Source organism: Paenibacillus helianthi, assembly GCF_001909055.1.
In the GTDB taxonomy this organism is placed as follows: domain Bacteria; phylum Bacillota; class Bacilli; order Paenibacillales; family Paenibacillaceae; genus Paenibacillus_AQ; species Paenibacillus_AQ helianthi.
Genome location: NZ_LVWI01000040.1, coordinates 1 through 113,194, shown reverse-complemented (window position 1 = coordinate 113,194; position 113,194 = coordinate 1). Strand labels below are relative to the sequence as shown.

The following is a 113,194-nucleotide window of genomic DNA, read 5'->3' as shown; positions in this document are numbered from 1 at the left end:
TTTCTTCTCAGGTACCGTCACTCCGGTAGCAGTTACTCTACCGGACGTTCTTCCCTGGCAACAGAGCTTTACGATCCGAAAACCTTCATCACTCACGCGGCGTTGCTCCGTCAGGCTTTCGCCCATTGCGGAAGATTCCCTACTGCTGCCTCCCGTAGGAGTCTGGGCCGTGTCTCAGTCCCAGTGTGGCCGTTCACCCTCTCAGGTCGGCTACGCATCGTCGCCTTGGTAGGCCGTTACCCCACCAACTAGCTAATGCGCCGCAGGCCCATCCTCTAGTAACAGATTGCTCCGCCTTTCATCCCTCGCCCATGAGGGTGAAGGAATTATCCGGTATTAGCTACCGTTTCCGGTAGTTATCCCAGTCTAGAGGGTAGGTTGCCTACGTGTTACTCACCCGTCCGCCGCTAAGCTTACCCCGAAGGATAAGCTCCGCTCGACTTGCATGTATTAGGCACGCCGCCAGCGTTCGTCCTGAGCCAGGATCAAACTCTCCAAATTGGTATTTAGAAAGAGCCATTGCTCATTTTGAAACATCTGACGAGAATAAAATATTCTCTATTTTTGGATCTCACTTGCGTGAAATCCCACTCACTCGTTGTTCAGTTTTCAAAGATCAAATTCTCATTTCCGTTCGCCGTTGCTTGTCAGCAGCGACCTTTATAATATATCATAGCACCCTCGATTTAGTCAACCTTTTTTTAATTTCTTTTTTTCGGTTGTCTTCCCCATGCTTTGAAGCTTATTACCTGCGTCAGAGGGACGAGTTATAATTTAACACAACATTAACATAGGCGTCAACTATAAATATTCCCTCTATTGCTCATCTCATGCAAAAAAAATCAACAAAAAAAAGAGAGCAGGTTGCCTCTCCTTAATCCATGTGTGATTTTCTTTTATACTTACAAGGTGTACCGTACTGTGTGACCATCTCCGGCCTCCTCGGCCCAAGAAGCAATCTCCCTAATCTGTGAACGGGATACAAGCTTACGCAACACCAGAGGCAGTTCAGCGCCAAGTTGACTAAGTCCCGAATGCTGCAGAAGTTCTTTTACACTCCAAGGTTCCTTACGACTGCCGAGAATATTCAATAATATGGTGCAGCAATCGGACATCTTGGACATAATGGCAAATTCGCAGGCTAGCAGAATGAGCTCCACTCTCTGATCCAGTGTCTCAGTACTGACAGTCAGCTCCTCATACAGCTTATGAACGGACGAATTAAGGCCTTTTACTTGCTCCCAGACTGCGGGGTCAGGAAAACAACCTGCCTCACTAACTTCAAGACGTGCCCAGTGATACAAAGCAATCAATACACAGTTGTAGGCATCCATTGTAAAGCCTGCTTCCATATACCGCTTGGATTTCACATACATATGCAGAAACCTGGAAAACTCCATGAACAGTATGCGTTCCTTGAGCGGCCCCTGAAACTGTATAATTTCCCGGCGCATTTCGCCTAGAATTCCCTTTGGGTCCCAAATGACTTCACCCGCTATGAGACTGGTAAGCAGTTCATTATTATCTCCAGCCATTACCGCTCTTTCCAGAGCAGAAAGGCCGACATGCACTGACTGTGTGCGCCGCTCTCCGGCTATCGTATGCGTAATAATACGTTCCTTCTCTTGCTCCTCATGCAGCATTAGTACTACCACATCAAAATCATGAAGAAGCGCGCTCTGAACCGGAGCATTGCCGGTCTGATGCAGAGCTACAGCGCCAAGGACGTTCTCGTCAAATGTTTCTCCACTAAACAAGGTCAAATTGGACAGTTCCATGCTTCCCTCCATCAAATTTGGCGAATTTGCGTCTGTCAGTTATAATTCTCTTAAATATTAATATTCTACATGTTCATATCAGTTCCTCCTGGACAACCGAACTATATTTCAGTTAGGAGCAAATACTCATGAAATTTAAATCGGCTAAAATCAATGCTTTTCGCACTTGGGGACTGCTGCTTACCATGCTCGGAATGGGTCTAATGATCCTGGGAACAGCGGGTATTGTATTCTGGGGTTCGGCCGGAAAGGTTGTTGCTGCAATCGGCCTTGTCATTGGTTTGATCTCCATGATGGCCAGTCTGGCGATCTATTTTTGGGCCGGCATGCTTTCAACGAGTGCAGTCCAGGTAGAATGTCCAGAATGCCGCAAGCTGACTAAAATGCTGGGAAAAACGGACCGTTGTATGTTCTGCCATACCATCCTCACGATGGACCCCGCACAAGCAACGATCACTGCGGAGCAACTTGAAGGGCAGCAGTTAAAACATTAGCGAGTCATATTGCTGCATGAATCCGGCCAACCTTGCCTCTTCTTCTTTTAAGTAAGTACAGATACTATTATAAAAAACCAGGGGTTCCCTAAGGGAACCCCTGTGCTATGTCTACAATAGATGCTGTCTATTCGCTAATCTCCTGCAACGTTTTCCACGCTTCCGGAACGGCAAAGCTGCGGTTCCAGGAACCTATGCCTCCCAGCCCAAATGATTGAGCCAGTTCAACCCTCGCTTTTAACGACACCTTGTCTTCTATCCATATCTTGCGAAGAATTCCATCCTCCGTATACTCCACATAATTCTGTCCTGATTTCTTATCCAGCACAGGTTTCAGCTTCTTTTCGGCAAGGATTTCCTGAACGGCATTCATGCTGACAGCTTTGGAACTAACCTTGGTTTTTCCATCCACCTTGGTTTCCGACCAAATACGGGTATACAGAGGAATACCCAGAACCAGCTTCTCCGCAGGAACGTCGTCCTCCTCAAGGATGCGGCTTACAGCTTTCTCCACCCATGGAAGCGAAGCAACAGAACCTGCGGTAGGACTGGACGCCCAATGCTCATCATAAGCCATGACAATCAGGAAATCTGTAACTGAACCAAGTGCCTTACGGTCCAGAAAGAGCGACCACATCTCACTGTTTGATTTTGGAGTGACATCCATAGAAACAATGAGATTTTTGGCTTGAGCCATCGGCTTCAGCTCCCGCATGAACTGCGTAACGTTCTCTCCGTCCTTGGTGTAGACATTTTCAAAGTCGATATTTATTCCATCCAGACCGTAAAGATCAGCATATTCCAACATCTGCACGATCGTATTCATCCGCTTCTCATAGCTTGATAACGCCTGGGTGGTGAGATCAGCATTAAAGCTGTTGGTCAGTAGCCCCCAAACCTCCATCCCTTGCTTATGGGCCCACTGGACGTAGGCGCTGTCTGCTTTGCTGCGCACATTCCCTTTGGTATCGACAATTTCGAACCAGGTAGGACTGACAACATTGACCCCGGGAAGGTCACCGAATTTGGCCGGGTTGGGCTTACGTTCATATACAGCTTCCCAGAAAAGATTCACCGGTTTGCCTTTCCAGCTGCGTTCCGCGCGCGAGGGAGTGACCGGTTTCACACCGACTTTCTTCTCCCCATTCTTGATAATATCATTTGCTTTGACATAGCCCGCGAATCCGCTGCTCATCTGCACATACAGCCATTTTTCATTGTCCGATTTCCAAATTCTCACCTCGGTTCCAGGGGACATGTCGGCAATAATCGGAGCATGGACGGTCGCCTTACTGCGCAGAGCTTTTGTTTTCCCGCCCTCTTCACCCTTGACTTTACCAAGCGGGACCGTTTCTCCAGCAGTCATCAAAAGAACAGCCCCGGTATCCTTGTCCTCTTCCACCTCAAAACCATACAAGTTTTCAAGCGTGTCCGCTGGCAGGTAGGTTACTCCGTTCTTTTCCTCTGGAGCCAGACGAAGCTGAAGCGGTTTGTTGTTCAGACTGGCAGCAGTTGTATTTTCTTGCATATATAAAAGCTCATTGTCTGTAGATAAAATAACGGATTTGGTCTCTTCTTCATAACGGATGGATGAATCTACATACTTCTGCAGCAGCGGAAGCGGCAAAAGCAGCGTATCTCCGGTACCTGAAGCGGAATAGTCGGTCAGCTCTCCTTTGACGAAAACAGGCTGTTCCAGCCCTTTCCAATCGGGATCGGTGTGCAGACGGTTCGGCAAGACATAGAAAACTACCCAATAAGCTGCTGCGGCTATGATGACAAGGGCTAATAAACGGCGAAAAAGACCTCCGCGTTTCTTGACGCGTCTTTGTCTCTGTCTTGTATTCAAAATGTACCTCCAGATCACTAGTAGAATTAGAATGCGGTGAACCAATCTTAAGTATACGCTATCTCAGACTCTTTGGTTGCGTAAATCTGCTGGAAGGATTGGTCTTATCTGATAGGAACGCATGAAAAAAGTCATTGTAAATCAAGTAGAAACGGATACCGTCCTGCTAAGGACAGTATCCGTTTCAGCGAGAAATCGAAGGATGATTTATAGTGTGAAACATATAAATCCTTATATTTTCGAAAAAACGTGAGGATTCCGATACCGGATTCCTCACGTTAAAGAAATTCACACGATGCAGATTTAATGTGCTTTCTCGCCACAGCATTTGCAGACTCCATATAGCTCCATACGCAAACCATGGATTTTGAACCCTGTTGCCTGCTCAGCACGAAGCTCCACTTCATGCAGCGATGAATAGCTGAAGTCCTCAATCTTGCCGCATTCCTGGCAGATCACATGATAATGATCAGACACATTAGCATCAAAACGGCTGGAATTATCACCGTAGGTTAGCTCGCGGACCATACCTGCTTCCATAAACATCTTGAGGTTATTGTAAACCGTTGCTACACTCATGCTCGGAAACTGCGGCTCAAGCGCGCGGTAAATATCATCCGCCGTTGGATGATTCATTGCTTCCATCAAATACGAAAGAATCGCATGACGCTGGGGCGTAATACGGACACCGGTTGTCTTCAATTGTTCCAATGCATGTTGTACGCCACTACCCATCAATGCCACCGCCTTTAGTAAAGAACATAATAATAACTTTAAAGTAATTGTAAGACTGGACTTTCAATGTTGTCAACGCAGTCTGTATATTATATTCATTATTATATAATAAAAATTACTTAATTCAATATTTCCTCACATTTAGGTTGCTGTTTCCTTCGACATGCAGTTTAAACTCACCCGTGCCTACTTCTCCGGAGATGTTTTTTTTGTCGATGGTCAGCTCTGGTATATTCGAAATGATGTCTCCATAGCCGCTGGAGCCATCCATGGTGTAATTTCCTGACATAGGCAGGTACAGATCAATATCCCCCACAGCGCTATAGATATCCCAGTTGCCCCCGAGGTCGGAAGAGCGCACATCGATTTTGCCATTGAGAGACTCAGCATGCAGCTTCGATCTGGCCCCATTAATCTCCATGTTTCCGTTCTTGCTGGACAGGTCCACCTCATCTCTGCTTCCCATTGCCGATATATTGCCGACAGCAGTCGAAAGCTTGAGCGAACCCATTACATCCCAGGCTGCCATATCCCCGCCGCTTGTCGCCAAATCTACTGTGCCCTGAACCGTTCTGGCACGAACCGCACCATTTAGCGTCTTTCCTTTGACATTGCCAAAAATGCGATGGAGAATCAATTCCCCATTCCCGGTCTCCAGATTAATGTTCTCTATGGCCTCCACATTCTGCAAGGTAATGCCACCATTCATCGTCCGCACCTCCAGGTTAAACCGGCGGTCTTCAGGCAACGAGATATCAAGGTCCATCCGAGGCTGACGTTTGCCGGAATCTCCATACGCCTTGCCCTTGGGGGTGATCTTGATGTTGGAACCTTCAGTTACTTCTACAAAGGACTGTTCTGAGATAGCCTCTGCGACTGCCCCTTCCAGTTGATCCACCCAAACGGTAGCTCCAATTTCGATATCCTCGACAGGTGCGCGATGAATGAGGATATCCCCGTTGATGCCATCCACTGTGATTTTGGAAGTGCTTAGTTCAACTGGAATCACGAATGGAGCTTTTTGGAACTTGCTTCCCTTGGCTTCGCCGTAATCCACAGCTGCAGCGGTCAAATTAAGACTCACCTTATTCCATAGATGCAAATAATGTTCCTGTTCTGAGACCATAAATACACAGGATGCGAGCGCTACAGCGGATAGCAGTCCGCGCAAATCCATTCTTGAACGGGATCGCTTCCTCCCCTGTCCATGGCGCCGTGCGGAGAAGTAAATGAGCAGATACTCCATCCCCCAAAGTACCGCTATGATCGGCCACCATTTCAATAAGAACAGCATATTATCGGTTCCGTTTCTCCAGTCCAGGAACAACAAAATCCCAACCGATACCAGCAATATAGAAGCGGTGTACCTGCCCACCCGCCTGCTGCGCAATTCATTGCCGTTCTGCCAGGACAGCCCTTTGGTGATCTCCCGGATGGCTAACCCTATCCCACAAAATGTTAGCAGCGCTGCAATTGTTACACCAGCAGAATGCTCAATAAAATATTGCAGCCAGGATGGTTTTTGCCGGAAAAGAAAGAGTAGTGCCCCCCCTAGCAGCAGCATCAGCCCAAACGAAATCCCCGGTTCACTGACGAGACGGTGCCGTTTTCTGTTCGTTTCCGGGAGAGGGGACAATTCAGGGTCCAGCTCTCCGGGCAACCGCAAAAGACGGTCTGCCGACTGCAGCACATCAAACACATTGTAGAAATACAGTACCGGAATCATCAAAGCCAGCAGAATCAGCAGTGGAACATTAATCTGCATGCCGATCGATGAGAAGTAGAGCAGTGCAGCAATATCTAGCAGAATAATGAAAATAAAAGAAATGCCTTTACGAAGCAGCCCGAAGTAGATATGTCCAGTGCCCGGGATTAGCGCTGCCAAAAGTCCGGCAATGAATTTGCGTTTGCGGCGGGGACGGCGCTTCAGGCGCGGAGGAATCAAAGGCGATGTCTGTTCCTGTACGTCGTCTCCTGCTTGCGCGGCAGAACCATACTCCCCTTCCTCCTTGATGGGAAGCATAGTAGAATCATTGTGCTCGGGACTCATTTTGGGACTCCTCCTGTCATCGGGACTGTGGTTCTTGTTCATCAAAGCCGGCCGTTCCGGTGAAATTCGATTAATTCTACGCCAGGAGCCACTTCTTCTACTCCGGCTGGAATAAAACCATGTTTGGTATACAGTGTAACAGCAGGAACATTAAGCTTGCCTGTAGATACGATGAATTGCTCCATGTCCTGGTATAAATCAAAAATATATTCCAAAAGCTTACCCGCAACCCCCTGACGAAAAAAATCGGGATTCACCATCATTCGGGTCACTGTCAGCTTGCCCGGCGATTCTTCAAGAACGGCAACAGCCCCCATTAAATCCCCATGATCATCGAAACTGCCATAGAACAGTTCTTCTGAGCGGCTCAGCATGTCTCTGGTCTCCAGGAGCGGCGGGATTTCATGGAACCCTATAATCTCTGCTTCCAGCCTGTAAGCCTTGTGTTGAAGGCTCCACAGCTCACTGAGCGTACCCCCGTCCTGCAGATCCAGCTTCATTATTTTGTTCATCCGCACATTCCCCTTATATGCCGCGAAAGGCCTGCCGTTGCCGACAAGCCCTAGCGCTTATGCTTCAAATGTATATTACCCCGAAAGCGGGTAAACTCAGCTGTTCAATACTTCTGCGAGCAGCGTGTTTACGAGTCCCGGATTCGCTTTTCCTTTGCTTTCTTTCATAACCTGTCCCACAAGGAAACCAATCGCCTTTTGTTTGCCCGCCTTATAATCCTCAACGGATTGGGGATTGCCAGCTACAACCGCTTCAACGATCTGCTTGATCGCTCCCTCATCGCTGATTTGAACGAGACCCTTCTCTTCAACGATTGCCGCCGGAAGCTTGCCGCTCTCTAGCATTTCTTTGAAGACGGTCTTAGCAATTTTGCTGCTGATGGTTCCACCTGAGATCAGACCGATCATTTCACCCAGTCCTTGCGGTGTAATTTTCACTTGGGACAATTCCAAACCGCCACCGTTCAAGTAGGCCAGTAAATCACCCATCATCCAGTTGGCAACCGCTTTGGCATCCTTAGTAAAGGCAAGACTGCCTTCGAAGAAATCAGCCAGTGGCTTGGAGGAAGTCAGGACACCCGCATCGTAGGCTGTAAGGCCATATTGATCGGTGTAACGGCTCTGCCGTGCATCCGGCAGTTCCGGAATGGTGGCCCGGATCGACTCTTTCCAGGCATCATCAATATGCAGCACAATCAGGTCAGGGTCTGGGAAGTAGCGGTAATCATGAGCCTCTTCCTTGCCACGCATGGACAAAGTCTTGCCCTGAGCTTCGTCCCAGCGGCGGGTCTCCTGAATCACAATACCACCGTCGTCCAGAATCTCTCCCTGACGGAATTGTTCATACTCCAGACCCCGGAGAACACCGCGGAAGGAGTTCATATTCTTAAGCTCTGCGCGGATGCCAAATTCCGCCTGGCCTTCCGGCCGCAGGCTGATGTTAGCATCACAGCGCATCGAGCCCTCTTCCATCTTCACATCGGATACGTCGCAATACTGCATAATCGCGCGTATTTTCTCGAGATAGGCGCGGGCCTCTTCCGGTGAGCGCAAATCCGGCTCGGAGACAATCTCGATCAGAGGCGTTCCCACACGGTTGAAGTCGACCAATGAAGCAAAACCGCCATCAACGTGGGTCAGCTTACCTGCGTCCTCTTCCAGGTGCAGACGGGTGATGCCAATCCGCTTGGTCTCTCCGTTTACCTCGATATCGATCCAGCCGTTCAGGCCTATAGGCTGGTCATATTGCGAAATTTGGTAAGCCTTGGGTGAATCGGGATAGAAGTAGTTTTTGCGGTCAAATTTGCTGACGTCACCAATCGTACAGTTCAGTGCCATCGCTGCTTTCATGGCATACTCCACCGCCTGACGGTTCAGTACCGGCAGAACACCGGGATGTCCCAGACAGACAGGGCAGGTATGTGTATTGGGCGGAGCTCCGAATTCCGTGGAGCAGCCGCAGAAGATTTTAGACTTGGTATGAAGCTCCACGTGAACTTCCAGTCCGATGACCGTTTCGTATTTAGCCATATCTATTCTCATTCCCTTAAATGTTTTGTGAGCCTATACTCCAGTGAGTATCTTCATGCAATACCTGCTTCTGAAGTCCTGGCTTCAAAGACTGCACTTACAGCTGCGGACACTCTCTGTGGTAATCTGTATTTTGTTCAAAAGCATGCGCAACGCGCAGAACTGTACTCTCATCAAATTCTTTGCCGATAATCTGCAGACCGACAGGAAGTCCCTCGGCAAATCCACAGGGAATGCTGACGGCAGGAATGCCAGCCAGACTAACCGGAATCGTCAAAATATCATTTAGATACATCGTCAACGGATCTTCCGTCTGCGAGCCCAGCTTGAAGGCGGTGGTTGGCGCAGTTGGTCCAATGACTACATCATACTTTTTAAAGACTTCGTCAAAGTCCTGTTTAATCAATGTACGCACCTTCTGCGCCTTCAAATAATAAGCGTCATAATAGCCTGAGCTGAGTGCATAGGTACCCAGCATAATCCGGCGCTTAACCTCTGCTCCAAAGCCTTGGCTACGGGAGTTGTGGTACAGATCAAGCAGACCTCCCCCATCATCCACGCGCGTACCGTAACGCACACCGTCAAAGCGGGCCAGATTGGAGGAAGCTTCAGAAGAAGCAAGAAGATAATAGGCCGCCACCGCATATTCGGTATGCGGCAGAGAGACCTCTTCCCACACTGCGCCAAGGTCTTCCAGCACTTTCAGTGCGGACAGTACTTTATCGCGGATAGAAGCATCTACACCTTCACCGATATATTCCTTCGGCACAGCGATTCGCAGTCCCGAGATATCGCCTGTGAGGGAGCTGAGATAGTCAGGAATATCAACTTTGGCCGAGGTGGAGTCCTGAGCGTCATAGCCGGCAATGGCCTGAAGCACATAAGCAGAGTCTTCCACATTTCGTGTGATCGGGCCGATCTGGTCCAGTGATGACGCAAATGCTACCAGACCATATCGTGACACTAGACCGTAAGTAGGCTTAAGGCCGACTACTCCGCAATACGAAGCGGGTTGGCGTATGGAGCCGCCGGTATCGGAGCCCAGAGCAAACAATACTTCTCCGGCAGCCACCGCTGCTGCAGATCCGCCACTGGAGCCGCCGGGTACACGCTCCAAATCCCAGGGGTTACGAACCGGGCCGAAAGAAGAGTTTTCATTGGAGCCGCCCATGGCGAACTCGTCCATATTCAGCTTCCCGATCGTAACAGCATCAGCCTGACGCAGCTTGGAAACAACAGTGGCGTCATAAATCGGCTGGAAATTGGAGAGGAATTGACTGGCACATGTTGTGCGTAGCCCTTTGGTAACAATATTATCCTTAATTCCAGCTGGAAGGCCAAACAGCAGTCCGCGGGCTGCTCCAGAAGCCAGCTTGTCATCAAGCGTCCGCGCCGAAGCGCGGGCCCCCTCTTCATTTAAAGTCAAAAATGCATGCACCTTCCCATCACGCTCAGCGATGGCAGCCAGTGATTGTTCGGTCAGTTCACTAACTGAAATCTCTTTGCTGTGCAGCATGTTATGTAATTCAGGTAATCGATATTGAAACAGGCTCAACATTCTTCCTCCTTTCTCTATAGTTATTCCAGAACTGCGGGAACTTTGAAATGTCCGTCTTCAGCTTCCGGTGCATTAAGCAGCGCTTCCTCTTGAGACAGGCTCTCCTTCACCACATCGTCACGCATCACATTGCTAACTTGCAATACATGGGTTGTCGGCTTTACATTTTCTGTGTCAAGCTCATTCAGTTTCTCAGCATATTGTAAAATCGCATTCATCTGTTCAGTAAAGGTTGCCTCTTCTTCCGGGCTTAATTGCAGGCGGGCCAGCTTGGCCACATGCTGCACATCTTTAATGGTAATGCTCATTAGAAATATCCCTCCTGTTTAAAGGGCTAAAGCGCCCGGATAACGTGTTAATTATATTGTAGAAGCCTCTACAATTCAATGTGCTTGTGCGCTTCCTCCTAATTCACCGCTTATGCAGCATGTTAAACTGGAGCGATCAGAAATAGCTTCGGCTTACCAAAACAGTGAAAAGGATGATCTCCGATGCAAATAACGCTATGCTCCATTTCCTCCAGGCTGGAACAATATGACACTGAATTGCTAGTATCCCGTCAGGATTGTACCGTTATATATGGGGTGGAACTGAACACGGAACGCCTGACTTTACTGGATCCCGGAGTTCTTTATATCACCAGCTCCGAAGAGAGTCTTGGGCTGCTCTTAGACAGCGACTGCATCAATATTCTGTATGCCGCACCCTGTGCAGCCGCAGCCAATGACGCGCTGAACCGCTGTTCCGACCTGCCTGTTGCCAAGAACCTCATCCTGCTGCGGAATGCCGCCTGCGGTGCAGCCGTATATCACGAGCTTAGAGATCTGCTGTATGCCTGGCGGAGGTTTAATACCAATTGTGAAAAATTACACAATATGTTATTGCAGGGCTGCGACTTGCAGAAGCTTCTCGATGAAGCCTATGGGATGCTGGAGAACCCCTTTGCCTTATGCGATATGTCCTTCACTCTTATTGCAACACCTCGCCAATTGAAGCAGGATGCACCCGTTGCGGAATTTCTTGCAACCTATGACGGCAAAGGCGGGTTCAGTTCCTGCTACGACGTGTACCGAAACAAACGACGGTTCGAAATGGTCAACCTAAACGACTACCCGCAGTTGATCATTGAACATGAGATCGATAACTACGCCTATATGATTTCCAACATTCGGATCAACGGCCAGCTGGCAGCTTTTATCTCCGTGTTCGAATACGAGCGCCCGTTCCATGAATTTGATTATGAGCTTGTCGCCGTTCTCTGCAAAATGGTCAGCCTGGAAATGCAGAAGGACAGCTTCCTGAGCAATGCCAGCGGGAAATATGACGAGTATCTGCTGTATCATCTTCTGGAGAAGGATTCTCTGCCGAACCCTATTCCGGAATTGAGCCGCCTGTCCTCGGCTACCTCTAAGGCTAGTGGCTGCTATATGCTTGTCATCTCCATCCGGGACTACGAACGGGAGAATACCATGCTGCAATTTCTCAGCAAAAAGCTGGAGGAAATTCTGCCCGGAGCCATAACACTCATCTATAAAGGCTGCATTATCGCCGCAGCAACGCGATGCAGCAGCAGACGTTTGCTGCCGGAAGATCTGCAGGATCTGCAGACACTCCTATTGGCCCACAGTCTGCAATGCGGCATCAGCCAACGCTTCAACTGTCTTTCGGAAGTCCGCCCACACTATCAGCAGGCGCGGAAGGCACTGAAGCTCGGCTCTACACTTCACAAAGGAGAAGTCCTCTATTTCTATGAGAAATATGTGCTCTACGACCTGCTAGAGCTCTCAACATCCGTAGAGAAGCTGCGAACACACTGCCATCCGGCGCTGGCTGTGCTGCTGGAATATGACAGCCAGTACAATACATGCTTCACCTCAACGCTGTACTGCTATTTGCAGAATATCTGCAATCAATCCAAGACTGCACAAGCTCTTCATATCCAGCGCAGCACGCTGGTATACCGGATCAAAAAAATCCAGGAAATTGCCGACATTCAATTGGGAGACGCTGAGCTTGGGCTGCATCTGGGCATGTCTTTTAAAATGTTGGAGTTAGCAGGAGACTGGAAGAACGGGGACGGATATGCCAAAAAACCGGGACAAGGTGCGTCCCGATTCTGGCAGGGGCATGTATAGCCCCTTATTAAAACTAAGTTATTGAATACTTGCGGCGTAACCGGAAGCATTCTCGCCGGCCATCCGTCCCGAAATATAGGCAAAGCCCAAGGTTCCACCTTCAAACATCACATAGCTGCTGGAGTACATGCCTCCCGCATCGCTTCCGGCTACCCACAGACCCGGAATCACCTTCTCATTGTCATCAACCGCCTGGATATTCTGGTTGACCTTGACTCCGCCAAGAGTCGTTAGTGTACGTGTCATGATATTAACTGCATAGTAAGGCCCTTTATCCAGCTTGCTTAAATACTTGGGATCTTTGTAAAAATCGCTGTCTTTGCCAGCGTTGGCCATTTGCGCGTATCGTTTGGCCGTAGACTCGAAGACAGTCTTGCTCATGCCCGCCTTCTCTCCAAGCTCACCAAAGGTCTCGCCTTTGACCACAGCCCCGGCTGCAATTCCTTCCTCCAAAAAAGGAGTCAGGTCATAAGGTGTCTCCTGGAACTTGTTCAGCGCTACCGTATCGACCGGCTCATTAAATTCTTTGAAGGCCTGCGGATCATTCTTCCAGGTGCCGTAAATGTCAGCAATAGACACAAAGCCCTTCTGCTTGATCTGATCAACAGTCCCCTGGTCAAAAACGATCCAGGCCGCTCCACCCGGCTGTTCATACAGCGCGTTCCCTGCCGCAGCATACTCAAAGATCACCTCTTCGTTTGTAAAACGCTCACCGTTGTTATTTACCCAGAGAAACGGATAACTTCCCACTGTCCATATATCGGAAGCATGCTTCATGGCCTGTCCCTTCTCTGTACCGTTCAGGAAAAAGAACTGCCCGACATCTGTACCCAGTTCAGCCGCCCCGGCTTTCCAAGCCATGTTGATTCCATCCCCGGTAGCTGAGGCAATGGAGCCAAGTGGCGCTTTGTCGCCCAGATACTGCTTCATCATCTTGGCATTGGCGGCATAACCGCCGGTAGCCAGCACAACGGACTTAGCGGAAATCACCAGCTTGGTGCCATCCGTTTGTGTAGCATTCACACCGATTACAGCACCTTTATCGTCAATAATCAGCGATTCGCCTTTTGTATCGAATAGAATCTTCCCGCCCTTTTTCTCAATCGACTTATGCAGGGCACCGATCGCTGCCGAACCGCCGTCCACGTAGCCGACGAATGCCTTAGGGTCACCCTTATGCACCGGCTGTCCACCTACACCCGGATCAATCAGCGTAAATTTAGCACCGTTCTCCATGAGCCAGTCTACCGTGCTGCCTGATTTGCTGATCACTTCACGGACCAGACGGCTGTTGGCCTTATAATTGCTCGTCTCCATATATTGGTCATACAGCCACTGCGAACAATCCGGCAGATTTTCCGCTTGCTGCAGCTTACTGCCCGTAGTGAACATTCCCCCAGCCATTGTGCCTGCACCGGCCGGTACCGAAGTCTTCTCCAACAGCAGCACACTACTACCTGCTTCTGCTGCGGCTAACGCCGCGGCAGTTCCCGAAGCTCCAGCACCAACCACCACAACGTCGAAGGCCATGTTCTGCACCTCGCCACCCTTCTTCTCCTGCTTCACCAGCAGCACTGCCGGATCGGCACCCGCCTGCTTGACACAGTCCTGCACTGCCTCAATAATGGCTTTGCTCGCTAGCGACGCACCCGAAACAGCATCGACAGCCAAAGATTGGTTATCAACAATCCGCTGGGGAATTTTCTCATTTGCGGCATCACCAACCCCTGCCGTTTCCGAGCTCTCCGTAACCTTCACCGAGACAATAGCAGTTTCACTGAATACTGTCTCTACCGTTATCAATCCGTTATGGCCCTTAGCTGATCCGGTATAGGTTCCCGGCTTGTATGTAACTACTGCTGCGTTTCCTGTGGCCACCTGATCAGCCTTTCCTTCTGTCTTTGCGGCCGCTGCTGTACCGTCCTCCTGCTGTGCAGAAGCCGCAGGAATCACCTGTTCTCCAGCCTTTTCACCTTTACAACCGGCGATACTAACAATCATCAACATACATAACAGCACACAAAGTGCGCTCCTGAAAGCTTTCATTTGTTTATCTCCCCCTGGCAGTCTGTCGGTCCCCGCCCACTGCTGAAAGCAGGCTTCACCCGTAGTGGTGTCCGTTCGCTGTAAGCGTAGCATAGCTGCTACGGACGGGATAAGGAGCAAACTGTTCTAAAAAAGGGTGAGAATTTGATACATATTGCTGAATATATGAACTGTTATTGTGTAACAAGTAGAAACGGCCTCGCCAGTCTCTGTAAGAAGAGCGTATACTTCCGAAGCAGCGATGCTCTATATATCAAAAAATTAAACACGAAATACAAAAAAACCGGCTTTCGCCGGTTTTCCTTAAATCCAAGCGCGAAGATTCACCTGTTTGATGAAATCCGCCTGGGACAGGCTTTCCTTAGTGGTTGTCTCTGTCTCTACTGCTTCCACTTCTTCGCCATTCATCAAATGATGAAACAGCTTCTCGTTGTGCGTGGACAAAGCATAATCTATCAATGCTTCATGCGTTGCACTTTCAGCCTGAGCTGCCAGCAACTGCTCTTCCGCTTCGACATCCTCAGCTGTAACATAGAAATTTCTGTTGGCCTGCGGAACACGGATGACGTAATCAAACGCATTGTCAGGATTACGGTCATAAGCAATCAGGTAGCCATAGTCTCCGATAGGAAGACTCTGCTCGAAAGCGTCCGCGACAATGACAATCTTCTCACCTAAACGCAGCATCGCCCTACCTCCTGACCTGGAATCTTTCATAACTCTTACTTGTTCCAACAGTCTACTAAAAAAAGATAGAGCTGTCCAGCACCAGCAAGCGGGTTCAGCTGTTTTTTTGCAGATAACATTCTAGAAATCGATTAAATTCGTCAAATTTCGCATGCTATTATCAATCCGGTAGTTTATTCCTACGAATCAGGAGGGATGCGGCGGCAAGGCATACTACGATCAGAACACCTGCAGAACACGCAGGCCCCCAGGTACCGCCTCTTCCTTCTGTAATAATTGCAGCAGACTGGGCAGTTAGCGCCGCGGGTGTCCAACCTAGCTGCGACGGCAGCAGGCTATGGGCCAGCGACATCGCCGCTGCAGACCCCAAGCCCAGAAACGCAGCCGCTGGTCCGCGCAGCCATGCGCTGAACAGCAGCGTCAGCGAGACTGCACACAGCAGCCACAGCCCGTATAACCCGGCTCCTGCACATAACCTGCCCCAGGAAAGAGGACCCATCAACTGCTCTGTATAATAGGCCGCTCCTGCTACGCCCAGTCCAAGAGCAACAATAAGAGTAGTCAGTTGGGCAGCCCACTTGGCCGAGACGATAGCTGCGGGGGCCACCGGCTTGACCATCAGCATCTCTATAGTCCCTCCGCTCCGTTCACCTGCCAGACTGTTCATTACGCCCAGCACGAGTATCAGCATACCGATGGTACCATATTGACCAAGTGTCTGCGCCATTACCACAGCCGCTCCCGGCATCTCATAGCCCTCCAGCATTCCAGGCGGTACATTCCCGGATGCTTTGAGGATCTCAGGCATGTAATAGGTTGTGAGCGGCTGCATAATACCAAGAATCATAAATACTACCGGGACCCAAATCAGTTTATAGCTGCGCAGGGCCTCCAACATTTCTTTATGGTATAGCGTCCATACCTTCCTCATGCCCCCACCACCTTCATGAACAAGTCCTCAAGGGTGGAAGAGCCTGCTTCGAATTGAAGCAATGAAATGTCCAGGCTTGCGGCTTCCTGAAGAATAGTCCGGCGTGCCAGTTCCATATCACTGACATTCAGGGTAGCAGACCCGGAGTAGATCACGGACTGCTCAACAAAGGATCTGTGTGCAAGATCTTGCAGCCACCCCAGTGCCTTCTCATCCATTCCCGTACTCAAGCGAATCACAGGCAGGCTGTATTGTGAGCGCAGCCGGGATAGCGTTCCCTGCTCTGCTATTAAACCATGATTCATCAGGATAATATCGTCACATATTTCTTCGGCGTCATGCAGGACGTGGGTAGAAAAAATAATGGTGGTCTCCTCCCGGATCCCCCGCAGCAGCTCCATAACTTCCCGGCGTCCAATAGGATCAAGGGCAGAAACCGGTTCATCCAGAAGCAGCAGCCGGGGACGGTGAACCAACGCCTGGGCAAGACCAAGCCGCTGCTTCATCCCACCGGAATATCCGGCGATCTTGCGGCGGGATACGTCCTTCAAACCTACGTGTTCCAGCGCATCCGCCGCAAGTCTCCCGGCTTCGCTAGAAGAGATACCGCAAAGTTTTGCAGCAAATACAACATACTCCTGCCCGCTCATCCAGCTGTAAAATGCCGGAGATTGCGGCAAATAACCCAGCAGACTGCGGTAATCCACACCGCTGCCGCCATCAAAAGAAATCAACCCTGAGCTTGGCTGCAACAGACCGGCCAGCATACGCAGGGTGGTGGTCTTTCCTGCACCGTTGGGGCCTAGTAAAGCTACACATTTCCCTGCTTCAATATCAAAAGAGATTCCGTCCACTGAGGTATGCTCTCCATAGACTTTGCGTAAATTTGCAACTTGTAGCAGCGGCATCAGCTTTCTTTCCTTCCTATCGTAAAATAGGCCACGCTGCCCAGAAGATTGCCAAAAATCAATATTATAACCCACAGCCACTTGGGTCCCCGTGTCCGTTCTGCCTTAGCCAAAGAAATTAAGCCGATTATGGCCAACACTGCCTGCAGTACAAGCAGCGGCCAAATTAAACCCCATTTGATTTCATCCATGAGTACACCCACCCCTTAAATTCTTCTCCGGAACCACAGTCCGGCTGATCAAGGCTTCCTATTTGTTTTTCTCCAGTCAAAATAGACCACAAACAACAGATAGCAAATGAGCGGTGTAGGAATTCCGGTTAACCCCCATAAGCCCCAGAACCAGGCCACTTTGCCTCGGCCACGCTTCTGTGCATTCCTAAAGAGCAAGGTACCCTGGAGCAGCAGTGCCACAGCCAGACAACCCCACAACCAATAAGGCACTTCCTGCAGTTCATTCACTCTTCTGTGTCCTCCCGCCGAAGCCTGAACCGCATAACCGTCAAGCCCCCAAGCGCGGCAACCGGAAATGCCGCCTGAAGGATCCAGTACGTTACTGGTGCAAACCCCAAGCTAAACAGGACAACGCTCACCAAGAACAGCCCCACTAGCAAAAATCTCTGAAACTCTCTGCGGCTCTGACGTTGCCTGCGGAGAGCTTCATCAGCGATTAGCTGCTCCAGTCCGGGCAAGGATGGTGGCGATATATCATCGTACTGTGCGTCAAGCCGAGCAAGGTCTGACGATAGCATCCGAAGTAATTCTTCATTATTCTCCTTCTTCATCCTCACTAAGCTCCTTCCGCAGTTGATTTAGCCCTGATGCTACCCGAGATTTGGCAGTGCCGGAAGGGATCTGCAAAATATCAGCAATCTCTTCATACCCATAACCGTAATAATGCTTGAGCAGTACTGCCATGCGCTGAGCGGAGGTGAGGCGTGAGAGTGCATCAAGGACCTCACTCCACTCCATATTCCGGCTCTCAAAACGCCAGCGGATGGACCTTACTCCCTCTTCCTGCCGTTTCCATTGCATCTCCAGCTTCCAGCGGCGCTTCCTGTCGATATACAGACGGGTAGCAATGGTAATCAGCCATGAGGAAAAAGAAGAAGCTCCGTTATAGGCTGCAATCTTCTCCATGCATCGGACCATGGTATCCTGGGCAAGCTCTTCCGCAAGCGAGGGGTCCATGGTTACCTTGATCAGATATTTGTAGAGAAAGGCATAATGATCCCGCAGTAGCACAGCCAGCGCGGAAGCATCGCCTTGCTGCGCTCTGATGATCCTATCGTGCGTCCCGTCGCTCATCTGCTCCTCCATCTGTAACGTTCATTCCTATGTAATACGAATATGTAAAGTGAATCGTTCATTCGCCATCTGAATTATTTTGCAACTCCCACAATCTACGCCGCCAGGGCTGAACCGCACCCTTACCGTGCGGGAAGCTCCAGAAGAGACATTCCCTCTTCTCCTGTTCTTCCGTAATAGATACTGGTACCGGATATTCTTCCCCGGTATGTACTTTCTGTTCAATTTTTTTCATGATCCCGTCCCCTAGCACCCTTTCCCCTCAAAAATAGACAAAAAAAAGAACGCAAACCGGGATTATTCCACAGTCTGCGTGCTTCGCGAGGTTAAATGTTACATTTAATTAACATTATTGTAGCAACTTTGTAGTCTCTTGTCCATCAGTATTTTCCCGCTTATTGTCGATTGGGCGCGAGGCAGAACACTACATGGGGACATAAGGATTACGGAGCCGCTCAAAACCGATCGTTGTCCGTGGCCCATGGCCGGGAAATACTCTGACTTCCTCATCCAGCCGGTATAATTTCCCCCGGATGGAATCAATAAGATCACGTTCCCGGCCTCCAGGCAAATCGGTACGTCCTACTCCCAGCTTAAAGAGTACGTCTCCGGAAAAGAGATCATTTCCGCAGAGGAAGCTGACACTGCCCGGAGAATGACCAGGCGTATGCATGACACGGAAGGTAAGCCCCAGAAGCGTAAGTACCTGCCCTTCTGCCAGATCATACTCGGCAGGTTCAGTGCTAATGGGTGGTGTGACATCCGGCCACATGAGGGAGCCGTTCAGCTTGGGACTGCCCAGCCACTCACTCTCCATAGGATGCAGGTACACGGGACATTTCTTGGCTTTGCGGATCTCATCAAGCCCGGCGATATGATCAAAGTGGGCATGGGTGAGCAGAACAGCCTCAATCTCCATTCCTTCAGCAGCCCGCAGAAGGGCTGCCGGATTGGCACCGGGGTCAATAATAATGCCACGTCCGGGGTCCGCTCCGGTAAGCAAATAAGCATTTGTCTGAAGTGATCCCAAATTATATGAACGAATATTAAGCATCGCTTCTTAGAATCCGGAGATCAGGCTACGCAGTTCCTTGGCGATTACTGCGTGCGATTCCGTTCCTTCCCCGTAGGCTTGGCCCATCGCCTTGCGAACTTCGGCAATTTTGCTCTCGTAGTCAGGAGCCTCGCGGTCAGGATTCTCTTGTTTGAACGCTCTCATCAGCGACTGCACATGCTCTGGACGGGGTCCCCAATGACCCAGCACATAACCGCCTGTATCGGCAAAAATCACGATTGGCACGGATCTGCCGCCCATGGTTAGATAATCATCCATAACGTCCTGATTTTCTTCCACAATCAGCACTTCGGTTCGGATGCCTGCTGTTTCCAGAATACGGAACACGACCGGCACATTGCGTACAACATCTCCACACCAATCCGCAGCGAGTATCAGTACCCGAAGGTCATCCCGGTGGTTCAAACTTTCAAAGTACTCCCGGTCGTCTGCATCTTCCCAGGCGAATTTTTCATACCATGATTCGAATACCTGCTGGTTCTTCGTCATGCCTTCCACGAACTGGCGCGGAGTAAGGCCTTGACCGAATTTAGGGGCTACATTCTGCTTCATACTGCACTACCTTTCTTCTTGGATTTGTACCATTTGAACAGGAAGTATATAACAATGACAGCAAGGGCCGCAAGAATAAGCTCGTTCGTATATTTGGCAGCTACTTCATCAATTGTTTCCCATCTGTCGCCAAGCGTATAACCCAAATAGACAAACAGCGCACTCCATGGAATTACGGCAAGCGTGGTCAACAAGGTGAACTTGGCCAGCGGCATGCGCGAGATCCCGGCTGGAACGGATATGGCATGGCGCACAACCGGAATGAACCTGGCCGTGAAGATAACACCGGTGCCATACTTATTGAACCATTCCTCGGAATGATCAATATGCTTTTTCTTGATAAAAATGTACTTCCCGTATTTCTCCAGAACGGGTCTGCCGCCATAACGGCCAATCCAGTATACAAATATCTGGGCCACAACTCCGCCTACCGTACCGAAGAGCACCGCGCCGAAATAATTAATCTCTCCTTGCGAGACCAGATAACCGCCATAGGCCAGTACAATTTCACTTGGGATAACCTCAATCATAAGTCCGATCATAATCCCGAAATACCCAAGACTCTGAATCCATTCAAATAACTGCGAGATCAGATCAGAAATAACATGCAAATGCAGCTCCTCCTCCCGTTTTTTTCGCGGAATTCGCTTTACGTTTTATAGATTTTTAGCGATTCCACTCTATGTACCCAGCTTCTCCTAGCCTATTCTAGCATATGCGGGCTTACGACTTCTACTTAAGGGAAACTGAAAACCTTTCTGGCAAGTGAAAACGGCTTCGCCGTCCTTTTTAGGGACGGAATCCGTTTCAGCGAGAAATAGAAGGATGATTTATAGCGTGAAACATATAAATCCTTATATTTCAAGAAGAAATCAATGTTGCAGCTCCGGTATGAAAATGCCCATTGACATTTCAATCCTAAAAGAAATATTATATATTTAGATAATTATTTAAATATCGAAAGGCCAGGTGAATGATGAACGAATCCTTCAAAGCGCTGGCTGACCCAACCCGGAGACAGATTCTACGGCTGCTTAGGGAAAAGGATCGTACTGCCGGGGAGATCGCCGATTATTTTAACATGTCAAAGCCCAGTATCTCACATCATCTTAATGCCCTGAAACATGCGGGACTGGTACAGGACGAACGTCAGGGGCAATTCATTCTGTATTCGCTCGATACAACTGTGCTGGAAGAGGTGCTCGGCTGGTTCCTTGAGTTTACGGGTACGGGAAAAGAGAGTGAAACGCCAAGCAGTACAGAACCCAAACCAAAGCAGAGTAAAGAGAAAAACAAGGAGGTTGATTGATGATGAAGGATTTCAAATGGAAATGGCAGGACACGATGATTGTGATTCTAGGTGTTCTCTCACTGGGTTATGCACTGGTCAATTACAGCAGACTGCCCGACCAGCTCCCTGCCCATTTCAGCATCAGCGGTGAGGTTAACTCGTACTGGAGCAAAGGTTCCATTATCGCCTTGACGGGCTTTATGGGGCTGGTTTTTCCGTTCGCGATGCAGTTCATCCGCAATATTGATCCAAAGAAAGAGAATTACAGTAAATTTCAAACTGCCTACAAAATGATTCGTCTAGTGATCGCAGCTGTGTTCGATGCCATGCTCATTCTGAACGTCTCTTATGGTCTGGATCAAAGCATTCCTGCCGGAAAAATTGCTATGGTCGTTCTGGGCTTGCTGTTTGTTGTAATCGGCAACTTTATGCCCCAGATCCGGGACAACTATTTCACAGGCATCCGCACAGCCTGGACGCTGGCCAGCCCGGAGGTATGGCGGAAGACACACCGTTTCTCCGGTAGAATGTGGATGATCGGCGGTCTGCTGATCGTGCTGGGAGCTTTTTTACCCAAAAGCTTGTCTATGAGTATGATTATTGCAGCACTGGTGATTGCCATCTTACTGCCTTTGGCGTATTCGTGGCTGATCTCTCCCCGCAGTAGAGCTTAAGAACAGGAGATACAACTTCTTAGAATAAAGCAACCCACGCTGTGCTGCCGACCCTGATAAGGAAGGAATTGGGTAACGGCATGATTTCACAAGATTAAGACTTTGGTTCAGGCAACGCGTCTGCCCGCTTACAAACGGATTGCCATCTCCAAATGCCAGGCTTCAGAACGTACTCCCTTCAGCCGAAGGCCTAAGCCTTCGGCTTCTTGCACATTGCCAAAACGGCGGTCATTGTGTTGAATTCCCTTCCCACTCTCCCGTTCCCCCAACAGACGGTACTGCCGCAGCAGCTCCAAACCGGCTTCCGCACTCTGGCGCGCGCTTGTCCAGTCCCCCTCCCGGAGTCTGCGTACACTCATGTCCAGCATTCCTTCTGCCGCTTCTATGCGTTTGGCCGCATTAAAAACATCAAGTTGCTGGCCTCTTCGCACCCAGTACATTGCCGTTCCCGGATGCTCCCCTTCCAAAGCCCGTTTTGCCAGCTCCCACTTCAAAGCAGCATTCTCTGGGGAGTACTTCAGACTCTTCAAAATCAGGTCACGACCCTGGTTCCCTGGAAGCATGCGGGATAAAGCGGCAGCTGTCATGGGATCACGAGGATTCCACTGCAGGGATTGCCGCAGTAGAACAATTCTCTCTCTATTCTGCGAGGTACCAGCCGCCTGCTTATATAGTGTTTCCCCTCTCATCGCTTGGAAGGAAAGGATGAAAAGTGCCAGCGCCACACTGAAAAGCAGTGCGGCCGCCGCAGCAGGCCTTCCCGGTCCGCCAGGAACGGGTGGCGGTTCAGCGGATGCGGGGAGCTGTGGCGGTTCGCCTGCGTCAACGCTGTGAAGCTTCTCGGCCCGGGCAAGCGCTGGCAGCAGGAACAGCAGCAGCCACATGAGGCCGTAGCTCCAGTCAAAATCGACGGCGCTGTGCAGGGCAAGCGCCAGCAGGGACGGCAGCAGCCTAGGCGCTGCTGCTGCCACCAGCCATCCTGCTGCGATCAGCAGCAGCAGGAGAATGGCAAGGCCGACGCCTCCCAGGTTCAGCAGGAGGTCGAGGTAACCATTGTGCACCTGGCTGCCCACATAGGGGCGGGACTGGGCGGCGAGATACGAGCTCCGCCAAGTCCCGCCCCCGCGTCCCAGCCAGGGTGCCTCTGCCGCGAGCTTCCAGGCATCGCGGTAGAGCAGCCCGCGAGCGGCGACCGTCGATGACGGTCCGGTTATCCGCTCGCGTACCTGCAAGAGGACGGCGCTGCCCGCCGCCGTCCACATCACCGCCGCCAGAGCCACCCTGGCGGCGCAGCCCCCGCCTGCCGCGACTTGCCGGCGGCAGCACAGCCACGCGCCGCCAAGCAGCGCGGCGCCCCACAGCCCGGCCAGCAGCAGCAGGCCGGGTGCAGGCTCTACCGCCAGCCCGGCACGGGCCAGCTGGCGGTAGAACAGCGCCGCAGCAGCCATAGGCGCGGCGCCGGCAAGCAGAAGCGGCGCGCAGAGCTGCCGCTTCCAGAGCAGGACCGCGGCGCCGGCGAAGGCCGCGGACAACCACGCGCCGCGCGACTCGCTGAGGAGCAGCGCGGCGGCATAAGGGAACAGCGGCAGCATGCCATACACTCCAGTAGCTACGGACTGTTTGATCGCTGATGGCCTGGGCTTAGCCGATTCCATCAGAGAAGCAGCAGCAAACAGGCGCTCCAGCAGGAAAACAGCCATCACTGCTCCAAACGTATTCGGATACTCGAGCAGACCTGCCAGTCTGGCGCCTGTGGCGCTGACTTCAGGCGCTGAAGTATATGCTACCGCATAGGGGAGCTTGAACCCGGCACATACTGCAAACAATGCGCTTAAACTGATGGCCATTCCCATCGCATGCCACATCGCCCCCAGAAGCCGGGCACCCTGCCGGTATCCCGCACAGAAATAGGCCAGTACTGCAAAAGAAGCATAAAATCCCCAGCGGAGCAGCTCATCCAGTGTCCCCTGCGCAGATATAGGCCCCCGCAGCCCTGCCCATGCATAAAGAACAAGGATCGCCAGCGGACAGCCCAGCAGGGTCAAAGCGGCCTTTTTCATCACAGGGCCCCCGGATTCTTGACCTCTTCCGTCAGTCCTCTTGTGCAATTCAAATACAGCCAGCACCGGGGCGACAAGAAGCCCGCACAGTGCAAACCACACCGTGAGAAACGGATACATTTCCCCGGTAAAAAACAGCCCCCTCAACAGACAGGCTGCCACCCCCGCAGTAAATACCGCACCTGCACAAACATACACTATATTCAGCTCCGGGCTGTTCAGCCGCTTATTCCACCGCATTCGAATTTCTCCTGTATGAATCAAGTTACCTTCAGTATTTCCAGATTTAGTCTGAAACAAAAGATAACGTAGCTGAATATCCGGATCATCTATAGCGGGGCCATGTTAATGCATAAATTTAAAACAGGACGGTTGTTCCCTCCGGGAACCATCCGTCCTGTCATGGTATTAACTATTCATCCTATTAAAGGGTTTAACCCTCCAGGCTGCTTTTTATCGGCAGCAGATCAGTGCAGGCGCGTTCAAGATACGGTTCCGCACCAAGAAAGTCACGGAATGCACTGTATTCGCGCCATTTGGCGGCATTGTCTCCGCTTGCGCTTTTGACAGCGCGGATCAGGATGTTCTTCGGCGTATGTTCCATATCGATGAACTCCAGCAGTTGTGTCCGGTAACCCATGAGGTCCAGGAGCTTCGCCCGGATCGCGTCGGTAGCGAGGGCGGAGAACCGTTCTTTCAGAATTCCGTGCGACAGCAGCGGATTCAGCACCTCACTTTCGATCTGGGCAAACAGCTCGTGCTGGCAGCAGGGAACTGACAGGATCACCGATGCGCCCCAGCGGACGGCTTTTTCCAGTGCAGCATCAGTAGCCGTATCGCAGGCATGAAGTGTTACGACCATATCGACCTGATCCAGCTCGTTATAGTCCGCAATATCACCAACCAGGAAGCGTAGCTTGTCGTAGCCGAGCCTTGACGCAAGCGCGCTGCAATGCTCAATGACATCGGCTTTGAGATCGAGTCCGACAATGTTCAGCTCCCGCTGCTCGCGGATGGCCAGATAATGATACAAGGCAAAGGTCAAATAGGATTTGCCGCAGCCAAAATCAACAATGGTCAATGGACGGTCAGCCGGCAGATCGTTAAGCACATCCTCCACCATCTCCAGGAACCTGTTGATCTGGCGGAACTTGTCGTATTTCTTAGCCAGCACCTTTCCTTCGCTGTTCATAATGCCCAGCTCCACCAGAAACGGCACAGGTTCTCCTTCATCCAGCACATACCGCTTGCGGCGGTTATGGGCCAAGTCCGGAGCCTCCTGCTTGCTCGGCGATTTGGTCAGAATCGAAACCTTGTACTTTTTACTGATCAACACTTGATAATCTGCCTCAATGGTACAGAGCAGTCCTTGGCGGAACGTCTCTCTCAGCAATGACATCAATTCCTCCGCAGCAGCCTCAGCCGGAATATTGCGGTGTTCAACCTTGGGACCGGTATAATAGGCAAACTGATAATTCAGCTTGCCCTTTAATTCCACAGGTTTCACCTGAACCTTGGTGTAGGGGGTCTCGCCTTTGCTGCGCAGCTGGCTAAGAGTTGCCGTAATCAGAGTACGGCCGCTTATGACTTGTTCAATCAATGCATTCAAAGATTCCACAGGGTACATCTCACTTTCGTCACGCAAAAATAAATTATAGCGTTATACATTTAGGTCATAGTTATTCATAACATGGGAGACAATTGTTCTCCTGAATTTTCTTAATGTAGTATAGCATTTTTTTAGTGGAACTGTAGCCGTCTCTCCCATTCATCGCTGCCTTCTCTAACCTCTTGTGCCGGAAGACCGCCGAGTTCCAGTTCCTCCGGGCTTTTCAGCAACAGACGGTCATACAGTTCTTTGCCTTCCCGGGCAACATTCTCCCCTTGCTCCCAGAGTCTGTAGAGGCTGTCCTCTGCTTTGGCATACCGTCCGATGGATTCCAAGTAGGTGAGCAGCAGCCGTTCTGTTTTTGCCGGAAGCCTATACGCCTGCGTTTCTATTAACAGCTCATCAATGTCAGCCGGCATCTGCAGCAATTCACGTTCTGCACCATGAAGATCGGCGTACAAAAAAAGATGCAGTGACCTCATCGCTCTGAACAAAGCCGCATCTTGGTTTCCAGCCGCAGCATAGATTTGTCCTTCTTCTTTAAGCAGCCGCGCCACACCCTGAAGCTTATCGGATTCCACAACGCCTCCAAGCAGATACATATCGATAATATCCTCTACGGACAGTGAATTCAGCAGCCGGGAATTCAGGCGGAAATGCCGGATCAGCAGCTCATCGACCTCCCACAAAGCTTCGGTTGTCTTTTTCTCCTGCTTAAGTGTCATTACCTTGGCAACCATCGCCGTCATATCCTCAATCATCCGCACGATGTAGTCTCTTCGGAACATATGGCACACTCCTTCCATAGCTGCAGCGCATGGACTGCTATGCTTCTCTTAACGGCCACCCCTTACGGCTGGGCTGCCCTTTGAATTCATCTTAAACCATTACACATCTATGCGCTACTTAACTAGCCTATGGCCGAAGAGATCAGGAATAGTGTTCCAATAACAGAGGCAGCACCCGCGTAGTCTGGCGGGTGCTGCCTCTGTAGGTTTTCTGTATGCTTAGCAAAAGGTCTTGCGGTTTGTTCCAATCTCTAGTTATGTGCGCACAGCCGCATGCACGTAATGCTTAATGATTTCCGACAAGCGTCCGGGAGCTTCATACATGCTCATATGTCCTACTCCTGGAATGGTCGCCTGGGTTACATTCGGTTTGTCCGAGGTAAACGTCCGTTCAGGGGGTACCTTACTGTCCTCTGCACCGGCTACCAGCAGCACCGGCAGCATTGTAGCTGAGATGACGTCGCGGCGGTCAGGACGCTCACGCATCGCCATCGCTGCACCCACCGCCCCTTGCGGAGGCGTTCTGTAACCGATCTCCTTCGTGCGTTCAAGCAGTTGCGGAGCGGCCCCTGGTGCAAAGAGACCTGGTACCAGACCATCCACAAACGCAAAGATTCCTTCATTCTGAATCGTGCTTACACTTTTCAGACGGTTCTCTTTGGCTTCTTCACTGTCCGGGTAGCCACTAGAGTGTATCAGCCCGAACCCTTTTAGACGGGATGCGTGACGCTGTGCAAAGGATAGAGTGATATATCCGCCAAGTGAATGCCCCAGCAGGTAACACTCCGGGATCTCAAGCGCATTAAGCAGTGACAGTACATCATCAGCCATCTGATCCACAGTATACGCCCCGAGCGGGGCGTCCGAGGCCCCATGGCCCCGCAGGTCCGGAGCGATCACCCGATAATTACTGCTAAGAGACGGGATTACCTGCTCCCAATAAGCGGAGCTTCCACAGAAACCGTGCAGCAGCACAATAACGTCACCTTTGCCCTGATCACTGTAACAAATATTGCTTCCCTCACAACGAATGTTTTCCATGTCAGCTTCCCTCTTTCTATGTAATAGCCAAACGCGGCTCGCGGACAGCTAAACGATCCGAGGCTTGAGACGGTTTGCTTGTCTTAATTATTAAGCCATTTCTTCACTCTTGAAACGCTTTCCGGTCATCCATTCCGAATCCGGCCGCTGCAGCCAGGGCAATTTGCCCGGCCATTCCCATCACTCTGTTCAGCGGAGTACTCTGCAGTGTCCGGTAAGGACGTGGTCCGTTCACGTCTACAATGGCAGCCAAGCTGTAATGTCCCACAGCCGGAAGCATCAGTCCCACCGATTGTGCCGGACGCAGCGGCTCAGCAGCCGTCAGGAAATAGCCAAGCGATGCCGGAGGACCGAGACATGCGTCAATAGCAATAATAATCTGCCCTGTAGGAATCTCTGCTATCCGTGCCTCCAGATTATCCGCGTCACAAGGTGACGGCAGCGTGCCGCTTACATGCGGAAATCCATGCTCCAAAAGCCGGCTTCCGGTCAGCGGTCCAAGCGCATCCCCAGTGGACCTGTCCGTTCCTATGCACAAAAATGTGATCTGCTCCAGCGGATGCCGGAACGCGATCTCCCGGAAGAAGGAAGTCAGCCCGGAAGCATCCATTTTTTTGCGTTTTCTGCTCTCCTGCTCCCTGATTGCCAATCTCCCCGCCCCTTTCTACGATTCATTCCGAATATATTTCTATTAATTTAACATGATATCCATGGAATGGACAAAAAAATGGTGTTTGCACCCCCAAACATGATAGAATATTTGAATTAATATGCAGAGAGGACTGTTAACCCCAATGGATCTATCCCAGCCTACCCAGGAAAATGTTGAATATATGATTGAGGGCATTAAAAGCAAGCTGAAAATGGCAAGTGCTGCAGCCATGCAGGCTTCAGCCTTCTCGGTAAAGAATTATGAGGACATTCTTGATATTTACGAAGTGGCTATGGGCAGTGACAGACTAAGCATTTCCCAAGTCGAAGCGCTGGTTTCCGAACTCGGACGCCTGCGGGCGAAATAAAAAATGTGATACAAGTACGAACAAGAGTCCCATGCCTTACGGCCATCAGCAGATGGATACCTAAGGCATGGGACTCTCTTTGTCTTGCCGAAAGTTGAAGCTAAGGAAGGTCGATCAGCAGGAACTCCGCGCTCATGTCACTGCCCGTTCCTTTCAAATTCAGATCGCAGCTCTTGCGGATGCGGGCCGCATCGCCCGGCTGAAGGTGGAACGTTCCGTCCGGGCACGAGATCTCCAAATTGCCGGAAATAAGGTAGATATGCGTCCGCCTCTCTTCACGTTGAAGGTACTTCAGCTCCCGGTTCGTTTCCAGAGAAGACAGATAGATCGTTATATTCTCATGGATCTCAAGCGCACCTTCTTCCCCCTTTCCTGAAACTACAGGCAGAAGGGTATTGGTCTTATGCTCAACTGGATAGAACTTCGCGTCCCATTTGGGCTGCCGGCCCGGCTGATCCGGGAGCAGCCAAATTTGCAGAAAACGCGTATTGTCAGTGTCCGACGGATTGGTTTCGGAATGATTAATGCCCGTACCTGCGCTCATGATCTGAATGCTGCCGCCCTGAAGCTCGGCATGATTGCCCTGATCATCCTGATGTTTCAACACTCCAGAGACTACATAAGTGATAATCTCCAGATCATGATGCGGATGCTCATGCATGCCCTGCCCCGGTCTAAGCTCATTATCGTTATGGGCCAGCAGTGCCCCAAAGTGCGCATTGCTTGGATCATCGTAATCGGCAAAAGAAAAGCTGAATTCACTGTGTATCCATTTTTTATTCGAAGTATGGCGCTCTGCTGAAGTAATGACTTTGATCATAATTGCGTGCACCTCCAATGATGTATGAATCTTATCCTCAAGTGCAAGGGCGCTGTAATTATGTATTCCTTACCCTCTTCCTTTCTTTGTCAATCAAGGAAGCCAGAATGGTTTGTTTTGACTTTAAAGTTTCGGCAGTTTGTAAAGTCGCAAAATCCCCCGTTTTTATCACAATAGGTCTCTTAACATCACAAATGCTGAAGCATGCTCCGGGAATCTTTGCCGTCCTTCTTTGCTGTTTCAGCCCATACGCCCAAGTTTATATACGAAGTAAGAACGTTCAGGCCACCCTGAAATCCGGTTACCGGCGGCGAGGGAAACCATCTACACTATATGCTCTACTCCCTGCCGCCAGGAACTGGAATACAATAATCGAATGAGGAGTGATTGGTTATGAATAAAGCAGAGACAGAATATCCGGTAGAGAGCGGAAACACATTTTTCAAAGGTATTTTCATCGGAGGTTTGATTGGAGCTGCCGCAGCATTGCTGTTCGCTCCTAAGCCAGGCCGTGAAATGCGCAGTGACTTGTCTGAGAAATTCTCGACCGCTACGGACAAAACCAAAGAGGTTGCAGGTGTCGTAACGGATAAAACCAAAACGATTGCTGCTACCGCCCTAGAAAAGACTACTGACCTTGCCAGCACGGTATCCGCCAAAGCTTCTGATATTTTCACTACAGTCAGTGACAGTAAACAACAAATTGCCGCTACGTTATCCGAAACAGGTAAAAAAATCGGCGAAACCGTAGGAAGCGCATCCGCAGATATCATTTCTGATGTCAAAGACGCTTCAAAGGACGTTGCCGAGGAAGCCTCCGCTTCTTCCAAGGATATATCGGATACGGCACAGGAAGCCAAGGAAGAAGTTAAGGCTTCTTATAAATCTTCTTACTAAAAGCGGTGATCCGCGGCTTGATCTAAATCCGGAAACAGCCAGCTCACTTGCAGCTGGCTGTTGTTATGTAATATTTGTTTATTTATCAAAGTCCGGTTACGGGCTATAGAAAGCAGGTAACCTTATGGGAGATGCGGGGAACAACACGAAAACCTACGATGTAGAGGAGCATCCCTTCGAGCTGAGGCATGAAGTGAAACGGCTAAACGCCAGGCTTGACAAAATTGCCGATTCGCTGGAAAAATCGGAATTTAAGGATATCCTTGAAAACTATACGGACCCTAAAAAACGGATTATCACCAATCTCATGGCAGGCATATCCCGTGGTCTCGGACTCTCCCTTGGCACCTTTGTGATTCTGGGCTTACTGGGCTATATTCTCAGTCTGTTCCTGAATGTGCCGGTAATCGGAGAATACCTCGGAGAGATCAAGAAGTACATTGATGCCAACAGCTGATCCATTTAAATAATGATATATATAAAATGGACATGCCCTCCCCGCACGGGAATCAGGCATGTCCATTTTGTTATAACCCAAATTTATATTAATAGGATGAATTCGCCATAATCTGCTTCAGTTTTTCTGTAGCCCGCTTTTGAATCCGTGATACGCTCATTTGCGACACTCCAAGCTTCTGGGCGATGGCACGTTGGGATTGCCCGTCCTGGAAAGCCAGCAGCAACACCTGCTGTTCCTGTTCCTTAAGCTGCCCGAGGGCCTGCTGCAAATCCATGCGTTTCTCTACGGTCTCATAATCATTGGCTTCAGAGCTGATAATCTCACCAAGTGTAGCCCCTGTCTCCTCTTGGGATAGAGGCGAATCCAGGGATACGTAATGGTAGCATTCTCGACCGGCTAGTACTTCCACAGTTTCTTCTACGGTAAGATCAAGATAATGAGCAATTTCCTCTACGGCAGGAGAACGTTCCAATCTGATGGTTAGCTCATCAATCGCCTGCTGGACAAGGGCACCCTTTTCTTTGATCCTTCTAGGAACCTGTATGTACCAGGATTTATCGCGCAGGTAATTTTTCATGTGCCCGATCATGCTTTTCATGGCATACGGTTCAAAAGGAATTCCCAGACTGATGTCGTATTGCTGCAGCAGCCTAATCAGCGCCATTTGTCCTACCTGATATAAGTCTTCGTACAGATCTGGACGGTTGCGGGCAATTTTACCGGCAGCCATCTTCACCATGGGTTCATATTTACGGATCAAAACTGTTGCAATTTCATTATCTTTGGTCTGCTGGTATTCCCAGATCAGACTTACCGCTTCGTTCATGGACTCGGGGGGAGTCACTTTTTCGTTCATACTTTCTCCTCGCTGAAATTAAGCCGCTTGGTCAGGGTGACGACTGTCCCTCTCCCTGCTTCGCTCACTACGCTAACGTCATCCATGAGCGCTTGCATTAAATAAAAGCCCAGCCCGCCTACCTGAACATCATTCAGCTCTTTATCATGCAGCGTCATACGTTCCTCGGACTCTTCCAATCCGTCAAAGCTCTCCCCCTCATCTTTGACGGTGATGGACAAGGCTCGTGTTCCAACTTCAAAGATTACATCAACCATCCCGTCTTCCTGCCCGTAAGCGTAAAGAACCGAATTGTTGCATGCTTCGGATACAGCCACTTTCATATCCTCAATGTCTTCATAAGTAAAGCCCATTTTGGAGGCAATGCCATATAAATTCAGTCTGACGATATCGACATATTCTGCACTTGCGGGTAACTGAAGAACTACTTTTTGCACGTCATCACTCATCCTTAGTTCGATCCTTTCCTAGTGGGAATTCTCTTGGGGGGCAAAAAACTTGGAGATTCCTGTCATATCAAATAGCTTCTGTATTTGCGGCGGAACTTCCTCAACTGAAAACTTAACGTCCATTCCATGTCTTGCTTTGAGAATCGAGAGCAGAATACCAATGCCTGTGCTGTCGATATATCTCAATTCCTTCAGATTAATCACAAGGTCAAGCCCAGTATCCCCTACCAGTGGTTCCATCACCAGACGAAAGTCGGGAGCTACCGACAAATCGAGCTCGCCAACTAAGTAAACCGTGCATACATTGCCTTCTGTTTCGGTTCTTGCGTGGAACTTTTCGCTTTTATTTGTATTCATAGACAATCTCTCCTGATAAATGTTTTCTTTACCAATAACCCTAAAGCTATACGGTTGAAACAAAAAACGCCACATTCATACATTGGTACTTAATGGATCATGCCTTGAAAAGTGAGGTGTTCCGTATCTCAGCCGGATTGTCACTGGAGGCATAACGTAAAATAATTTGTTTCAAGCTGCTCATTTTCAGCGGCTTGCTGATATACCCATCCATTCCAGCAGCAGAACAGCGGTTCTGGACCCCCTCCATTACATTCGCGGTCATCGCAATAATGACAGCATGGGTAGCATTATGTCCAGAGCCCTGCCTGATTCTGGAGGTGGCCGTCAATCCATCCATAACAGGCATCTGCAGGTCCATAAATATGAAATCAAAATCCTCGCGGAGAGACAGCTCCACTGCCTGATGACCATCCTTGGCAACTGTGGAGTCATAGCCCAGCTTGTCCAGCATACTTACCATCAGGCGCTGATTGATCGGATGATCATCCACTACAAGGATCTTTTTCTGCCAATGTTGACCGGTTTCTACAGCAGGATGCTCCTCCTCCTGAAAGGTTCTTCCAAGTTCATCATCCGGCACTGTAGTCTTAATTGTAAAAACAAAGGTCGCCCCTTTTTCCTCCATGGATTCCACACGGATTTCACCGCCCATCATTCCAACCAGGGATTTGCAGATGGCCAGTCCCAGACCTGTGCCGCCGTATTTGCGCGTCATAGAAGAATCCAGCTGAGAAAACGGCTGGAACAGCCGGTCACATTTTTCCGGAGAAATCCCAATGCCTGTATCCTTAATGGTGAATTCTACGGTCATCTTATGATCTTCCGAAGACACCCTGGAGGCTACAAGGTAAACACCGCCTTGATTGGTAAATTTAACGGCATTCGCGACTAAATTGATTAATACCTGACGCAAACGGGCCATATCCCCGTAAATCAGCCTAGGCAGCTTTTGGTCAATAAAATAGGCCAGTTCAAGATTTTTTTTGCCAGCTTCCGCAGAAAATAAGCTAAATACCTCCTGGATAGTGGTCTGTAGCTCAAATAACTGTTCTTCCATTTCCATTTTACCTGATTCCATCTTGGTGAAATCAAGAATATCGTTAATAACGGTAATGAGCGTATCGGCACTTTTGCGGATGATCTCCGTATACTCTTTCTGGTCTGGAGCAAGCTCCGTCTCCATGAGCAGGTCAATCATGCCCACCACACCGTTCATTGGCGTGCGAATCTCATGGCTCATCATAGCCAGGAATTCCGTCTTGGCTTTGGCGGCAATCTCCGCCTCTTCCTTGGCTTTGGTCAGTTCTCCGTTAATTCTCTCCAGCTCTTGCGTCTTTTGCTGCAGCAGCATGGTCTGCATCTGATGCTTTTTGGTCGTAAGGTGCATATCGACGAAGCCTTCGATTTTGGACTTCAGAATTTGGGGGATGAAGGGCTTGACCATATAATCAATCGCACCAGCCGAATATCCCGCAAACAGATGCTCCGCCTCTTTGCTGTTGGCTGAGATAAAAATAATTGGAATATCCTTTGTCTTCTCTCTGGCTTTGATCAATTTGGCAGTTTCAATTCCATCCATACCCGGCATCTGTACGTCCAGTACAATCACTGCAAATTCATGTCTTAATAAACACCGCAGTGCTTCTTCACCGGAATTCGCTTTGACAAGCTTATAATGCTGGCTTTCAAGCACTGCTTCCAGCGCCAGCAGATTCTCAGGACGGTCATCGACAAGCAGTATATGAATCGGTTCTTGAACCCCCATTGGCCCCTCCTCACCCGCTATTTGTTCTTACGGTATATTTTTTCCACTCTGTCCAGGGGCTCATAACTGTCACTGAACCTGGTAAAATGTATAGACTCTTTGGAGCCCAGTACCAGAACTCCGAAACGGCTTAAGCTTTCATGGAACAAGCCATGCACATGATCCCTGAGCTCGTCGTTGAAATAGATCATGACATTCCGGCAAAATATTACATTGAACTCATTAAAAGAGGTATCTGTAGCCAGATTATGCTCTGCAAAAATAATATTTTTGCGCAAATAAGGCTGCAGAATCACAGAATTATATTTCGCTGTATAATATTCGGAGAATGCGCGGGTCCCTCCCGCTTCCATGTAATTCTTGGTATACTGCTTCATCTTACTGATCTCGTATACCCCTTCTTTGGCCTGCTGCAGGGAGCGTGCATTCATGTCCGTGGCATAAATGCGCGCCTTGTCGTACAGCCCTTCCTCATGCAGAAGGATGGCCATGGAATACACTTCTTCTCCGGTGGAGCACCCGGCATGCCAGATCCGGATATAGGGATAGGTCCGAAGGAGCGGGATGACCTTCTGACGGAAGGTCAGGAAGAGGCCGGGGTCCCGAAACATCTCCGTTACCGGAATGGACAAGCTGTATACAAACCGTTCAAAACAGTCCCGGTTATGCAGCACTTTCTCCTGCAGGGCGGAAATGCTGGGTACATTCTCCGTATGCACATGATGCCAGATCCGCCGCCTCAGGGAAGGCAGCGCATAATTCCTGAAATCATATCCGTAAAGGCGGTGTACACCGCTGAGAAGCAGTTCAATTTCAATCTGCTCAAGCTCCTGTTTGATCCCGGTCTGGGCAGATTGCTCTTCATACCCGCGTTCCATAGCTGTCATTATTATCAAGGCTCCCTTGCACCTAACGTATCTCCGGATGGGTTGTAATTTAGTACTGTAATCCTATTACCCCAAAAGCGGGCTTACGAATACAACCACACACGCATTAGAGAAAGAAGCTGCTCAGTACTGATAGGTTTCTTCATATAATCCGAGGCGCCGGCTTCTATACACTTGGCCCGGTCCTCTTTCATTGCCTTAGCCGTAAGCGCAATAATGGGCAGTTTCTGATATTGCGGCATCTGTCTGATCCGGCGCATGGCCTCATATCCGTCCATTTCCGGCATCATCATATCCATCAGCACCAGATCAAAATCCTCCTGCTCCACCAGCATGTCCAGCGCCTCACGGCCGTTCTCTGCAAACTTAACTTCCATATGATACCCTTCCAGCACACTGGAAAGGGCGAATACATTGCGGATATCATCATCAACCAGCAATATTTTTTTACCGTCGAACAGTTCTTCTTTATTGTGCAGCTTTTGCAGGATTTTACGCTTGTCTTCAGGAAGATTGGCTTCCACCCGATGCAGGAACAACGTGGTTTCATCTAACAGTCTTTCCGGTGAACGCACATCCTTAATAATAATAGATTCAGCATACTTGCGCAGCTTAGTTTCTTCCTTGCTGTCCAGGTCCTTGCCGGTATAGATAATAATCGGCAGATCATTTAGATCTTCATCATCACGAATCTGGTCCAGCAGCTCGAAACCGGTCATATCGTCCAGCATCAGATCGAGAACCATACAGTCATATCTTTGCTTGCGAAGCTCGCTCAGCGCTTCATGCCCAGTGGAAACTGCGGTGATGGCCACATCATCATGCCCGATAAGCTCCATGATGGAGCGGCGCTGAGTAGCGTCATCCTCTACAATCAGCAAATGCTTCAGGGTACTGGCTGTATAGTTCTCAATTTGTGAAAATGCACGGTCCAGCGCTTCTCTTGAGGATGGCTTTCTTAAGTAAGCCATCGCCCCCATCATCAGTCCCTGCTTCACTTCATCATTCACAGAAATCACATGAACAGGAATATGGCGGGTCTGTGAAGAGCCCTTGAGCTCCCGCAGAATCGCCCAGCCATCCAGAACTGGAAGCTGGATATCCAGGATAATGGCATCCGGCAGATACGTCTGGGCCATAGTCAGGCCAATATCTCCCTGAAGGGCTACCAGACCCTTGAAACCGCGGCTCCGGGCCATATCAAGCAGAATCTTGGCGAACTTCTCATCATCTTCAATAATCAGCAGGATCTTATCCTTGGAAGACAAATGATCACGGTCATCCTCCATGATAATAGGCTCCATAGGCGCAGCTGGAGTGTCTTCTGTACGTTCTATCCGGTACTCACTGTTATATTGAGATATCACCGAAACCTCACGCTCCCGGGAGGCTGCAGCCTCGAGCACTCCAGGAAGGAGGCTGTAATGACCTTTAACCGGCAAGTACAAGGTGAAAATACTGCCTTGACCTTCACGCGATTCCAGTCCAATGGCTCCACCCATAAGACGTGCAAGTTCTCGGCTAATCGATAGTCCCAGTCCGGTACCGCCATATTTGCGGCTGGTTGTTCCATCCACCTGCTGGAACGCTTCAAAGACAATGTCTGTCTTGTCTGCAGGAATCCCAATCCCGCTATCCTTCACAGAAATCGCAATATATTCGAACTCATGCGGAAGGAAGGCGGGCAGATGCTCCTTATTTGCGGCGCTTACCGCAAATTCCACAAAGCCCTCACTCGTGAACTTGAAGGCGTTGGACAGCAGATTCCGCAGAATTTGCTTCAACCGGTGACCGTCTGTGAAGAGGGAATCCGGCAACGGCTCATCGAACAAAAGGCGCAAAGACAATCCTTTTTTCACAGCCTGCGGTGCAAAATTCTGCTTCACGAAGGTTTTCAGCTCGGTTAGAGGTATTTCCTCATAATTTAGCTCCATTTTGCCGGCGTCCACTTTGGAGAGATCAAGAATCTCATCAATCATTTTAAGCAGATCCGCGCCAGACATATAAATCGTATGCGCAAATTCCACCTGCTTCTCCGTCAGATTCCCATCCTTATTCTCTGTAAGCAGCTGGGATAGAATCAGCAGACTGTTGAGTGGAGTGCGCAGCTCATGTGACATATTGGCCAGAAACTCGGATTTATATTTGCTGGTCACGGCAAGCTGCATCGCCTGCTTCTCCAACTGGCTGCGGGCATGCTCGATTTCATCCTTCTTCTCCTCCACCTCCTGCACCTGGTCCTCCAATGCACGGGTCTTAGCGATCAACTCGGTATTGTAATGCTCCAATTCTCCCTGCTGCCGCTGCAGTAATTCTTGGGAGCGTCGAAGCGCATCCGTCTGCTCCTCCAGATTCTCATTGGAGCGGCGAAGCTCTTCCTGCTGTGTCTGCAGCTCCTCCGACTGGCATTGCAATTCTTCAGTAAGCGCCTGGGATTCCCGGAGCAGCTCCTCCACTACAAGCTGGCGGCTGATATTATTTAGAATCACACCCATGCTGATTGCAAGCTGATGCAGCAATTCATTCTGCAGGACACTAAATGGAGTAAAGGAGGCAAATTCAAGAACCCCCATCAATTCATCTTCGAAGAGGACCGGATAGATCAGAATATGATCCGGATGCGAACCCCCAAAACCGGATGTAACAGAAATATAGTCTTCCGGTGCCTCTATAAGCTTAATTGGAGTTTTATCCAGCGCGCTTTGCCCCACAAGCCCTTGACCCATTTCAAAGCTTGCTTTGAGTTTGGCGCTGCCCTCTCCCGCATAAGATGCGCTACTGACAAGCAGATTAGGATTGTTCTGATCCTTCAGGTAAATTGCCCCATATTGTGCACCAAGCACCGGGGTGAACTCACCAATGAAGGTCTGGGTCACCTGTTCCAGCGAATTGACGCCACGCAGAAGATCTGTTACACGGGCAATATTTGCGTTGAGCCAAGCCTGATCGCTCTGCGCCTGTGCATAGGCCTTCTCCATCTCCTGCTTCTGTTCAAGATCTTTGGCCATGTTCTGAAATACCCGGGCAACATCCCCAATCTCATCTTTGGAGGTAACCCTGATTCGGCGGATAGCCCTCATTTTGCCGTTGCCGAAGCTCTTAATCATCATGGAAACGACATTAAGCCCTCGTGTGATGCTTGGAATCACCCATAGAATAACCCCAAGCCCCAGCAGCAGCCCTATAACCATAATTAAGGTCACCATCTGGATGGAGCTCTCATAAGCCTTCTTAGCGTTGGTATTCTCCTCCGTCATTCTGAATGCGTTGTAATCCGACAGGGCATTCAGGCTGTTCAGCACCTCTTCCTGAATGTTCTGCCCTTCTGCATTCCGGTAGGCGTTGGCATTCTGAAAATAGCCGGCAGAAAGCATATCAAGCACTTTGTTCTGATAATTTATATAACCCGAATAGGCTGATTCAATCCGTTTCAGCAGCTGCATTTCTTCTGTTGTTTCCATCGAATCTTCAATATTCTGAAGGTACCCTCCGGCTTTTTTGACTTTAGCCTCAAGCTCGCTTTTTTGGGAACCAACCGAGAGCTTGTCCGCATTGAGCATGGAGGTCGTCAGTATACGCGCCATATCGTTCACTTCACCCCGGAGTCCGGAGGATGAGCGGCCCTTGCTGTACCTGTCCTGAAAGCTGTCCAGCTGGCTGCTCATATTATTAAGCCGTTCGTATCCAATGAAGGTTAACAAAAACATAATGGCCAGCATTGCGCTGAAGCCGATCAGCAGTTTAGCCTTTATTTTCATTCCGGATCTGTTCCTTTCTTCAGCGAAATCCATACCAGGCATTTGTCATCATCACGTTCCTGGTCAGGAACGTCATGGAAGAAGGAGGCGCGCATCAGCTGCTCGTGCCACTCATGCCCTCCGTTCAAATAACCAACCATAAAGTCCAGCTGTTCTTCCTGTCCGCCCTCTGACATTTCGAGCAGCCCGTCGGTATAGAGCACCAAGTGGCCTTCATCCTCAAAGGTCAGCGTTTGCGGCTCAATATCAATGCTGTCAAATAGGCCAACCGGATGACAGTTGCTCTCCAGCAAAACAGGACTTAGGGAGCCGCCTTCGAAGAAGAGCCCCGGCGGGTGTCCCGCGTTCACGTAATCAATACGCTTCATCCGGGTATCTATAACCAGATAAATCGCCGTAAAATAATACTGCACCAGCTGTTTCTCAATATATAACTGGTTAAACCGCCGGTTCAACTCTTGAATAACTTTCTCCGGCTGCACATACGTCGTTACGGTATCCTTGAGTACAGAAGCAAGGAACATGCAGAATAGGGACGAGGAAATACCATGTCCCATCATATCCAGCAGTATAACAGCATACCGGCCGTCTCCAAGCGGATACCAGGCATACAAGTCACCTGCAAGCTCTGCTGAGGGCTGGTAAAGGGCATGAACTTCAAAAGCCTCTTCCTTGAGCGGCAGACTCAGGACTGCATTTTGTACCAAAGCAGCCAGCTTCAGCTCATCCTGTATCCGCTGGTCCCGCTCCACATGCCAATCCTTTTCGCGCTTTAAGCGGAGGGCCAGCCGGATACGTGCCATCAGTTCAACCTTGTTAATGGGCTTGGTCACATAATCTACAGCACCCGCATCAAGCGCTTCGGCCAATTTCTTGGAGTCACCAACCGCAGTAACCATAATAATCGGGATATCTCTCAGATGCTCATATTGCTGGACTACCCGGCAGGCCTCAATTCCATCCATTTCCGGCATCATCATGTCCAGCAGAATCAGGTCAATATCCGACTGTCTCGGCCGCTTGTCTTCAGTCCCTGTGCCGATCCCCAGCAGCTGTAGCATCTCTTTGGCTGAAGCTGCAGTTATAAAGTTCCGGTAATCTTCCTTCTTTAGAATTTCACGGATTATGATTACGTTAGTCGGATTATCGTCTACGATTAAAATTCTCAATTTTTCTTCACCCCGCACGAATAGTATTTCAACCGTAAAATTCAGAAATATTCAACTCTATCATACGATATCTAAAAGTCCAGTTTCCATAAAGCAAGATATTGGAATGAATCCATGTACTTGTATTCAACAAAGTAACCTCCAGCCCCACCACTTGCAGTGGGACTGGAGGTTACGCTATTGGACTATAGGTCTCTCCATGTGAATGCCATCGAATTAATGCAGGTTTTTTTTGGCGATAACAAGAACCTTGCCCGTATCAAGCTCTTTCTCGTAAAAGCCAGCTTCTGCTGCACTGAAACCTAGTGAAGTAATCTTGTTACGGAGTGCATCACCCCGTGAACGAAACATGTTGGCAATAGAGCCGAACAGCCCCTCTTCGTGTAAACCTACCTCATTCGTATCTGCCGCATCCACAATTCGGCCTTCGCGATCCGCATTATGGCTGATCACATAAATGTCATCCCTAGTGTAACCACTATCGCGCAGCCGATTCACTTCTTCTATCGCCTGAATACCATTCTCAAGCAACTTGGCATAAGCCTGCGTACGGATTGAATCCATGAAATCACGCTCCTTGTATTATATAAGAGGGCAACGCTAAAAAGATGACTGACTTTCATTAACCATCTTTCCACGCGTTTGAAACGCCTCAAGAAGAATTCCCGTCAAACAAATCAATACCGTTCCATTCACCTGTCTGTGAATTGCGGTATATCTTAAGTGCGGTGCTTCCTCTCATATATACATCCCCGTCTTCAGCTACAAAATCCGGAGAGCCCAGGAGTTCAGGCAGATTATTCTTCTGCGGTTCAATCCGCTGTCCATTCAAGTACAGTCCGTATTCCCCCGCTTCAGCCGGAGTGACATGCACGTATAGAACAGCTCCATCACAAATTCCGGCGGACATATCCGAATAATGGTACTCCTCGCACCCCTGCCAAGGATCCGGGGTAACAGAGAGCGGCGTACCTTTAACCTGCAGCAGCTCCTCTTCCGGCATATACAAGGGCACCCCGGCAAGGGAATCAAAGGCAGTGACATAGGGGCTGGCATTTACACTGTGCTCAGTAGCGAGCACTACCGGCGACTGCGGGAACAACCAAGCGGCAGGAACAGACTCCTTCTGCGGAGATACAGATAAATAGGGAGACAGGAGACTTAGCAAAAGAAGGATAACGTTCATGGAGCATCCCGCCTTTCATGTTCTGCTGCTTGGTATGGCCGTCCCGGCTGCGTGTTCTCAGTCTTATGAATTAATGACGGAATTTCTGCCAAATGGTAGCGGCTGTGTCTACACCTTTTAACGCCATGGCTATTTTTCCAGGTGACTTCTTGGCATTTGCACTATCGTATGACTTCACGGTGCGTTCTTCTGCCGGACTAGGCGGAGTACTTTCTACCGATACAGCTTTAGCCTTTTCCTTCAGTTCACGCGACTTGCGGTACTTCTCAATGACGGTTACTGATACCTGCTTCATGGTCAGCGTCAGTTCATTCATGACGTCACCTAGGTTTTTCACGGAATCGACAATCGGATCAATCTTTTGAATTTTGCTCTGAACATCTGCGGTAATATCGTTCGCGTGTCTGACTGTGGTTTTCACTTCATAAGTAAGTTCGTCAATCGTTTTCTGCACTTCCTGCAGAGTCTGGCTGACCTTATCGAGGGATTCCTTCGCTGATTTCAAGGTTTTAATTAAAAAGTAGACGAGTACGGCAAATGCAATCGCCACGAGTGCGACGCTTAGATCAATAATCATTTCCAAAACCCCTTCCAAATCGTTGAATGTCTGCTTGCTCTGCCTTATTACTGCATAGTTACCCTTACGTGAATAGCCCGAAACAAAAGTCAAATCCCCCCTCCTTGTTTGTTTCAAAACAAAACTCCCCGTTTAAACAATGACTACATTCGACTACACCCTACACACCGAAAGGATGACACATCATGTTAAAATGGTCGGTAATTCTGCTTGTTATTGCTTTAATCGCCGGTATTTTCGGATTCTTCAATGTTGTAGCTGCCGCTGTAGGCATCGCAAAAATACTGTTCTACATCTTCCTGATTCTCTTCATTGTTTCACTGTTTATGGGACGCAGGGGAAGATCGATGTAAATAGCATTAGCCGCCTTTAAGATCTTCTCCATATACAGGCACAACCTGAGCCCGGACTCCTGATGGAGTATCCGGGTTCATTGTGTGTGAAGCGGCATCCTGCGGCCTTTTCCCCACTGAACCTCATACCCGTTTCGGAATTCTCTTCTATCCTATTCACGCTGCAGAACATGTAGGCCTTGCACCAAAGACCGTTACTGTGAAAATAAAAAAATAAGACGTTTGGTTCATAGGGCCTTCTTTCTGTTTACAAGCTTATTAGCACGAATAAGGAAAAACCTGCTACAAACAAACCAATCCCAGGAGGAATCACAGATGAAAAAATTTGCCAGTATCGCAGTAGCCATGGGTCTTGTAGCTTCTTTTGCCGCAACGGCTTCAGCCGATGAAGTATCGGGTACCACCACAACCGTAACAGGCAACACCTACGGTGGGAAATTCGAGACTGTAATCACACAAGCAGATATTAAGCCAGCCACGCCTATGATTATCCTGACCAAAGCAACACCTTTCCACCTTTCCATGGACAGCATGACTCCAGCGGGCTGGTTGAGTGCACAGACCATTGATACCACTGGGGCTGTCAAGACCGACAGTTGGGGCAATGAATGGAGAGAAATTTACACATGGCTGGGTACAGCCTGGATCAAGGTGCCTGCGTCTGCTTATGTAATCACTCCAGCGATGTAACGATTCCATAATTGTACCTCCGGCAGGAAGAACATGCTATGAAGCATATTCTATGCCCGGCCGAGCGCCCGTAAATCCCAGCCTTTTCGTACTTTTTACGGGCCTACATACGATAAGCCGTGCAGATCTAAATGATCCTGTACGGCTTATTTATGTCAGGGGTCTGCAACGGGGAATTTCAATGAACATAAAAACAGAGGCTATCCCTTCAGTAGAATCAATCTACTAAAGGGATAGCCTCACAAAACACCCGCCCTAGTTCACCCGTCACAAACTTGTCCTGCTGTCGCTTCGCATCTCTACTATTCTATATTTTAGCGGATGACCGAGCCCCCGTAAAGGAAACGATTCACCCAAGAAGCGCTTAATTTATCAACCCGTACTCCGCCTGAAGCCACTGAATAGGTCTGAAGCAGCTGACCATCCCCCAAATACATAGCTACATGCGTAATTCTGGCCGTCAACTTGTCAATTCCGGCATATGCGGAAACCGAGCTGCCTTGGTAATCCGTGAAGAACATCAAATCTCCACGCTTCAGTCCGGAAATATCGGTGACTACCGTACTGTTCTGCTTAATCCAGTCACCCTGCTGCCGGGAATCGGCAGGAAGCTTCAGATTGGCTGCATCCATAAAAATCTGCCGGATAAAATCGGAGCAATCAAAGGTGCTGGTATCGCTGCGGCTGGAGCCGAACTCATAAGGGGTTCCAAGGTAGCCCATCCCTGCAGCAATTACACTCTCAATGACTGCCGCCTGTGGCGGAGCCGTAGGCACCGGTGCAGGTGTTGGTGCTGGCGTCGGTACTGGTGTTGGCACTGGTGTCGGCACTGGTGTCGGAGCAGGAACCGGCAATGCCGTACCTCCATCCACTAAAATGTATTGATCCGACGAGCTTGTATATCCAACATTACCATTAGCCGTTCTTACCTTGTACCAGTAGCTATTCGGTGCTTCCAAAATGGCAACCTGATCATCTTTATATAGATATCCCGTAATCTGCCCGCTCGTTGAAGGGGTATCCCGAAGACGGACTGTAGCTTGAATCACTGCTGTTTGTACTGCCGGAGCTGCGGCCACTTGGATATACTGCTCTCCCCTGCTTGTATATCCAACGTTACCGTCTACGGTTCTGACTTTGTACCAATAGCTGTTCGTTTCTTCCAGGATAACAACCTGGTCGCCCTTATTTAAATATCCCAGCACTTTTCCAGTTGTTGATGGAGCTGTACGCAGACGGACAGATGATACAATAACACCTGTTTGCGCTGCGGATGCCGAAACGGATGATTGGGCAGAAACAGAAGCGGCTTGCGCCTGCTGAGGATTGAACATCCCCAGTGATACCGCAAGTGATGCCGAGACCAGCAAAAATGATGCCAGCCCTTTATATGATACGATCATAGCGTTCCCCCGCTTAGCATAATGAGAAATTCAACAACGGCGCGCGCTTCGTTTGTTGCTTTCTGCCCTCATTATAGGCTTGACCGGGAAATGGAACATGCTCCAAATTTCACAAAAAAGCTTGCCAACTTATGGTAACTACCGGGTCTATAGTCTCGAATTCTCCTTGGATTTGGTGGAAATTACAGCTAATTAGAAGAAATTAAGGAATCTCAAGGCTTCGGTTCGACATGAACCTGCACATTCATGATGTTATGCAGCTTGCTCATCCGCTCCTCAATAGAGTCACTGATGGCGTGGCCTTGCTTCACTGTAATCTGGGCATCGACTTCCACAACCACATCCACCAGCACATGATTCCCGTGAACACGGGCCTTTAAGTCCTTGATACCTTCGACTCCGGGTGTGCGGGCAATCGTGCTTCGTAGATCCATCAGCTGATCCTGGTCGAATCCGTCCGTCAGGCGGTACGTTGAATCACGGAAAATATCCCATGCCGTCTTCAGTATCAGCAAACCGACAGCGACGGCTGCGGCGGAATCAATCCAGGGCAGACCGAATTGTGCCCCGGCAATTCCTACCGCGGCACCAATGCTCACCATAGCATCCGAGAAATTATCCTTCGCTGCAGCCATCAGTGCGTTGTTATTAATCTGTCTGGCGAGCCGTTTGTTATATATGTATACACCCATCATGGCTGCTGCACAGACGACTGCCACCCCGGCTGACCATAGCTGCGGCGTGGCCTTGGCTCCCTCAAACAGGGAGCGGACGGCCTCCACAATCACCTGGATGCCAACCATCGCCATGATAAAGGAAGCCAGGAGCGCCGCTACCGTCTCCGCACGGAAATGTCCGTACGTATGATCGGAATCAGGCGGTTTCCGTGAAATACGCAGACCGATCAGCACCGCAAGCGAAGCAACAATATCGGTGAGGTTGTTGAACCCATCCGCAAGCAGCGCACTCGAACCGAACACATAGCCGCTGATCAATTTGAAGGCCGATAGAATAAGATAGGCGATAACACTAATTAGAGCGCCCCGTTCACCTTTACGTATATCATCATAAATATCAACCAACCTTCATCCCCCCCTACTACTCTCTATACTGTTCCCGTGCCCTGGCAGATCATTCTTTGAATTATTCTTGCCCTTGTGGCAGCATTTAAAAACAATTAGAATAAAGGAAAGGACTTGCTACCTAAGGGGGTTAACATAATGAGCGAGAACCATGAAAAACCAAAAATCAATCTGGCGGATGCCATCCGTCAAAAACTGGAGCAGAAGAAACAGCACGCTTCCGGCAAGCCTGGTTCCACCTTTCAAGCCGGTTCTGCCAAACCGCTGAAAAGCCAGAATAACAAAAAGCCCAACAATCAGCGCCGCCGTACTGGCGGTTCCTAAGTAAGGTACTTGTTTATATTTGGAACATAAACGGCTGCGTTATCCCTTTCGGGACGACGCAGCCGTTTTTCTTATGAACATTGCTTGTTCAAGGCTTCTATATCATTCTTACACTTCTACAGGATACATCCGGGCACGCATTTCCTTGATTTCCGGATTCTCCAGATACTCATCATAGGTCATGGAGCGGTCGATAACCCCTGCCGGTGTAATTTCAATAATACGGTTGGCGATGGTCTGAATAAACTGATGGTCATGGGAAGTGAACAGAATCGTGCCATCAAAATCAATCAGTCCGTTATTGAGTGCAGTAATCGATTCAAGATCCAAGTGGTTGGTGGGCTCATCAAACACGAGCACGTTGGCACCGTTTAGCATCATCTTGGCCAGCATGCAGCGAACCTTCTCGCCCCCGGACAGCACACTTGCTTTCTTCAGCGCTTCCTCACCAGCGAACAGCATCCGTCCAAGGAATCCGCGCAGGAAGGTTTCGTCCTGATCCTTGGAGTATTGACGCAGCCATTCTACCAAATTCATGTTCACTCCATCAAAATAGCTGGAGTTGTCTTTCGGAAAATATGCCTGTGTTGTTGTCACGCCCCAAGTATATTCGCCGGCATCCGCCTCTTTCTCGCCCATAATCACATCGAACAGCAGTGATTTTGGCTGAGAGTAAGGACCGACAAAAGCAATTTTGTCGCCTTTGTTGACCACAAAGCTGATCTCATCCAGCATCTTCTCGCCTTCCACCGATTTGCTCAGCCCGCTGATGGTAAGCAGTTGCTTGCCGGCTTCACGCTCAGGTTTGAAGTTGAGGAACGGATATTTGCGGTTCGACGGGCGGATATCGTCCAGCGTAATCTTCTCCAGCTGTTTCTTACGGGAGGTCGCCTGTTTGGACTTGGAAGCATTGGCGGAGAAGCGCTGGATGAACGCCTGCAGCTCCTTCATCTTGTCTTCCTTCTTCTTGTTCGAGTCACGCTGCAGCGCCTGGGCCAGCTGACTGGATTCATACCAGAAGTCGTAGTTGCCTACATACATCTGGATTTTGCCGAAATCGATATCGGCAATATGTGTACATACCTTGTTCAGGAAATGTCGGTCATGGGATACGACGATAACAGTACCTTCATAATCCATGAGGAAGTTCTCCAGCCAGCCGATGGATTCCAGATCCAAATGGTTGGTAGGCTCATCGAGCAGCAGGTTATTCGGACGTCCGAACAGGGCTTGCGCCAAGAGTACCCGGACCTTCTCGTTGCCGCTGAGTTCGGCCATTTTCTTATCATGCATTTCACGCATAATACCAAGCCCGATCAGCATAGCAGCAGCATCAGGTTCTGCGTCCCAACCGTTCAGTTCAGCAAATTCGCCTTCCAGCTCACCGGCGCGTAGTCCGTCAGCTTCGGTGAAATCGCTTTTGGCATAGAGCGCATCTTTTTCCTTCATGATGTCATACAGGCGGGTATGGCCCATAATTACCGTTTCCAGTACCAGATACTCGTCATACTCGAAATGGTTCTGTTTCAGTATGGCCAGACGTTCGCCGGGTGTGATATGCACATCGCCGATGTTGGCTTCTATCTCTCCGGACAGAATTTTCAAAAAAGTGGATTTACCCGCGCCGTTCGCTCCGATCAGGCCGTAGCAGTTGCCGGGTGTGAATTTTATGTTGACATCCTCAAATAGTGCGCGTTTTCCGTAGCGGAGTGTTACGCCGCTTGTACTGATCATTAAGCATTACCATCCTTTTCACTTAGGGTTCCGGCTCATTATAGCATAAAAACAAGGAAAAAAGCCCGAAGATCCGCCTATAAAGTATAGTTTTACCCAATAAACGGATACATGTAATCTCTATTGGGCTGGTGTCCGCTCCGCCGGATGTACAATCAGCGTTTCCCCATAAGCCAGTGTACGTATACGTTTCCCGTCAATTCCATGTGCCAGGCGGGCCTGTTCCATCCGGTCCAGCGCCTCCCGGGCCGTGTCATCCGCCAGCCGGAAGGTTCCAAAGTGCATGGGAATCATCAATTCCGCGCCTACATCCATAAAGGCCTGAATGGCCTCCTCGGGAGTCACATGCTGCGAGCTCATGAACCATTCCGGCTCATAGGCACCGATCGGCATCAGCGCCACATGCAGCTTGAAGCGGCTGCCAATTTCTTTGAATCCCGGGAAAAAGCCGCTGTCTCCAGCAAAGTACAGATTGGGAGGCAGCTCATGCGCGGCTCCGTCACCCCGGGGATGCTTGCCGGGCTCAGCAGGCTGCAGCACAAACCCGCCCCAGTGGGAGGTATTGGTATCAAATGGCGTCCGCCGCGTCCAGTGCTGTGTCGGAACAAAGGTCAGCTTCACGGCTCCCAGGGTAAGCTCCTCCCACCACTGCATTTCCAGGCAGTTCGCAAAGCCTTTGCGCACCATCTTGCGCTTCAGTCCCACCGGCACCACGAGGGTGGTCCCCGCCCTGTACAGCTTGCGTATAGATGCCAGATGCAGGTGATCATAATGCGAATGGGAGATCAGAATGAGATCCACCGGGGGGATGCCGCTGAGCGGAATACCGGGCTGGCAGATCCGTTTTTCAAACCCCAGCCGCTGTGCCCATACGGGATCGGTAATGATATTCATCCCTTCATATTGAAGCAAAAATGTCGAATGCCCAATCCAGGTTATTGTCGTATCAAGACGATTCTTAATTAGATAGTCCAGCTTGGGCGGATGATTCGGCACTTTATAGGAGTAGTCCTTCTTCTTCATCCGCCGCTCCTCGCGCCACTGGCGGAGCTGCTTGAGCGTTTTGTCGGTACTGACATTGTCAATGTTATTGTAGCGTAATCTGGCCATTCCGCATCTCTCCTTAACAAGTTGCCGGAAAATATACTTTATTCTAACTATAGGATTCTACGAATGGTTTTGCAAAATCGCGTAATACCCAACCCTTATGTTACAAAGTTTAACCATTTGGTCCCAGGCTTAAGCGGAACGGTGCTGCAACTCTTTTGTATTGAGTGGCCAAAATGAGGTAAAATGCGGGTAAAGTACTTACGGTGCTTACGCCGTTTAAAGAGGAGCCAAGCGTATGAAGATTACATTTATTGAACCGACTCCCAGTCCCAATACGATGAAGCTTCATCTCGATGAGACTCTGGAGGCCGGAGTCCGCCGTACCTATACACCGGAGAGCCAGCGTTCCGCCCCTTCCTGGGCGCGGGAGATGCTCACTATTCCTGGAGTCACCAGCATTTATCACGCGGCCGATTTTGCTGCTCTGGAGCGTAGAGGCAATGCCGACTGGGCAGCGATTCTACGCGAGGTCCAGACCCGTTTCGGTGCGGAAGGCCTGAGCGCCGACTTCAATCTGGAGGATGAAAATGCCGGTGCCCACTTCGGGGAATCACAGGTATTCGTGCAGATGTTCCGCGGGATCCCGATCCAGATCCGCGTCAAGACCGGCGCGAGTGAGGAGCGCATCGCCCTCGCCGCCCGGTTCACGAAGGCGGTAACGGATGTGGCCAGCGCCGTAATGATCAAAGAGCGCAAGCTCACCGATTACGGCGTGCGCTATGGCGAGCCAGGCGCTATCGCGCGCGAGGTCGAGCAGGAGCTGGAAGCGGCGTATCCGCAGGAACGCCTCGACTCCCTCGTGCAGCAGGCCATCGCGCACGGGGCTGGCGGCGAGTTCATCGAGCAGCGGCAGAAGAAGGAACAGGCCGAGCTGCTGCGAGACCTGAAGGACGAGGACTGGCGCGTGCGCTACGCCGCGCTGGAGGATCTTCAGCCTACGGCAGACCTCCTGCCGGAGCTGCGCACGGCGCTGCACGACCCCAAGCTACATATCCGCAGGCTTGCGGTCGTGTACCTGGGCGACATCCGCACGCCCGAGGCGATGGAGCTGCTCTATGAGGCGATGGCAGACAGCGCCCCGGCCGTGCGGCGCACGGCTGGAGACACGCTGTCCGACATCGGCGATCCGGCAGCGACGCCGGTGATGACAGCGGCGCTTACAGACAAGAGCAAGCTCGTCCGCTGGCGGGCGGCACGCTTCCTCTACGAGGTTGGCACAGCTGAAGCTCAGGACGCGCTGAGCCTTGCTGCGGACGACCCGGAATTCGAGGTCGGCCTGCAGGCCCGAATGGCGCTGGAGCGCATCGCATCGGGTGAAGAGGCTGCCGGTACCGTCTGGCAGCAGATGTCGGAGCGCCGGAGAACCTGACGTTAACCTGCCTTAAATTGTCATTGCTTGCTCAGCCAAGTTGCATTATACTAATCCCTGTTGTGTTCATATCGTTACAAGATAGCCTCATCATACCTAAGATGAGGTAGAGGTCGCGGATATAAAGAGTACGCGCGTGGAGACGCTATAAGAGCCGTCTGTGAAACGCCGCCGAAAGGAATATCCGCCGAAGTCTGCGCCGCTGCTCTTATTAAGCAGTGCAGGCTGGGGCCGTCGCCGAAAGGCACGGAACTGTCACAGGGCTTGGCCCGTCAGGAGACTGCGGCCAGGCACTGTGTTGCGCTATCTGAACAGGGAGTATGGTGCGGAGCTGTAAATACAGGAAACCGCAGAATCCGTCTGCGGTTTTTTTTGTGCTTGCAGGATGGATATGCTACTTGGTTAGAGCCCTTGAACAGAAACATCACAATTAAGGGAGTGTTCTATTCATGAAAGCTAAGAAAGACGAACAGCAGCACATAACGGCACAGAGCAGTAATCCTGCCGCTCCGGGGCTGCGCAAAACCTTCAAAGCCAGACATTTAACCATGATCGCGCTCGGCGGATCCATCGGAACCGGGCTGTTCCTGGCCAGCGGCGGCGCTATCGCTTCTTCCGGACCGGGAGGCGCGCTGCTGGCCTATACAGCGGTCGGCATTATGGTATATTTTCTTATGACCAGCCTTGGAGAGCTGGCAACCTACCTGCCGGACTCCGGCTCCTTCAGCACCTACGGCACGCGGTTTGTCAGCCCTGCCTTCGGCTTCGCCATCGGCTGGAACTTCTGGTACAACTGGGCCGTCACCATCGCTGCCGAACTGTCCGCTGCCACAGTGATTATAAAATACTGGTTCCCGGACAGTCCTTCCGTGCTCTGGAGCCTTCTGTTCCTGCTGCTGATGTTCGGACTGAACTTCATGTCATCACGCGGTTACGGCGAATCGGAGTACTGGTTTGCAATTATCAAAATTATCACCGTAGTGGTGTTCCTGGCTGTCGGTGTGCTGATGATCTTCGGGATTATGGGCGGCAAGGCGGTAGGCCTCAGCAACTTCCAGCTTGGCGGGAGCTCCTTCCATGGCGGCTTCTTTGCCTTCGTCGGAGTCTTCATGGCTGCCGGCTTCTCATTCCAGGGTACTGAACTCGTCGGGGTTGCAGCAGGGGAGAGCGAAAACCCGCGCCGCAATGTGCCACTGGCCATCCGCCAGGTATTCTGGCGCATCCTGATCTTCTACATTTTCTCCATTCTTGTGATCGGGCTGCTTATCCCTTATACCAATCCGGATCTGCTCCGCGGCGGCATCGATGATATCGGTGTCAGCCCGTTCACCATTGTCTTCAATAAAGCAGGACTTGCGATTGCCGCATCCGTCATGAATGCTGTCATTCTCAGTTCTGTACTGTCAGCCGGAAACTCCGGCATGTACGCTTCCACCCGGGTCCTGTACGCAATGGCCAAGGATGGCATGGCACCGCGTGCGCTCGGCAGACTGAACCGCCGCGGAGTACCCGTAGGCGCTCTTCTCGTGACTACTGCCGTAGGCATGCTGGCTTTTCTGGCCTCATTCTTTGGTGACGGTGCCGTCTATAATTGGCTGCTTAATGCTTCGGGGATGTGCGGATTCATTAACTGGCTGGGCATTGCGGTGTGTCATTACCGTTTCCGACGGGCTTTTGTAGCCCAGGGCCATTCGCTGGATGAGCTGCCTTACCGGGCCAGATGGTTCCCCTTTGGGCCGTTGTTCGCACTGGCGCTATGTCTCATTGCCGTATTCGGACAGAACCTTGGTGCTTTCACAGGCGGCACCATCGATTGGTACGGCATCCTCGTCTCCTACGTCAGCCTGCCGCTGTTCCTGCTAATCTGGATCGGTTACCGCTGGTTCCGCCAGAGCCGCATTATCCCGCTGGATCAATGCGATCTGAGCACTCACGCAGATTAACAGGTGAATTTAATAGTCAATAGCAAAACAGGGATGTCCCGCAGCCAAATGGCTCGGTGGCATCCCTGTTTTGCTGAACCGCTGAGGGTTATTTCCAGGTCACATATACCTTCAAATCCCCGGTGTTATCAAACGGAGTAGTGTTATACGATAGGTTCTCCAGGCCTAAGCCGTACAATCCCTGCAGATCGATTTTGAGCAGTCTTTCGGTGCCCCGGTAACGGAACAAAAGGGACTGTTTACCTGACGCCACCGCTTCCTTCACGAGGGTATTCAACTCTGACGCAGAAGTAACCACCTGTCCCTCCTCATACAGACGATAGTCGAGCTTCTGCTGAAGGTCCTTGTATACAGACACGTTCTGCCCTCCGCGGCTCACCAGCTCGGACAAGGTCTGCGCGTAGCCGACGGATGCTGCCGGATAGGACTTGGTCCAGCTGTGATCATGCCGCATCTGGGCATCAGTCCGCAGATAGTAAAGCGTACTGATACCGCCCTCCGGGCTTGGTGTTGGATCGTCCCAGGTGGTATCCAAGTGGTACCAGCGCCCGTCAAGCTGGACCAGGTTCCAGGCATGCGATTGGGCAGGTCCACCTGCCGGTCTTGCTGTACCTTCAACAATTTTATTAGGGATACCCGCACCCAGAAGCAATTTATAAGTTAGCAGAGAATATCCCTGGCAGACAGCACTACCGGTCTCTAATCCTTCGTAAGCTGTATATTTGCGGTACGTAGCATCATATTGCAGATGCAGCACCACCCAGTCATGAATAACCTTCACCTTCTGGTGATTGTTCATCCCAGGAGTAATAATCTGCTGCAGAATCGTCTTCACCTGCTTGTTCACCAGAGCGGTCTGCTGCAATGTCTCCCGGTACTCCATCTGCACCGTTATGTTGGCTGAGCGGCTGCCCCCCTGGTAAGAAAAAGCGTAGCTGTCAATAATATAGTAGAGGTAAGGGTCACTGCCCATAGCCTGGTCAATGGCCTTTTGCACCAAGGATTTCAAATTGGCGGTCTTTCCTTCATATACGAATGTGATGTTCTCTCTCCGGTTATTCATTGCTGCAGTCAGCTTCTGGGCCATTTCCGTTCCCGATTGAAGCACGGTTTGAGTGCTGGCCGCATAAGCCTGGTCCCAACCCCAGTATAGTGCCGGCGGCAGAGCCGCACATATAAGCACGCCTCCCAGAATGGTCTTCATCAGCGACAAATGCTTTTTCCCCATAGATCCTGTTCCTCCTGCATGCCCTATAATGGCTCACCCAATAGTATGTACTGTATAGTAGATGCCGAAAATCCAGTCTGCACAACCGTAGCATCCCATATACCTTGCATTTTATTCTTGGAGCAATTCCCATCGTAAAATCTTGCTATATATTCTCTATTATCGGTTCGCCACAGCCGCAGAATAAGGCCCGCAGCTAAACAATGTCCTTAGCGATTGTAAAACATATAAATCTGAATATGCAAAAAAACTGCTTCCCGGCAGTTCCTCTGCCAGAAAGCAGTATACAATGTCCGCCGCCATATTACCACAGCTTCAGTTCTGCATGAATGCCCTTTTACACGCTTGCAATAATACTGTCTCCAGCCTTCATGTACAGCGGAGTTCCGGGTTCTGCCACCGTGCCGCCCTGTAGCTGAAGCTTCAGCTCACGCGAATAGCTCAACCGGCATAAGCTATCCTGCCCGGCTGTAATCTTGGCAGAGACAAGTACATGGTCCTGCCACTCGATATCCACCACGAAGCCACCCCGGGCTCTAAGCCCTTCCACCCGGCCGTTGTTCCAATGATCCGGCAGTGCGGGCAGCAGGCTGATTTCACCCAGATGGCTCTGCAGCAGCATTTCCGCAATCCCTGCGGCAGCTCCGAAATTCCCGTCAATCTGAAACGGCGGATGGGCATCGAACAAGTTCGGGTACACGGAACGGGTTAGCAGCGTACGCACAAAACCGTATGCGGCGGCTCCATCCTTAAGCCGGGCGTACAGATTGATCAGCCATGCGCAGCTCCAGCCGGTGTGGCCTCCACCGGAGGCGATCCGCTTCTCCAGTGACAAGCGGGCGGCTTCCAGCAGATCCGGAGTTTCCTTCTCATTAATCATATTCCCGGGATACAGCCCATACAAATGGGAGACATGACGGTGCCCCGGCTCAGACTCGGTGAAATCCTGGAACCACTCCTGCAAGCGCCCGTCTCTACTGATCTGCAGAGGGAACATGCGGGCAGCCGTCTCTTCCAACTGAAGCCGGAAGTCTTCGTCAACACCGAGAATATTTGCGGCTGTGAGGCAATTTCCGAACAATTCGCGGATAAGGCTCATATCCATAGCCGAACCCATAGAGATACTGCACGGCCGGCCATCTTCCGTTACAAAACGGTTCTCCGGCGAGGTAGAGGGACTCGTAATCAGCATGCCATCCGGCCCTTCCGTCAGCCAGTCCAGACAGAATAACGCCGCCCCTTTCATCAGCGGATATGCCGTCTGTGCAAGGTATTCGCGGTCCGGGTTAAACGCATAATGTTCCCACAGGTGGCTGCTGAGCCATACCCCGCCCATTGGCCAGAAGGCCCAGCTGGCATCCCCGCCCGAAGGGGATGAATGACGCCACAGATCCACATTGTGATGGGCAACCCAGCCACGGGCCCCATAATGAATAGCGGCTGTTCTTGACCCGGTGACACTGACCTCACGAATCAAATCGATCAAAGGTTCATGACATTCACTCAGATTGCAGACCTCAGCCAGCCAATAGTTCATTTGTGCATTAATATTGGTGGTATAGTTGCTGTTCCATGGCGGTGTCAGATGAGGATTCCATATTCCTTGTAAATTGGCAGCCTGGGTACCCGGCCGGGAACTGGCCATCAGCAAATAACGGCCATATTGAAATAAAAGAGCCTCCAGTGCCGGATCGGACTGACCTTCCCGGTATGCAGCTAAACGCTGGTCCGTCGGCAGTGCAGCTGCTTCCCAGCCCCCGAGATTGAGGTCCACACGGCGGAAGATGGCCTGGTGGTCATCCACATGACGTTGCCGCAGTTCCTCATGCGGCCTCTGCGCAGCCGCCGATAATCGCTCTGCGCAAATTTCCGCAGGACTTGGAATTGTCGTAGAGATTTCAGCCAGGTCGGTGCGGATATGCGCCGCCTTTTGCTTCAGCTCTTCGTAAGTTGTACCCGCAGCAAGCAGCAGTACTACGCTATCCGCCCCGGAGATTACAATCTTTCCTTCTACTGTCTGCACACTTCCGCCGGTAACCTTCGCCTCCAGCTGCAGTTCAAAGCCAATACCTAGTCCCTCCTCATACTGGACCGGGTACGGATGATCCCCAAAATAATTATCGGCTACATACGTAGGACACTGCCCGCGCATCGTCAGCTTTTGCTGTCCGCTGCTTTGTACACTATGTTTCAAGAGGCTATCCAATGAGATGACCAGCTCAAGCTTCCCCTTTATCTCACTTGCCACCCGAACCACGCAGACTCCATCCGGAGCGCTGATAAAAGCCTCACGGGTAAATGTACAATCATCCGTTCGATAGGACACGGTGGCAATGCCGCTGTCCAGATCCAGCTCCCGGCGGTACCCCTCAGTATTCTCCACTCCCGGATGCTCCAGATACAGATCGCCCAGCGGTAAATACGGCTGTGTGTTTACACCAAGCATACGCGTGTTAATAAGATCCTCAGCCCCGCCATAGTTGCCTTCTGAGACCAGCCCGCGCACCTTCTTCAAATAACGCTGAGCTTCGTAATTGTTGCTGTCACGGGGAAACCCTGCCCATAATGTATCCTCATTAAGCTGAATGCGCTCCTTGGCTGCTCCGCCGAACACCATAGCTCCCATATGCCCGTTACCGAGCGGCAGCGCTTCTTCCCAGACCGCTGCCGGCTGGTCATATTTCAATATCCAGGTGTGTGCTTTGCTCTCCTCCGCCATTCCCTCTCCTCCTCCAAGTCCCTAACTACAGGCAAAAGGCCCTGACCAAAGTCGGGCCTTTGCTTTACATTAGCAGATAGCAGATAAATGCTTCAATTACTAATTTGTTAGATTACAAATCCTTGCCAGTCCACAGGGATACTCTTGCTTTTACGAGATCAGTGTATTCAGCTTCCATCTTTTCAGCACCGGCTTTGTTCAGCTCAGCGATGAATGCATCATATACCTTATCGAAGTCAGCTGGTTTGGACAGGATGGCTTCTGGAATACGTTTACGGATAATATCCTGCGTTTTCTTGAAGGTAACCTGATAATCGCCATCTGTAGGAGTAGGCATGTTGTACAACGCGCCCCATTCCTTAACCGGGAAGTCGGATTCCTTAGGGAACAAGTCCTTCCATGTTGTAGCTTTGTAAGCCTTCAAGGTTTCTTTCTCAGCATCAGAATATGCAGCTACGATTTGTTCAGGGAAGTTAGTAGTGTAGTAGTTGCCTGTGGAATCCTTCACACCGTCACCATAGTGAGCAGTCAAAGCTGTGTACAGGCCAATCCCTGTTTCTTTGGCAAAATTGTTAGCGTCATCTGTTTTCTTCTTTTGAACATCAGCAGGAATTACACGTTTGCCGTCTGCGTTAACCGTATATTGTTTTCCTTCAATACCCCAGTTCATCAGCACCTGGCCTTCGTCAGAAGCAAGCCAGTCCAGGAACTTAATGGCGCGAACCGGATCTTTACAAGCGGTAGTAATGGCGATTCCAGATGCATCAACACCTGCAGATTGGAAAGAATGGTCTTTGTACTCATCGGTCAAAGTTACAGGGAAATGAGCATAAGTATACTCGTCTTTACCTGCTGCCTTCAGAGCATTCTCACCGTCTTGGTATTCCCATTCCTGGGAGATCAGACCGAGCACGCGTCCGCTGGCCACTTTAGCTTTATATTGGTCATCTTTTTGTACAAAGGTATCTTTGTCCAGCAGTCCTTCGCTGTACATGTGGTTCAACCAACGGAAATATTCTTTTTCAGCTGGACGTTTGTAGTGAAGTTGTGCTGCATATGTCGTTGGATCTACATAATATTCACCATCATCCGGTGCCCCAGTGGTTAGGAATGCCGGGTTGGTAACCGTGATCATGATTTTCCAGTCATCTGCATTCAGCGTAAGCGGAATGGTTGGCTGACCGTCGGTTTCAGGATGTTTGGCTACATAGTCTTTAAGCACCTTTTCATAATCTTGAACGGTCTTCACTTGAGGATATCCAAGTTCTTTCAATACACGCTGCTGAATTTCAAAACCGCCTCCGGCGTCAAAGGATTGTTGGTCAACCCCGGCATTTGTAGGAATGGAGTAGATTTTTTGATCGTCTTTGCTGTATTTCAAACGCTTCATATTATCGCCGTAGACCTTTTTCAAGTTAGGCGCATACTTGTCGATCAAATCTGTCATATCGATAACCAGACCTGCATCAACCAGTTTACTTAGATTACCTTTAGCAAAGATCAGATCAGGCACGTCACCGCTGGCTGCCATCAGAGAAATCTTTTGTTCACCGCCGCCGCTGCCTACATCATATTCAGCATTCAGGGTTACACCGGTTTTTTCCGTAATGACTTTACCTACTTCGTCCTGCATTTTGTTCCAGTTAGGGCTGGCATCAGCACCAAAGAATGAGAATGTAACGGGGCTGGTATCTGCAGTTGTATTGGCTGCACTATCGGTAGCAGTTGCAGTCGACGCATTATTTCCGGTGTTAGCCGCATTTTTACTGTTGTCAGCGTTGTTGTTTCCGCCACAGCCGGCAATCAGCATGGAACTCATGAGCATGAGCGTGAAAGCAGTCTTGATACTCTTGCTTTTCATTTTTTATCCCCCTTGTAATGTGTGTTTCATCTATGCATATCAGGATAGTCCTGAATATACCATTGATAACGCTTGCAAAACCAATATAAATATAATTCCAATTCTTATTCTTTGAAAAAGATCATTGGGAATGTTTCCTGATCCGTCCATTGTTGAATCAGGAAACACGATCCCATGAATCTGTTCCATGCTTGGCCTAAGCCTTAACTGCACCTAACGTCATACCGCCTACAAAATACTTTTGCAGGAATGGATACACCACAAGAATCGGTACTGTTACTACAATAGTAATAGCCATCTTGATGGATTCAGGCGATATTTGCGCCATCTGCTTCGCCATATCATTAGCATTGACCATGCCGCTGCCCTGGTTGGTTGTTGCCAGCACCTTCATCAGCTCATACTGGAGCGTAGTCAGATGCGGCTTATTACCGTTATACAGATAGGTGGAAAACCACTCATTCCATTGTCCTACAGCCAGGAACAAAGTGATTGTTGCTAGTACGGGCATACAGAGCGGCATGATGATCTTGTAATAAATCACGAAGTCATTGGCGCCGTCCAGCTTCGCCGATTCCTGCAGGGCGAAAGGCAGCCCGTCCATGAAGGAACGGATGACGAACACGTTGAAAGCGGAAACTGCACCCGGCAAAATGTAAATCCAGAACGTTCCAATCAGATTCAAATCTCTCATCAGAATGTACATAGGTACCATACCGCCAGAGAAATACATCGTCATTGCCAGGAAATACGAAACAAATTTCCTTGCTCTGAACTCCGGACGGCTTAGTGTAAAGGCCAGCATCGAAGAGCTTATAAGCCCTAGAATCGTACCGGATACAGTCCGGAGAATTGAGATTTTGAAGCCTTGAATCAGCCCTGTGTAGCTGAAGATCTGTTTATAGTTATCAAGCGTCAGAACCCTCGGCCAAATGTAAATGCCCCCTCGGACGGTGTCTGTAGATTCATTTAAAGAAATCGCGAGCACGTTCAAGAAGGGATACAACGTCACGAGCATTATGATCCCAAGAAAAATGTATAGAAAGATGTCGAACACACGTTCAGACTTTGTCATTTGAAAAGCTTTGCCTGCCACCCTTATCCCCTCCTTACATGATGCTTTCTTTAGTGAATTTCTTCATAACACCGTTGGCTGTAAGCAGTAAGATTACACTGACTACCGAGGTGAACATGCTAATGGCTGTACCATAGGAGAACCGCCCGATCTGAATCCCGTACTTAAGCGCATAGATATCCAACACTTCGGAATAATCCGTAACGAGATTGTTGCTGAGCTGGAACTGCTTTTCGAAGCCAATACCGATCAGATGTCCAATGGACATAATCAGCAATACCGTAATAGTGGTACGAATACCCGGCAAAGTAATATTGAACATTTGCTTGATTCTTCCGGCACCGTCTACTTTTGCAGCTTCATAGAGTTCTTTATCGATCCCTGTAATCGCTGCCAAATAGATAATCGCATTCCAGCCCGTTTCTTTCCACAGATCCGCTGCCGTTACAACACCCCAGAACATCTTAGCCTTCGCCATGAACTGAATCGGCTCGTCTATGATATGAAGATGTGTCAACAGATCGTTGACAATCCCTCCGTCGATCGCGAGTGTCTTATAGACAATCCCGCCAACAACAACCCAGGATACAAAGTGAGGCAGGTAGGATATGGTCTGAACCGTTCTCTTGAAAACACTCCCCCGCAGCTCGTTTAGCATTACCGCAAAAATTATCGGAACAACGAATCCGAATACGAGTCCAAGTCCACTCATGGCCAGGGTATTTCTCAGAACAAGATAGAAACGTTCATCATGGAAAAGCTCCTTAAAATTCTTAAGCCCTACCCATTTCTGATCTCTAAACGACTTGATCGGTTTATAATTCTGAAATGCCATCAACCATCCCCATAAGGGCACGTAACTGAAAACAAATACCCAGATCACGAACGGTAGAGACATCAGATACAAGTACTTTTGCTGCAGTACGCTTTTCCAAAATCCACTATTCCGTTTCGTAGGTGGGACAGGGGTTACGCTTTCATTAACTGTAACACCATTCTCCGTGAGCGCTTTCACGTTCAATATTCCCCCTTCGTTTTGTATACACATATCATAACGTACACCACTAGGGGAGAATACCCGACAGATTTTACGTAAAACCAGTGCTAATTAGACATTCAGTGAAAGCGCTACCCTTGAGACCTCACAATCGGGGAATCGAGAAGGAAATTTCTGTTCCTATCCCCTTTTTACTGGATATATTGAGCCCATGTGATTCCCCATAATACATTACCAGTCGCTGATGAACGTTACGCAGCCCAATGCGGCTCTGAGGTTCCTCCTCTGCCTGGGAGATGACAGAGACAATCTCGGTAAGACGCTCCTCCGTCATGCCGATTCCATCGTCGGTAACACATACCTTAACTTCATCCTCATGGAGTGATATGCTGACATGGACATGCACCGTGCCTGCTTTGTTCTCCAGCCCATGAACCACCGAATTCTCAACCATAGGTTGAATGATCAGGGGCGGAATCAGGATATCTGCGGCTTTGGTATCGAACTCTATTTCATATTCCAGCCGCTCTTCATAGCGGAACTTTTGAATCTCCAGGTACGAACGCATCATTTCCACTTCTTCTTTGATCGGTGCCCGGTCCCGGCCTACTTCCAGGTTTTTACGCATAAGCTTGCCCAGCAGCCGTACAATGTTGGCGATCTCCTTCTCCCCCTTAAGGTGGGCATTCATACGGATCGATTCCAGCGCATTGAACAGAAAATGCGGATGAATCTGACTCGCCATCATTTTCAGCTTGATCTCTCTCTGGGCGATCTCCAGCTTGTTGTTTTTCTCATTGCTCTCCACGACTTGTGACAGCAGACGGTTAATACTGGCTACCATATAATTGAACTGGCGCGAGAGTTGGCCGATTTCATCGGTCCCGTCCATTTGCGAGACTACGTTCAGATTGCCGAGGGCGACTTGATTCAATTGACGGCTCAGCCGCAGCAGACGATTGGTCATCAAAAAAGAAATAACATACACCAGCACCAGTGCAATCAGCAGGACACCGCCAATGATCAGCAGCCCCAGAAGACTTACCTTGTTCGCAGAGCTCAGTATACTCTTGGTTTCAAAGACAGAGATTACTTTCAGCCGGCTTACACTAAGCTGCGGCCGGATCTCATCTACGATGACATAAGAATCCTTGCCCTTGACTGTTGTCCGGATGACATTTTTGTCCGTTTTCTGCAGATCCATCCCGATATCAAACGCGGCGAGCGTGCTGCCCACCAGATGCGGATTCTTGGCGGCCACAATATATCCCTGCTCATCTGTAATAATCGTCTCAAACGGCTCCTGGTAGAGCATCTGGTTCAGTTCATCCTGTACCACCTGCACCATCAATATTCCCGTTTTCTGATATTCGGGGTAAAAAACCTGCCGGACCAGACTAAGCTTGTTGATCGTTCCTTTAGTACTGTTGATATAGGCCTCTTTGTCCGGGATATACATCCAGTTGAGACCCGGGCCCTTCATGGCACTTTTATACCAGTTCTTCGATTTGATCTCTGGAGTCAGCGGAGCGATAGACATGTTATCTACAAGCGTAGGGTTATCTATAAAAAAGCGGATGTTGGAAATCTCCCTGTACTGCAGAATATAATCCTGGAAATCCGTATAATTCAGATAGGCCTTCGTCAGCTCCAATATGCCGGGGTATTTTGTATTGACAAGCTTTTCAAGATTACTGTCAAAATAAAGCAGATTGGAAATGTCCGTCGGCACCCGCAGTTTGGTTACCATTTGACTCTTGATCTTCTCCACATTATTCGTTGCCTGTTCAATGGCTCTGTCCAAGGCCGCACTACGGAAATAGCTGGTCAGTATAATCCCGACGATTAACACGGGTATCATCACCACAATAATGTAGAAAAAAATCAGCTTGTACTTCAGCTTTAAATTATTGATCATTCGCACCAGCCCTTTAATGCCAATCCCTCCTCCCAATGTTTCCGCCCAAACCATGAGAAACAGGCTGCTCCCCGCATCTGCTGCAGCGTGGGAACAGCCTGTACCTCTTAACGACTATTATACAGATATATATTCATTTCAGCAGATCCATTTATTGTTCCTTACGGAAAGCGGTTGGGGACACACCGACATATTTGCGGAATTTGGCATTAAAATAATCGGAATTCATATATCCAACTCTTTCAGCAACCTCGTATACTTTCATTCCCTGATTCAAAAATTGCTTGGCCTTCTCGATTCTGACTTTGTCCAAATAAGTATTAAAGTGCTCGCCAACCTGATTTTTGAACATTTTACCTAAATATGCGCTGTTGTAATTGAAGACTTCGGCAAGCGATCCCAGCTTCAGGTTCTCATTATAGCGGCGTTGAATCAGATCGGTAATCCGTTTGATCTCGTCGCCGCGGCCGCCGCTGTTCATCTGCCTGGAGATTTGCTCCATATAATCTGCGACCTGCTTCTCTACGTCAATCAGATAATCGCTGCCGTACACCTCGCCTATAGGAGAAGGATGACTAAGAATGAAGCTGCGGAAATCGGGGTTAGCCGCTTCCAGACGGGCGATAGTACTGCTTACAATTCGCATCAGATTTTCCTTAATATAGGTTTCATCACGCTTTGCTGCAACCAGTTTACGGACAATTTGCCCCACCAGCATGGGAATGGCCTCATTGCTTCCGGTCTCTATGGCCAGCAGCAGTTGTACCTCTACATCCCGTTCGGGGTCCGGCTCCTCCTCCGGTTCCGGCTCAGGTTCCGCCCAATCATCGGTTGTTCCACTCAGAATAATACCCTTCCGGCCAAAAAAAGCCTCTTCCAGCAGCCCGGCGGCCGCTGTAAAAGACCGTGATGCCTCCTCGGGTCCGGCTGCGCTCCCCCCTGCAGCGGCGCAAAATTCGAGCCCATACCCGGTAATGACTGCATTCAGCTTCCGCCACAAGGCGGCACGGCCGACATCATCCTGGAGCGGTTCCTTCAGAAGGATGCCTAAATAAGGCGGCAAAGTGAATATTAATCCCGTATCCGGCTGCCACTGCTGCTCAAGCTCGCTTCTCACCTGCTCTTCACGGATATCTCCGCCCTTATGCAGTCCCTTGAATTCCAGGAGCACGACCTCGCAGCTATGCCCTTCCAGACCAAGCTCCACAGCAGCTTCAGCCCTGGGGGCATCTTCCTCCTGCGGCTGCAGCAAATGACGCAGCAAAGTATCCTCATTGCGCACAGTTTCATTGTTCTGCCATTCGCTGGCACGTTCCTCCCGGGATATGGTGTCCCGCAACTCCTGCAAATAGGAGATCAATTCCTCTTCATCCACCGGTTTCAGCAAATACCCGTCAATATGATAGGAAATGGCCCGTTTGGCATATTCGAAGTCCGCATAACCGCTGAGGATCAGCACATGACAGTTAGCGTTTTCTTTACGCAGTTCGCCAACCAGCTCCAGACCATCCATGCCCGGCATACGGATATCAGCAATCATCAGCATGGGTGCAAGTGTCCGGAATTTATCAAGTGCTTCCAGCCCACTCGCGGCTGTCCCGACTACAGTATAGCCATACTCCTCCCATGGAATCAGTGTACGCATCCCTTCCCTCAGTTTGGGCTCGTCATCTACAATCAGCACTTTTATCATCTGCGGTCAACCCCTAAGGCAGAATCCCGGAAGGCCCTTACGGACCCTCCGGCAATTCCAAGATATAGGCCCGAGCTTGCCCAGGCTCTGACTATTTACGGTATTGTGCCAGTTTATCATTTAGTGAACGTGTCTGCCCATAAACTTCCTGATACAGCCCAAACAATCCATCATAGGTTGCGGCTTGCTGAGCATTCGGTTTGTACACTTCTGCAGGACGGATGAAGGCTTCTGCGCATTCACCGAGAGATTCGAACCAGCCGGCACCGTAAGCTGCCAGCATAGCCGCACCCATAGCCGGTCCCTGCTCGCTCTCCAGCTTGATGATCGAAGCATTAAAAATATCCGCCTGCATCTGCAGCCAGGCTTCATTCTTGGCACCTCCGCCAATCGCTACAACCTCAGTAATTTCCTTGCCGGAGTCACGCACGATATCAATAGATTCCCGCAGCGAGAACGTAATTCCCTCCAGTACCGAACGGGTGAAATGAGCCAAAGTATGCCCGGAATCCATGCCGATAAAGCTGCCGCGGATATTAGGATCCGGATGCGGAGTGCGCTCACCGACAATGTATGGTGTGAACAGAAGGCCACCGCTGCCGGCTGGGATGGAATCGACTCCTTGAAGCAGTTCATCAAAGCTTTTGTCCCCTGCAAAGGTTTCTTTGAACCAGGTGAGACTATAACCAGCAGCCAGTGTAACCCCCATGATGTAGTAGGCATCCTTCTCCCCATGGTTGAAGAAATGGACCTTGCCTTCCAGGTTCAGGTCTTTATTGCTCTCATAGGACAGGATCACACCGGAGGTCCCGATGCTGCACATGGTCCGGCCTTCACCAAGAATGCCGGCACCGAGTGCACCACATGCGTTGTCTGCGCCACCAGCGAATACTTTGGTGGACGGGAGCAGGCCGGATGCTTCAGCAATTTCCGGAAGCAGCGTGCCAGTCAGGTCGAATGATTCCACAAGCTTTGGACAAAGGGACACCGGCAGGCCGAAGGCCTCAGCGATTTCCGCACTCCATGTTTTGGAGGCCACATCCAGCAGCAGCGTGCCTGCGGCATCGGAATAATCCATGGCGTAATCACCTGTCAGCCGGTAACGAACATAATCCTTCGGCAGAAGGAATAGCTCAGCCTGTGCCAGCACCTCCGGCTCGTTCTCCTGCACCCACAGAATCTTAGGCAGAGTGAAGCCTTCCAGAGCTCGGTTTCTGGCAATTTCGATCAGCTTGGCGCCGAGCGTCTTCTCGATCTTCCGGCATTGCGCCGTAGTCCGGGTGTCGTTCCAGAGAATCGCCGGACGCAGCACCTTGCCTTCACGATCCACCAGCACCAGTCCGTGCATCTGGCCGGAGAAACTGATGCCGTCCACTTGCGACGGGTCCACTCCGGATACTTCAATCAGACGGTGTAAGCTGACCAGCGTCCCCTGTACCCAATCCTCAGGATTCTGCTCACTCCAGTTCGGCTGGGGACGGCTCAAGGGATAGGATTCGGAGTGCTCAAAAGCCACCTTTCCCTGCGGGTCTACCAATACAGTTTTTACAGCACTGGTTCCAAGATCGACACCGATTACATATTTCATCGTTATCCTCCTCAAAATTGCTTGTCTATTCAATAGAAAAGGGGCTGCCGAAGAATGCTCTCTTCAGCAACCCCCGTTGCGTTAGTGATCTGCCCAATCTACGGACAGCACCGGTAATCCGGTGTAGTCTTACTCAGCTGTCAGGATGTACTGGTTCAATGTAGCTCTGAGCAGTTCTTGACGTCCGGACTGGTTCGGACGCGGAGTTTCATTGTTCAATGCATAATCAGCCAGCGAAGCCAAGGTTGCTTTGCCGGACACGATGTCAGCGCCTACGCCTTCAGTGAAGCTGCTGTAACGTTTAGCGATGAAGTCGTCGAATACGCGGTCTTCAATCAGCTTAGCGGCAACTTTCAGACCCTTAGCATAGATATCCATACCGGAGATGTGTGCCAGGAACAGGTCCTCAGGCTCGAAGGAAGGACGGCGTACTTTGGAGTCAAAGTTAATACCGCCTTTACCCAGTCCATCATTCTTCAGCACTTCATACAGGGTCAGGGTAGCATCGTAGATGCTTGCAGGGAATTCATCTGTATCCCAGCCGAGCAACGGATCGCCCTGGTTCGCATCCAGCGATCCCAGCATGCCGTTGATGCGGGCTACACGCAGCTCATGCTCGAAAGTATGGCCGGCAAGTGTCGCATGGTTAGCTTCAAGATTCAGCTTGAAGTGTTTATCAAGGTTGTACTTCTGCAGGAACGCGATCGTTGTTGCTGCGTCGAAGTCATATTGATGTTTGGTAGGCTCTTTCGGTTTAGGCTCGATCAGGAACTGGCCGTCGAAGCCGATTTCCTTAGCGTAGTCTACAGCCATGCTGAACAGGCGGGCAATGTTGTCCTGCTCAAGGCCCATATCTGTATTCAGCAGAGTTTCGTAGCCTTCACGGCCGCCCCAGAATACATAGTTGTCAGCGCCCAGACGTTTACCGACTTCCAGACCTTTCTTAACCTGTGCAGCTGCGTGTGCATACACATCAGCGTTGCAGGTGGAGCCTGCACCGTGCATATAGCGCGGGTTGGTGAACATGTTGGCAGTGTTCCACAGCAATTTTTTGCCGGATGCCTTCATGCCTTGTTCAAGGATGTCTACGATGGTATCGATGTTGCTGTAGAACTCGCGCAAAGACGCGCCTTCAGGAGCGATATCCACGTCATGGAAGCAGTAGTAATGCAGGTCCATTTTTTCCATGAACTCAAATGCTGCTTCTGCACGGGCTTTTGCCTTGTCAATCGTGTTCAGCTTATCCCAAGCGCGGACTGCAGTTTCAGCGCCGAACGGATCGGCGCCGCCAGCTGTTAGTGTATGCCAATAAGCCATTGCAAACTTCAGGTGCTCTTCCATGGTTTTGCCGGCTACGATTTCTTTCGGGTTGTAGAATTTGAATGCATAAGGGTTGGTGGAACGGCTTCCCTCGTAAGAGATCTTGCTCACTGATTCAAAATAAGCCATTTGTGTAATCCTCCTCGATATTTTGCTTCGCCCGCAAGCGTTTACAGCAACATCTTAACACATCTTTTTGACTTTGTATATTGGTTAAACAAAGTTTTTTTGTAACTTATTATTTCTCGAATTGGAGCGCCCCGCAGCCCCTGCGGACAATCCTCTCTCTTATTCTTCACTAACATAAAGTACCCCCCGGCCCCTGTGCCTATGCGTCTATTCCATTAGGCCCGCAGTCCGGCAAGCTCTAGATTGCTGCTTACGCTTTCTCCTTGTTTAGCATGGTTGCAAGAACTCCTGAAGCCAATTCATATCCAGCGCCACTGTTGCATTTTAGCGCGCATCGCACTAGACTAAGTGGCATACTCTTATGAGAACGTTCCCAAGAAGGAAGTGTAGTTTGTGAAGGTTACGGGTGATCAGGCGCTGGTCAAAAAAATCAATAAATCGATTATTTTACATACGATTCGGATGCAGTCTCCGGTATCGCGGGCCCGGGTATCCGAAATGACCGGACTGAATAAAGCTACCGTATCCAATCTCGTGGCCGAGCTCTGCGGGCAGGAACTGGTCACCGAGGCCGGGCCGGGTGAATCAAGCGGCGGCCGTAAACCGCTGATGCTGCATTTCAACAGCAAGGCTGGCAGTGTAATCGGCATCGAACTGCAGGTGAAGCAGTTGAAGGCGGTCTTATGCGATTTGGACGGGAGCATTCTTCACGAATTGGACCGCCAGCTGGAAGTCCATAACCTGCCTTATGTATTGGACAAAATGAAGAGCATGATCTCGGAGCTGATTGCAGCAGCCCCTTCCTCGCCATACGGCATAGTGGGGATTGGGGTAGGGGTGCCAGGGATGGTGGATGAGCATGGTGTGGTGCTGTTTGCACCCAATCTGGGCTGGGAAATGGTAGATCTGCGGGGCATTCTCGAGCAGTCTTTCGAAGTCCCGGTGACGATCGACAACGAGGCGAATGCAGGCGCCCAAGGGGAGCTGAACTTCGGAGCGGCGCGTGATGTGCGCCATCTGCTCTATATCAGTGCAGGCTCGGGGATTGGTTCTGGAATTATTATCGGCGGAGAGCTGTACAAGGGGGCACGCGGATATGCCGGTGAGACCGGCCATATGACCATAGAGGCGGAAGGCAAACCCTGCAGCTGCGGCAGCCGTGGCTGCTGGGAACTATACGCTTCAGAGAAAACTTACGACAATCCCGGGCTGGCGCTGCCTGCCCGCAGCACATCCGAGCTGGTCCGGCATGCACTGGAGGGGCAGGAAGACACATTGCGCCATTTCAATACCATCGGCGAATATCTCGGGATCGGTGTTACCAATCTTATCAACAGCTTTAACCCCGAGCTGATCGTGATTGGCGGTGCTCTATCGGAAGCCGAGCCTTGGCTGGGCGAGCCGCTGCGCAGAGTGGTTGCCGAGCGGACCCTGCCGTATCATAAGCAGCAGCTCGAAATCATCTTTTCACGGCTGGGCAGCCGCGGGACCATGGTCGGAGCGGGTTTTTCAGCAGTGATGCATTTCCTTGGGAACATCCGGGTGACGCTCTAGGCAAAATTGACGTAAAATTGCCGCAATTATAGGGGCAGCAGTACAGAAAAAGGAAGATCAATCCTTTATAATAGGGGATAAAAGTGTGACAAATGTCACTACAATCTTTTTTCTGAATGGAGAGAGAGTCCATGACTTATGTTGATACGTCTGATATTTCGGCGCAGATGTTCATCACTGTGCTGCTGCTGCTGCTCATCATCGCTCCACTCATTAGCCTCGGCGTTCTTCGCCTGTTCCAGTCGAAAAAAAAATCAGGATTGCTGCTTATTACCTGCGGAATTGCTGTCTATGCCCTGTTTCAAATCATTATGTATATTTACAGCTAAACCGCTCCACCCCCGGGTACTTTTCGCCCAAACTGCTAATCTTAAATCCGCAATGGCTATAAAAACCCACAGCTTCCCGGTCCGTCTCAGCCTGAAGCGTTTCGATGCCGCCGCATTTCCGGAGTTCTCCGATCATTGCAGCACCAATTCCACGGCCCCGCCAGCGGGTCTGAACGGCGATATGCAGGATTTCCGCTTCCGTTCCCGGACCTCGCCGGATGCCGATCAATCCCGCCAGTTCACCATCTATGAAGGTGCCCTGCAGTTCCCGTGAATCTTCAGCAAGATAGCGGTCCACTTCCTCCCGTACACGCTCCTCGTCCGCCATCATGCACTCTGCAAGCAGCCGTTCAACAGCATTCCTATCCCAATAATTTTCCAAACTGATCAACATTCCTCATCGCCTCCTTATCCTAATATGTATACAAAAAGCCGCCTCCAGCGCGGAAGCGGCCCTTGTTTCCTCAAGCAGAGGAGTACCTGGTCTGACGATTATACAGTAGCCAACGCCTTGTCGAATTGGGTTTTATTCATGCCTACGATTTTGAAATCGCCGATGACGGTTACAGGTACAGCCCGCATCCCCATATCCCACACCTGCTGGGCAAAATCATCATTTTGTTCAATGTTGCGCTCCTCGTAGGAGACGCCCTTCTCACTCAGGAAGCTTTTGACCTGACGGCAATGGGGACAGTTGGTCGAGGTGTATACAATTACGTTTTCCATGTTCTAATCTCCTCCTAAAAGCTTTATCGACTTACACTAAAACATCAGCTTACTATATTATAGCACCGTGGTGCCTGCAATACCAAGGGCATATTACAAAATAACTGCACTGTGCTCCAGGCTCTCAATGTACTTCTCAGCATCCATAGCCGCCATACATCCGCTGCCCGCTGCGGTAATCGCTTGTTTGTAACGGGTATCCTGTACATCTCCGCAAGCGAAGACGCCGGGAATGTTGGTTTCAGAAGTGCCTGGATTCGTGACGATATAACCGTTCGCATCCGTCGTAATCTGTCCGCCAAGGAATGCCGTATTCGGATGATGCCCAATAGCGACAAACACACCGCTGGCCTCAATGAACTCTTCTTCCCCGGTTTCATTGTTAAGCACTTTAATTCCGTTCACACCTCTATCGCCGGCAGTTACTTCCAGCGGAGTGCGGTTCAGGCCCCAGGCAACCTTTTCATTGTCACGGACCCGGTCCTGCATGATTTTGGAGGCACGCAGTTCTTCACGACGGTGCACAAGGGTTACTTTGGAAGCAAAACGGGTCAGGAAACCCGCCTCTTCAAGAGCTGAGTCGCCGCCGCCGATCACCACGATCTCTTTGCCCCGGAAGAAAAATCCGTCGCAGGTTGCACAAGTGCTGACACCGCGTCCGATATTATCCTGTTCACCCGGGATGCCCAGGTATTTAGCTGTTGCACCTGTCGAGAGAATCAGAGTATCCGTAGTCAGTGCGCCCATCCCTTCAACATTCAGCTTAAAAGGGCGTTCCCCAAGCTCTACACTGTTCACCCAGCCTGTAACAAACTTGGCACCAAAGCGTTCAGCCTGCTTGCGCATATTATCCATGAGCTCCGGACCCATGATGCCATCGGGGAATCCTGGAAAATTCTCCACTTCCGTGGTGGTGGTAAGCTGTCCGCCCGGCTGAGGCCCTTCAATAACCAATGGATTCAGATTGGCACGGGCCAGGTAGATGGCCGCAGTCAATCCGGCAGGGCCGGTTCCGATAATAATTGATTTATACATGACTATATCCTCCTTGAGATGGACGGCTAAGGCACCGCTCTATATTTCCTTAATTAAAATTATTATAATGTAGTACTAATTATGCTCATCTCAAGGGAATCTGTCAATATGCCAGACACGATGTAATCGCTCTATTTTGTGAACAATTCAATTTTAAGCAACCTATTAGGAGAAATGGGTAAACAGTAAGGATTCCAGACCTTTTTTAACGCAAAAGTCTCAGTCCGTTCAAGATGACAAGGATCGTGCTGCCTTCGTGGCCAACGACTCCAAACGGAAGGGCAATCCCCTGTAAAAAGTTGCTCAGCATCAAGGTAGCTATGACCGTGACGGCAAAGATCATATTCTGCTTCACGATCCGCTGGGTACGGCGGGCCAGCTTAATTGTTGAGGCGATTTCCTCAATATTGTCATTCATCAATACCACATCGGCAATCTCCAGTGCTGCGCCGCTTCCGTTCATGCCCATCCCCATGCCAACTGTGGCTGTAGCGAGTGCCGGAGCATCATTCACCCCGTCCCCCACCATAATTACATTCCCGTATTGTTCACGCAGTGCTTTGATGTGCGTCACTTTGTCCTCAGGCAGCAGTCCTGCGAATACAAGATCCACACCGGTCTGCCCGGCTATCACTTCTGCTGTTGCCACGCGGTCACCCGTCAGCATAGCCACTTTAATGCCAAGCTGCTGCAGCTTCCGAACCGCCGCAACCGCCTGCAGACGCACCGTATCCTGCAGCGCAATCATCCCGGCAATCCGTTCGCCGTCGAGGATCAGCGATACTGTCTTGCCTTCACTCTCCAGCTGCTTGCGGAGCGATCTCCACTGCTCATCCTGGAGTTCATTACGTTCATCCAGCAAATTGGACTTGCCGATTCTCCACAGCTGCCCTGCGATCAGTCCTTCAATCCCCCAGCCGGTAACCGATGTGCTCTCTTCAATTACATGCAGCACAAGGTGTTCTTCCTCTGCCTTGCGGACAATTGCCTCTGCCAGCGGATGGCGGGACAGCTTCTCAATCGACGCGCTGACCCTCAGCAGCTCATTGCGGTCATACTCTTCTCCGGCTATAAAATCAGTCACCTGCGGAAGCCCAGCAGTCAAAGTCCCGGTCTTGTCAAAAGCAACTACCGAGGTTTTCGCCATATTCTCCAAATGGACGCCGCCTTTGAAAAGAATGCCTTTACGGGCACTTTTAGAGATTGCCGACAGCATGGCTGGCATAATGGATGAAACCAAGGCGCAAGGAGAAGCCACTACAAGAAACACCATTGCTTTATAGAAGGTAGCGCTCCAGCTCCAGTCCAGAACTAATGGCGGCAGTGCAATCAGTACGATCGTCGCAGCAACCACTACACGGGCATAGATGGACTCCAGCCGTTTGATAAAGCGTTGCGATTCGGGCACCTCGGTTTCGGCTTCTTCCACCATTTTGATAATTTTCGAAAACAAAGTGTTCTCCGCAGACTTGGTCACCTCTATATACAGCGGGCCTTCCCCATTGATGGTTCCGGCAAACACATCGCTGCCCGTACTTTTCTCTACAGGCAGGGATTCACCCGTGATGGATGCCTGGTTGACCGCCGATTCTCCCCGGTAGACGGTACCGTCTGCCGGAATAAGCTCACCCGGACGCACAAGCAGCAGATCTCCTACAGCGAGCAGATCAATCGCTACCTCACTCATAATCCCTTTTTCGATACGAACGGCAGTCGCCGGCTTCAGAGCCAGCAGTGATGAGATATCCTTCTTGCTGCGCTCCATCGTATAGCTCTCCAGGGCCCCGCTCAGCGCAAAAATAAAGATCAGCATCGCGCCTTCATTCCAGTACCCGATTGATGCGGCGCCCAGTGCGGCAGCAATCATCAGAAGGTTCACGTCCAGATCACGTTCCTTGACAAGTGTCTCCACGCCTTCTTTCGCCTTGATCCATCCGCCTACCGTGTAAGAAACCACATACAGAAGAACCGAGAACACCTCCGACCAGCCACTGACGGCCCAGGCGATCAGCATGAGGAGCCCGCTGCCAAGTGCAGCCTGCATTTCGGAATTGTGGAGCATGGCTTTGGGATCAAAACGGCGCGGCTGCGGGGTACGCGGCTGCTGCGCGCCTTCTCCCCGCGCCATGGATTTAGGCAGTTGTTTGGATGTAGCTTGCATAAGTAAATCACACTCCTGATTCATTTTTTTTGAAATACTGACTGAGAATGAGAGCCATTCTTAAGGCCCTTAAAATGACACATGCTGCCCCGGCTCAGCCGGGACAGCATGGTAAATGAGAATGATAATCGTTGTTGCCATTGTACAATTTTATTTCCTTAGTGCAACTTATAGCTATAATATATCACGATCTGCGAAAAAGTAAAGCCAGAACCAGACCTGATTTGAGATGCTTATTCTTAGACTCCAGGTGCGTAATCCCCTCTTTTTAGGATATTAATCTTTAACAGGATGAATAGCTATATACAGTTAACTAATATTATGTAAAAAAGCAGCCCGATCATGTTGGGATCTCGGGCTGCATGCTTCATGAATTTATGGAGACTATAGTGTAACTTCTACTTTTACTGCTGCTTTTCCCGGATAGACGGGTACGATGTTACCTTCCAGCCGCTGGCCATCGACACGGATTTCCTTCACACCCTTGCAGCTGTGAGAGCTGTTGGTCACGGAAATCTCATACAGGCAGCCGCGGAATTTCCGGCTCACCTTGAAGCCTTCCCACTCCGCAGGAATGCATGGATCAATGGACAGTCCCTCCAATACAGGCTTAATTCCCATAATATACTGGGTTGCGGCGATATACATCCATGCGGCAGTACCGGTCAGCCAGGAGACGTTAGCCAGTCCGAACTTGTCAGACTCAGGTCCGAACAGATTGGACGCATAGACGAACGGCTCTGCTTTGTAACGCCATAACCCGGCCTGCTCCATAGCGACGTTCGGAATCAGCTGGCGGTAATATTTGTAGGCCTGATCGCCTCTTCCCAGCAAGCATTCGGCAATAATAGCCCAGGTGTTTGCATGGCAGAAGACCGCTCCATTCTCCCCAGTGCCTTTATTATAATTGGTCAGCGGGTCCGCAGGATCCGGGAAGGTCGTGATGGAAGGATGCAGCTTCTTAATGCCCAGCTCTGTATCCAAAATATCACGCACACTGTCCATGGCCTGCACAGCTTTATCCGGGTCAGCCATGCCGGACAGGGTGGCCCAGGTTTGCGCATTGAGCCAGATTTTGGCCTCGTCATGCTCGTCTGTCCCCAGGAAACGCCCGTCATCCATCACCGCCCGCCGGAACCAGCGTCCATCCCAGCCCAGACTGTTCACCAGCTGCTTCTGATTCTCGTACAGAGCTTCGTAGTCTGCCACATGCTCCGGATGACCGGAGGCCACAGCCAGATCCTTCATGTGCAGAAGCACTGTTCCGAGCTGCATCGCAGTCCAGATGCTCTCCCCTTTGCCCTGGCGGCAGACCCGGAAAAGCTGATCGTTCCAGTCCGAGCGCAGCATTAGCGGAAAGCCGTTGGGTCCCCTATGAGAGGCAGTGTAATCGATGGCACGTTTCAAATGCTCATATAGCGTGCCTTCACCGCCGTCATAAAAGGGAAGGCTCTCCATCAGAAACCCTGCATCGCCGGTCTCCGCGAGAATATCCCACACGGCAAGCGCCGTCCACAGATGGTCATCGGAATGAATGCTGGTCACCGGTTCCCATCCCTCATTCGGGAAGAAATAATGGTTCACATGCCCATCCTGATATTGCTGCCCCAGCAGCAAACGGACTTTCTCTTTTGCCGCCTCGGGATCAAGCGGGACGACAGCTAATATATCCTGGGCTGTGTCGCGGAAGCCCACTCCCCGGAAGGTACCGGTGGCATAGAAGGAGATATTGCGTGAAAAGAGGAAGTTCCGCTGTGCCTGATACGGATTCCATAGGTTGATCATCCGCTGCGCATCTTGATCCGGCAACTCGCACTTCCATCCGCCCAGATAATGGTCCCAGTTCTCCTTAAGCCCCGCATAAGAGCGGGCGACGAAATCCTCCTCACGCGAATGGGCGATGGCCCGCGCCACTTCTGCTTCGTTCATCGCCGTCCCGAGAAAGAAATTCACGGTGCGGGTTTCGCCGGGCTGCAGGGTCACCTGTACCTGGAGCGCACCGCAGGGGTCCCCGCCCAGGAGTGTTGAGCCCTTGCAGCCTCCCTGCTCAACGGCAACAGGATTGGACTCACTCCGGTAGCTGCCGATAAATTCTTCACGGTCACCGTCATAGCTGTACAGCGGCGCATCGGACATCATATACACTAGCGGTGTCTCGTCCGGCTTCGGCTGATTTTCCACACCGTATTTGTAGACAAGCGCTTCCCCGGGGTGATATTGCACGGATACCTGATGCTTGTTGTAGCACTGCCACTGCAGCTCCCGCATGAATTCCATCATCCCAAACTCGGCGTAAGCATACACATTCAGTATCTTCACCGTGGGACTGTTGTTGGTCAGCGTCAGATTCCAGATTAATGAGTTCTCATAAGGTCCGACAAAATAGACCGTCCGTGCTGAAATTTCATCCTCCCTCGCCTCGAAACGGGTATAGCCCAGACCGTGACTGCTTTTCCATTCCTGCGGCTTCTGGGAGGCTGGCTCATAGGTAGGACACCAGTAACTGCCCGTTCCGGCATCCTGAAGATAAATATAAGGACCGGAGCGGTCGGTTGGCAGATGAAAAAAACGGTAGCGGGTAATCCGCCAGATCTGGGGCGACTTATAAAAAGCGACTCCACCGCCCGCATGGGACAACATGGTGTGGAATGTGCCGTTGGACAAGTAATTCATCCATGGCGTCGGCATATCATGACGCTTGAACTCCACTTCCTTCGCTTCGTCACGGAACGAGAAATACGCGTCCAGCTCCTCTATGCGGGCAAGCTTAACTTCACCAGCAGTTTTCGCGGCAGCCTTCTTGAGCTCTTCGCGGCCTGACTGGCCGGCTGGACTTAAGGGTCCGGATTGCTTCATCATTGGTTTGGCTCCTCTCGGGTTCGCAATGCTTACTTGGGCTCAACCTCATCCATCGTCATGCGGAACTCCAAATCGTTCATATACGTTCCGTCCCTGTTCAAGAAGACCATGCCAAAAGCAATGTCCTCCTCGCCTCCCTGCACAATAGCAATCAGCCGATTGGTTCCGCTTCTCAGTTCAATCTCCTTCTCCGGTGCGGCAACCTGTTGACCGTTCATATATATCTCAAATGCACAGTCCGATTTCACCCGCAGGAAGCCGGTGCGGATGGCTGAAGTCCCTGTACCCGCTTCGGGAAGATGTACAAAGCAGCTCAGGAACAGCGGACGGCCTGCCGGGTCAGGAATCAGCAGTGTTCCGCCCTCGCGCCGTTCTTTTTTCTTCATCCAGCCGTACAGGCCTTCGCCCAGATTGTTCAAGGAAAATTCCGGATCGGTGTAGTATTCCTTCATGGCCTGGTAATCCACATAAGGTGGGCAGTACAGCGTCATTGCCGCTTCCACCGCCCATTCCGCATCGCCCTTATCGCGGATCAGCAGTTCGTCTGTGAATTCCGCTCCGAGATTGGCAAGCAGGCGGGTATAGAGCCGCAGGCTTTTCTCGCTGTCGGAGTCTATAAGCAGTTGCGAGCAGATGACCTCCCCCTCCCCTGCGGTTAGCCTGATCAGAAAGGCTCCAGGCTCGCAGGCCTTGTCGCGGTTCAGCTCGACCAGCGCCAGCCTGCTGTATTCTCCGGTGTGCTGCCCGGCAAAGTAATCCTTCCAGGCGGTCCCCTCCACGCTGGTACACAGAACCGCAGCGTCCGGCACTTCCAGCCTGTACGCCGCCAGCTCCCGGTTCACTACGTCCCGGGGCGAGAGATGCACCTTGTCGAACCCGAACAGGTCGACAGGGCTGATTCCGCGGACGGCGGCGTGAGCGTAGTCCGCCTCCAGGTGGTACGTCCCGTGCGGTGCGATGCGCACGGGCCGGTCCAGCAGGCGGGCAAGCGCCTCCTGCCCGCCGGGTTCTGCCGGCAGCACGAGCACTCTGCTGCCGGCACTTGCAGCCTGCCGGACGGCTTCCGCCGCGCCCGGGCCGTTCAGCAGCCCTGCCTCCACCACGAGGAGGCAGGGATTCAGGCTGGATAAGCCTGCGGCGCTATCCAGCCTTGTGCCCTTTAGGCGAAGCTTGCCGAGCAGAGCTTCCGCTGCCCCGCCGCTGCGGACCCATGCCGCAGCGGGCACCGGTGCCGCAGCCGGGTGACCGGCGCGGCCCGCGTATTGGAGCAGACTCCGCAGCAGCAGACAGGCCTGGGGGATCTGCTGGATATGGTCCATAATCTCCAGCTGATTGGCCAGGAACATTCCTGCTCCGCTGCGGTATTCCAGAAGCGGCGACCACAGGTCTCCGCCGTCCCCGAAATCACCGCTGCTGCACTCCAGCAGGAGGGTAAAGTCTCCCGTTACAGGCTTTTCAAAGGCAGCCTTAATAATCGGGACCGGTCCTTCCTCGCGGAGCTCCTCATGCCAGAACATGAGATCCTCATCTCCAAGACCTTGGAGCACGGGATGTCCATAATCCCCCCCATGGGCACGGATGAATTCTCTGCGGACCAGCGGAAGCTTGCCAAGAGAGAGATGAAGCTGTTCCAGCAGCAGCAGCCTGCCGCCTTTCTCTACAAAAGCTCGCAGCTGACGGTCCAGCTCCCCGTCCCCATCCTGCATTTTACTGCCGGCGATCAAGAGGATGCCGCCCGGCAACTGCTCTATGGCTTCTGCCTCCACCCGGATCAGGTTGGGGACCAGAACGCAGATGGATTGATAGTCCTTTTCGGAACCTATATAAACAGCGGGAAGTCCTAATTCGACCGGCTTGGTCTTAAAGCTGCCGGACAGCAGCCGGTACCTAAGGTTAAGCTCATGCTTCAGCTCTCCGCCGTGGAACAGCCTTGCAGTAAGGACTGCTTCTCCTTCGCGGGCGACGGCATCCGGCATCCACTCCAGGCGGATACTCCGGCGTTCGGCAGGTTCTTGACGGAACCCGAAATTCTGTGTATGCACCACCCGCCCGTCCTGCTGCACAGTACATTCAATGGTCACCGCTTGTTCCGCCAGCGTATCGTTATAGACATCGAAGCTGCGGCGGATCTTCGAGTCGTCGAAGAAGCAGCGGTTATACTCGGCAGCAATCATCGTTACCGGCTTGAAGGCCTCCGACATGACTGCAAAGGATGGATTGACCCGGTAGACCGGATATTCCTCCGGCAGCAGCCCGTTATTCAGTGAAAGCGAGTATGCCGGAATAAGCGCAGGCTTAGGGCCTGGCGTTGTCAGGTCGGCAGGCGGCAGGAAAATATTCCGGTCAGGCATTGCCCGCATAAAATAATGGGCGAAGTTGAAGGTGGCGATGCCGGATACCCCCTGTCGCCGCGCGTATTCTATGAACAGCCGCTCCTTCTGTGCAAGGCCGGCAGCACTTGCGTCAGTATGGCGATATACGCCAAGTCCCGTATACATGCTGCTGTTCTGCGGGCAAATGTACCACCAGCTGCCATGCTCTCCAAAGGTAAGCGGGACTGTGCGGTCCCACTGGGAGATCGTGCCGTCAATGTTATAGTGGCGGCTCTCCACTTCTGTAAGCTCCTTGGAGAGCAGGCGGTTATCCCCTTCCACCATAATCGGACGGGTGGAATCCAGCGCTCTCATAATATCTATCAGACCCGGAATGTATGGTTTGTAGTCATCCCGCCCGTCCACCCACCGCATCTCGTTCTGTACACTCCACAGGATGACGGAAGGATGGTTTTTATCCCGCTGCACCAGCCGCCGTACATGAGCCTTGCAATTGGCTATAAAATCCGGATGGGCGGCGTCCATTGTTTTGGCAGAGCCATAGATGGCGCTCTCGTCAACGATGAGCATCCCCTCTTCATCGGCAATCCGCAAATAATCCGCAGGATATGGCTCGGCATGCAGCCGGATGCTGTTGACACCTGCCTGTCTGCACATACGGTACCAATTGCGGATGTAGTCCTCTGTCTGCTGTGCCGCCCCCTGGAAATGCCAGGAGTCTCCGCGCATGTTGACCGGAATTCCATTCAGCATAAACTGCGGGCCTTCGCACCAGAATTCCCGGAAGCCGAACGTCTCGGTCCGGCGGTCGAGGATTTCCTCCCCTGCCCGAAGCTCCAGCTCCAGCGCATACAGAACCGGAGTTTCCGGGCTCCACAACTTGGCTTCCTGCCAGGGTAAAACAAACCGGGCTTCCCGCCACTTCCGGTGATCTGTGTTCTCACATAATTGCCGGCCTTTCACAGCCTCCTGAGACACCGCTGTTGCACCAGCCTCTGCTTCAAGAACCGGCAGTTCCCCTTTTCCATCCATAGGCAAGGTGCCCGTTAGATGCTCCTTCACTTTAAGGATGACCTGCAGCGAATCCGCCGTTGAGGTAGCGGGCTCCATTCCTATCAGTGCATCCACCTCCAGGAGGCCTTGGCGGAAAAGGGTGCGGATTGTGATATCCTCCAGCGTTACAGGCGGATAGCCTTCGAGGAATACATCCTGCCATATCCCCCTTGAGATCCTGCCGAACCAGGAGCCGGCAAGGCCCGTAATCTTCTTATCCCCGGAGGGAAGCACCGTTTGATCAAAGCTTCCGCAGACCACATGCAGGTGCTGCTCCTGACCTGGCTTCACCCTGGTGCTGATATCCAGCCGCAAGGGCAGATACCCGTCCTCCCAGATGGCGACCCGCTCCCGGTCCAGATACACAGCCGCCTTCTGCATCATTCCATCGAAACGCAGGACCACCCGCTGCCCCAGCATACCCTCCGGGATCTGAAAGGACCGGTGCAGCACACCGGCTTCCGCTGCATCCCATTCGCTAGGATAGCCGTATACATCCAGAGGGGCGAACCCATACTCCGCGATTTCCCCAAACCTTCTGCCGAACGGCTGCGGATAGCTGTGGCGCCAGCTTGAAGGAACCTGGATCTTGCGGGCTTCATACACCAATCTCTCAGGAAGTGTCCGGCAGAGCGGCTGATCGTAGAGCGGCATGAAATCCCATTCACCGTTTAAACATAACGAGGTGTGCATCCTCTATTCACTCTCCTTTTTGCCGGCTGGGACCGGTACGTTAAGCACGATAGTGAGCTTTTTCCAAATTTCCTGGTCAGCCGGGGCATCCATCCATTTCATAAAATGCGGGTCCATTACTTCCCCCCATTGATCCGGTCTGAGATTCGTTGCGAGCTTTCCCGCATAAGGCGCCGGCTCCACCGTACTGGGCAGCTCGGCATAAAAGAACAGCAGGTTCTCATGAAGTCCGATGATTCCGTATTTGTCACCGTCTCCCGGGCGCTCCTCCTGATATTGGTAGTGATAATAGATATAGCTTGAAACCTGTTCCGGCTTCAAAAGCGCCACCCGTCCAAAGGGAGTACTCTCCTGTTGAGTGCGCTTCCAATGCTGCCTGGAAACCGGCTGCTGGTAGTGGAAAATGTCCATCATGGGCACCCACCATCTGGGCTGCTGTCCTCCCGGCCAAACCTTGAGCAGCTCCTCCCCATCTGCAAACAGCCGCTCCGGTTCATGCCGCTCTCCGCCGCATTCGTAATAAAGAAACAGCTCGTTCCCTTTCTGGAATACGCTTAGCCGCGAAATATCCAGCATTTCCATTCGTTCATTCAGCAATGGGAGCCGGGATTGAAAAAAGAGCTCTGGAATCCCGCCCTCCCTGCACTCGGCCCTGTATAAACAGCGCTGCATAGTCACCCTCCAGCCTTATGTCATCTTCCTCTTCAGAGTAGCGCATCCGGCGGGCCGCTTCCTTGACGATCAGGACCATCTTTAGCATAATAACGACATGACAAAAAAACTCTATGCACGGGATCTGGGACTCGAACCCGGCTTCACTTTCCGTATTCAAAAATGCCCGCTGACGCATGATTATTATGTGCACTGCCATGATTTCTCGGAACTGGTGGTCATTCTGGAGGGAAGCGCAATTCATATCATTGAAGGAAAGGAGTACCCCGTTTCTGCGGGTCAGGTGTTTTTTATACACAGTGATATTTCCCACGGCTACAAAAATGTGCAGAATATTCAATACGTCAATGTCATGTTCCATCCCGACCAGCTGCTCCAGCTGCCAGAGCTTAAGCTTCTCCCGGGATTCCAGGCGCTGTTTTATCTGGAGCCCTTTTTCCGCAAGGAAATGTTCTTCAAAGGCATGCTCTCTCTGCAGCCTGCTCAGCTTGATGAGGTGAATCTTTTGCTGGACCGGATTCTGGAGGAGCATGACCGGCAAATTGACGGCTACCGGCTGATGATCCGCACCTATTTCACGGCGCTCGTCGGCACGCTGTCACGGTATTACCGGCAGAATGGCGGCGGGACCGAGAACAAGGCACTGCGGATCGGGGAGGCGATCACCTATATTGAGGAGCATTTTTTGCAGCCTGTTTCTCTGCAGGGTCTGGCCGATCTGGCCTATATGTCCAAGCGCCAGTTCCTCCGTGTATTCACCCGGAATTATCATACGACACCTATGGATTACGTTATCCGCAAAAGGCTGGACTACTCCTGCACGCTGCTGCGCAATCCAGAGCTGTCCATCTCTCAGGTGGCAATGGACAGCGGCTTCCGGGATCACAACTATTATTCCAGGCAATTCAGAAAAGTGTTCCAGTGCTCGCCTTCGGAATATCGGGTGCATAAGGCGGGGCTGTGATTGCAGGCCGTCTATGTACAAGAATCTTGCTAATAGCCGCCGTCTCTGGCATTGTTCATAATGAAATCATTGAATAATCAGGAGGTTGAAATGTTATGAAAGTCAAGCTTGATCTTTTTCCGGGCGGTGTTACTAAAGCGCTAACAACGAGCTGGGATGACGGCAGAATCTATGACAGACAGCTTGTGGCGATACTGAACCGGCAGGGTCTGAAGGGCACCTTTCATTTGAATTCAGGGTTTTTCGGCAAGGAAAGCTATATCCTCGGAGAAGAAGTGTCATCCCTTTACAAGGGTCATGAAATATCCGCACATACCAGCACTCATCCCTTTCTCTCCATGACCCCCCGGGCGGGCATTGCTGAAGAAATTCTGAAGGACCGCGGGCATCTGGAAACCCTTGCGGGCTATCCCGTGAGAGGTATGTCCTATCCGTTCGGTGACTACAGTGATGAGGTGCTGAGCATTCTTCCTGCACTGGGAATCGAGTATGCACGCACTGTGCAATCCCACGGCGGCTTCACCTTGCCGGATCATCTGCTGGCTTGGCACCCCACCTGTCATCACCGTGATATGCTGCCGCTCGGACAACGATTCCTGGAGGAGAAGCCCAGACATTCGCGGATGCAGCTCCTATATGTCTGGGGGCACAGCTATGAATTCAACGACAATCACAACTGGGAGGAATTAGAACAGTTCGCCGGCCTGATGGGCGGTCGTCAGGAGATCTGGTATGCGACCAATATCGAGATTGCCGACTATCTGTCTGCTGTACGGGGGTTGCGCTTCTCCGCTTCCCAAGCCATCGTGTATAATCCGTCAGCAGTGGATGTATGGATCACGGCAGAGGACCAACCCCGCCAGATATCCGCAGGCGCTACGGTGCGGCTGGATTAAAGCAGGATGCGGCAGGAGCTTGCAGACAAAGGCTGAATTTCAACGGGAGTGTTTCCAACGATAATGGCCTGGGCTGAAGCAGATCCACCTGCGATGCTTCAACAACGGTATTTCTGCCGTTGTTACGGAGCAGATCCACCTGCGGCGCTTCAACAACGGCATTTCTGCCGTTGTTTCGGAGAGAACCCCTCCTTTGGCCGATTCAGCTTTTATTCGCAGCAGCAGATCATCATTCCCTAAATAAAAAGAGACCCGATTTCTTCCTGCACCAGCCGCAGAAGAGATCGGGTTTCCTTGTTAAAGTGTGTGTTATCAACACATAGCTGGACTAGCTGCTCAGCCATCCTCCGGCGGCTGGCTTAGCCTGATCCTGCCGGGCCATCCAGGTCAGGCAGGCTGCCCGCAGCAGCGCTTCTGTCCGCTGGCCCGCGCTGCAAAAGATCCCGCCGAAGCCGATCCGGTACAGATCGGCCAGCGCATACGCCGCCGGGGCACCGGCGGCGAGCAGTACCGCCGCCGGCTTCACGCGCTGCACGGCGGCCAGGATCTCTTCCGCCGCCTTGGCGAAGCCTCCGGCGGCGTCTTCCGGCGCGGCTTCGCCTGCCGCGCCGTCCAGCACCAGGAAATCGGCGATGCGCGCGATTTCCCCCGCGGCGGCGCGCTCCACATCGGGCGGAATCATCGCCCCGATGCGGCACGCCGCCGCGTAAGCGTGGCCGAGGGTCTGTTCGGCCACGCCCTCGATGAATTCGCGCTGCGCCGCGAATTCGGCTGCGCTGGCGGGATACGGCGCCAGCAGGTCCACGCGGCAGTCGCCGCCCAGGCGCTGGCGCTCCGCGACCGAAGCGAAAAGCGCCTCAAGCTGCGCATCCTGCAGCGCAGCCTGCCTGGCCGGCTGATCGGCCAGCTCCGGCATGAAGGGCAGCGTAACGGCGGCCCAGGCCCCGTCCGCCGACTCCAGCAGTGCTGCTGCTGATGCACGCAACCGATAATAGATCCGCTGCAGAATCCGTTCCTCCTGCTCGGCGGTTTCGCTGAACAGCCAGCCCGCGTAGAGTTCGTTCACCTCAGGAGCAAACAGCCACTCCCCGCTGCGGATCAGGCAGGGGCCCGCAGGCAACGCTCCAGGTTCTTCCCGCAGAACCGTCCGCTCCTCGCGCCCATCCCGCAGCACCAAAAAAGCCGGACGTTCACCCGGACGTCTGAAATAAGCACGGTGCATCGGCTCGATTAAGCTTGTGCGCTCTCCTTCAGCAATAAACTCTGCAGCTGCGGAAGCCACAGACGCAGATTGGCTCATTTCTACCCCAATTGCCCGATCTCCGGCAAGATACTTGAACGGACGCTCTTCCTTATTCCGGTTATGCTCCTGCTCGCGTTCACCCTTCATTTCCGCACCCACCTTTTTAGCTTTGGATTGCTGCCGGCTTCCTTCGGGCTTCAGACCACCACCGGCATCGTCTGCATACTTCATCTTATAAATACGGGAACCCGCAGCAAAATATGCAAGCGTTACCAATTTATTAGGGGAACAATGCCGGGAAAAGTGTAACTCTGCCGCCGATCCCTTTTTAAGGAATAGGCATACAGCGCAAGTGATATCCTGCATTATTTAAGCGGATAAGCAGCAGCTACATTTCATGAAAAAGGCCACTATCCCATTACGCCGCTCACCGATCGATGAACGATTGCGTATTTGGATAGTGGCCTGTACACACTCTGACTTATTGTTGGCTGGCTGCGATGGCCTGCTCCAGATCATATAGAATATCGTCGATGGATTCTGTACCGATGGAGAGCCGGATTAATTCCGGGGTAACCCCCGCGGCAATCTGTTCCTCATCCGAAAGCTGCTGATGCGTGGTGCTCGCCGGATGAATAATCAGCGATTTGGAATCACCGACATTGGCCAAGTGGGAGAACAGCTTCACGCTCTCGATCAGTTTGACCCCGTTAGCCGCTCCGCCCTTGATTCCGAAAGTGAGAATAGCGCCCTGCCCCTTGGGGAGATACTTCCGGGCCAGCTCATACGATGGATGGCTTGGAAGTCCCACATAGCTGACCCAGTCCACAGCTTCATGCTGCTCCAGATAGCGGGCTACCTTCAGTGCATTCTCACTGTGACGCTCCATTCTCAAATGAAGGGTTTCGAGGCCCTGCAGCAGCAGCCAGGAGTTGAACGGCGAGATCGCTGCACCCAAATCACGCAGCAATTGTACGCGTGCTTTGATGATATAGGCAACCGGTCCTACAGCTTCCGCATAGACCAGTCCGTGATAGCTTGGATCAGGTTCGGTCAGGCCGGGGAATCGTCCGCTTGCCTTCCAATCAAACTTGCCGCTGTCCACAATCACCCCGCCGATGGAGGTTCCGTGTCCGCCAATAAATTTGGTAGCAGAATGGACAACAATATCTGCACCAAATTCAATAGGACGAAGCAAGTACGGACTTGGGAACGTATTGTCCACAATCAGCGGGATTCCATGCTCATGGGCGATAGCCGCCACCGCTTCGATATCCAGCACATTTCCCTGCGGATTGCCGATGGTTTCGGCGTACAGGGCCTTTGTCTTGTCCGTAATCGCACTGCGGAAGTTCTCCGGATCATCCGAATCCACAAAGTGCACCTTGATTCCCAGCTTCGGAAGTGTAGTGGAGAACAAATTATAAGTACCGCCATACAGGCTGGCAGAAGAGACAATCTCATCTCCGGCCCCGGCAATATTAAGGATGGAAAAAGAAATTGCCGCTGACCCGGAAGCTGTCGCAAGCGCACCCGCCCCGCCTTCCAGTGCAGCAATACGCTGCTCGAAAACATCGGTGGTCGGATTCATCAGACGGGTATAGATGTTGCCGAACTCCTTCAGCGCGAACAAATTGGCGGCATGCTCGGCGTCACGGAATCCGTAGGAAGTGGTCTGGTAGAGCGGCACTGCACGTGCGAAGGTAGTGGGATCAATCTCCTGGCCTGCATGTACGGCTAACGTTTCAAATGACAGCTTGCGGTCTTCTGACAATGGGTTTTCCTCCCTTGATCTGTGTGATGGTAAACCTTAACAACTAAGAATTGTTCCTATTCTCTCACAAACCATGTTATTTGGGAAGAAAAATATCTCATTATTCCAATGTGTTTTATTTAGTTGAGAAAAACTGTGATCCGCAGCATCCCGCCATGGTAAGCGTTCTCAAATTTATCGAAGCCAAACTTAAGGCTCTCCTTCGGAATTCCATCTTCTGATGAAGCTGCGTAAGCGGCAAAAGTAGTCATCCGGTTAATTGATTTCGCCGCAAATAGAAATATACCAGATTGTCCACAAGCTCGGCCTCTCTAGAGAACCCCAACGCCATCAGCAGGCGTATGGATCTGTCATTTCCGGGATCAACTGTAGCTTCGATGACCTCAAGCCCCATCTGTTCAAATCCAAATTGGATCACCGGATGAAGTGCTTCCGTCATCAGACCCTTGCCCCAGAAGGCTCTGGACAGATCGTAGCCAATTTCCGCTGTGCCTGAGGGTCCAGTTCTCCAGCAATGATATCCGCAGGTTCCCGCCATTCGCTCCTGCTGCTTATCGAATATTCCCCAGCGGCAGCCCGAATCGTCGATGTGAAACTGGATTATTTCATCAGCTTCGGCAATATCCCGGCAGGGCGGAATATCCATATAGCGCGTTACTTCTTCATCCGAGAAATGCTGGAATACAGCCTCATTATCTTCCAGCGTAAGTACTCTTAACCTCAGTCTATCTGTTTCAATAACAGGGTAATTCATCTTCGTCAATAGCCTCTTCTCCGCCTTCTCATTTCCTAGAGAAATCCGCTTATTTCTCATCTCATAAAAAAATGGCTGCAGCGTCCCTGATACAATGACGCCGCAGCCGCTTTTTTTGAAACTAACTGCAATTAATAGTTGCTCTGGCTCTGTTCGCCTTTGGCAATAGCCACTCCGCCGCTGGTGCCGATACGGGTTGCGCCTGCTCCAACCATAACAAGCGCATCTTCTGCGCTGCGCACACCGCCGGAAGCCTTAACACCGATATCAGGACCTACAGTCGCACGCATCAATGCAATATCTTCCTTAGTCGCACCGCCTGTGGAGAATCCGGTCGAGGTTTTCACAAAATCAGCTCCGGCTTCTACGGCGAGCTTGCAGGCGCGGATTTTCTCTTCATCTGTAAGCAGGCAGGTCTCAATAATCACTTTGGTCAGTGCTTTACCGCGTGCTGCATCGACTACTGCAGCGATATCCCGCTTCACCAGTTCATTGTCGCCATCCTTCAATGCTCCGATGTTGATGACCATATCCACTTCCCCTGCACCGTTCGAAATCGCGTTCGTGGTCTCAAATGCCTTGGTTTCAGGTGTCGAAGCGCCCAGCGGGAACCCGATAACCGTGCAGACCTTCACTTCAGGCGTGTCCTTCAACACCTCGTAGGCAGTAGCAACCCATGCCGGATTCACGCAAACTGAAGCGAATGTATAGGTTTTGGCCTCTTCCGCCAGCTTGATGATATCTTCTTTACGGGCATCCGCCTTCAGCAGCGTATGGTCAATAATCCCGGATAATTTGTTTTCGCTCATTATTAATTCCTCCATGGTAATCGGTAGTAGACGCTCGCATTCCTTGTAATCATACCAATAGTAAGGCACTTTGGAAAGCTGTGCGGGCGGGCGTCCCTTTAGTCTAATTATAGTTAACAAGACCTTGCCTGCACTTTCACCTGGCGGATGGCCCCGCATATCATTCGTGTTTGCGCGGATAACCTTTGAAGCCTTGTACACTTCACTTCTTTGATTTTCTCCAATTGAAGATCGGTCAGCTCCCGGATCTGCCGGGTCTATCCGACTCGCCGCTGGCAATTTTCATGTTGTAGCTGCTAATCGTACCCTTCACAGCCGAGCCGGTATCCCCTTTGGATGGCTATGTTCCCTGCCGCGATGCAGATGATATACAGAAGATACGGGCAAAAGACAAAAAAAGAAGCCCTCTCCGCAGCCAGGTATCTGGCATTGGAGAAAACCTCTCAATGAACATCATTCAACTAATGACCGCCAGATGGTGACAATCCGATCCGTTTTACCAGCAGCGCGCTTTGTTCGTTCAAACCGGTAAGGGTTACTTTCTTGCCAATAGCTTGATACTTGGATATGATCTTGGCCATTGCATCTACTGCGGACTGATCCCATACATGCGAATGGGTGAAATCAATAATGATCTGCTCCGGATCGCTGTCCACCATGAAATGATGGATGAATTGGCTTGTTGTGCCGAAGAACAGCTGACCATGCACCGTATACCGGGTAGAGACCGCCGCTGTATGAATAGTCATACGGATGGAGGCGATTTTCCAGGCAAAGGTAAGGGCACTGAGCAGGACACCGAACAATACACCAATCGAGAGATTATCGGTGACAACCACCGTAACCACGGTGACGAGCATAACCAGAGCATCGCTTAACGGAACCTTCGTCAATGAAGTTAGTGATTTCCATTCAAAGGTACTGATGGATACCATGAACATCACCCCAACCAGAGCTCCCATGGGAATCTGCTTCACCACATCGCCCAGAACCAGAATCAGGAACAGCAGAAAAATTCCGGACACAAGGGTCGACAGCCGGCTGCGGCCGCCCGATTTCATATTCACCATAGATTGGCCGATCATCGCGCAGCCAGCCATGCCCCCAAAGAAGCCGGTGACTATGTTCGCCAGACCCTGACCCTTTGCTTCACGGTTCTTATCGCTCCCGGTGCCGGTAATATCGTCAATCAGGGTCGCGGTCATCAATGATTCCAGCAGTCCTACTACGGCAAGCGACAGCGAATAAGGTAAAATAATCAGCAGTGTATCCAGGGTAAACGGAAGCACCGGCAGGTGGAATACTGGCAAAGCCGACGTGATCTCTCCCATATCACCTACGGTTCTCACATCCAGATCCAGAACAATGCTGAGCACGGACACCACTATAATCGCCACTAGTGCCGAAGGCACCGCCTTAGTGAAACGGGGAACCGTATAGATAATAAGCAGCGTAAGTGCCACCAGGGCATACATTACCCACCCTTGTCCGCTGAAATGCGTCAACTGCGCCATAAAAATCAGAATCGCCAGCGCATTCACAAAACCGGTCATCACCGGCTGCGGCAAAAAGGTAATAAATCTCCCAAGCTTCAGCATCCCCATGAGGATTTGAATGATTCCGGCCAGTACGGTAGCTGCAAACAAGTACTCTATACCATGGTTCAACACCAGGCTACCGACCAAAAGAGCCATGGCCCCCGTAGCTGCCGAAATCATACCTGGCCTTCCACCCGCAAATGCCGTAACCACCGCAATGCAAAACGAAGCGTACAGGCCTACCATGGGACTGACTCCCGCAAGTATAGAAAAGGCAATCGCTTCCGGGATCAGGGCAATAGCCACCGTCATCCCGGACAAAATATCGTTCCTCGTGTTCAAAAACCACACGTTCTTCAAACTAAGCTGCTTCAAATCTTTTGTTCCTCCTGTGACTGTTATGGGATGAGGCACTTTCTGTATAAGCCGGGTCCGGTGCAGCTCCAATGCTACTTATTGTACCTGACCATCCATAACCTTCACAAAAGTTCAATTTGCTCTTGTAAGCGTTGTTTATTGCGTTATCCTCGTCTTAACTGCACTATCCGTCCAAATTCTATATATTCAAATTTGAGTATGACAGATTCAGCGGTTTTAACGGTACAACCCGGAAGCTTTTACTTCATTGAAGAACGTATTGAACTCCTCAATGTTCAGCTGCTGCGCGGCATCGGACAACGCAGTAGCCGGATCAGGATGAACTTCTACCATAATGCCGTCGGCTCCAGCGGCGAGAGCAGCCTTGGCACAAGGGATCAGAATATCCTTGCGTCCGGTTGAATGGGTCACATCGACCAGCACCGGCAAATGGCATTCCTGCTTGAGAATCGGCACGGCCGAGATATCAAGCGTATTGCGGGTCGCTTTCTCATAGGTGCGGATACCGCGTTCAATCAGCATAATTTCCATATTGCCCCGGGACATAATATATTCCGCCGCATGGATGAATTCATCCAGCGTAGCCGATAGTCCGCGCTTCAGCAGCACTGGCTTATTCACTTCGCCTACTGCTTTGAGCAGTTCGAAGTTATGCATATTCCGTGCGCCAACCTGAATCACATCCACATAATCAAGGGCCTCTTCAATATGGCGGGGGTCTACAATTTCACTAATGGTGAGAAGACCGTACTCCGTAGCTGCTTCCCGCAGAATTCTCAGGCCATCCATTCCAAGACCCTGGAAATCATAAGGGGAGGTACGGGGTTTGAAGGCTCCGCCGCGCATAACCTTTACACCAGCCTTCTGCAAAGCGGCAGCAACGGTACGGGTCTGCAGCTCACTCTCCACGGAGCATGGACCTGCCACCATCAACGACGATAATCCGCCGACCGTAACATTTCCCGGCAGAACGATAACGGTATCCTCCGCGTGGTTTTTCCGGGCTACCAGCAGGGACTTCTTATGCTCCGTACTTTGCAGATCAAGCGATGCGGAGAAAATCTGCTTGAAGAGGGTGCGGATCGTTCCGCTTGTGAAAGGACCCTTGTTGCTTGCTACCAGCTTCTCCAGCATCTGTTTTTCCCGTTCGGGATCGAACTTTGGCACACCCTGTTTTTCTTTTACCGCTCCAATTTCCTGCACAACCTGGGCCCGCTCGGAGATTAACTCCAGCAGTTGTCCATTGATCTCATCCAGGCGGGCTCTCAGCCCATTAAGTTCCACGTTGCTCATTACCTTCCACTCCTTCTTGTCAGTTGAATTTAAAATATGAACGCAAAAAGGCCCCCCGTCGCAAGGGACGAGGAGCCGTGGTACCACCCTAATTTAGAAATTAATCCATTCTGAAGCTTCGGCAAAAAACACCTTCAAGCCCGGCTGGAATCAACTCTGTCTTATACCCGGTAACGCGGAGCGCGGGCCGTCCTACACATACCTGCTGCAGCAGTGTACTTCAGGGGCCAACTCGGAAGTGAACTTCGGCGCAAATCGTCTCTTGAGGGTGCTCTCAGTCTCCGGCACACCTTCCCTGTTAAGATCCGTTTCTCGCGCTTACTCTCTTCGTCATCATCATTTCATTATGGCTGGCACTACATTTGTACCAGTTTCTGCTATCTTAAACAAAATAGATAACACATGCAAGATATCCATTCACCGCATCTCAGCTTTAATGCAGTACAATGATTTATATACGGTTCCGCAGCCCATCTTCAGAAAAACTTGCCTAACATTGCGCTCACGGTCTCACTTCTCAGCGGCTTACTGATATATTCATCCATTCCGGCAGCCAGGCATAACTCGCGGTCTCCCTTGAGCGCATTGGCAGTAACGGCAATGATCACCGGCTGCTTCTCCGGCGGCAGCATTTCTTTGATCGCCTGTGTGGCTTCCAGACCGTTCATGCGCGGCATTTGCACATCCATAAATATAAGATCGTAGCTTTTCCCGTGAACCATCTGCATGACCTGCAGCCCGTCTCCCGCAACATCGACGGAATAACCGCGTTTCTCCAGAATTTTACGCAATACGATCTGATTGATCTCGTTGTCCTCAGCCACGAGAATCCGCAAGGGATGTCCGCCCGAAAGCGGTTCAGTCCCTTCTTTGCCAGTCTCTGTACCAGACTGCCTGCCTGTTTCTTCATGCAGCACGACTGTGAACACAAAGGATGATCCTGACTCCACTGAAGTATCCAGAGCGATTGTGCCGCCCATCAGTTCCACAAGCTGCTTGGTAATGGCTAGTCCCAATCCTGTCCCCTCATGGCGCCGGTTCATGAAATGATCAAGCTGATAGAAGGGCTCGAACAGCCGGCTGCGCGAACGCTCGGGAATCCCAATACCGGTATCGGCCACTGTGAATTCCAGCGTCACCTTTCCCTCGGCTCTTGCTGCTGTCCTTAGCCTTACCTTTATCCCTCCGCTGTAAGTAAACTTCACGGCATTCCCCACCAAATTAAGCAGGATCTGCTTCAGCCTGTCACCGTCACCAATCAGATGGTGCGGTACATCCGGACCGATGTCCATGTCAATCTTCAGGCCTTTCTTGTCTGCTTTATGCTGCAGCAGCTCTAGCACAGAATCTACACAGGTCATCAGCATAAACGGCTCTTCATGCAGGACGGTTTTGCCTGCCTCGATTTTGGAGAAGTCCAGCACATCATTGATGATTGCTAGCAAGGTATCGCCGCTTTGACGGATGATATCCAAGTACTCTCTTTGCTGTGAACCCGGTTCACACATATCCAGCAGCAGGTCCGTCATCCCGATAACACCGTTCATGGGCGTACGAATCTCATGGCTCATCATCGCCAGAAACTCGCTTTTGGCGCGGTTTGTTTTTTCGGCAGACTCTTTGGCAATCAGCAGCTTCTTCTGTTCGGTAATATCCTTAACGATAATATAGAATCCTACTGTGATGTTATTAATAATAATCGGGGCAATGGTCGTCAGCACCTCTACAGAATGCCCCTCCCGATGCCAAATATGGCCGATATTCACCTCAGCAGAGCCGTCTTTTTGGGGATAGGTAATCACTTCCTCCAGATGGTCTTCGCCGATAATCCGGCCCACATTCATACCAACCAGCTCCGGAATGCTGTAGCCAGTAAGCTGGCAGGCTTTCTCATTCCCGTTAATAATTCTACCCTCAAGGTCAAGGGAAATAATCGCATCATGGTTATACTTTTTAAGGGATGTATATCTTTCGACGGATTCCTGCAGCTTCTGTTCCACAATCCTGCGTTCCGTCACATCCCGTCCGACAGCGAGTACGCTGTGCCGGGATCCCTCTTCAATCAGGCGAAGGGTGAACTCAATCCACAAATAGCGGCCGTCGGCATGTTGAATCCGGATCTGCACCCTCTGAAAATCTTGAGTTTCAGGAAAATCAAGCCCCTCAAGATCATCAGGATGGATCAGCCCGCGGAGATCCCGGCCCACCAGCTGTTCGGGATCGTAGCCGAGCACCTCACTTACCGAAGGTGAGCAGTACCTGCAAATACTGTCCGGTGTTGCATAATAGACCACATCGGAAATATTGGCCACAATCTGTTTATACAGCATGTCTGTATGAGAACCCAGCTCATCACTTTCTTCTTCAGCAGCCAGCTCCGCCAGATGCAGCAGATAATACAGCTTTTTTCCCGTCGAGGGATCGCTCACAAGTGTCATATGGAGCAGCACCGGCACCGGCGGTCCGGAGGCGGCGGACAAATTAATTTCACACTCCAAAAAAGGTGTCTCTCCAGCGTCTAGAGCACCTGCCATCTTAATATATTTCCCTAGTGAATCCCCGTATAGAAGCTCTCTGAAATGCTGTCCCAGGAGCTGTTCCTCCGTAAACCCAAGCAGTGAGGTTACCACCGGATTTACGCTGGTCCAATGCTCGTCCATGGAAAGGAAAGCTACTCCAACCACTCCCGTTCTGCATGCATATCCAAAGTGGGAATATGCTTCTGCATGTTGTTTTGACATGTAATTTCACCGCCCGTTTGTGGAGTATCAAACGCAAGAATTTTAGTTAAAATCTTCAGTATTAATATCTTGCATTATCGGGTGAATGTCAAATGGTAATCTAGCTTGGTCAACTGAACAAAACCGGTCTTCAGGGCAGAGTCCTCCCCAGTTCTCCACTATCGCTGACCCGTTCCTTCTCCCCTGAAATGTCTGTAGCATCAGTCAATTCCGGCTAAAAGCTTCTCCACAGCCTCTGTAAGGGCTTTTACCTGAAACGGCTTGGTCATATAACCGGAAAATCCTGCATTTTGAGCCCGTTCGATATCAGATCTCTGGGCAAAGGCGCTGATCGCCAGCACCGGTATCGGACGTGTTAATTCATCATTTTGCAGCCGTTCCATCGCTTCATATCCATTCAGGTCGGGCAGGCCAATATCCAAAATAATCAGATCCGGCAGTGTCCGCCGGGCGATCTGCAGACCCAGCGCTGCCGTCTCAGCTTTCAGCAGAAGTACGGAGGGCAGATTTTTTTTGAAGATATGATGCATTAAAGCCATATTGAGATGATTATCTTCCACGTACAGCACTGTCTGCTTACGATCCACCAGCATGTCCCCCTAAATACCCAGCGTAACTCTCCCTATGAGACAGCAGAAAAAATAAAAAGCCGAAGAAAGGGGATCATTCCCCTTTCTCCGGCTCATGTTCGGCTCATTCGCATGTCCGACTCATTTCCGCCTCATATGATGGTGATTATAGAAAAGTATAGGCTATTACGCTGGTATCTTTGTCGAAATCCCAATCCACATAAATGTCGGCAAGCTCTTTGCCGAGCATCGGCGCAATCGTGGTGGTATCCTCCAAGTATCGTTTTTCCATCTTGCGTTTGGTTGTTTTGAGTGTGTTCTCATAACCAAGGCCAATTAATTCCTTCTCCAAAGGAATCAGAATACCTTCACGCTTAATAATCAGGGTGCGGGGGCCCAGCCACCAGGAATCAGTATATACCGGCTCCTTCTGCACCTTTCTGCTTACCTCGTTAATTTGGGCATGAACCTCATCCCGTCCAGCATAATCGTCAATTTCTGCTCCATCCTGCTTGATGAGCGCAACGATCATTCCTGAAGCGTTATGTATCCCCCAATCGTAAAAAAGCTCGCCGACCTCAATAGCCATCATGTCCTTCAGGTACGCTGAAAGCTCCGGAAGCAGCGATTTCATTAAAAGTTCACGTGTGTACCGGAAAGCCTGTTCCTCTTCCTTGTTCAGCAGAAACCGCTCCACAGGCCCGATAAAATTACGTATATGCAGGGCTATGCATTGCTTCCCAATAGATGCATGGATAGACTCGGGTCCTTTCCCGAAACGCTCCCGAAGCAGTCTTCCTGTATAACTGGATAGTTGGCTAGTAAGTTCCGTAGTGCTCATTCAATTTCCCCCAGCATTATTTTTTGTGTATGTGTTTGTTAGTGTGGGGAGAACTCCGCCTGCTGAAAGAAATGGCCAGTTCTCTTAAGTATAATATTATCCAGCTTCTGCGTATACAGTAAAATTAACCAGATCAGTTGGAATACTAATCAAATGGCAAAGGTTAGACCAGATACCTCAGATAGATATACACGCTTGAGATTACAATCGACAGCAGCATCAAAGGAAAGCCGAATTTCAAATATCGCATGAAGGTGATCGGATGTCCCTCTTTTGCCGCAAGGCCTGCTACAATTAGATTCGCACTTGCGCCAATCAGCGTCCCGTTCCCTCCCAGACATGCCCCGAGTGCAAGACTCCACCATAAAGGCTCCAGGTTATGGATACCCAACGTTCCCATCTCCTGAATCAGAGGAATCATCGTTGCCACAAAAGGAATGTTGTCCAGAAAAGCCGAGGCCAGCGCGCTCAGCCATAAGATCAGCATTGAACTGGCCACCAGATTCCCGCCGGTAAGCTCCATCGCTTTGCCTGCCAGTTGTGCGATCACACCCGTCTCCACCAGGCCGGACACGAGCACAAACAGACCGATAAAGAAAAATATCGTAATCCATTCCACACTCTTAAAGGCTTTAAGCAGCATCTTTTCTCCCCCAGCCAGGAGAAGCAGTACAAAAGCTCCAGCCAGCGCCACTGTTGCCGACTCCAGATGTATCGACTGATGCAGGAAGAACCCAAGAATCGTCAGTCCCAGCACCCACAGACACTTGCGCAGCAGCTTGCGGTCCTTAAGCATCGCCTGTTCATCCATCTCCATGACCCTCTGTTGCAGCTCGGGTGAGGTCTTGAGCTGCTTGCCGAACATGAGCAGGAACAGCGGCAAATATGCCAGAATGATAATCAGGATCACCGGAGTGAGGTTGCTGATAAACGCCATGAATGTCAGTTCCTTTACGGCGCTGCCAATCATAATATTCGGGGGATCCCCAATCAGCGTCGCTGTACCGCCAACGTTCGAGGCAACGATTTGTGATAACAGAAACGGTATTGGATTAATCCGCAGCTGTCTCGTAATGCTGAAGGTAATCGGCACCATGAGCAGAACCGTGGTCACATTATCAAGAAACGCCGAGGCCAGTGCAGTCACTACGACCAGTGCCACTAATATTCGCCTAGGCTCACCCTTGGCCACCTTGGCTGCCTTTACCGCCACATAACTAAACAAGCCGGTCTCCGCGGTAATCCCCACCATCATCATCATTCCTACCAGCAGGCCAAGCGTATTGAAATCAATATGCTCCAGCGCTGTTTCCTGCGAGACAATGCCTACCCCAACCATAATCAAGGCTCCCAGCATCGCCACAATCGTGCGGTGAACCTTCTCCGAAATAATCAGCCCGTATGTAAGCAGAAAAATACTTATTGCCCAAATCCCTTGCTGTTCCATAATGCCTCCCGTAAAATTCTTATGGCTTGCCCTAAAGCTTATCATATCTTCCTTGATAGCAAAAAAAAAGCCCGAAGGCCATGCGCCTCGCAGCAGCAAGCTGAACAGGTTCACGCACATCCGGGCTTAGGAGAGTCTTTTGAGAGGATTCCCCCCTTAGTTTTACATCTCTTTCATCAGCGTAATCAGACCTTCCGTCTGGTTCCAGGTTACATTCCATTGCAGAAGTTCAGCAATGAAGCGAAGAGGAACCATCGTTCTGCCGTCTTTGTTAATGATGACTTTGGCGCCGACAGATTTTTGCATACCATTGACTTCCATTACATTGCTGTCAATCCAGAACTTCAACGTATCATTGCCCGCCATTACCCATACGGTGCGGGTCTGGTGATCATATTTCACTTTTGCTCCAATGCCCTCACCAAGGTAACGCAGCGGGATATATGTTGTACCACTCCTATTCGAAGGTTTTGTATCCATCATCGTTACAATTCCGTTAATGTTCAGTTCTTTGCTGTTCAGCCTCATCCATACCGTGGTCATGCTGGCGGGAATTGCTGCTTCCTGGAACTTGTCGTTGAACTGAGCGACAATCGCTCCCGACAGGGCCAATCCTACGCCGAACATCGTTTTATAGCCTGCACGGTTTGTGGTATAAGAAGCCGTATAATCTCCGGCAGCATACTGGTCCAACGTGCTCTGCACCTGACCTTCATGGGCCTTCAATGCAGTCTGTGCCGCACTTGCCGGCAGCTTCCCGGCCGTTGCAGTGCCCAGAAATTTGCCCAGTTCCATAGTGAAGCCGTCGATCCGTGCCAGAACGGCTGCACGCGCGGCAGCATCTTTGTTCTTCACTGCATTCACATAATCGCTCTGGGCAGTGATATGGTTGCCCACCCAAATCTGTTCAAAAGCATCCCCGCCAGCAGCGCCGTAGATCGAGGCAACAGCCGCTTTGAAATCAGCTGTATTGCCCGCTTCGGCGTTAATGAGAGCCTGGTAGTCGGCTTTGCCGTCAAATTGCTTCTGCATTTCCAGTACTGAGAGCGCAAAGTGCTCAGCAGCTACACTGTTCAGCGCTGAACGGAGGTCAGCAGCCTTGGTATCCGGACGGGTGTTCTGGAATTTATCCGGCATTTGCGTGGCAATTGCTGTAGACAACACCTTGCTGATCGTGAACATTTCCTGAAAACCAGTGCGATAGGTCGTGTATGCCTTGTTATAATCACCGGCTACATAAGCATTGAATACCTGCTGTACATGATTTTCATGACTCCGAATCGCTTCTTCTGCCGCTGTTTGCGGAAGTTTGCTGGCAGTTGCGGTACTCAGAAAAGCAGCAAACTCTGCGACGAAGCCCTGAACCTCCTGCTCTGCTTTTTGACGGGCGGCGGTGTTGTTCGCTTTGGTGGCCTTGACCAAATCATCCGTATATTTGTTATGTTCGCGGAAGATCCGTTCAAATTCTGTACCTCCGGCTTCGCCGTACAGCGAGGTAATCGCCGGTTGCATATCCAGCGCATTCTGGTCCAGCGCCTGATAAGCGGCAGCAGCATCCCTGGAACCGTCATAGGCTTTGGTCATCGCGGTAACCGCAAGGGCGAAATGCTCGGACAGCAGGTGATCGAGACTCGCTCTGAGCTGGGCGGCTGGTGTATCCACAACGGCTTGGGGCGGCGCTGCTGCCGCACTCGCCATCACTGGCAGTAACAGGGACAAACTAAGTACAGGGGCTAGCAATTTCTTCAGCTTCATCTTCTTACCTCCTTGGAATGGGGTGAACCTGGGCTCATGTAGAGGGTGCCAAATTGGAGAAGCGCTCGCTCATCAGCGCATACGCTTAATCCTGCTTACTCTAATGAATCGCAGAGTTTATATTTTTGGATCACCTTTTTCACAAAAAAATTTAAATCAAAACCCAGGGCAGCAGCAGTCCATGGATGAAAACAAAAAAATCCAACACACTAATCCTAAGTAAAATCATGGATTCCAACACATCTGCAAACTTACACTCATGTACTTACATTTTGTAAGTTATTGTGATACAATAACTTATATTCTTCCTTACATCGGATAGGAAAACACTAATACTTAAATAACAAGGGGTTTGAACGATGGACAACAATACTATAGAAGAAACATTACCGGAATTTGAATTTGGCATTTACACATTGGGGGATATTGTAACCGACTGCCACACAGGGCAGCGGATCAGCCCTCAGCAGCGTATGAATGAAGTCATCGAAGCCGCCAAGCTGGCTGATGAAGCGGGGCTTGATGTATTCGGGGTGGGTGAACATCACCGGCTGGACTTTGTGATCTCCTCAGTACCCGTGGTGCTCGCCGCCATCTCTCAAGTGACGAAGCGGATCAAGCTGACCAGCGCAACTACCGTGCTCAGCACTATCGACCCGGTGCGGGTGTTTGAGGATTTTGCTTCCCTTGACTTGCTGTCCGGCGGACGCGCGGAAATCATCTCTGGACGGGGGGCATTCCTGGAATCCTTCCCGCTGTTCGGCTATGAACTGGAAGACTACAAACAGCTCTTTACCGAGAATCTGGAGCTGCTGCTGCAGCTCAATCAGCAGGAAGTCATGAATTGGAAAGGGCATTTCCGATCCCCGCTGCACAATGCCGAGATCGCACCGCGTCCCCTGCAGCAGAAGCTTCCGCTCTGGGTCGGCATCGGGGGCTCGGCCGAAAGCGCCGAACAGGCCGGCCGTCTCGGCATAGGTATGGCCATCGCCATTCTAAGCGGCAGCCCGGAGCCTTTCCAGAACCTTGCCAATACTTACCGGAAGAGCGGAACTGCGGCCGGACATGCAGCAGCAGACCTGAAGATCGCCATCACGAGCCATGGCTACATTGCCAAGACTTCACAACAGGCGCTGGATGAATATTATCCCTACTATTACAGCTACCGCAATGCCATTAGTCCAAGCCGTAACCAGGAATACCGCGTCTCCCGCAGTGATTTTGGCCACTTCGTATCTCCGGTCAACACTCTGGCTGTCGGCAGCCCGCAGCAGATTATTGAGAAGATCCTCTACCAGCACGAGCTGTTCGGCCACAACCGCTTCATGACCCAATTGGATATTGGCGGAATTCCCTACAATAAGGTGGCTACTGCGATTGAACTGCTGGCTACTGAGGTAGCCCCGGTTGTGCGCAGAGAAATTGCCAAGAAGAGCAGCAGAATTTCGCCCGCCCGTGAACTTTAACACCGTTAATTTTTACGTCTCCGACCGGTATGATTTACCAAGCTCCGCACTTAATCCAAAGTAATGGCGGAAATTATAGATCAGCGGGTTCCAGCTTGACGGATGAATATAATGTTCACCGGCAACCAGTTCCTTATGGACATGCACCTGTGTGCTTTTCGTTTCGACAATAGCAAAATGCGGTGAATCCTCCGGAATACGGATATGCTTCACCCGCGCTTCAATCTGGATCGGGCATTCGGCGATTCTGGCTGTTTGTACCGTAGTGGATACAGCCTGCGTAAAGCCTGAATGAGCAAATTTATCCTTTTCAAAAATAAATCCGGCTCCCTTCTTTTCAACAGGGACCGGATTTTTCCCTGTCAGTCTGGCTAATCCTTCCACCTGCTCCCACTGGGAAGCATCCGGCAGATTGATCACGCATTCAGGCATCCGTTTGAGGTTTTCCAATGCTTTCCCGTTGATTCCCAGTCCCAAAATAATATGATCTCCTAAAGCCCACGAGGAGGAAATCGGACTAATATTAACGGTTAAATCCTCATTTAGTGTCGTCAACAGGATGACCGGCGTCCCGTAATAAAGAATTTTCGGATGTATCGGTACCGTTCGGTGGGTTTCTGCAAAATTATTCATCCTATAAGCTCCTCTGCAAGTGTATTCGATTCTATTGTAAAATAGAGATCTTACAATATTCATCTAACTCCCTTCGCCACTCCGTACAGGATCATGCCATGCGCGAAGCCAGAACCTGTTATGACCATCTGGCCGGAAAATTCGGGGTGCAGTTAACAGAAGCTTTGCTGCTTGAGGGGATTATAGCGGAGGAAGCAAACGGCTTCTCCATCACAGCCGCAGGTGAACTTGTCTTGGGCAGGCTGGGAATACAGCTGGATGAGGTTAGAAAATGCAGGCGCGCCTTTGCCCCCAAATGCCTGGACTGGAGCGAACGGCGTTACCATCTTGCCGGGGCCTTGGGAGCTGCTATCCTTCAACTTCTGCTGGAACGCCATTGGGTGAACAGACTCCCTCGTACAAGAGCCATTGTTATAACTGCAGAGGGAAAAAAAGGATTGGCGGCTGCGTTTCCGTCGACCTTTTCAGAACCTTTGTAAACGAATCGGTCATTTAACACAAAAAGAGGGCCCCCAGTATGTACTGGGGACCTATCCTGGTGAAGCACCGGCTAAGCAAACGAAGGCTTGGTATTGTCAACCTTCCCGCTGATGAGCTTCTTGTATTCATCGTCTCCGCCTTCAAGAGAAGGCGCAATATATACGTTCATGGTCGAAGGTGACAGCTTAGTGGGCCTTCCCGCTCCTGTCTTTCGCTTCATGCGGCCTTTGCCGCCTTCACTGCCGGTGCTGTTGTTCGCGGTTCGGCGGACAGCACTGGATAAACTGACTGCATTCTTCATATTCTTCATCGTGTCAGTCCCCTCCCACTAAATGATTGACGGTACGGAACAAATCCCGGTTGTACGACACGACCTCGGTCAGATCATCCGCAGACAATCCGTCGTTTCCGGAAAAATGAACAGAAAGGACATGCCTCTCACCTAAAGGATAGCATAGGATATATACCTCAGCAACTTCGGTACGCTGCAAAAAGGTCCATTCTTTGGCTAAAAAAGCATCCACCACACCCGGACGGGAGCCCTTTTCTTCAGTCATTGAAAAAGGATAGGAATGTCCGCGCCCCACATTACCGCCCACCTGCACCAGCCCCTCCTGCTCTCGGGCCTGCCACATAGCTGCGCCAATCACCCGGCAATGCTTGGGCGGCAGAAAGGAATTGCGGATTGCCTCGCTGAGCGCCTGATATTTCTCCCTGTCATCTGTGATAGACATATTACTATTATATTGCCAGAAGAAGTGAAGGATACTTTCTTTCCGCCTAAGTTCAAGCTTCAGATGTTCCAGTTCCTTCTGCGGATCACGGAAGCTTCCCAGCTCCTGAATGCTGTCGATAATCTTGCCGCAGCTGACATCTACGGCTGCCACCGGATTCTCATGCTGCCATTCGTATTCCAGCGGGGTGAGGCCGGATAGATCCGACAGCAAATGATACTCCTCAATATTCTCTCCCGGAATTAAATCCTTGCGGACAGGCACCTGGTCCGGAAGCAGACAGAACACGCGGCTTCGCCGCAGCCGGGCCCAGAACAAGCCCATTTCGAACTGTGTATTATCGCGGGTCACATAATAGTATTTACCGCGGATCCTGGCTACATCATCCGGCGAGAACACAAATACGGCAAAATCACTCTCATCAAGATTTCGTTCCAGCGCTTCCATGGTATATTCATTTGCCCGGAAAGCATTGGCATACCACGGATTGACCTGGGCTTCCCGTTTCAGCTGCTCATGTATCGCCCGTGCGTAACGGATGGATTCTCTGGAAGATCCAATAAATAATTTCGGTCTGGTCACGTCGGCACTCCTTTGTCGTCTTCCCCGATATGTAATAATTATACAGGTGATTGCGGACCTGTGAACAGAGACAGTTTTCGTAAACGTTAATTTCTTTCCTGCAGCGTAATCATCGTTGCAAGTGACGGGAAAGTTGCGGCTTCTTTCTTTCTCAGTATAACGATCGCTTCAGGCTACAGATGCCGGAAATTTGAAAAAACCGCAAGGAAGCGAACATAACAAAAAACAGGTCAATCATGGTGGTATCTGACCATAATCGACCTGTATTATGTAACGCAATTGCGTTATTGGGGTTATATCACTGAACTTCTGATGTGCGTACAAAACAAATGGCAAAATCTTCATACGGGTATTACATGGGTTATATGTGTTATTGGTTGAATGTTGGGTTCATTTGCCCCCCCCCCCATTACAATGGAATAATTCCATTCTTAATAGCTTGGGCACATGAATTTATCGATTTTCTCAGGAATGCACTGAAACTGTCCCAAACTAAAGCTGGTGGACCGTCTCCCTCCACATACTGATAAACTGGAGGGTCATTACCTTCTGATATAATAAAGAAATTGAATTCATACCCTTGATGCATAGAAAAAACAAAAGCATCTGTCGGTAAGACAAAGGTTTCTTCATTTTCTAGCAAAAGGTCTTCAGCTTCTTTTCTTAATTCTAAAAGATTATCTACATTTCGAAATAAAATATCAGTTCCTTGAAAAAGCAATCCTGCATCATGACCAATTGCCAAGAGAAACTCTCGGTATTGACTCGGCAATTTTGACCCTAATACATGTTCACACTTTTCTACTTCCGAATCAGTAAAACCTTGAATCTCATTGTCATTTGCAATTTTGTATTCACTTAATAAACTGACTACTTCTCTATTATCCATTGCTATCACCTACTTTTACTTGGTCCATGACTTATTATAACCTCAACATTAGGAAACTGCTCTTTAAACTGTTTTATCACACCTGAACATGATTCGCAAAATGGTAGTTCAGAGAATATATGAACTTTTCCTGAGGCGTTATTGGGCAATTGGGAGGCCAACTCCTCTAGAATTTTCACCTCTGCATCTAAGGTTCTTGGGTTACCGTCAGGGGTAGTTATCGTCTCGAACTTACGCTGATTGGGCACTCCTGCTGTTCCTGCTCTATCTGCCTTACCACTAACGCCAATAATTTCACCTGTTGACCCATTAATTTCATACTCAGCAAAAGCTATATTTCGTTTTCCACCGATATTATCAGCTTGTCGAATATCATTGATTTTTTCTAATGATTCTTCAACAGAACGCGAACCAATTCTAACTCCTTTACCCGTCCCCTCAGCAATCTTACCCACCGGTTCCACCGGTTTGGGAACCGTTACCTCAGGAACCGAAACTTTTGGCTGCTTCACCCTGGATGCTGGTATTTCATTTGCCCCGGGATGGAGCGGAAGATTCCTCTTTAGACTCCCCCGAAATGATTCAATCCCTTGAAAAGTAGTGATTAAACTGCTGACTATTATACCATAGGCTTGCAGTTTAGATATTTTTTCACCGGTCCAATAGTTAGTTCCATTCTTGGCTGCTAATATTTGCTCCGTAAGGTAATCGACAGGTACATTCTCCTGATAGGATTTAATCTCTCCATTCTTAATGGCCTCGTTATACGCCATGGAGGCTTGCGCTGCCTCACGATCAGTCTTGCCATTTTTACTGAGCACCCATGTATTTCCCCAGAGTGTTTTAGTATACTCATCAAAGTTATATGTCTTTTTCCCTGTCTCTGCATCCAGTGCTAATTGACGTTCCGCTTCCTCAATCTCCAGCCGCTTTGCCTCCAACTGACTTTTTGCATTTTCTCCAGCGGGGGTCTTTTCCATCGCCAACCGAAGCAGGAGCAGATACTCCTCGTTTTGTAATAGCGGAACATTTTGAGTTGTGATCGACGGATCGTAGTCGCACGCTTGAACTGCGGGCTGCTTAAAATACACGCTCAAATCCTTTCCCGCTTCATAGTGGATCTTATCTACTTCCATGGACTCCAGCTTCTGACGTGCTTCTTCCGCCTGTCGATTCACTGCGTTCATCTGTGCCTTGTTTCCAAACTCCTCATAGATCTTATAAGCCCATTGCGCCTTTGCAATCTGATCCCGCGCAGCGAAGATATCCTTCAGTTTGCTCTGTGCTGCAATATTCTCAACGGTCCCGAGTCTAGACGTTTGGATGGTATTCCGGAGCTTCTCCACCGCAGGATCGCTATCCAGCTCATCCCGTCCCCCTAGGGCGGCAAACGAAGTGATCAGATTCGCCGCCGCCTTCTGGGCAGCCGTTGGTATCGTATACCGCCCTGCAAACGTCTGTGTTCTAAAGCTCCCAAACATCCCAGCAAATAAACTGAACCACTGGGTAAGCTGGTTCGCCTTCTGCTTATTCTCCTCCTGCAGGCCTTCGACTCCCTTCAGCGCGGCTCGAATGACATCCTCCAGTTTCTCTGCTTCGACGGTTAATTCATTAATTAGCACCTGGGCCTGTACCAAGTGGTCATTCATGGGGATCCCGCCCCAACCGCTCGCCTGGCCTTTCAGTTGTAGATACAACTGGTTGGTATCCTGGCTTACCTGGCTTATTTTCGTCCGTAGGCGCCTCACTTCATCTACATTAAATATTACCTTCGCGGAAGACAATCCAACCCCCTGCTTCCTTACTAATTATGTATGAGTACTCTGACCTATAAGTATTCTAGCGTCACTCTGTGTACATCGGTTTTTTCTTCCATTTAATTTATATATATCCATGAAAAACGTTTCTGGAAATCGAAAGGGCTCGTTATAAAGGTAAGCTGGGTTTGACGCTTGCCAGTTTTCAATTTAAATTTTAACTATCTGCGGTTTCTCTCCCTTCGGAGCGGGTAATAAACCTTTAATCTATTCCTGAAGAAAGGGAAATTTATAGCGTGAAACCAATAAAGATAAATTCACATCATTTCAAAAAAACAATATCTGCATCCATGCTGGCTGTCACCTTATTACTATCTACTACTTTGCAGACTGAATCAGTCCATGCTGCCGGAGCCTATACGGCAAAGGTCTACGCATCTTCCCTGAACGTGCGCAGTGAGCCGGCCGCAAGCGCATCTGTGACCGGCTCACTAAAAAGTGGAGCACTGGTCACCGTAACAGACGAGCAGCACGGCTGGCTCAAGGTGCGGGCCGGTTCCATCTCCGGCTGGGTCGCCGGATATTATCTCAAACGAACCGGCGAAACAAGTTCCGTAGCTTCGGGGACCACTGCAGCAGCAGCTTCCGTGAAGACCTCGGCCAAACCCTCTGGCAGTGCCGGCGGAAGTGCGCACGTCACCGCCTCTTCCCTACGGATTAGGGGAGGTCCGGGAACCGGGTATCACGTGCTGGGATCTTTGAAAGAAGGGGATTCTATTACTGTATTGCTTCGTCAAGGAGATTGGGCACGCATTCGTACCACGAGCGGAGAGATTGGCTGGGTATCAGGCCAATATATTGCCGGAGGAAGTACAAGCTGGAGCAGCGGGAGCAGTAATGCCAGGAACTCCGGGAGCATCCGCGGAAAGCTTATCGTCATTGATCCCGGACACGGCGGAAGTGATCCCGGTATGCTGGGCACAAGCTTTGACACAATGGAGAAGGACTTGACGCTGCAGACCGCTTTTTATGTGCGGGATTATCTGACAGCCAAAGGAGCACAGGTGAAGCTGACGCGTACACGGGGAGACCAGAAACCTTCCCTCGCCAGGCGGGTACAGATCGGGCAGCAGCTGCGGGCGGATGCTTTCGTTAGCATTCATTACAATTCTTCTCCGAAGAAGGTATCGGGGACCCTCACTTTTTTTTACTCGGAGAATAATGATCTGCGGCTGGCCCGTTCCATTGAGAACCGGCTAAGGCAAGGGATTGGCCTGAAGAGCAATGGACTATCCTTTGGGGATTATCATATTCTGCGGGAGAACAGCCTCCCGGCAACGCTGGTGGAGCTTGGTTTTCTGACCAACCGTTCCGACGAGTCCATCGTCCGCAAAGCGTCTTATCAGAAAAAGGCTGCCAAGGCAATTGCCGATGGGCTGGCAGACTATTTTGACTAAAAACACAGCAATCTTACGCGTTACTCAATACTGATCTCTTTAATCTTAAGGGTATTCAGCTTACTCAAGTCTATATACTCGTCATCAACCTTCACTAAAGGGGTTTCAATATCATGGGGGTTCAAGTAGACAATCTCACCGATCCGCCCGTCTGTCAGTACCACCTCGCGGCCCACGGTGCGCTTCACGATATTCTCAAGAAATACGGATACAATATTCGGATCAAGCGCACCAAAGCTTCCCCTTCTCATCTGATCGACAATGGTATGGAAGGGAACCGGTTCATGATAAGGGCGTCTGGAGGACATCGCATGAAAAATATCAGCAACGGCTACAATCTTGCTATAGGAATCAATCTGCTCTTCTTTTAGACCCAACGGATAGCCTCTGCCATCATTCCGCTCATGGTGCTGAAGTGCTGTCAGTGTAATATGGGAATTGGCCCCTGTAGTCTCCTTCAGCATTTCATAACCCAGAATGGTATGTTTTTTGACGATTTCATATTCATCCGGGGACAGCTTGCCCGGTTTGTCCAAGATCTCCGTGGGAATCTTCAGCTTGCCGATGTCATGAAGAGTCGCGGCCAATGACAGCACGGACAGCTCTGCCTCACTCATATTAAGCCATCTGCCGATAAGCGTGGATAATACACCCACTCCAATATTATGCTGGTACGTATAATCGTCTTTGCCCTGAATCGCACTGAACAACGCAAAAATATCGGAATTCCGGGATATTTCCTGAACCACAGGCACGACTTCCTTGCGGATATCTGCCAGAGGAACCTTACGTGAGTTTCTGAAGGATTCGAACAAATTCTTGGAGACGTTAACTACGTTATATGCCATCTCCTTGCAGGAAGGTGCCTGACCCGCCTCACCTGCAAAGATGATGTCAAGTACATTAATCTTCTGCTTGCGGATAAGCTCCAGGTGCTCTACATTCAGAACACTGTTCGCGGGGATTACTGTTACTCCATAGGCATTGATCAAGTCATTTTTTATTTTTTTGCCTAAATACCTTTCCATGCCCCGTCCTCCCGAATCAACCGAATGAATATGTAGCTTAGCTATACCTATACTATCGGTTAAAAGCAGAAAAAAGCTGAAAGGCCCGGCTGACAAATTTGCTAGAGGGATTCTCCCTGCTTACGGTATTCCCTGGGCGTTTGCCCCGTGGACTTTTTGAAGACACGGCTGAAATATTTCTCATCCTCATACCCGACCAGCTCCGAAATTTGTGACAGCCGGAGATTCGTATTCTGCAGTAGCGTTTTGGCTTTGTCTACCCGGAGGCCGGTCAAATAATCAGACAGATTCTCCCCGGTGATCTGTTTGAACTTCCGTGAGACATTCTCCCTGCTGATAAAAAACCGCTCCGCAATATGCTGCAGCGTCATATCCCGGGCATAGTTCTGATGGAGATACTGCCTGATCTCCTCCACAAGCTGGCTATCCGGCGCTTGGGTATTCCCCTTGAACAAGCGCTGAATCACCGCCTTGAACTGATCCTGCCAATTCTCCACGGAGAAGAGGCCCTCACTGTCATAGCAAATGTCTAACGAAATCTCCTCATCCGGCCGCCAACGTTTCAGGACCTCCACAATCTCTTGCTGAAGCTGCAGGAACCGGCTCTCCGTCAGCAGAGGCAGTCCCGACAACAAGTCTGACCATTCATCTACAACCCGCTCCATTTTGTCCAAGTCTCCCGAGAGCACTGCTACTCTCAGCTTGTCCAGCTGAGCCTCGGAGGCGTAGTCCCTTGCAGGCCCACTCTCCTCCGAATGCTCCCGGTACAGGTGAATCCGCCCTTCCCGCTGCAGCAGATTCCGCTCGTTCAGACCCTGACCTGCCTGGTAGAACGCCGTTTGCAATCCTTCTGGAAAGGCTGCGGGAAGGCTGAGCCCCATATCCATTTGCACACCATAGGTCTGCCTAATGGACTCATTAATGCGGCCCAGCTCTACCTCCGTCTCTCTGACGGCTGCCCAGAACAGAAGGACCAGGTTCGCCCCCCTTTGCCAGCTGCGGAAGGCGAAGCCGATCTGCTTCGGGGCGAGCACCTCATTGCAGACATTTGCCAGTACAAAAGAAGTCAGTCCCACATCGCCATGAAACCTCTGCAGTAGCCGGCAGTCCGCTCCCTGGAGTGAGATGACCGCAATTCTGCACTCTGCCGCAAACAGCGGCATACCGAGTTCTTCGCTCAGCGAATGCTTCAGCTCCTGAAAGGAAGCCTGTCCAGCCACCAGATCCGAGAGTACCTTATCCCAGTAGAGCGGACGCAGCACATTTAACTGCATATTCTTACGCTGCGCCTGCTGCCGGCCCTCCTCCTCATCCAGCCACAGCTTGAAGGCATGCTCGGCTGCAGCGATCAGCTGCTTGCTGTTCAGCGGCTTCAGCAAATAATCGGTTCCGCCGAAGACAATCGCAGGCTTCACATAGTTAAAGTCCTGATAACCGCTGATCACAATAGTCTTCGTATTCGGATAGTGGGTGTGCAGCCACTCCAGCAGCTCCGCTCCATCCATGAGCGGCATCCGCATATCCGTGAAGACAATCGCAGGCTGATGCTCCTGCATGATCTGCATCGCTTCCTGCCCGTTGGTAGCCTCATAGATATCGGTAATATGATGTTTCTCCCACGGCACAAAATAGCGGATTGCCTCTCTAACATGCTTCTCATCATCGACTATCAGCACCTTCATTACCCGCAGCCCCTTTGTGTAAATGATTGTATAAGCTGTCCAGCGGAATCATGAGCGTGACCGTTAGGCCTCTGTCTCCATTGTCGTGCAGCAGCAGCTCCGCCCCGCTGCTCATCTGTAAACGGAGCCTTGCCAGCACATTGTACAGTCCAATCTCTTCATGCTCCGTTCCTCTGTTGCCTGCAAGCAAGGCATTGATTTCCTCCAGCCGCTCAGGTGCAATCCCTTTACCGTTATCCTTGACGGCAAGCACTAACCGGCCCTGCGTATCCACCGCGCAGGCGATGGAAATGAGCCCGCCCTGGATGCCGTCCGCGAAGCCATGCTTGAAGATATTCTCCACGATAGGCTGCAAAATCATTTTGGGCACCACTACCTCCAGCGCTTCTTCTTCAGCATCGACATCTAGGTGCAGGTTCTCTTCCCCAAACCGCTCTGTCTGCAGGATAACATAGTTCTGCACATGCTCGATTTCGTCGCGGAGCGGCACCTGTGTGCGTTCTGTATTCATGGAATAACGCATCATACTGCCAAGTGAATAGATGAGATCATATACCTTCGGCGCATTGTACCGCAAGGACAAACTGGCGATAGACTGCAGGGCATTATACAGAAAATGCGGATTGACTTGGGCCTGCAGGGCCTTCAGCTGGTTGGTCTTGTTCGCCAGCTCCAGCTTGTATTCCTTGAGGATCAGATCATTGATCGTCCGGGTCATGCCGGTGATTTTGCGCGTCAGCAGGCCGAATTCATCTTCCCGTTCCACATCCATATGCGCATCGAGCTGCCCAATCTGCACCTTCTGGGTGAAAGAGATCAGCTTCTTGATCGGTCTGGTGAAGCCAATAGAGATGAGCACCGCGCTGATTCCGCCCACGAACAGAAACAATATGCCAATTCCGGCATTGAACCGGGTGATGATTCTGGCATCGCCGTACAAATCCTCGTAGGGAACCAGCTTGATAATACTGCCCTTGAACAGAGGGTCTTCTATATGCCGATACATGACAATTCCCTCAAATCCATCCTTCTTCCAGGTAAAATGGCCGCTGCCCTTGCTTCCGGGAAGCTGGCTCCAGCCTGCCTTGAACGGCTTGCCAATCCATTTGGAGTCGGAGGCGAACAGTGCCTGACCCTGATCATTCAGCACATAAAGACGTTCCGTATCGGAATTGTACATGGATTTGACGATCCCCTCCAGCTCTGTAAGGCGGTAGTCGACCGACAGATCCGCCAGAACCTCCGCACTTGGGGTTTTGTATATGGGGAAATGGGCAGTAAATACCGGTTCAATCCCCGGCTTCAAATTAGGGAACCCGGACTTCATCCCGTATTGGTGATCCATATGTGTGACCTCAATGTAAGGACGGTATGTTCCTTCCAGGTGCTTCTCCAGAGCATAGCGGCTGTTTACCTCCCGGCGGAAATATCCGCCGAGCAGCAGATTGGACTGCTGGACCGCCCGCACATACAGATGAATCTGAAAGGTGTTCCGGTCGGAGAGGAACAGGTTATACATCTGGGTGGAGATCACTGCCCGGGTATCGGGAACAGCGGTGCCGGGCGGAACATCTTTCTGGCTTTTGGAGGTGAGCAGTGTGGTATAAAAAGAGCTGGGCACATTGATCCCGCTATACAGCGACATGGCCCGCTGACTCATACCGCTGAAATAGCTGCTCAGATTCGCCTCTCCGAGGGTCAGCAGCTTTGTGTTCTGCTTCACTGACTGTTCGGTAACCGATTGCTTGGTATACAGATAAGAGAATGTAACCGAAATGGCTGATGGAATCACCGAGGCCAGCAGCACAAGCGCCATGAGCCGGGTCCGGATGCTGTTTTTGAACATGATTAGGCCTCCTGGAAATTTGGTTAGCATCCGCTGCAATATAATCCACTTTTATCATCATCAAATTGAGTGTTGATCATTCCTGCCTGTTCCTATAATGAAGGTGTGAACCCGTAGATTAACTATACAAAGGAGACTCCATATGAGAAAAACTCTGCGCCTGCAACGAGGCTGGGGACAGCAAATTATCTTCCTCTGGCCCGCCCTGCTCTTTTTCCTGACCATTGTGGTCACACCCTTCATCCTTGGCTTCTATTACTCCTCCACCGACTGGAACGGGCTGGATCTGAACAAAGCGGTCTGGACGGGTGCGGCTAACTGGAAGCGAATTTTTACGAATGACGACAAGTTCTGGGAATCCTTGCTATTCACCTTGCGCTTCACCATCGTATCCGTGATCGCCGCTAACGTGCTGGCACTCCTGCTCGCATTCCTGCTGATGACGACGCTGAAGACCAAGAAGGTACTGCGTACCATCTTCTTTATGCCCAATGTGATCGGCGGTATTCTGCTGGGCTACATCTGGCAGTTTATTTTCACCAAAGGTTTCGCCACGATTGGCGACATCACCGGCATTTCCTTCTTCAAGCTCCCTTGGCTGGGTACGCCGAGCACCGGATTCTGGGGTCTGGTCATCGTGTTCGTCTGGCAGACTGCCGGGTATATGATGGTGATTTACATCGCCGGACTGGCTGGAATTCCGAAGGACCTGATCGAAGCGGCCAAAATCGACGGCGCACGCGCTCCACAGCTGTTCAAAAGCGTCTATGTCCCGCTGATTATGCCAGCCATCACCATTTGTCTGTTCCTGACCACTTCGAATGCCTTCAAAATGTTCGATCTCAACCTGTCACTGACCAAAGGCGGACCCGGTACCTCCACCCAGTCGCTCGCCTATAACATTTATGCGGAAGCGCTGATCAACAACCGTTATGGACTCGGCACCGCCAAAGCACTGCTCTTCTTCTTCGCCGTCTCCATAATCACTGTCACCCAGGTCTGGATCACTAAACGGAAGGAGGTATCGGCATAATGCAGAGCAGCAGATACCGTCTCAGTAATTTCATTCTGGAAATCGCCGCCATTCTTCTGGCTCTTGTGTTCCTGTCTCCGTTCTACCTAGTACTGAGCAACTCGGTGAAGGGACTGAAGGAAATTCTGATGGATGCCGCATCCTTCCCGCAGGTCTACCAGTGGGATAATTACTCCAAGGTATGGGACGCCATCAATTTCCCTCAGGCATTCTGGAACTCGCTGCAAATTACGGTCCTGAGCGTGATCTTCATCGTGATGTTCAGCTCCATGGCCGCTTACCAGATCGTCCGGAAGCCGTCGCGTTTCAATTCCTTTGTATTCCTGCTGCTCGTATCGGCAATGATCATCCCGTTCCAGTCCCTGATGCTGCAGTTGGTCCGGGTAACCAGCATACTGGAGCTGCGCGGTGAATTATACGGCATTGTCGCCTGCTATCTCGGCTTCGGGATGCCGTTGTCCGTGTTCCTGTTCCACGGCTTCATTAAGAGTGTGCCCATTGAGCTGGAGGAAGCAGCCCGGGTCGACGGCTCTAGCCCATATGGAGTATTCTTCAAAATCGTCTTCCCGCTGCTGATGCCTATTATCGTAACTGTTATTATTCTGAACACACTATGGATCTGGAATGACTACCTGCTTCCGGTGCTTGTGATTGGAGGCAACAAGGATCTGACCACATTACCGGTGGCGGTGACCAAGTTCTTCGGCCAGTACACCAAGAAGTGGGATCTTGCCCTCGCGGGTCTGGTTATGGCGATTACGCCAATTCTCTTGTTCTTCCTGTCGCTGCAGCGTTATATTGTTGAAGGTGTGACCGCCGGCTCCATTAAGGGATAACTCCTTTGCAACAATATCCACCTTTTCGAGCAAAATATTAAGTGTAAGTCCAATCGTATATCCATTACGATCAAGTTGCAGGAACCACTAGACCAGGGAGGTTATACTATGAAAAGAAAGTTCGCATTTGTTATCGCAACCGTTTGCACACTTATTATCGCAGGTTGCGGTAATGGCGGCAATAATAATTCCGCAAGCAATGGGAACGCTGTCAATTCAGGAACAAAGACAGCGGCACCAGCGGCGACCGCAGCTCCGGCCAAAAATGTAACGATCAAAATGTTCCAGTTCAAGGTTGAAATTGCCGAGCAGTTGAACGCACTCGCTGAACAATATGAGAAAGAAACCGGCGTAAAGGTTGAAGTGGAAACACATGGCGGCGGTGAAGATTACGGCGCACTGCTCAAAGCGGAGATTGCTTCCGGCTCCGAACCTGAGATTTTCAATAACGGCGGTTACACAGCCCTGGTTCCTTATATGGACCGTGCCACTGATTTGTCGAATGAGCCTTGGGCGGCCAATCTGATTCCAACCTCCAAAACGCCTGCAACCGTGGACGGCAAGCTGTACGGCATGCCGATGAACGTTGAAGGCTACGGACTGATCTATAACAAGGACCTGTTCACTAAAGCAGGGATTACCGAAGAACCCAAAACACTTCCCCAGCTGAAAGATGCAGTGGCCAAATTGAAAGCTGCAGGCATCACGCCTTTTGAAGCTACCAATGAATGGTGGTCGATGGGGATTCACTTGGTTAACGTAGGCCTGGCTCACCAGCCGGATCCGAAGAAATTCATTGAGGATGTCAAAGCCGGCAAGGCAACCATCAAAGGCAACCCGGTCTTCGAGCAATGGCTCAACTTGGTAGACGTTATTTTTGACAACGCACAGGATAACAAAATGACTACAGACTATGCTACCCAGGTTGCTGAATTTGCATCCGGCAAAGCGGCTATGATGCTGCAGGGCAACTGGACACAAGGGGATATCGACAAAATTAATCCGGCGATGAATCTTGGCCTCCTGCCACTCCCGATCAGCGACAAAGAAGGAACGATCCTCGTAGGTGTGCCTAACAACTATGTGGTGAACAGCAAGTCGGCGCATCCGGAAGAAGCCAAAGCATTCCTTAACTGGCTTGTGACTTCGGAAACTGGTAAAAAGTATCTGACCAAGGAATTCAAATTCATTCCTGCTGAAACCAATGTGGAAGCCGATGCCGCAGATATCGGTCAGGTTGCCGTTGCTGTGCAGAAGCAATCCGCCACCGCACTCGGCTGGAACTGGGATATGTTCCCTGACGGTGTAACCCAAGGCTTCGGTGCAGCCATGCAGGAATACCTGGGCGGCCAGCTGAATCATGATCAGCTTCTGGAAAAGCTCGACAAAGCTGTACAGGATATCGTGAAGCAATAACAATTACAAATACAAATACAAATACAAATACAAACAAATACAATTACAATTACAATTACAATTACAATTACAAGACAGGTTAATCCTAGCTCAAACTTAAATAACGGGGCCTTCCTACTCAGGAGGGTCCCGTTATTTGCTTGCAGCTATTCAAAATGGGTACTTGCAAGGGCGGAAATCTGTACAGAATTAGCCCCAAGACCCTCACCAAAGCGAGTGATGAAACTTAAGTGGAATTTGTCCACCTATTATTATAAATATTATTCTTTCCTCAGCTTTAGGTGGAAAAATGGACTTCCGTCAAGAAAGTGGACATAAAAAAATAGATTTATGCGGTCTTTTTCTTTTGAACTTCGCTGCAAATTGGACAGGGGAAAGATAACCCAGTGCACTGTGGATTCGCTTGCGGTTATAAAAAAACTCAATATACTGGAACATCTCATCCTGCGCTTGCTGTTTTGTTTTGAATTTGGTGCAATAGACAAACTCTTTCTTTAGGATGCTATGAAAGGATTCGATACAGGCATTGTCATAGCAATTCCCCTTGCGGCTCATGCTCGCCTTCATATGGTATTTGTTCAGGCGTTTA

98 protein-coding genes, 1 rRNA gene and 1 riboswitch are annotated in these 113,194 nt (G+C 50.6%); of the genes, 22 read left to right on the top strand and 77 right to left on the bottom strand.

All coding sequences use genetic code 11. The features are described from left to right. Both A3844_RS14825 and A3844_RS14820 read right to left on the bottom strand, forming a co-directional pair. Positions 1 to 501: ribosomal RNA gene (locus tag A3844_RS14825) — 16S ribosomal RNA — on the bottom strand; the annotation flags it as partial. Positions 502 to 902: 401 nt separating this feature from the next. Next, complete coding sequence (locus A3844_RS14820) at positions 903 to 1,778, bottom strand: nucleotidyltransferase-like protein (RefSeq protein ID WP_074084949.1); 876 nt, start codon at positions 1,776 to 1,778, stop codon at positions 903 to 905. Positions 1,779 to 1,906: 128 nt separating this feature from the next. On the opposite strand from A3844_RS14820, the gene A3844_RS14815 reads away from it, so the two are divergent. Further along, positions 1,907 to 2,272 carry a DUF2614 family zinc ribbon-containing protein gene (locus A3844_RS14815; RefSeq protein WP_074084950.1) on the top strand — a complete coding sequence of 122 codons (366 nt, stop codon included), beginning with the start codon at positions 1,907 to 1,909 and terminating at the stop codon, positions 2,270 to 2,272. Between the two features lie 127 nt (positions 2,273 to 2,399). Here A3844_RS14815 and A3844_RS14810 read toward each other — a convergent pair whose 3' ends face one another. The 7 genes from A3844_RS14810 to gatC form a co-directional block, all read right to left on the bottom strand. Continuing rightward, a complete protein-coding gene (locus A3844_RS14810) occupies positions 2,400 to 4,121 on the bottom strand; it encodes a glycosyl hydrolase family 18 protein (RefSeq protein WP_074107764.1) in 1,722 nt (573 codons plus the stop codon). A 303-nt stretch (positions 4,122 to 4,424) separates the two neighbouring features. After that, positions 4,425 to 4,856: a peroxide-responsive transcriptional repressor PerR gene (gene perR / locus A3844_RS14805; RefSeq protein WP_074084952.1), complete on the bottom strand. Its 432-nt coding sequence runs from the start codon at positions 4,854 to 4,856 to the stop codon at positions 4,425 to 4,427. 124 nt (positions 4,857 to 4,980) lie between these two features. Then, a complete protein-coding gene (locus A3844_RS14800) occupies positions 4,981 to 6,906 on the bottom strand; it encodes a DUF4097 family beta strand repeat-containing protein (protein ID WP_244169771.1) in 1,926 nt (641 codons plus the stop codon). A 41-nt stretch (positions 6,907 to 6,947) separates the two neighbouring features. Next, a complete protein-coding gene (locus A3844_RS14795; protein ID WP_074107763.1) occupies positions 6,948 to 7,418 on the bottom strand; it encodes a GNAT family N-acetyltransferase in 471 nt (156 codons plus the stop codon). 96 nt (positions 7,419 to 7,514) lie between these two features. Further along, positions 7,515 to 8,948 (bottom strand): Asp-tRNA(Asn)/Glu-tRNA(Gln) amidotransferase subunit GatB, encoded by a 1,434-nt coding sequence (gene gatB, locus A3844_RS14790; RefSeq protein ID WP_208619430.1) that lies wholly within the window; start codon positions 8,946 to 8,948, stop codon positions 7,515 to 7,517. Positions 8,949 to 9,045: 97 nt separating this feature from the next. Further along, entirely contained in the window at positions 9,046 to 10,503 is a 1,458-nt protein-coding gene (gene gatA / locus A3844_RS14785; RefSeq protein ID WP_074107761.1) for an Asp-tRNA(Asn)/Glu-tRNA(Gln) amidotransferase subunit GatA, read from the bottom strand. Positions 10,504 to 10,526: 23 nt separating this feature from the next. Next, on the bottom strand, positions 10,527 to 10,814 hold the full coding sequence (gene gatC / locus A3844_RS14780; RefSeq protein ID WP_074084956.1) for an Asp-tRNA(Asn)/Glu-tRNA(Gln) amidotransferase subunit GatC: 288 nt from the start codon (positions 10,812 to 10,814) through the stop codon (positions 10,527 to 10,529). 183 nt (positions 10,815 to 10,997) lie between these two features. On the opposite strand from gatC, the gene A3844_RS14775 reads away from it, so the two are divergent. Beyond that, positions 10,998 to 12,641, top strand: coding sequence for a PucR family transcriptional regulator (locus A3844_RS14775; RefSeq protein WP_074107760.1), 1,644 nt, complete (start codon positions 10,998 to 11,000; stop codon positions 12,639 to 12,641). An 18-nt stretch (positions 12,642 to 12,659) separates the two neighbouring features. Here A3844_RS14775 and A3844_RS14770 read toward each other — a convergent pair whose 3' ends face one another. The 12 genes from A3844_RS14770 to uptA form a co-directional block, all read right to left on the bottom strand. Further along, the gene (locus tag A3844_RS14770; RefSeq protein WP_074107759.1) at positions 12,660 to 14,687 is read right to left on the bottom strand and encodes an FAD-dependent oxidoreductase; all 2,028 of its coding nucleotides are present in this window, start codon (positions 14,685 to 14,687) and stop codon (positions 12,660 to 12,662) included. A 303-nt stretch (positions 14,688 to 14,990) separates the two neighbouring features. Further along, positions 14,991 to 15,374 carry an ATPase gene (locus A3844_RS14765; protein ID WP_074084959.1) on the bottom strand — a complete coding sequence of 128 codons (384 nt, stop codon included), beginning with the start codon at positions 15,372 to 15,374 and terminating at the stop codon, positions 14,991 to 14,993. A gap of 160 nt (positions 15,375 to 15,534) precedes the next feature. Continuing rightward, a complete protein-coding gene (locus tag A3844_RS14760; protein ID WP_074107758.1) occupies positions 15,535 to 16,305 on the bottom strand; it encodes an ABC transporter permease in 771 nt (256 codons plus the stop codon). Next, positions 16,302 to 17,213, bottom strand: a complete 912-nt coding sequence (locus A3844_RS14755) for an ABC transporter ATP-binding protein (RefSeq protein ID WP_074103540.1) — start codon at positions 17,211 to 17,213, stop codon at positions 16,302 to 16,304. The genes A3844_RS14760 and A3844_RS14755 overlap by 4 nt, the downstream gene beginning before the upstream one ends. Then, on the bottom strand, positions 17,213 to 17,404 hold the full coding sequence (locus A3844_RS14750; protein WP_074084962.1) for a PLD nuclease N-terminal domain-containing protein: 192 nt from the start codon (positions 17,402 to 17,404) through the stop codon (positions 17,213 to 17,215). Before A3844_RS14750 ends, A3844_RS14755 begins: the two co-directional genes overlap by 1 nt. A 48-nt stretch (positions 17,405 to 17,452) precedes the next feature. After that, positions 17,453 to 17,674 carry a hypothetical protein gene (locus A3844_RS14745; protein WP_074107757.1) on the bottom strand — a complete coding sequence of 74 codons (222 nt, stop codon included), beginning with the start codon at positions 17,672 to 17,674 and terminating at the stop codon, positions 17,453 to 17,455. Beyond that, a complete protein-coding gene (locus tag A3844_RS14740) occupies positions 17,671 to 17,997 on the bottom strand; it encodes a YxlC family protein (protein WP_074107756.1) in 327 nt (108 codons plus the stop codon). The genes A3844_RS14745 and A3844_RS14740 overlap by 4 nt, the downstream gene beginning before the upstream one ends. Next, positions 17,981 to 18,520, bottom strand: a complete 540-nt coding sequence (gene sigY, locus A3844_RS14735; protein WP_083606850.1) for an RNA polymerase sigma factor SigY — start codon at positions 18,518 to 18,520, stop codon at positions 17,981 to 17,983. Before sigY ends, A3844_RS14740 begins: the two co-directional genes overlap by 17 nt. A gap of 58 nt (positions 18,521 to 18,578) precedes the next feature. Then, positions 18,579 to 18,755 carry a hypothetical protein gene (locus A3844_RS32795; RefSeq protein WP_167374681.1) on the bottom strand — a complete coding sequence of 59 codons (177 nt, stop codon included), beginning with the start codon at positions 18,753 to 18,755 and terminating at the stop codon, positions 18,579 to 18,581. A 189-nt stretch (positions 18,756 to 18,944) separates the two neighbouring features. Further along, a complete protein-coding gene (locus A3844_RS14730; protein WP_074084966.1) occupies positions 18,945 to 19,574 on the bottom strand; it encodes an MBL fold metallo-hydrolase in 630 nt (209 codons plus the stop codon). Positions 19,575 to 19,580: 6 nt separating this feature from the next. Beyond that, positions 19,581 to 20,147, bottom strand: a complete 567-nt coding sequence (locus A3844_RS14725; protein ID WP_074084967.1) for a thioredoxin family protein — start codon at positions 20,145 to 20,147, stop codon at positions 19,581 to 19,583. Then, the gene (uptA, locus tag A3844_RS14720; RefSeq protein ID WP_074084968.1) at positions 20,144 to 20,758 is read right to left on the bottom strand and encodes an undecaprenyl phosphate transporter UptA; all 615 of its coding nucleotides are present in this window, start codon (positions 20,756 to 20,758) and stop codon (positions 20,144 to 20,146) included. The genes A3844_RS14725 and uptA overlap by 4 nt, the downstream gene beginning before the upstream one ends. A 365-nt stretch (positions 20,759 to 21,123) precedes the next feature. Between uptA and A3844_RS14715 the strand changes: the two genes are divergently transcribed. After that, positions 21,124 to 21,456 (top strand): autorepressor SdpR family transcription factor, encoded by a 333-nt coding sequence (locus tag A3844_RS14715; protein WP_074085078.1) that lies wholly within the window; start codon positions 21,124 to 21,126, stop codon positions 21,454 to 21,456. Beyond that, on the top strand, positions 21,456 to 22,112 hold the full coding sequence (locus tag A3844_RS14710) for an SdpI family protein (protein WP_074107754.1): 657 nt from the start codon (positions 21,456 to 21,458) through the stop codon (positions 22,110 to 22,112). Before A3844_RS14715 ends, A3844_RS14710 begins: the two co-directional genes overlap by 1 nt. Positions 22,113 to 22,240: 128 nt before the next feature. Here the strand turns inward: A3844_RS14710 and A3844_RS14705 are convergent, their stop codons facing one another. The 5 genes from A3844_RS14705 to yyaC all read right to left on the bottom strand — a co-directional run bounded on the left by A3844_RS14705 (position 22,241) and on the right by yyaC (position 28,220). Further along, positions 22,241 to 24,412: an O-antigen ligase family protein gene (locus tag A3844_RS14705; protein ID WP_074107753.1), complete on the bottom strand. Its 2,172-nt coding sequence runs from the start codon at positions 24,410 to 24,412 to the stop codon at positions 22,241 to 22,243. Positions 24,413 to 24,605: 193 nt separating this feature from the next. Continuing rightward, complete coding sequence (locus tag A3844_RS14700) at positions 24,606 to 25,799, bottom strand: class I SAM-dependent methyltransferase (protein WP_074107752.1); 1,194 nt, start codon at positions 25,797 to 25,799, stop codon at positions 24,606 to 24,608. 113 nt (positions 25,800 to 25,912) lie between these two features. Further along, complete coding sequence (locus tag A3844_RS14695) at positions 25,913 to 26,569, bottom strand: DUF6483 family protein (protein ID WP_074107751.1); 657 nt, start codon at positions 26,567 to 26,569, stop codon at positions 25,913 to 25,915. A 255-nt stretch (positions 26,570 to 26,824) separates the two neighbouring features. Continuing rightward, positions 26,825 to 27,610: an alpha/beta fold hydrolase gene (locus tag A3844_RS14690; protein WP_074107750.1), complete on the bottom strand. Its 786-nt coding sequence runs from the start codon at positions 27,608 to 27,610 to the stop codon at positions 26,825 to 26,827. Between the two features lie 103 nt (positions 27,611 to 27,713). Then, a complete protein-coding gene (gene yyaC, locus A3844_RS14685; RefSeq protein ID WP_083606855.1) occupies positions 27,714 to 28,220 on the bottom strand; it encodes a spore protease YyaC in 507 nt (168 codons plus the stop codon). Positions 28,221 to 28,404: 184 nt separating this feature from the next. On the opposite strand from yyaC, the gene A3844_RS14680 reads away from it, so the two are divergent. Continuing rightward, entirely contained in the window at positions 28,405 to 28,629 is a 225-nt protein-coding gene (locus A3844_RS14680; RefSeq protein ID WP_074084975.1) for a DUF1128 family protein, read from the top strand. A 100-nt stretch (positions 28,630 to 28,729) separates the two neighbouring features. On the opposite strand, the gene A3844_RS14675 is transcribed toward A3844_RS14680, so the two are convergent. Further along, positions 28,730 to 29,449: a pirin family protein gene (locus tag A3844_RS14675; protein WP_074107749.1), complete on the bottom strand. Its 720-nt coding sequence runs from the start codon at positions 29,447 to 29,449 to the stop codon at positions 28,730 to 28,732. Between the two features lie 393 nt (positions 29,450 to 29,842). Here A3844_RS14675 and A3844_RS14670 point away from each other — a divergent pair, with 393 nt between their 5' ends. Next, positions 29,843 to 30,346, top strand: a complete 504-nt coding sequence (locus A3844_RS14670) for a YtxH domain-containing protein (protein ID WP_074084977.1) — start codon at positions 29,843 to 29,845, stop codon at positions 30,344 to 30,346. A 124-nt stretch (positions 30,347 to 30,470) separates the two neighbouring features. Then, on the top strand, positions 30,471 to 30,803 hold the full coding sequence (locus A3844_RS14665) for a DUF5665 domain-containing protein (protein ID WP_074084978.1): 333 nt from the start codon (positions 30,471 to 30,473) through the stop codon (positions 30,801 to 30,803). Between the two features lie 88 nt (positions 30,804 to 30,891). On the opposite strand, the gene A3844_RS14660 is transcribed toward A3844_RS14665, so the two are convergent. The 10 genes from A3844_RS14660 to A3844_RS14615 all read right to left on the bottom strand — a co-directional run bounded on the left by A3844_RS14660 (position 30,892) and on the right by A3844_RS14615 (position 41,906). After that, on the bottom strand, positions 30,892 to 31,662 hold the full coding sequence (locus tag A3844_RS14660; RefSeq protein ID WP_074084979.1) for a sigma-70 family RNA polymerase sigma factor: 771 nt from the start codon (positions 31,660 to 31,662) through the stop codon (positions 30,892 to 30,894). Continuing rightward, positions 31,659 to 32,111 (bottom strand): anti-sigma B factor RsbW, encoded by a 453-nt coding sequence (rsbW, locus tag A3844_RS14655; RefSeq protein WP_074084980.1) that lies wholly within the window; start codon positions 32,109 to 32,111, stop codon positions 31,659 to 31,661. Before rsbW ends, A3844_RS14660 begins: the two co-directional genes overlap by 4 nt. Positions 32,112 to 32,129: 18 nt before the next feature. Continuing rightward, positions 32,130 to 32,468, bottom strand: a complete 339-nt coding sequence (locus tag A3844_RS14650) for an STAS domain-containing protein (RefSeq protein WP_074084981.1) — start codon at positions 32,466 to 32,468, stop codon at positions 32,130 to 32,132. 97 nt (positions 32,469 to 32,565) lie between these two features. Beyond that, positions 32,566 to 34,236: a response regulator gene (locus A3844_RS14645; RefSeq protein ID WP_074107748.1), complete on the bottom strand. Its 1,671-nt coding sequence runs from the start codon at positions 34,234 to 34,236 to the stop codon at positions 32,566 to 32,568. Between the two features lie 17 nt (positions 34,237 to 34,253). Continuing rightward, complete coding sequence (locus tag A3844_RS14640; RefSeq protein ID WP_074103527.1) at positions 34,254 to 35,123, bottom strand: CheR family methyltransferase; 870 nt, start codon at positions 35,121 to 35,123, stop codon at positions 34,254 to 34,256. A gap of 83 nt (positions 35,124 to 35,206) precedes the next feature. Further along, positions 35,207 to 38,881 (bottom strand): response regulator, encoded by a 3,675-nt coding sequence (locus tag A3844_RS14635; protein ID WP_074107747.1) that lies wholly within the window; start codon positions 38,879 to 38,881, stop codon positions 35,207 to 35,209. Then, the gene (locus A3844_RS14630) at positions 38,878 to 40,050 is read right to left on the bottom strand and encodes a SpoIIE family protein phosphatase (RefSeq protein ID WP_074084985.1); all 1,173 of its coding nucleotides are present in this window, start codon (positions 40,048 to 40,050) and stop codon (positions 38,878 to 38,880) included. Before A3844_RS14630 ends, A3844_RS14635 begins: the two co-directional genes overlap by 4 nt. A gap of 216 nt (positions 40,051 to 40,266) precedes the next feature. Further along, the gene (locus A3844_RS14625; protein ID WP_074103525.1) at positions 40,267 to 40,614 is read right to left on the bottom strand and encodes a YflT domain-containing protein; all 348 of its coding nucleotides are present in this window, start codon (positions 40,612 to 40,614) and stop codon (positions 40,267 to 40,269) included. A gap of 88 nt (positions 40,615 to 40,702) precedes the next feature. Further along, positions 40,703 to 41,236, bottom strand: coding sequence for a hypothetical protein (locus A3844_RS14620; protein WP_074103524.1), 534 nt, complete (start codon positions 41,234 to 41,236; stop codon positions 40,703 to 40,705). A gap of 70 nt (positions 41,237 to 41,306) precedes the next feature. Next, complete coding sequence (locus tag A3844_RS14615; RefSeq protein ID WP_425270603.1) at positions 41,307 to 41,906, bottom strand: DUF948 domain-containing protein; 600 nt, start codon at positions 41,904 to 41,906, stop codon at positions 41,307 to 41,309. Positions 41,907 to 41,998: 92 nt separating this feature from the next. Here A3844_RS14615 and A3844_RS14610 point away from each other — a divergent pair, with 92 nt between their 5' ends. Together A3844_RS14610 and A3844_RS14605 are read left to right on the top strand one after the other, a co-directional pair. Further along, on the top strand, positions 41,999 to 42,166 hold the full coding sequence (locus A3844_RS14610) for a DUF1328 domain-containing protein (protein WP_074084988.1): 168 nt from the start codon (positions 41,999 to 42,001) through the stop codon (positions 42,164 to 42,166). A gap of 315 nt (positions 42,167 to 42,481) precedes the next feature. Beyond that, positions 42,482 to 42,856, top strand: coding sequence for a hypothetical protein (locus A3844_RS14605; protein ID WP_074084989.1), 375 nt, complete (start codon positions 42,482 to 42,484; stop codon positions 42,854 to 42,856). Between the two features lie 314 nt (positions 42,857 to 43,170). Here the strand turns inward: A3844_RS14605 and A3844_RS14600 are convergent, their stop codons facing one another. Continuing rightward, positions 43,171 to 44,259 carry a C40 family peptidase gene (locus tag A3844_RS14600; protein ID WP_074103523.1) on the bottom strand — a complete coding sequence of 363 codons (1,089 nt, stop codon included), beginning with the start codon at positions 44,257 to 44,259 and terminating at the stop codon, positions 43,171 to 43,173. A gap of 212 nt (positions 44,260 to 44,471) precedes the next feature. Beyond that, complete coding sequence (locus A3844_RS14595) at positions 44,472 to 45,341, bottom strand: cation diffusion facilitator family transporter (RefSeq protein ID WP_074084991.1); 870 nt, start codon at positions 45,339 to 45,341, stop codon at positions 44,472 to 44,474. Between the two features lie 138 nt (positions 45,342 to 45,479). On the opposite strand from A3844_RS14595, the gene A3844_RS14590 reads away from it, so the two are divergent. After that, positions 45,480 to 45,665, top strand: a complete 186-nt coding sequence (locus A3844_RS14590) for a hypothetical protein (RefSeq protein ID WP_074084992.1) — start codon at positions 45,480 to 45,482, stop codon at positions 45,663 to 45,665. Positions 45,666 to 45,773: 108 nt separating this feature from the next. Here A3844_RS14590 and A3844_RS14585 read toward each other — a convergent pair whose 3' ends face one another. Beyond that, positions 45,774 to 47,399 carry an ABC-F family ATP-binding cassette domain-containing protein gene (locus A3844_RS14585; protein ID WP_074084993.1) on the bottom strand — a complete coding sequence of 542 codons (1,626 nt, stop codon included), beginning with the start codon at positions 47,397 to 47,399 and terminating at the stop codon, positions 45,774 to 45,776. 120 nt (positions 47,400 to 47,519) lie between these two features. Beyond that, complete coding sequence (locus tag A3844_RS14580) at positions 47,520 to 48,509, bottom strand: MBL fold metallo-hydrolase (RefSeq protein WP_074107746.1); 990 nt, start codon at positions 48,507 to 48,509, stop codon at positions 47,520 to 47,522. A gap of 235 nt (positions 48,510 to 48,744) precedes the next feature. Here A3844_RS14580 and A3844_RS14575 point away from each other — a divergent pair, with 235 nt between their 5' ends. Further along, positions 48,745 to 49,878, top strand: coding sequence for a virulence factor (locus tag A3844_RS14575; protein ID WP_074107745.1), 1,134 nt, complete (start codon positions 48,745 to 48,747; stop codon positions 49,876 to 49,878). A 99-nt stretch (positions 49,879 to 49,977) separates the two neighbouring features. Next, positions 49,978 to 50,192, top strand: a riboswitch (Lysine riboswitch). A 135-nt stretch (positions 50,193 to 50,327) separates the two neighbouring features. Next, positions 50,328 to 51,821, top strand: a complete 1,494-nt coding sequence (locus A3844_RS14570; RefSeq protein WP_074084996.1) for an amino acid permease — start codon at positions 50,328 to 50,330, stop codon at positions 51,819 to 51,821. Between the two features lie 88 nt (positions 51,822 to 51,909). Here A3844_RS14570 and A3844_RS14565 read toward each other — a convergent pair whose 3' ends face one another. From A3844_RS14565 to xylA, 9 genes are all read right to left on the bottom strand, one after another. After that, positions 51,910 to 53,049, bottom strand: coding sequence for a transglutaminase domain-containing protein (locus A3844_RS14565; RefSeq protein WP_074084997.1), 1,140 nt, complete (start codon positions 53,047 to 53,049; stop codon positions 51,910 to 51,912). A gap of 337 nt (positions 53,050 to 53,386) precedes the next feature. Beyond that, positions 53,387 to 55,768 (bottom strand): glycoside hydrolase family 95 protein, encoded by a 2,382-nt coding sequence (locus tag A3844_RS14560; protein WP_074107744.1) that lies wholly within the window; start codon positions 55,766 to 55,768, stop codon positions 53,387 to 53,389. 112 nt (positions 55,769 to 55,880) lie between these two features. Continuing rightward, on the bottom strand, positions 55,881 to 57,629 hold the full coding sequence (locus tag A3844_RS14555; protein ID WP_074084999.1) for an ABC transporter substrate-binding protein: 1,749 nt from the start codon (positions 57,627 to 57,629) through the stop codon (positions 55,881 to 55,883). 196 nt (positions 57,630 to 57,825) lie between these two features. Further along, entirely contained in the window at positions 57,826 to 58,725 is a 900-nt protein-coding gene (locus A3844_RS14550) for a carbohydrate ABC transporter permease (RefSeq protein ID WP_178382428.1), read from the bottom strand. A 13-nt stretch (positions 58,726 to 58,738) separates the two neighbouring features. Then, complete coding sequence (locus A3844_RS14545; protein ID WP_074085000.1) at positions 58,739 to 59,719, bottom strand: ABC transporter permease; 981 nt, start codon at positions 59,717 to 59,719, stop codon at positions 58,739 to 58,741. A gap of 127 nt (positions 59,720 to 59,846) precedes the next feature. Continuing rightward, positions 59,847 to 61,619: a sensor histidine kinase gene (locus A3844_RS14540; protein WP_244169770.1), complete on the bottom strand. Its 1,773-nt coding sequence runs from the start codon at positions 61,617 to 61,619 to the stop codon at positions 59,847 to 59,849. Between the two features lie 151 nt (positions 61,620 to 61,770). Then, the gene (locus tag A3844_RS14535) at positions 61,771 to 63,312 is read right to left on the bottom strand and encodes a response regulator transcription factor (protein ID WP_074107742.1); all 1,542 of its coding nucleotides are present in this window, start codon (positions 63,310 to 63,312) and stop codon (positions 61,771 to 61,773) included. A gap of 91 nt (positions 63,313 to 63,403) precedes the next feature. Continuing rightward, positions 63,404 to 64,900 carry a xylulokinase gene (xylB, locus tag A3844_RS14530; RefSeq protein WP_074103515.1) on the bottom strand — a complete coding sequence of 499 codons (1,497 nt, stop codon included), beginning with the start codon at positions 64,898 to 64,900 and terminating at the stop codon, positions 63,404 to 63,406. Between the two features lie 129 nt (positions 64,901 to 65,029). Beyond that, positions 65,030 to 66,349 carry a xylose isomerase gene (gene xylA / locus A3844_RS14525; protein ID WP_074103514.1) on the bottom strand — a complete coding sequence of 440 codons (1,320 nt, stop codon included), beginning with the start codon at positions 66,347 to 66,349 and terminating at the stop codon, positions 65,030 to 65,032. Between the two features lie 393 nt (positions 66,350 to 66,742). Here xylA and A3844_RS14520 point away from each other — a divergent pair, with 393 nt between their 5' ends. Beyond that, positions 66,743 to 67,903 (top strand): ROK family transcriptional regulator, encoded by a 1,161-nt coding sequence (locus tag A3844_RS14520; RefSeq protein WP_074107741.1) that lies wholly within the window; start codon positions 66,743 to 66,745, stop codon positions 67,901 to 67,903. Between the two features lie 131 nt (positions 67,904 to 68,034). Further along, positions 68,035 to 68,232, top strand: a complete 198-nt coding sequence (locus A3844_RS14515; protein ID WP_074085005.1) for a hypothetical protein — start codon at positions 68,035 to 68,037, stop codon at positions 68,230 to 68,232. On the opposite strand, the gene A3844_RS14510 is transcribed toward A3844_RS14515, so the two are convergent. The 7 genes from A3844_RS14510 to A3844_RS14480 form a co-directional block, all read right to left on the bottom strand. After that, positions 68,213 to 68,626 (bottom strand): GNAT family N-acetyltransferase, encoded by a 414-nt coding sequence (locus tag A3844_RS14510; protein WP_074085006.1) that lies wholly within the window; start codon positions 68,624 to 68,626, stop codon positions 68,213 to 68,215. The genes A3844_RS14515 and A3844_RS14510 overlap by 20 nt on opposite strands. A 98-nt stretch (positions 68,627 to 68,724) precedes the next feature. Continuing rightward, positions 68,725 to 68,958, bottom strand: a complete 234-nt coding sequence (locus A3844_RS14505) for a glutaredoxin family protein (RefSeq protein ID WP_074085007.1) — start codon at positions 68,956 to 68,958, stop codon at positions 68,725 to 68,727. Positions 68,959 to 69,051: 93 nt separating this feature from the next. Next, the gene (gene trxB, locus A3844_RS14500) at positions 69,052 to 69,993 is read right to left on the bottom strand and encodes a thioredoxin-disulfide reductase (protein ID WP_074107740.1); all 942 of its coding nucleotides are present in this window, start codon (positions 69,991 to 69,993) and stop codon (positions 69,052 to 69,054) included. Between the two features lie 205 nt (positions 69,994 to 70,198). Continuing rightward, positions 70,199 to 72,154 carry a heavy metal translocating P-type ATPase gene (locus A3844_RS14495; protein ID WP_074085009.1) on the bottom strand — a complete coding sequence of 652 codons (1,956 nt, stop codon included), beginning with the start codon at positions 72,152 to 72,154 and terminating at the stop codon, positions 70,199 to 70,201. A 384-nt stretch (positions 72,155 to 72,538) separates the two neighbouring features. Continuing rightward, complete coding sequence (locus A3844_RS14490) at positions 72,539 to 75,013, bottom strand: GH36-type glycosyl hydrolase domain-containing protein (RefSeq protein WP_074107739.1); 2,475 nt, start codon at positions 75,011 to 75,013, stop codon at positions 72,539 to 72,541. Positions 75,014 to 75,042: 29 nt separating this feature from the next. Then, a complete protein-coding gene (locus A3844_RS14485; RefSeq protein WP_074107738.1) occupies positions 75,043 to 79,092 on the bottom strand; it encodes a glycoside hydrolase family 2 in 4,050 nt (1,349 codons plus the stop codon). A 3-nt stretch (positions 79,093 to 79,095) separates the two neighbouring features. Further along, entirely contained in the window at positions 79,096 to 79,764 is a 669-nt protein-coding gene (locus A3844_RS14480) for a hypothetical protein (RefSeq protein ID WP_074107737.1), read from the bottom strand. A gap of 97 nt (positions 79,765 to 79,861) precedes the next feature. Between A3844_RS14480 and A3844_RS14475 the strand changes: the two genes are divergently transcribed. Further along, on the top strand, positions 79,862 to 80,728 hold the full coding sequence (locus tag A3844_RS14475; protein ID WP_074107736.1) for an AraC family transcriptional regulator: 867 nt from the start codon (positions 79,862 to 79,864) through the stop codon (positions 80,726 to 80,728). Positions 80,729 to 80,823: 95 nt separating this feature from the next. Then, positions 80,824 to 81,624 (top strand): polysaccharide deacetylase family protein, encoded by an 801-nt coding sequence (locus A3844_RS14470; protein WP_074103508.1) that lies wholly within the window; start codon positions 80,824 to 80,826, stop codon positions 81,622 to 81,624. 328 nt (positions 81,625 to 81,952) lie between these two features. Here the strand turns inward: A3844_RS14470 and A3844_RS14465 are convergent, their stop codons facing one another. From A3844_RS14465 to A3844_RS14410, 11 genes are all read right to left on the bottom strand, one after another. Next, positions 81,953 to 83,014: a hypothetical protein gene (locus tag A3844_RS14465; protein WP_167374680.1), complete on the bottom strand. Its 1,062-nt coding sequence runs from the start codon at positions 83,012 to 83,014 to the stop codon at positions 81,953 to 81,955. Between the two features lie 334 nt (positions 83,015 to 83,348). Then, complete coding sequence (locus tag A3844_RS14460; protein ID WP_074085016.1) at positions 83,349 to 84,641, bottom strand: homocysteine synthase; 1,293 nt, start codon at positions 84,639 to 84,641, stop codon at positions 83,349 to 83,351. 247 nt (positions 84,642 to 84,888) lie between these two features. Then, positions 84,889 to 85,395: a GNAT family N-acetyltransferase gene (locus A3844_RS14455; protein ID WP_074107734.1), complete on the bottom strand. Its 507-nt coding sequence runs from the start codon at positions 85,393 to 85,395 to the stop codon at positions 84,889 to 84,891. Positions 85,396 to 85,526: 131 nt separating this feature from the next. Continuing rightward, a complete protein-coding gene (gene deoC, locus A3844_RS14450; protein WP_074085018.1) occupies positions 85,527 to 86,204 on the bottom strand; it encodes a deoxyribose-phosphate aldolase in 678 nt (225 codons plus the stop codon). Positions 86,205 to 86,665: 461 nt separating this feature from the next. Further along, a complete protein-coding gene (locus tag A3844_RS14445) occupies positions 86,666 to 88,117 on the bottom strand; it encodes a SulP family inorganic anion transporter (protein WP_074107733.1) in 1,452 nt (483 codons plus the stop codon). Between the two features lie 219 nt (positions 88,118 to 88,336). Next, positions 88,337 to 89,413 carry a bifunctional 3-deoxy-7-phosphoheptulonate synthase/chorismate mutase gene (locus A3844_RS14440; RefSeq protein WP_074085020.1) on the bottom strand — a complete coding sequence of 359 codons (1,077 nt, stop codon included), beginning with the start codon at positions 89,411 to 89,413 and terminating at the stop codon, positions 88,337 to 88,339. 476 nt (positions 89,414 to 89,889) lie between these two features. Further along, positions 89,890 to 92,154, bottom strand: coding sequence for a PAS domain-containing hybrid sensor histidine kinase/response regulator (locus A3844_RS14435; RefSeq protein WP_083606849.1), 2,265 nt, complete (start codon positions 92,152 to 92,154; stop codon positions 89,890 to 89,892). 200 nt (positions 92,155 to 92,354) lie between these two features. Next, a complete protein-coding gene (locus A3844_RS14425) occupies positions 92,355 to 92,741 on the bottom strand; it encodes a response regulator (RefSeq protein WP_167374678.1) in 387 nt (128 codons plus the stop codon). Positions 92,742 to 92,889: 148 nt separating this feature from the next. Continuing rightward, positions 92,890 to 93,564, bottom strand: a complete 675-nt coding sequence (locus A3844_RS14420; protein WP_074085022.1) for a Na-translocating system protein MpsC family protein — start codon at positions 93,562 to 93,564, stop codon at positions 92,890 to 92,892. A 163-nt stretch (positions 93,565 to 93,727) separates the two neighbouring features. Then, the gene (locus tag A3844_RS14415; protein ID WP_074103551.1) at positions 93,728 to 95,011 is read right to left on the bottom strand and encodes an ArsB/NhaD family transporter; all 1,284 of its coding nucleotides are present in this window, start codon (positions 95,009 to 95,011) and stop codon (positions 93,728 to 93,730) included. Between the two features lie 162 nt (positions 95,012 to 95,173). Continuing rightward, entirely contained in the window at positions 95,174 to 96,766 is a 1,593-nt protein-coding gene (locus A3844_RS14410; RefSeq protein ID WP_074107731.1) for a copper amine oxidase N-terminal domain-containing protein, read from the bottom strand. A 359-nt stretch (positions 96,767 to 97,125) separates the two neighbouring features. Here A3844_RS14410 and A3844_RS14405 point away from each other — a divergent pair, with 359 nt between their 5' ends. Beyond that, a complete protein-coding gene (locus A3844_RS14405; protein ID WP_074107730.1) occupies positions 97,126 to 98,232 on the top strand; it encodes an LLM class flavin-dependent oxidoreductase in 1,107 nt (368 codons plus the stop codon). 12 nt (positions 98,233 to 98,244) lie between these two features. Here the strand turns inward: A3844_RS14405 and A3844_RS14400 are convergent, their stop codons facing one another. Beyond that, the gene (locus A3844_RS14400) at positions 98,245 to 98,865 is read right to left on the bottom strand and encodes a flavin reductase family protein (RefSeq protein WP_074107729.1); all 621 of its coding nucleotides are present in this window, start codon (positions 98,863 to 98,865) and stop codon (positions 98,245 to 98,247) included. A 98-nt stretch (positions 98,866 to 98,963) separates the two neighbouring features. On the opposite strand from A3844_RS14400, the gene A3844_RS14395 reads away from it, so the two are divergent. Next, positions 98,964 to 99,344, top strand: coding sequence for a hypothetical protein (locus A3844_RS14395; protein ID WP_074107728.1), 381 nt, complete (start codon positions 98,964 to 98,966; stop codon positions 99,342 to 99,344). 71 nt (positions 99,345 to 99,415) lie between these two features. Here A3844_RS14395 and A3844_RS14390 read toward each other — a convergent pair whose 3' ends face one another. From A3844_RS14390 to A3844_RS14375, 4 genes are all read right to left on the bottom strand, one after another. Then, on the bottom strand, positions 99,416 to 99,655 hold the full coding sequence (locus tag A3844_RS14390) for a hypothetical protein (RefSeq protein ID WP_074107727.1): 240 nt from the start codon (positions 99,653 to 99,655) through the stop codon (positions 99,416 to 99,418). 4 nt (positions 99,656 to 99,659) lie between these two features. Then, entirely contained in the window at positions 99,660 to 100,661 is a 1,002-nt protein-coding gene (locus A3844_RS14385; protein ID WP_074085028.1) for a TIR domain-containing protein, read from the bottom strand. Between the two features lie 409 nt (positions 100,662 to 101,070). Then, positions 101,071 to 101,550: an SMI1/KNR4 family protein gene (locus A3844_RS14380; protein ID WP_074107726.1), complete on the bottom strand. Its 480-nt coding sequence runs from the start codon at positions 101,548 to 101,550 to the stop codon at positions 101,071 to 101,073. 5 nt (positions 101,551 to 101,555) lie between these two features. Further along, positions 101,556 to 103,199, bottom strand: a complete 1,644-nt coding sequence (locus A3844_RS14375; protein ID WP_143192080.1) for a deaminase domain-containing protein — start codon at positions 103,197 to 103,199, stop codon at positions 101,556 to 101,558. A gap of 404 nt (positions 103,200 to 103,603) precedes the next feature. Between A3844_RS14375 and A3844_RS14370 the strand changes: the two genes are divergently transcribed. Next, positions 103,604 to 104,764 (top strand): N-acetylmuramoyl-L-alanine amidase family protein, encoded by a 1,161-nt coding sequence (locus A3844_RS14370; RefSeq protein ID WP_244169769.1) that lies wholly within the window; start codon positions 103,604 to 103,606, stop codon positions 104,762 to 104,764. A gap of 20 nt (positions 104,765 to 104,784) precedes the next feature. Here A3844_RS14370 and A3844_RS14365 read toward each other — a convergent pair whose 3' ends face one another. From A3844_RS14365 to A3844_RS14355, 3 genes are all read right to left on the bottom strand, one after another. Continuing rightward, positions 104,785 to 105,792 (bottom strand): HD-GYP domain-containing protein, encoded by a 1,008-nt coding sequence (locus A3844_RS14365; protein ID WP_074085030.1) that lies wholly within the window; start codon positions 105,790 to 105,792, stop codon positions 104,785 to 104,787. A gap of 101 nt (positions 105,793 to 105,893) precedes the next feature. Beyond that, positions 105,894 to 107,474: a response regulator gene (locus tag A3844_RS14360; protein WP_074107724.1), complete on the bottom strand. Its 1,581-nt coding sequence runs from the start codon at positions 107,472 to 107,474 to the stop codon at positions 105,894 to 105,896. Next, the gene (locus A3844_RS14355; protein WP_074107723.1) at positions 107,452 to 109,320 is read right to left on the bottom strand and encodes a sensor histidine kinase; all 1,869 of its coding nucleotides are present in this window, start codon (positions 109,318 to 109,320) and stop codon (positions 107,452 to 107,454) included. Before A3844_RS14355 ends, A3844_RS14360 begins: the two co-directional genes overlap by 23 nt. Before the next feature lie 142 nt (positions 109,321 to 109,462). On the opposite strand from A3844_RS14355, the gene A3844_RS14350 reads away from it, so the two are divergent. From A3844_RS14350 to A3844_RS14340, 3 genes are all read left to right on the top strand, one after another. Continuing rightward, the gene (locus A3844_RS14350; protein WP_074085033.1) at positions 109,463 to 110,353 is read left to right on the top strand and encodes a carbohydrate ABC transporter permease; all 891 of its coding nucleotides are present in this window, start codon (positions 109,463 to 109,465) and stop codon (positions 110,351 to 110,353) included. Beyond that, positions 110,353 to 111,189 carry a carbohydrate ABC transporter permease gene (locus A3844_RS14345; protein WP_074085034.1) on the top strand — a complete coding sequence of 279 codons (837 nt, stop codon included), beginning with the start codon at positions 110,353 to 110,355 and terminating at the stop codon, positions 111,187 to 111,189. Before A3844_RS14350 ends, A3844_RS14345 begins: the two co-directional genes overlap by 1 nt. Before the next feature lie 108 nt (positions 111,190 to 111,297). After that, complete coding sequence (locus A3844_RS14340; RefSeq protein WP_074085035.1) at positions 111,298 to 112,605, top strand: ABC transporter substrate-binding protein; 1,308 nt, start codon at positions 111,298 to 111,300, stop codon at positions 112,603 to 112,605. A 300-nt stretch (positions 112,606 to 112,905) separates the two neighbouring features. On the opposite strand, the gene A3844_RS14335 is transcribed toward A3844_RS14340, so the two are convergent. Next, positions 112,906 to 113,194, bottom strand: a 289-nt coding sequence (locus tag A3844_RS14335; RefSeq protein WP_143192079.1) for an integrase core domain-containing protein, incomplete at its 5' end; no start/stop codon positions are given.

Excerpts from the sequence above, each read along its gene's own strand:
- A3844_RS14820 (WP_074084949.1), bottom strand. The coding sequence starts at position 1,778 with ATGGAACTGTCCAATTTGACCTTGTTTAGTGGAGAAACATTTGACGAG.
- A3844_RS14815 (WP_074084950.1), top strand. The coding sequence starts at position 1,907 with ATGAAATTTAAATCGGCTAAAATCAATGCTTTTCGCACTTGGGGACTG.
- perR (WP_074084952.1), bottom strand. The coding sequence starts at position 4,856 with ATGGGTAGTGGCGTACAACATGCATTGGAACAATTGAAGACAACCGGT.
- A3844_RS14800 (WP_244169771.1), bottom strand. The coding sequence starts at position 6,906 with ATGAGTCCCGAGCACAATGATTCTACTATGCTTCCCATCAAGGAGGAA.
- A3844_RS14795 (WP_074107763.1), bottom strand. The coding sequence starts at position 7,418 with ATGAACAAAATAATGAAGCTGGATCTGCAGGACGGGGGTACGCTCAGT.
- gatB (WP_208619430.1), bottom strand. The coding sequence starts at position 8,948 with ATGGCTAAATACGAAACGGTCATCGGACTGGAAGTTCACGTGGAGCTT.
- gatC (WP_074084956.1), bottom strand. The coding sequence starts at position 10,814 with ATGAGCATTACCATTAAAGATGTGCAGCATGTGGCCAAGCTGGCCCGC.
- A3844_RS14775 (WP_074107760.1), top strand. The coding sequence starts at position 10,998 with ATGCAAATAACGCTATGCTCCATTTCCTCCAGGCTGGAACAATATGAC.
- A3844_RS14770 (WP_074107759.1), bottom strand. The coding sequence starts at position 14,687 with ATGAAAGCTTTCAGGAGCGCACTTTGTGTGCTGTTATGTATGTTGATG.
- A3844_RS14765 (WP_074084959.1), bottom strand. The coding sequence starts at position 15,374 with ATGCTGCGTTTAGGTGAGAAGATTGTCATTGTCGCGGACGCTTTCGAG.
- A3844_RS14760 (WP_074107758.1), bottom strand. The coding sequence starts at position 16,305 with ATGAGGAAGGTATGGACGCTATACCATAAAGAAATGTTGGAGGCCCTG.
- A3844_RS14755 (WP_074103540.1), bottom strand. The coding sequence starts at position 17,213 with ATGCCGCTGCTACAAGTTGCAAATTTACGCAAAGTCTATGGAGAGCAT.
- A3844_RS14750 (WP_074084962.1), bottom strand. The coding sequence starts at position 17,404 with ATGGATGAAATCAAATGGGGTTTAATTTGGCCGCTGCTTGTACTGCAG.
- A3844_RS14740 (WP_074107756.1), bottom strand. The coding sequence starts at position 17,997 with ATGAAGAAGGAGAATAATGAAGAATTACTTCGGATGCTATCGTCAGAC.
- sigY (WP_083606850.1), bottom strand. The coding sequence starts at position 18,520 with ATGAGCGACGGGACGCACGATAGGATCATCAGAGCGCAGCAAGGCGAT.
- A3844_RS32795 (WP_167374681.1), bottom strand. The coding sequence starts at position 18,755 with ATGAAAAAAATTGAACAGAAAGTACATACCGGGGAAGAATATCCGGTA.
- A3844_RS14730 (WP_074084966.1), bottom strand. The coding sequence starts at position 19,574 with ATGCTTAATATTCGTTCATATAATTTGGGATCACTTCAGACAAATGCT.
- A3844_RS14725 (WP_074084967.1), bottom strand. The coding sequence starts at position 20,147 with ATGAAGCAGAATGTAGCCCCTAAATTCGGTCAAGGCCTTACTCCGCGC.
- A3844_RS14715 (WP_074085078.1), top strand. The coding sequence starts at position 21,124 with ATGAACGAATCCTTCAAAGCGCTGGCTGACCCAACCCGGAGACAGATT.
- A3844_RS14710 (WP_074107754.1), top strand. The coding sequence starts at position 21,456 with ATGATGAAGGATTTCAAATGGAAATGGCAGGACACGATGATTGTGATT.
- A3844_RS14705 (WP_074107753.1), bottom strand. The coding sequence starts at position 24,412 with ATGCGGTGGAATAAGCGGCTGAACAGCCCGGAGCTGAATATAGTGTAT.
- A3844_RS14700 (WP_074107752.1), bottom strand. The coding sequence starts at position 25,799 with ATGTACCCTGTGGAATCTTTGAATGCATTGATTGAACAAGTCATAAGC.
- A3844_RS14695 (WP_074107751.1), bottom strand. The coding sequence starts at position 26,569 with ATGTTCCGAAGAGACTACATCGTGCGGATGATTGAGGATATGACGGCG.
- A3844_RS14690 (WP_074107750.1), bottom strand. The coding sequence starts at position 27,610 with ATGGAAAACATTCGTTGTGAGGGAAGCAATATTTGTTACAGTGATCAG.
- yyaC (WP_083606855.1), bottom strand. The coding sequence starts at position 28,220 with ATGGATGCTTCCGGGCTGACTTCCTTCTTCCGGGAGATCGCGTTCCGG.
- A3844_RS14680 (WP_074084975.1), top strand. The coding sequence starts at position 28,405 with ATGGATCTATCCCAGCCTACCCAGGAAAATGTTGAATATATGATTGAG.
- A3844_RS14675 (WP_074107749.1), bottom strand. The coding sequence starts at position 29,449 with ATGATCAAAGTCATTACTTCAGCAGAGCGCCATACTTCGAATAAAAAA.
- A3844_RS14670 (WP_074084977.1), top strand. The coding sequence starts at position 29,843 with ATGAATAAAGCAGAGACAGAATATCCGGTAGAGAGCGGAAACACATTT.
- A3844_RS14665 (WP_074084978.1), top strand. The coding sequence starts at position 30,471 with ATGGGAGATGCGGGGAACAACACGAAAACCTACGATGTAGAGGAGCAT.
- A3844_RS14660 (WP_074084979.1), bottom strand. The coding sequence starts at position 31,662 with ATGAACGAAAAAGTGACTCCCCCCGAGTCCATGAACGAAGCGGTAAGT.
- rsbW (WP_074084980.1), bottom strand. The coding sequence starts at position 32,111 with ATGAGTGATGACGTGCAAAAAGTAGTTCTTCAGTTACCCGCAAGTGCA.
- A3844_RS14650 (WP_074084981.1), bottom strand. The coding sequence starts at position 32,468 with ATGAATACAAATAAAAGCGAAAAGTTCCACGCAAGAACCGAAACAGAA.
- A3844_RS14645 (WP_074107748.1), bottom strand. The coding sequence starts at position 34,236 with ATGGGGGTTCAAGAACCGATTCATATACTGCTTGTCGATGACCGTCCT.
- A3844_RS14640 (WP_074103527.1), bottom strand. The coding sequence starts at position 35,123 with ATGACAGCTATGGAACGCGGGTATGAAGAGCAATCTGCCCAGACCGGG.
- A3844_RS14635 (WP_074107747.1), bottom strand. The coding sequence starts at position 38,881 with ATGAAAATAAAGGCTAAACTGCTGATCGGCTTCAGCGCAATGCTGGCC.
- A3844_RS14625 (WP_074103525.1), bottom strand. The coding sequence starts at position 40,614 with ATGGATTCAATCCGTACGCAGGCTTATGCCAAGTTGCTTGAGAATGGT.
- A3844_RS14620 (WP_074103524.1), bottom strand. The coding sequence starts at position 41,236 with ATGAACGTTATCCTTCTTTTGCTAAGTCTCCTGTCTCCCTATTTATCT.
- A3844_RS14610 (WP_074084988.1), top strand. The coding sequence starts at position 41,999 with ATGTTAAAATGGTCGGTAATTCTGCTTGTTATTGCTTTAATCGCCGGT.
- A3844_RS14605 (WP_074084989.1), top strand. The coding sequence starts at position 42,482 with ATGAAAAAATTTGCCAGTATCGCAGTAGCCATGGGTCTTGTAGCTTCT.
- A3844_RS14600 (WP_074103523.1), bottom strand. The coding sequence starts at position 44,259 with ATGATCGTATCATATAAAGGGCTGGCATCATTTTTGCTGGTCTCGGCA.
- A3844_RS14590 (WP_074084992.1), top strand. The coding sequence starts at position 45,480 with ATGAGCGAGAACCATGAAAAACCAAAAATCAATCTGGCGGATGCCATC.
- A3844_RS14585 (WP_074084993.1), bottom strand. The coding sequence starts at position 47,399 with ATGATCAGTACAAGCGGCGTAACACTCCGCTACGGAAAACGCGCACTA.
- A3844_RS14580 (WP_074107746.1), bottom strand. The coding sequence starts at position 48,509 with ATGGCCAGATTACGCTACAATAACATTGACAATGTCAGTACCGACAAA.
- A3844_RS14575 (WP_074107745.1), top strand. The coding sequence starts at position 48,745 with ATGAAGATTACATTTATTGAACCGACTCCCAGTCCCAATACGATGAAG.
- A3844_RS14570 (WP_074084996.1), top strand. The coding sequence starts at position 50,328 with ATGAAAGCTAAGAAAGACGAACAGCAGCACATAACGGCACAGAGCAGT.
- A3844_RS14565 (WP_074084997.1), bottom strand. The coding sequence starts at position 53,049 with ATGGGGAAAAAGCATTTGTCGCTGATGAAGACCATTCTGGGAGGCGTG.
- A3844_RS14560 (WP_074107744.1), bottom strand. The coding sequence starts at position 55,768 with ATGGCGGAGGAGAGCAAAGCACACACCTGGATATTGAAATATGACCAG.
- A3844_RS14555 (WP_074084999.1), bottom strand. The coding sequence starts at position 57,629 with ATGAAAAGCAAGAGTATCAAGACTGCTTTCACGCTCATGCTCATGAGT.
- A3844_RS14540 (WP_244169770.1), bottom strand. The coding sequence starts at position 61,619 with ATGATCAATAATTTAAAGCTGAAGTACAAGCTGATTTTTTTCTACATT.
- A3844_RS14535 (WP_074107742.1), bottom strand. The coding sequence starts at position 63,312 with ATGATAAAAGTGCTGATTGTAGATGACGAGCCCAAACTGAGGGAAGGG.
- xylB (WP_074103515.1), bottom strand. The coding sequence starts at position 64,900 with ATGAAATATGTAATCGGTGTCGATCTTGGAACCAGTGCTGTAAAAACT.
- xylA (WP_074103514.1), bottom strand. The coding sequence starts at position 66,349 with ATGGCTTATTTTGAATCAGTGAGCAAGATCTCTTACGAGGGAAGCCGT.
- A3844_RS14515 (WP_074085005.1), top strand. The coding sequence starts at position 68,035 with ATGACTTATGTTGATACGTCTGATATTTCGGCGCAGATGTTCATCACT.
- A3844_RS14510 (WP_074085006.1), bottom strand. The coding sequence starts at position 68,626 with ATGTTGATCAGTTTGGAAAATTATTGGGATAGGAATGCTGTTGAACGG.
- A3844_RS14505 (WP_074085007.1), bottom strand. The coding sequence starts at position 68,958 with ATGGAAAACGTAATTGTATACACCTCGACCAACTGTCCCCATTGCCGT.
- trxB (WP_074107740.1), bottom strand. The coding sequence starts at position 69,993 with ATGTATAAATCAATTATTATCGGAACCGGCCCTGCCGGATTGACTGCG.
- A3844_RS14495 (WP_074085009.1), bottom strand. The coding sequence starts at position 72,154 with ATGCAAGCTACATCCAAACAACTGCCTAAATCCATGGCGCGGGGAGAA.
- A3844_RS14490 (WP_074107739.1), bottom strand. The coding sequence starts at position 75,013 with ATGATGAAGCAATCCGGACCCTTAAGTCCAGCCGGCCAGTCAGGCCGC.
- A3844_RS14485 (WP_074107738.1), bottom strand. The coding sequence starts at position 79,092 with ATGCACACCTCGTTATGTTTAAACGGTGAATGGGATTTCATGCCGCTC.
- A3844_RS14480 (WP_074107737.1), bottom strand. The coding sequence starts at position 79,764 with ATGCAGCGCTGTTTATACAGGGCCGAGTGCAGGGAGGGCGGGATTCCA.
- A3844_RS14475 (WP_074107736.1), top strand. The coding sequence starts at position 79,862 with ATGACAAAAAAACTCTATGCACGGGATCTGGGACTCGAACCCGGCTTC.
- A3844_RS14470 (WP_074103508.1), top strand. The coding sequence starts at position 80,824 with ATGAAAGTCAAGCTTGATCTTTTTCCGGGCGGTGTTACTAAAGCGCTA.
- A3844_RS14465 (WP_167374680.1), bottom strand. The coding sequence starts at position 83,014 with ATGAAGGGTGAACGCGAGCAGGAGCATAACCGGAATAAGGAAGAGCGT.
- A3844_RS14455 (WP_074107734.1), bottom strand. The coding sequence starts at position 85,395 with ATGAATTACCCTGTTATTGAAACAGATAGACTGAGGTTAAGAGTACTT.
- deoC (WP_074085018.1), bottom strand. The coding sequence starts at position 86,204 with ATGAGCGAAAACAAATTATCCGGGATTATTGACCATACGCTGCTGAAG.
- A3844_RS14440 (WP_074085020.1), bottom strand. The coding sequence starts at position 89,413 with ATGAGCAACGTGGAACTTAATGGGCTGAGAGCCCGCCTGGATGAGATC.
- A3844_RS14435 (WP_083606849.1), bottom strand. The coding sequence starts at position 92,154 with ATGTCAAAACAACATGCAGAAGCATATTCCCACTTTGGATATGCATGC.
- A3844_RS14420 (WP_074085022.1), bottom strand. The coding sequence starts at position 93,564 with ATGAGCACTACGGAACTTACTAGCCAACTATCCAGTTATACAGGAAGA.
- A3844_RS14415 (WP_074103551.1), bottom strand. The coding sequence starts at position 95,011 with ATGGAACAGCAAGGGATTTGGGCAATAAGTATTTTTCTGCTTACATAC.
- A3844_RS14410 (WP_074107731.1), bottom strand. The coding sequence starts at position 96,766 with ATGAAGCTGAAGAAATTGCTAGCCCCTGTACTTAGTTTGTCCCTGTTA.
- A3844_RS14405 (WP_074107730.1), top strand. The coding sequence starts at position 97,126 with ATGGACAACAATACTATAGAAGAAACATTACCGGAATTTGAATTTGGC.
- A3844_RS14400 (WP_074107729.1), bottom strand. The coding sequence starts at position 98,865 with ATGAATAATTTTGCAGAAACCCACCGAACGGTACCGATACATCCGAAA.
- A3844_RS14395 (WP_074107728.1), top strand. The coding sequence starts at position 98,964 with ATGCGCGAAGCCAGAACCTGTTATGACCATCTGGCCGGAAAATTCGGG.
- A3844_RS14390 (WP_074107727.1), bottom strand. The coding sequence starts at position 99,655 with ATGAAGAATATGAAGAATGCAGTCAGTTTATCCAGTGCTGTCCGCCGA.
- A3844_RS14380 (WP_074107726.1), bottom strand. The coding sequence starts at position 101,550 with ATGGATAATAGAGAAGTAGTCAGTTTATTAAGTGAATACAAAATTGCA.
- A3844_RS14375 (WP_143192080.1), bottom strand. The coding sequence starts at position 103,199 with ATGAATGACCACTTGGTACAGGCCCAGGTGCTAATTAATGAATTAACC.
- A3844_RS14365 (WP_074085030.1), bottom strand. The coding sequence starts at position 105,792 with ATGGAAAGGTATTTAGGCAAAAAAATAAAAAATGACTTGATCAATGCC.
- A3844_RS14360 (WP_074107724.1), bottom strand. The coding sequence starts at position 107,474 with ATGAAGGTGCTGATAGTCGATGATGAGAAGCATGTTAGAGAGGCAATC.
- A3844_RS14355 (WP_074107723.1), bottom strand. The coding sequence starts at position 109,320 with ATGTTCAAAAACAGCATCCGGACCCGGCTCATGGCGCTTGTGCTGCTG.
- A3844_RS14350 (WP_074085033.1), top strand. The coding sequence starts at position 109,463 with ATGAGAAAAACTCTGCGCCTGCAACGAGGCTGGGGACAGCAAATTATC.
- A3844_RS14345 (WP_074085034.1), top strand. The coding sequence starts at position 110,353 with ATGCAGAGCAGCAGATACCGTCTCAGTAATTTCATTCTGGAAATCGCC.
- A3844_RS14340 (WP_074085035.1), top strand. The coding sequence starts at position 111,298 with ATGAAAAGAAAGTTCGCATTTGTTATCGCAACCGTTTGCACACTTATT.